Annotated in this window: 92 protein-coding genes, 3 tRNA genes and 2 riboswitches (2 of these 97 only partly in view); of the genes, 58 read left to right on the forward strand and 37 right to left on the reverse strand. The window is 66.1% G+C overall.

Going from position 1 to position 115,343, the window contains the following annotated elements; genetic code table 11:
* Window positions 1–129 carry the start of an AfsR/SARP family transcriptional regulator gene (locus tag JOF57_RS05005; RefSeq protein WP_209914275.1) on the reverse strand. 399 nt of this gene lie to the left of the window's left edge, so 129 of the gene's 528 nt are visible here — the first part of the coding sequence; its start codon is at window positions 127–129; its stop codon lies beyond the left edge, outside the window.
* A 203-nt stretch (window positions 130–332) separates the two neighbouring features.
* Between JOF57_RS05005 and JOF57_RS05010 the strand changes: the two genes are divergently transcribed.
* The gene (locus tag JOF57_RS05010; protein WP_209914278.1) at window positions 333–1,559 is read left to right on the forward strand and encodes a low temperature requirement protein A; all 1,227 of its coding nucleotides are present in this window, start codon (window positions 333–335) and stop codon (window positions 1,557–1,559) included.
* Here JOF57_RS05010 and JOF57_RS05015 read toward each other — a convergent pair.
* A complete protein-coding gene (locus tag JOF57_RS05015) occupies window positions 1,544–2,812 on the reverse strand; it encodes an MFS transporter (protein ID WP_209914281.1) in 1,269 nt (422 codons plus the stop codon). The genes JOF57_RS05010 and JOF57_RS05015 overlap by 16 nt on opposite strands.
* A 318-nt stretch (window positions 2,813–3,130) precedes the next feature.
* Between JOF57_RS05015 and JOF57_RS05020 the strand changes: the two genes are divergently transcribed.
* From JOF57_RS05020 to JOF57_RS05035, 4 genes are all read left to right on the forward strand, one after another.
* The gene (locus JOF57_RS05020) at window positions 3,131–3,745 is read left to right on the forward strand and encodes a MerR family transcriptional regulator (protein ID WP_209914284.1); all 615 of its coding nucleotides are present in this window, start codon (window positions 3,131–3,133) and stop codon (window positions 3,743–3,745) included.
* A 573-nt stretch (window positions 3,746–4,318) separates the two neighbouring features.
* Entirely contained in the window at window positions 4,319–13,564 is a 9,246-nt protein-coding gene (locus JOF57_RS05025; protein WP_209914286.1) for a type I polyketide synthase, read from the forward strand.
* Window positions 13,565–13,599: 35 nt separating this feature from the next.
* On the forward strand, window positions 13,600–13,992 hold the full coding sequence (acpS, locus tag JOF57_RS05030; protein WP_209914289.1) for a holo-ACP synthase AcpS: 393 nt from the start codon (window positions 13,600–13,602) through the stop codon (window positions 13,990–13,992).
* Window positions 13,993–14,038: 46 nt separating this feature from the next.
* Complete coding sequence (locus JOF57_RS05035) at window positions 14,039–15,367, forward strand: dipeptidase (protein ID WP_209914291.1); 1,329 nt, start codon at window positions 14,039–14,041, stop codon at window positions 15,365–15,367.
* Here JOF57_RS05035 and bcp read toward each other — a convergent pair.
* Window positions 15,364–15,837: a thioredoxin-dependent thiol peroxidase gene (bcp, locus tag JOF57_RS05040; RefSeq protein WP_209914294.1), complete on the reverse strand. Its 474-nt coding sequence runs from the start codon at window positions 15,835–15,837 to the stop codon at window positions 15,364–15,366. The genes JOF57_RS05035 and bcp overlap by 4 nt on opposite strands.
* A 105-nt stretch (window positions 15,838–15,942) precedes the next feature.
* Here bcp and JOF57_RS05045 point away from each other — a divergent pair, with 105 nt between their 5' ends.
* Window positions 15,943–16,170, forward strand: coding sequence for a DUF3618 domain-containing protein (locus tag JOF57_RS05045; RefSeq protein WP_209914298.1), 228 nt, complete (start codon window positions 15,943–15,945; stop codon window positions 16,168–16,170).
* A gap of 1,055 nt (window positions 16,171–17,225) precedes the next feature.
* Complete coding sequence (locus JOF57_RS05050) at window positions 17,226–17,405, forward strand: hypothetical protein (RefSeq protein WP_209914300.1); 180 nt, start codon at window positions 17,226–17,228, stop codon at window positions 17,403–17,405.
* Window positions 17,406–17,473: 68 nt separating this feature from the next.
* On the opposite strand, the gene JOF57_RS05055 is transcribed toward JOF57_RS05050, so the two are convergent.
* Window positions 17,474–17,549 (reverse strand) — tRNA-Lys (locus JOF57_RS05055).
* Window positions 17,550–17,692: 143 nt separating this feature from the next.
* Between JOF57_RS05055 and JOF57_RS05060 the strand changes: the two genes are divergently transcribed.
* Window positions 17,693–18,913, forward strand: a complete 1,221-nt coding sequence (locus JOF57_RS05060) for a L,D-transpeptidase (RefSeq protein WP_209914303.1) — start codon at window positions 17,693–17,695, stop codon at window positions 18,911–18,913.
* Between the two features lie 95 nt (window positions 18,914–19,008).
* Window positions 19,009–19,371 carry a nuclear transport factor 2 family protein gene (locus tag JOF57_RS05065; RefSeq protein WP_209914306.1) on the forward strand — a complete coding sequence of 121 codons (363 nt, stop codon included), beginning with the start codon at window positions 19,009–19,011 and terminating at the stop codon, window positions 19,369–19,371.
* Here JOF57_RS05065 and JOF57_RS05070 read toward each other — a convergent pair whose 3' ends face one another.
* Window positions 19,372–19,851 carry an SRPBCC family protein gene (locus JOF57_RS05070; protein ID WP_209914308.1) on the reverse strand — a complete coding sequence of 160 codons (480 nt, stop codon included), beginning with the start codon at window positions 19,849–19,851 and terminating at the stop codon, window positions 19,372–19,374.
* Window positions 19,848–20,534 carry a DUF899 domain-containing protein gene (locus JOF57_RS05075; protein ID WP_209914310.1) on the reverse strand — a complete coding sequence of 229 codons (687 nt, stop codon included), beginning with the start codon at window positions 20,532–20,534 and terminating at the stop codon, window positions 19,848–19,850. Before JOF57_RS05075 ends, JOF57_RS05070 begins: the two co-directional genes overlap by 4 nt.
* A 140-nt stretch (window positions 20,535–20,674) precedes the next feature.
* On the opposite strand from JOF57_RS05075, the gene JOF57_RS05080 reads away from it, so the two are divergent.
* The 3 genes from JOF57_RS05080 to JOF57_RS05090 all read left to right on the forward strand — a co-directional run bounded on the left by JOF57_RS05080 (window position 20,675) and on the right by JOF57_RS05090 (window position 25,119).
* Window positions 20,675–21,448: an SDR family oxidoreductase gene (locus JOF57_RS05080; protein WP_209914313.1), complete on the forward strand. Its 774-nt coding sequence runs from the start codon at window positions 20,675–20,677 to the stop codon at window positions 21,446–21,448.
* Between the two features lie 39 nt (window positions 21,449–21,487).
* Window positions 21,488–21,629, forward strand: a riboswitch (cobalamin riboswitch).
* Window positions 21,630–21,714: 85 nt separating this feature from the next.
* Window positions 21,715–23,370: a PPE family protein gene (locus tag JOF57_RS05085; protein WP_209914315.1), complete on the forward strand. Its 1,656-nt coding sequence runs from the start codon at window positions 21,715–21,717 to the stop codon at window positions 23,368–23,370.
* A gap of 234 nt (window positions 23,371–23,604) precedes the next feature.
* On the forward strand, window positions 23,605–25,119 hold the full coding sequence (locus JOF57_RS05090) for a PPE family protein (protein WP_209914317.1): 1,515 nt from the start codon (window positions 23,605–23,607) through the stop codon (window positions 25,117–25,119).
* Between the two features lie 61 nt (window positions 25,120–25,180).
* On the opposite strand, the gene JOF57_RS05095 is transcribed toward JOF57_RS05090, so the two are convergent.
* Complete coding sequence (locus tag JOF57_RS05095; RefSeq protein WP_209914319.1) at window positions 25,181–25,663, reverse strand: MarR family winged helix-turn-helix transcriptional regulator; 483 nt, start codon at window positions 25,661–25,663, stop codon at window positions 25,181–25,183.
* A gap of 94 nt (window positions 25,664–25,757) precedes the next feature.
* Here JOF57_RS05095 and JOF57_RS05100 point away from each other — a divergent pair, with 94 nt between their 5' ends.
* The gene (locus JOF57_RS05100) at window positions 25,758–26,387 is read left to right on the forward strand and encodes an NADPH-dependent F420 reductase (RefSeq protein WP_209914320.1); all 630 of its coding nucleotides are present in this window, start codon (window positions 25,758–25,760) and stop codon (window positions 26,385–26,387) included.
* 88 nt (window positions 26,388–26,475) lie between these two features.
* Window positions 26,476–27,354, forward strand: a complete 879-nt coding sequence (locus JOF57_RS05105) for a TIGR03619 family F420-dependent LLM class oxidoreductase (RefSeq protein ID WP_209914323.1) — start codon at window positions 26,476–26,478, stop codon at window positions 27,352–27,354.
* Here JOF57_RS05105 and JOF57_RS05110 read toward each other — a convergent pair.
* The 3 genes from JOF57_RS05110 to orn all read right to left on the reverse strand — a co-directional run bounded on the left by JOF57_RS05110 (window position 27,336) and on the right by orn (window position 28,435).
* The gene (locus tag JOF57_RS05110; RefSeq protein WP_209914325.1) at window positions 27,336–27,593 is read right to left on the reverse strand and encodes a DUF7715 family protein; all 258 of its coding nucleotides are present in this window, start codon (window positions 27,591–27,593) and stop codon (window positions 27,336–27,338) included. The genes JOF57_RS05105 and JOF57_RS05110 overlap by 19 nt on opposite strands.
* 81 nt (window positions 27,594–27,674) lie before the next feature.
* A tRNA-His gene (locus JOF57_RS05115) sits at window positions 27,675–27,747 on the reverse strand.
* 40 nt (window positions 27,748–27,787) lie between these two features.
* Window positions 27,788–28,435 (reverse strand): oligoribonuclease, encoded by a 648-nt coding sequence (orn, locus tag JOF57_RS05120; RefSeq protein ID WP_209914328.1) that lies wholly within the window; start codon window positions 28,433–28,435, stop codon window positions 27,788–27,790.
* 117 nt (window positions 28,436–28,552) lie between these two features.
* On the opposite strand from orn, the gene JOF57_RS05125 reads away from it, so the two are divergent.
* Window positions 28,553–30,124 carry a helicase HerA-like domain-containing protein gene (locus JOF57_RS05125; protein ID WP_209914330.1) on the forward strand — a complete coding sequence of 524 codons (1,572 nt, stop codon included), beginning with the start codon at window positions 28,553–28,555 and terminating at the stop codon, window positions 30,122–30,124.
* Window positions 30,125–30,204: 80 nt separating this feature from the next.
* Here the strand turns inward: JOF57_RS05125 and cmrA are convergent, their stop codons facing one another.
* Window positions 30,205–31,011, reverse strand: coding sequence for a mycolate reductase (gene cmrA, locus JOF57_RS05130; protein WP_209914333.1), 807 nt, complete (start codon window positions 31,009–31,011; stop codon window positions 30,205–30,207).
* Between the two features lie 43 nt (window positions 31,012–31,054).
* On the opposite strand from cmrA, the gene JOF57_RS05135 reads away from it, so the two are divergent.
* Complete coding sequence (locus JOF57_RS05135; RefSeq protein WP_209914335.1) at window positions 31,055–32,362, forward strand: MFS transporter; 1,308 nt, start codon at window positions 31,055–31,057, stop codon at window positions 32,360–32,362.
* Window positions 32,363–32,371: 9 nt separating this feature from the next.
* Here the strand turns inward: JOF57_RS05135 and JOF57_RS05140 are convergent, their stop codons facing one another.
* Window positions 32,372–33,109, reverse strand: coding sequence for an MmpS family transport accessory protein (locus tag JOF57_RS05140; RefSeq protein ID WP_209914337.1), 738 nt, complete (start codon window positions 33,107–33,109; stop codon window positions 32,372–32,374).
* Between JOF57_RS05140 and JOF57_RS05145 the strand changes: the two genes are divergently transcribed.
* Window positions 33,108–35,090 carry an alpha/beta hydrolase family protein gene (locus JOF57_RS05145; RefSeq protein ID WP_407666534.1) on the forward strand — a complete coding sequence of 661 codons (1,983 nt, stop codon included), beginning with the start codon at window positions 33,108–33,110 and terminating at the stop codon, window positions 35,088–35,090. The two genes, JOF57_RS05140 and JOF57_RS05145, sit on opposite strands and share 2 nt — an antisense overlap.
* Here JOF57_RS05145 and JOF57_RS05150 read toward each other — a convergent pair.
* Window positions 35,087–35,677: an SACE_7040 family transcriptional regulator gene (locus JOF57_RS05150; protein ID WP_209914339.1), complete on the reverse strand. Its 591-nt coding sequence runs from the start codon at window positions 35,675–35,677 to the stop codon at window positions 35,087–35,089. The genes JOF57_RS05145 and JOF57_RS05150 overlap by 4 nt on opposite strands.
* Before the next feature lie 71 nt (window positions 35,678–35,748).
* On the opposite strand from JOF57_RS05150, the gene JOF57_RS05155 reads away from it, so the two are divergent.
* The 8 genes from JOF57_RS05155 to JOF57_RS05190 all read left to right on the forward strand — a co-directional run bounded on the left by JOF57_RS05155 (window position 35,749) and on the right by JOF57_RS05190 (window position 45,444).
* Window positions 35,749–37,302, forward strand: coding sequence for a carboxyl transferase domain-containing protein (locus tag JOF57_RS05155; protein WP_209914341.1), 1,554 nt, complete (start codon window positions 35,749–35,751; stop codon window positions 37,300–37,302).
* A 2-nt stretch (window positions 37,303–37,304) separates the two neighbouring features.
* Window positions 37,305–39,314 (forward strand): ATP-binding protein, encoded by a 2,010-nt coding sequence (locus JOF57_RS05160; protein ID WP_209914342.1) that lies wholly within the window; start codon window positions 37,305–37,307, stop codon window positions 39,312–39,314.
* Window positions 39,311–40,474 (forward strand): acyl-CoA dehydrogenase family protein, encoded by a 1,164-nt coding sequence (locus JOF57_RS05165; RefSeq protein WP_209914345.1) that lies wholly within the window; start codon window positions 39,311–39,313, stop codon window positions 40,472–40,474. Before JOF57_RS05160 ends, JOF57_RS05165 begins: the two co-directional genes overlap by 4 nt.
* Window positions 40,471–40,971, forward strand: coding sequence for a MaoC family dehydratase (locus tag JOF57_RS05170; RefSeq protein WP_209914348.1), 501 nt, complete (start codon window positions 40,471–40,473; stop codon window positions 40,969–40,971). Before JOF57_RS05165 ends, JOF57_RS05170 begins: the two co-directional genes overlap by 4 nt.
* Window positions 40,971–41,777 carry an HpcH/HpaI aldolase/citrate lyase family protein gene (locus tag JOF57_RS05175; protein WP_209914350.1) on the forward strand — a complete coding sequence of 269 codons (807 nt, stop codon included), beginning with the start codon at window positions 40,971–40,973 and terminating at the stop codon, window positions 41,775–41,777. Before JOF57_RS05170 ends, JOF57_RS05175 begins: the two co-directional genes overlap by 1 nt.
* A 303-nt stretch (window positions 41,778–42,080) precedes the next feature.
* Entirely contained in the window at window positions 42,081–43,169 is a 1,089-nt protein-coding gene (pdhA, locus tag JOF57_RS05180; RefSeq protein ID WP_209914353.1) for a pyruvate dehydrogenase (acetyl-transferring) E1 component subunit alpha, read from the forward strand.
* Window positions 43,170–43,252: 83 nt separating this feature from the next.
* Window positions 43,253–44,260, forward strand: a complete 1,008-nt coding sequence (locus JOF57_RS05185) for an alpha-ketoacid dehydrogenase subunit beta (RefSeq protein WP_234937941.1) — start codon at window positions 43,253–43,255, stop codon at window positions 44,258–44,260.
* Window positions 44,257–45,444, forward strand: a complete 1,188-nt coding sequence (locus tag JOF57_RS05190) for a dihydrolipoamide acetyltransferase family protein (RefSeq protein ID WP_209914359.1) — start codon at window positions 44,257–44,259, stop codon at window positions 45,442–45,444. The genes JOF57_RS05185 and JOF57_RS05190 overlap by 4 nt, the downstream gene beginning before the upstream one ends.
* A 17-nt stretch (window positions 45,445–45,461) precedes the next feature.
* Here JOF57_RS05190 and JOF57_RS05195 read toward each other — a convergent pair whose 3' ends face one another.
* The gene (locus JOF57_RS05195; protein ID WP_209914362.1) at window positions 45,462–46,214 is read right to left on the reverse strand and encodes an enoyl-CoA hydratase; all 753 of its coding nucleotides are present in this window, start codon (window positions 46,212–46,214) and stop codon (window positions 45,462–45,464) included.
* Window positions 46,215–46,437: 223 nt separating this feature from the next.
* Here JOF57_RS05195 and JOF57_RS05200 point away from each other — a divergent pair, with 223 nt between their 5' ends.
* Window positions 46,438–46,839, forward strand: coding sequence for a hypothetical protein (locus JOF57_RS05200; protein WP_209914365.1), 402 nt, complete (start codon window positions 46,438–46,440; stop codon window positions 46,837–46,839).
* Between the two features lie 31 nt (window positions 46,840–46,870).
* On the opposite strand, the gene JOF57_RS05205 is transcribed toward JOF57_RS05200, so the two are convergent.
* From JOF57_RS05205 to JOF57_RS05225, 5 genes are all read right to left on the reverse strand, one after another.
* Entirely contained in the window at window positions 46,871–47,008 is a 138-nt protein-coding gene (locus JOF57_RS05205) for a hypothetical protein (protein WP_209915946.1), read from the reverse strand.
* A complete protein-coding gene (locus JOF57_RS05210; RefSeq protein WP_307869963.1) occupies window positions 46,981–47,250 on the reverse strand; it encodes a hypothetical protein in 270 nt (89 codons plus the stop codon). The genes JOF57_RS05205 and JOF57_RS05210 overlap by 28 nt, the downstream gene beginning before the upstream one ends.
* A 256-nt stretch (window positions 47,251–47,506) precedes the next feature.
* Complete coding sequence (locus JOF57_RS05215; protein WP_407666535.1) at window positions 47,507–48,256, reverse strand: hypothetical protein; 750 nt, start codon at window positions 48,254–48,256, stop codon at window positions 47,507–47,509.
* A gap of 9 nt (window positions 48,257–48,265) precedes the next feature.
* Window positions 48,266–48,952 carry an MspA family porin gene (locus tag JOF57_RS05220; protein ID WP_209914371.1) on the reverse strand — a complete coding sequence of 229 codons (687 nt, stop codon included), beginning with the start codon at window positions 48,950–48,952 and terminating at the stop codon, window positions 48,266–48,268.
* Window positions 48,953–49,043: 91 nt separating this feature from the next.
* Window positions 49,044–49,748 carry an MspA family porin gene (locus JOF57_RS05225; RefSeq protein ID WP_209914373.1) on the reverse strand — a complete coding sequence of 235 codons (705 nt, stop codon included), beginning with the start codon at window positions 49,746–49,748 and terminating at the stop codon, window positions 49,044–49,046.
* Window positions 49,749–50,208: 460 nt separating this feature from the next.
* Here JOF57_RS05225 and JOF57_RS05230 point away from each other — a divergent pair, with 460 nt between their 5' ends.
* The 3 genes from JOF57_RS05230 to metE all read left to right on the forward strand — a co-directional run bounded on the left by JOF57_RS05230 (window position 50,209) and on the right by metE (window position 54,163).
* Entirely contained in the window at window positions 50,209–50,739 is a 531-nt protein-coding gene (locus tag JOF57_RS05230) for an Rv2240c family protein (RefSeq protein ID WP_407666536.1), read from the forward strand.
* 86 nt (window positions 50,740–50,825) lie between these two features.
* Window positions 50,826–51,488 carry a sensor domain-containing protein gene (locus JOF57_RS05235; RefSeq protein ID WP_307869964.1) on the forward strand — a complete coding sequence of 221 codons (663 nt, stop codon included), beginning with the start codon at window positions 50,826–50,828 and terminating at the stop codon, window positions 51,486–51,488.
* 69 nt (window positions 51,489–51,557) lie between these two features.
* Window positions 51,558–51,762: riboswitch (cobalamin riboswitch) on the forward strand.
* 127 nt (window positions 51,763–51,889) lie between these two features.
* On the forward strand, window positions 51,890–54,163 hold the full coding sequence (gene metE / locus JOF57_RS05240; RefSeq protein ID WP_209914380.1) for a 5-methyltetrahydropteroyltriglutamate--homocysteine S-methyltransferase: 2,274 nt from the start codon (window positions 51,890–51,892) through the stop codon (window positions 54,161–54,163).
* A gap of 93 nt (window positions 54,164–54,256) precedes the next feature.
* Here the strand turns inward: metE and JOF57_RS05245 are convergent, their stop codons facing one another.
* Entirely contained in the window at window positions 54,257–55,066 is an 810-nt protein-coding gene (locus JOF57_RS05245) for a class I SAM-dependent methyltransferase (protein WP_209914383.1), read from the reverse strand.
* 156 nt (window positions 55,067–55,222) lie between these two features.
* On the opposite strand from JOF57_RS05245, the gene JOF57_RS05250 reads away from it, so the two are divergent.
* From JOF57_RS05250 to JOF57_RS05280, 7 genes are all read left to right on the forward strand, one after another.
* A complete protein-coding gene (locus JOF57_RS05250; RefSeq protein WP_209914386.1) occupies window positions 55,223–56,692 on the forward strand; it encodes a PPE family protein in 1,470 nt (489 codons plus the stop codon).
* An 80-nt stretch (window positions 56,693–56,772) separates the two neighbouring features.
* Window positions 56,773–57,642, forward strand: a complete 870-nt coding sequence (gene scoE, locus JOF57_RS05255; protein ID WP_209914388.1) for a (3R)-3-[(carboxymethyl)amino]fatty acid oxygenase/decarboxylase — start codon at window positions 56,773–56,775, stop codon at window positions 57,640–57,642.
* Window positions 57,643–57,644: 2 nt separating this feature from the next.
* Window positions 57,645–58,199: an FcoT family thioesterase gene (locus tag JOF57_RS05260; RefSeq protein WP_209914389.1), complete on the forward strand. Its 555-nt coding sequence runs from the start codon at window positions 57,645–57,647 to the stop codon at window positions 58,197–58,199.
* A gap of 18 nt (window positions 58,200–58,217) precedes the next feature.
* Window positions 58,218–59,792, forward strand: a complete 1,575-nt coding sequence (fadD10, locus tag JOF57_RS05265) for a fatty acid--CoA ligase FadD10 (protein ID WP_407666537.1) — start codon at window positions 58,218–58,220, stop codon at window positions 59,790–59,792.
* A 4-nt stretch (window positions 59,793–59,796) separates the two neighbouring features.
* Window positions 59,797–60,030 (forward strand): acyl carrier protein, encoded by a 234-nt coding sequence (locus tag JOF57_RS05270; RefSeq protein WP_234937946.1) that lies wholly within the window; start codon window positions 59,797–59,799, stop codon window positions 60,028–60,030.
* A complete protein-coding gene (locus JOF57_RS05275) occupies window positions 60,017–64,213 on the forward strand; it encodes an AMP-binding protein (protein WP_209914398.1) in 4,197 nt (1,398 codons plus the stop codon). The genes JOF57_RS05270 and JOF57_RS05275 overlap by 14 nt, the downstream gene beginning before the upstream one ends.
* Before the next feature lie 18 nt (window positions 64,214–64,231).
* Window positions 64,232–64,573, forward strand: a complete 342-nt coding sequence (locus JOF57_RS05280; RefSeq protein WP_235682890.1) for a cation transporter — start codon at window positions 64,232–64,234, stop codon at window positions 64,571–64,573.
* Between the two features lie 10 nt (window positions 64,574–64,583).
* Here JOF57_RS05280 and sigC read toward each other — a convergent pair whose 3' ends face one another.
* Complete coding sequence (gene sigC / locus JOF57_RS05285; protein WP_163669298.1) at window positions 64,584–65,150, reverse strand: RNA polymerase sigma factor SigC; 567 nt, start codon at window positions 65,148–65,150, stop codon at window positions 64,584–64,586.
* Between the two features lie 110 nt (window positions 65,151–65,260).
* Between sigC and JOF57_RS05290 the strand changes: the two genes are divergently transcribed.
* A complete protein-coding gene (locus tag JOF57_RS05290; RefSeq protein ID WP_209914400.1) occupies window positions 65,261–67,549 on the forward strand; it encodes a heavy metal translocating P-type ATPase in 2,289 nt (762 codons plus the stop codon).
* Here the strand turns inward: JOF57_RS05290 and JOF57_RS05295 are convergent.
* The 4 genes from JOF57_RS05295 to JOF57_RS05310 all read right to left on the reverse strand — a co-directional run bounded on the left by JOF57_RS05295 (window position 67,519) and on the right by JOF57_RS05310 (window position 72,355).
* On the reverse strand, window positions 67,519–67,998 hold the full coding sequence (locus JOF57_RS05295; RefSeq protein WP_163669301.1) for a hypothetical protein: 480 nt from the start codon (window positions 67,996–67,998) through the stop codon (window positions 67,519–67,521). The genes JOF57_RS05290 and JOF57_RS05295 overlap by 31 nt on opposite strands.
* A gap of 70 nt (window positions 67,999–68,068) precedes the next feature.
* On the reverse strand, window positions 68,069–70,024 hold the full coding sequence (locus JOF57_RS05300) for a cytochrome c oxidase assembly protein (protein WP_407666538.1): 1,956 nt from the start codon (window positions 70,022–70,024) through the stop codon (window positions 68,069–68,071).
* Window positions 70,025–70,126: 102 nt separating this feature from the next.
* A complete protein-coding gene (locus JOF57_RS05305) occupies window positions 70,127–70,852 on the reverse strand; it encodes a zf-HC2 domain-containing protein (protein WP_234937722.1) in 726 nt (241 codons plus the stop codon).
* 57 nt (window positions 70,853–70,909) lie between these two features.
* On the reverse strand, window positions 70,910–72,355 hold the full coding sequence (locus JOF57_RS05310) for a short-chain fatty acyl-CoA regulator family protein (protein WP_209914403.1): 1,446 nt from the start codon (window positions 72,353–72,355) through the stop codon (window positions 70,910–70,912).
* A gap of 85 nt (window positions 72,356–72,440) precedes the next feature.
* Here JOF57_RS05310 and prpD point away from each other — a divergent pair, with 85 nt between their 5' ends.
* From prpD to JOF57_RS05355, 9 genes are all read left to right on the forward strand, one after another.
* The gene (gene prpD / locus JOF57_RS05315; RefSeq protein ID WP_209914406.1) at window positions 72,441–73,946 is read left to right on the forward strand and encodes a 2-methylcitrate dehydratase PrpD; all 1,506 of its coding nucleotides are present in this window, start codon (window positions 72,441–72,443) and stop codon (window positions 73,944–73,946) included.
* Entirely contained in the window at window positions 73,943–74,860 is a 918-nt protein-coding gene (prpB, locus tag JOF57_RS05320) for a methylisocitrate lyase (protein WP_163669311.1), read from the forward strand. The genes prpD and prpB overlap by 4 nt, the downstream gene beginning before the upstream one ends.
* Window positions 74,857–75,993, forward strand: coding sequence for a bifunctional 2-methylcitrate synthase/citrate synthase (locus tag JOF57_RS05325; protein WP_209914409.1), 1,137 nt, complete (start codon window positions 74,857–74,859; stop codon window positions 75,991–75,993). Before prpB ends, JOF57_RS05325 begins: the two co-directional genes overlap by 4 nt.
* Entirely contained in the window at window positions 75,990–79,373 is a 3,384-nt protein-coding gene (locus tag JOF57_RS05330; RefSeq protein ID WP_209914412.1) for a pyruvate carboxylase, read from the forward strand. The genes JOF57_RS05325 and JOF57_RS05330 overlap by 4 nt, the downstream gene beginning before the upstream one ends.
* 60 nt (window positions 79,374–79,433) lie before the next feature.
* The gene (locus tag JOF57_RS05335) at window positions 79,434–80,330 is read left to right on the forward strand and encodes a mycobacterial-type methylenetetrahydrofolate reductase (RefSeq protein WP_209914415.1); all 897 of its coding nucleotides are present in this window, start codon (window positions 79,434–79,436) and stop codon (window positions 80,328–80,330) included.
* A gap of 71 nt (window positions 80,331–80,401) precedes the next feature.
* Window positions 80,402–81,166: a dihydropteroate synthase gene (folP, locus tag JOF57_RS05340; RefSeq protein WP_209914419.1), complete on the forward strand. Its 765-nt coding sequence runs from the start codon at window positions 80,402–80,404 to the stop codon at window positions 81,164–81,166.
* A gap of 584 nt (window positions 81,167–81,750) precedes the next feature.
* Window positions 81,751–82,014 carry an acyl carrier protein gene (locus tag JOF57_RS05345; RefSeq protein ID WP_209914422.1) on the forward strand — a complete coding sequence of 88 codons (264 nt, stop codon included), beginning with the start codon at window positions 81,751–81,753 and terminating at the stop codon, window positions 82,012–82,014.
* On the forward strand, window positions 82,011–83,576 hold the full coding sequence (gene mbtM, locus JOF57_RS05350) for a long-chain-fatty acid--ACP ligase MbtM (protein ID WP_209914425.1): 1,566 nt from the start codon (window positions 82,011–82,013) through the stop codon (window positions 83,574–83,576). The genes JOF57_RS05345 and mbtM overlap by 4 nt, the downstream gene beginning before the upstream one ends.
* A gap of 77 nt (window positions 83,577–83,653) precedes the next feature.
* On the forward strand, window positions 83,654–84,304 hold the full coding sequence (locus JOF57_RS05355; protein ID WP_209914427.1) for a dihydrofolate reductase family protein: 651 nt from the start codon (window positions 83,654–83,656) through the stop codon (window positions 84,302–84,304).
* Between the two features lie 17 nt (window positions 84,305–84,321).
* Here the strand turns inward: JOF57_RS05355 and JOF57_RS05360 are convergent, their stop codons facing one another.
* From JOF57_RS05360 to JOF57_RS05395, 8 genes are all read right to left on the reverse strand, one after another.
* A complete protein-coding gene (locus JOF57_RS05360) occupies window positions 84,322–84,888 on the reverse strand; it encodes a TetR/AcrR family transcriptional regulator (protein ID WP_163669323.1) in 567 nt (188 codons plus the stop codon).
* 22 nt (window positions 84,889–84,910) lie between these two features.
* The gene (locus JOF57_RS05365; protein ID WP_234937725.1) at window positions 84,911–87,802 is read right to left on the reverse strand and encodes an MMPL/RND family transporter; all 2,892 of its coding nucleotides are present in this window, start codon (window positions 87,800–87,802) and stop codon (window positions 84,911–84,913) included.
* Window positions 87,802–88,242, reverse strand: coding sequence for an MmpS family transport accessory protein (locus JOF57_RS05370; protein WP_307869965.1), 441 nt, complete (start codon window positions 88,240–88,242; stop codon window positions 87,802–87,804). Before JOF57_RS05370 ends, JOF57_RS05365 begins: the two co-directional genes overlap by 1 nt.
* Before the next feature lie 331 nt (window positions 88,243–88,573).
* Window positions 88,574–89,533: a D-2-hydroxyacid dehydrogenase family protein gene (locus tag JOF57_RS05375; protein ID WP_209914432.1), complete on the reverse strand. Its 960-nt coding sequence runs from the start codon at window positions 89,531–89,533 to the stop codon at window positions 88,574–88,576.
* 3 nt (window positions 89,534–89,536) lie between these two features.
* Entirely contained in the window at window positions 89,537–90,805 is a 1,269-nt protein-coding gene (locus JOF57_RS05380; RefSeq protein ID WP_209914435.1) for an amidohydrolase family protein, read from the reverse strand.
* A gap of 25 nt (window positions 90,806–90,830) precedes the next feature.
* Window positions 90,831–91,604, reverse strand: coding sequence for a class II aldolase/adducin family protein (locus JOF57_RS05385; protein ID WP_209914438.1), 774 nt, complete (start codon window positions 91,602–91,604; stop codon window positions 90,831–90,833).
* A complete protein-coding gene (locus JOF57_RS05390) occupies window positions 91,591–93,198 on the reverse strand; it encodes a class I adenylate-forming enzyme family protein (RefSeq protein ID WP_209914441.1) in 1,608 nt (535 codons plus the stop codon). The genes JOF57_RS05385 and JOF57_RS05390 overlap by 14 nt, the downstream gene beginning before the upstream one ends.
* Before the next feature lie 59 nt (window positions 93,199–93,257).
* Window positions 93,258–94,040, reverse strand: coding sequence for a FadR/GntR family transcriptional regulator (locus JOF57_RS05395; protein WP_209914444.1), 783 nt, complete (start codon window positions 94,038–94,040; stop codon window positions 93,258–93,260).
* Window positions 94,041–94,122: 82 nt separating this feature from the next.
* Here JOF57_RS05395 and JOF57_RS05400 point away from each other — a divergent pair, with 82 nt between their 5' ends.
* Entirely contained in the window at window positions 94,123–94,956 is an 834-nt protein-coding gene (locus JOF57_RS05400) for an MBL fold metallo-hydrolase (RefSeq protein WP_209914447.1), read from the forward strand.
* A gap of 25 nt (window positions 94,957–94,981) precedes the next feature.
* Here the strand turns inward: JOF57_RS05400 and JOF57_RS05405 are convergent, their stop codons facing one another.
* On the reverse strand, window positions 94,982–95,470 hold the full coding sequence (locus JOF57_RS05405; RefSeq protein WP_209914450.1) for a universal stress protein: 489 nt from the start codon (window positions 95,468–95,470) through the stop codon (window positions 94,982–94,984).
* Between the two features lie 371 nt (window positions 95,471–95,841).
* A tRNA-Arg gene (locus tag JOF57_RS05410) sits at window positions 95,842–95,917 on the reverse strand.
* A 101-nt stretch (window positions 95,918–96,018) separates the two neighbouring features.
* On the opposite strand from JOF57_RS05410, the gene JOF57_RS05415 reads away from it, so the two are divergent.
* The 10 genes from JOF57_RS05415 (at window position 96,019) to JOF57_RS05460 (ending at window position 112,534) form a co-directional block, all read left to right on the forward strand.
* Entirely contained in the window at window positions 96,019–96,474 is a 456-nt protein-coding gene (locus JOF57_RS05415) for a group I intron-associated PD-(D/E)XK endonuclease (RefSeq protein ID WP_209914453.1), read from the forward strand.
* Between the two features lie 107 nt (window positions 96,475–96,581).
* Window positions 96,582–98,051, forward strand: coding sequence for a wax ester/triacylglycerol synthase family O-acyltransferase (locus tag JOF57_RS05420; RefSeq protein ID WP_209914456.1), 1,470 nt, complete (start codon window positions 96,582–96,584; stop codon window positions 98,049–98,051).
* A 50-nt stretch (window positions 98,052–98,101) separates the two neighbouring features.
* Window positions 98,102–99,685: an HAD-IB family hydrolase/lysophospholipid acyltransferase family protein gene (locus JOF57_RS05425; RefSeq protein ID WP_209915841.1), complete on the forward strand. Its 1,584-nt coding sequence runs from the start codon at window positions 98,102–98,104 to the stop codon at window positions 99,683–99,685.
* Window positions 99,682–102,057 carry a glycerol-3-phosphate 1-O-acyltransferase gene (locus tag JOF57_RS05430; protein WP_209914459.1) on the forward strand — a complete coding sequence of 792 codons (2,376 nt, stop codon included), beginning with the start codon at window positions 99,682–99,684 and terminating at the stop codon, window positions 102,055–102,057. The genes JOF57_RS05425 and JOF57_RS05430 overlap by 4 nt, the downstream gene beginning before the upstream one ends.
* 50 nt (window positions 102,058–102,107) lie before the next feature.
* Window positions 102,108–104,138: a bifunctional copper resistance protein CopD/cytochrome c oxidase assembly protein gene (locus JOF57_RS05435; RefSeq protein WP_209914462.1), complete on the forward strand. Its 2,031-nt coding sequence runs from the start codon at window positions 102,108–102,110 to the stop codon at window positions 104,136–104,138.
* A 170-nt stretch (window positions 104,139–104,308) separates the two neighbouring features.
* Window positions 104,309–104,770 (forward strand): single-stranded DNA-binding protein, encoded by a 462-nt coding sequence (locus JOF57_RS05440; RefSeq protein WP_209914463.1) that lies wholly within the window; start codon window positions 104,309–104,311, stop codon window positions 104,768–104,770.
* 86 nt (window positions 104,771–104,856) lie between these two features.
* Window positions 104,857–106,530, forward strand: coding sequence for an energy-dependent translational throttle protein EttA (gene ettA / locus JOF57_RS05445; protein ID WP_209914466.1), 1,674 nt, complete (start codon window positions 104,857–104,859; stop codon window positions 106,528–106,530).
* Window positions 106,531–106,629: 99 nt separating this feature from the next.
* Window positions 106,630–111,474 carry an NAD-glutamate dehydrogenase gene (locus tag JOF57_RS05450; protein WP_234937726.1) on the forward strand — a complete coding sequence of 1,615 codons (4,845 nt, stop codon included), beginning with the start codon at window positions 106,630–106,632 and terminating at the stop codon, window positions 111,472–111,474.
* Window positions 111,471–111,878 carry an acyl-CoA thioesterase gene (locus JOF57_RS05455; protein WP_209914469.1) on the forward strand — a complete coding sequence of 136 codons (408 nt, stop codon included), beginning with the start codon at window positions 111,471–111,473 and terminating at the stop codon, window positions 111,876–111,878. The genes JOF57_RS05450 and JOF57_RS05455 overlap by 4 nt, the downstream gene beginning before the upstream one ends.
* On the forward strand, window positions 111,875–112,534 hold the full coding sequence (locus tag JOF57_RS05460; protein ID WP_209914472.1) for a DUF8010 domain-containing protein: 660 nt from the start codon (window positions 111,875–111,877) through the stop codon (window positions 112,532–112,534). Before JOF57_RS05455 ends, JOF57_RS05460 begins: the two co-directional genes overlap by 4 nt.
* Window positions 112,535–112,739: 205 nt before the next feature.
* Here the strand turns inward: JOF57_RS05460 and JOF57_RS05465 are convergent, their stop codons facing one another.
* Window positions 112,740–114,284 carry a glycoside hydrolase family 13 protein gene (locus tag JOF57_RS05465; protein ID WP_209914475.1) on the reverse strand — a complete coding sequence of 515 codons (1,545 nt, stop codon included), beginning with the start codon at window positions 114,282–114,284 and terminating at the stop codon, window positions 112,740–112,742.
* A 1-nt stretch (window position 114,285) separates the two neighbouring features.
* The gene (locus tag JOF57_RS05470) at window positions 114,286–114,690 is read right to left on the reverse strand and encodes a globin (protein ID WP_234937727.1); all 405 of its coding nucleotides are present in this window, start codon (window positions 114,688–114,690) and stop codon (window positions 114,286–114,288) included.
* Between the two features lie 144 nt (window positions 114,691–114,834).
* Between JOF57_RS05470 and JOF57_RS05475 the strand changes: the two genes are divergently transcribed.
* Window positions 114,835–115,343 carry the 5' portion of an HNH endonuclease gene (locus JOF57_RS05475; protein ID WP_209914478.1) on the forward strand. The gene runs 136 nt beyond the window's last position, so only the first 509 of its 645 coding nucleotides appear in the window; it begins with the start codon at window positions 114,835–114,837; the stop codon falls past the right edge of the window.

A 115,343-nucleotide genomic window follows, 5' to 3' on the forward strand; every position in this document is an offset into this window, starting at 1 on the left:
GTGCAGCTCGCGGCGCTTCACGGCGGCAAGCGCCACCACCCGGCGACACGAGGGCGGCAACAGCAGCGGCTCCAGGTCTCGGTACACGGTGAACTCGCCGAGGAGGTTCAGCCTGAATTGCTTGGACATATACGCATCCTCGAGCGTGGTCGGAGTCCTGACATCAGTAGTGCACTACCTGTGTTTCGGTGAGTTTCTGCCACCACGCCGTGGGCAATCCACTCTCTGGGGTTCCGATGAGATGGAATTGCGGGGAGAACGTGGCGAGAAAGGGGCATATCAGGTTGAACGAGAACGAGCCCAGTCCGGTTCAAGCCCACCGCCTGAACCGGATGTCCGGACGCGACCCGCACGAGCAGCACCGGGTGGCGAGTCCGTTGGAATTGCTGTTCGACCTGACCTTCGTGATCGCCTTCGGGGTGGCGGCGGCTCAGTTCGCGCATCTGATGGCCGAGGGTCATGTGTCGGCCGGTTTGGCGGGCTTCTCCTTCGGAGCGTTCGCGATCTGGTGGGCGTGGATGAACTTCACCTGGTTCGCCTCCGCCTACGACACCGACGACTGGATCTACCGGGTGATGACGATGCTGCAGATGGTCGGTGTCATCATCCTCGCGCTGGGCATCCCCCCGGTCTTCGCCTCCATCGAACGCGGCGGGCACGTCGATAACACCGTGATGGTGGCCGGCTATGTGGTCATGCGAATTGCGTTGGTGGGGCAGTGGTTACGGGCTGCGGTGCAGGATCCGCCCCGACGGTCCGCTTGCCTGACCTACGCGAGCGCGGTCGTCATCGCCCAGATCGGGTGGGTGGTGCAGATCTTCGTGCAGACTTCGCTGACGGTATTCTTCGTCTCCGCCCTGGTGCTGATGGTGGTGGAGGTCGGCGGGCCGATCCTGGCGGAGCGGCGGATGGGGGGTACCCCGTGGCACGCGCATCATGTCGCCGAGCGATACGGATTGCTCGCGATCATCGCATTGGGCGAAGGCGTGGTCGGCACGGTGGCGTCCTTGACGGCCGCGGTGGGGGAGCACGGTTGGTCCGCGGACGCGATCCTGCTGGTGGCCGCCGGAATCGGGCTGACCTTCGGGATGTGGTGGGTGTATTTCCTGATTCCGGCCGGCGAGTTGCTGCACGCCAGACGCCGGCTCTCGTTCTGGTACGGCTACCTGCACCTGGCGGTGTTCGGTGCGATCGTTGCCACCGGCGCGGGGTTACATGTGGCGGCTTATTACATAGACGGCGAATCGAAGCTGGATTCTGTGGGCACGGTGCTGGCAGTGGCGATCCCGGTGGCGATCTACCTGTTCTCGATGTTCGTCATCTACTCGTGTCTGGTGGGCGAGGTCGATCTGTTCCACGCGCTGTTGCTGATGTTGGCGGGGGCGGTGCTGGTGGCCGCCGTGGCACTGGCGGCGGGCGGGACATCGATGGCGGTGTGTCTGTTGGTGGTCACCGCAGCTCCGGTGGTTGTCGTCGTCGGGTTCGAGGCGGTCGGGCACCGGCACGCCGCGGCGATCATCTCCGCACGATTGTCCGGCGGTATTCACCGCCCGGGGTGAGTCTCGAAGCTCTCCAACAGCATTCGCTCCTGCTCGGCCGCTAGCAGGCGGCGTGTCTTGCGGCGGGTGACCAGGATTCCGATCGTGGCCAGGATCCACACCGCGTACTGCACTGACCAGGCCACGCGGAACGACGCGAACGAGTAACTGTCGGTTCCGGACAGGATCAGCCCCATGGCCTGCATCACCAGCAGTGCGGCCAGGAAACCGCCCATGTTCACCATGCCTTGGGCGGTACCGAGCGTGTGGCTCGGATTGAAGGTGCGGGCGAAGTCGAAGCCGACCATCGATCCGGGACCGCCCACCGAGATGACGACGATGAGCACCACCAACAACCACACGGGCGCCGGGCCGGGCAAGGCCAGCACCACGGTCCACACCAATGCGTTACTGGCGATGATCCAGAGCACCAGGTGTGACCTGCGGTGTGGATGACGGCCGGTGAAGATGCCGATCATGATCCCGGCCGCGATGGCGGCGACCACCGAGACGGTCAATAGGGCGCCGGCCGCGGTAGCCGAAAGTCCCTGCGCCACTGTCAGATAGGGCACCCCCCACATCAGTGCGAATGCCGTGACCGAGAACTGAGTGCCCATGTGGGTGAAGAACCCGAGCCTGGTACCGGGCCGCAGCCAGACGGTCTTGATGCGGGACAGGGTGGTGTGCAGCGAGATCGGCTCAGGTGTCAGTGCGGAACCGTGTGGCGTGTTGCGGATCAGGGCCAGGGCCAACACGATCACCACAAATCCGAACGCGGCGACCGACAGATAGGCGGGTGTCCACCCCGAGCCGGTGAGGATCGCGAGGAACGGGATCGCGGAGAGGACCTGACCGAGTTGGCCGCAGATACCGGTCAATTGGGTCACCAGCGGGACGCGGGCCGGTTCGAACCAGTTCGGCACCAGGCGGAGAACCGAGATGAAGGTCAGTGCATCGCCAAGGCCGACGATGGCCCGTGCACCGATGGCCCCGGGTAGCGACTCGCTGAGGGCGAGCACGAGCTGACCGGAGGTCATCAGCGCGGCACCGCAGACGATGAGTACCCGGGAACCGAAGCGGTCCAACAGCAGTCCTGCGGGAACCTGTGCCGCGGCGTAGACGATCACCTGCAGCACCACGAATGTGGACAGCACACCCGGGCTCGCGGCAAATCTGTCGGCCGCCTGCAAGCCCGAGACGCCGAGGGTGGTGCGGTCGAGAACCGCGATGATGTACGCGAGTAGTCCGGTGGCCCAAACGATCCAGGGACGCACGCGGGCACCTTTCGTCAAAAATGGTTTCTGGCGGCAGACGTACATGGTCTCGCACCGTTGGCGTCGAAGCGAGCGAGATTCTTTGTCGCGGTTGTGAAATTGGTCTCGGACGCAGTATTCCGGGATTCATCGAGTTGGCTGTAAATGCACTCTCATGTCGCACTTGAGGGATGTCGTCCGTTATATCCGCAGATAAGCGCGCTATCGATGAGGTCGCCGGTTGGTAGAGAGTTGTAGCTACGAATTCGCTCGCAACATTAACCGGAGAGTAGGGTGTCGGCATGAATCGCTGTTCAATCCGACGCGGAGGACGCCGGCTTGGTTGAGTACCGTCTTGAAGACCTGGCGCGCATTTCCGGCGTCAGCGCTCGCAATATCCGCGCCTATCGTGAGCGCGGGTTACTGGATTCGCCGCGGCGCGTCGGGCGCTCGGCGTACTACGGTGAGCGGCATCTTGATCAGTTGACAGCGATCAGCCAGCTACTGGCCAAGGGTTTCAACTCGGCGCACATCGCCGAGTTCTTCGCCGCCTTGCGTGAGGGCAAGGATCTGTCTGGCGCCTTGGGGATCCAAGACTCGGGCTGGTGCCGGCCGACGACACTGCCATTGAACGTGGACCCAGCCGGCGATGATGTCCGCACACTCGTCGAATTCGGGTTGGTGCACATCGTGGACGGCTCCGTCGAGGTGACCGATCCCGCGTTGGTCGCGCTCGTCGGCGGCGCAGAGGACCATGGGCGTCTCGTGCGCGGCATGGCCCAGCTCTGCCGAGCCACCAGCGCCGCGGTCGATCACCTCGCCGAGTCGGCCGCCGCTGCGGTCCCCGAATGCGAGGGCGGTCTTTCGGACGCCGGCCTGCCCGAGCTGGTCCGGGTGGTGGTCTCCGCCCGGGTGGACCGGGCCCTGCGCGCGGGCGTGGCCGCCACCGAATAGACCGACGGACTGAGGCCGCGCTCCGATCGGCGGGATGGAATAGTTACTGACGAGTAAGATGTTCCAGCAAACTTTTGGTTCGGGCGGTCGGGATTCGCTGGCCAGAATTGGCCCGATTGCTTCCTGGTTCGCCGCTGGTTCACGGTCCCGGATGTGACGGAAAATTTAGATAACGATTCGATAACAGTACTGCCTTGATCTGCGCAGTTATGGCTACTCGACCGTAACCACCTGCCAACAGGACGTTTGTCCCGAATGTCTTCGGGGGTCGCTCGACGCGGCGTTACGTTACCGGCGGTTACCCATGCGTAGAACTCGCCAGTAACCAATCTGAGCGGAAAACGCCCACACGCTCTTATGACACTCTTAGTACGGCAGGAATGTGCGTGACACCGTCCGGAGGGCTCCGGCGGCACCGCGTTCCCCACCTGATTCGACGCTGAATCGCCGTTGGCTTGTCGCCGGGCAGTCACACCGCCCCAGACATGCAGACAAATACCTGAGACCGCACGCGACAGCCACACGCGACACCATTCACCGCAGAACCGCAGCACCACCGAGGAGATAGCGCCAGTGACGATCTATGAACACGACCGGGTGTCCGCCGGTCGCAACGACGACTCAGGATCTGACGGTCGGCAGGCTGACTCCACCCACGCCCTCGTCGATCGGCTGAGCGCCGGTGAGCCCTACGCGGTCGCTTTTGGTGGCCAGGGCAGCGCCTGGCTGGAGACTCTTGAGGAGTTGGTGTCCTCGGCCGGTATCGAGGCCGAACTGGCGACCCTGGCCGGTGAGGCCGAGCTGCTGCTCGAGCCGGTCGCCGCCGAACTCGTCGTGGTCCGGCCCATCGGGTTCGAGCCGCTGCGGTGGGTCCGCGCGCTGGCTGCCGAGGAGCCGGTGCCGTCCGACAAGCAGCTGACCTCCGCCGCGGTGTCGGTCCCGGGCGTCCTGCTCACCCAGATCGCCGCGGTGCGGGCACTGGCCCGCCAGGGCATGGACCTGGCCGCCACCCCGCCGGTGGCCGTTGCCGGGCATTCCCAGGGTGTGCTGGCCGTCGAGGCACTGGCCGCCAAGGGCGCCAAGGACGTGCAGATCCTGGCGCTGGCGCAGCTCATCGGGGCGGCAGGCACCCTGGTGGCCCGTCGTCGCGGGATCACCGTGCTGGGCGACCGGCCGCCGATGGTGTCGGTGACCAATGCCGAGCCCGAGCGCATCTACGAGCTGCTCGAAGAGTTCAGCCAGGACGTGCGCACCGTGCTTCCCCCGGTGCTGTCCATCCGCAACGGCCGGCGCTCCGTTGTGATCACCGGCACACCCGAGCAGCTGTCGCGGTTCGAGCTGTACTGCAACCAGATCGCTGAGAAGGAAGAGGCCGAGCGCAAGAGCAAAGTCCGCGGCGGCGCCGTCTTCGGCCCGGTCTTCGACCCGGTGCAGGTCGAGGTCGGTTTCCACACGCCGCGCCTGGCCGACGGCGTCGAGATCGTCGCCCGCTGGGCCGAGTCTGTCGGCATCGACGTCGACCTGGCCCGACAGATGACCGAGGCCATCCTTGTCAGCCAGGTGGACTGGGTCGACGAGATCACCGACCTGCATGAGGCCGGGGCCCGCTGGATTCTGGACCTCGGTCCCGGCGACATCCTGACCCGGCTGACCGCGCCCGTGGTGCGCGGGCTGGGCATCGGGATCGTGCCTGCCGCGACCCGTGGCGGCCAGCGCAACCTGTTCACCATCGGCGCGGTGCCCGAAGTGGCCCGCCCGTGGTCGAGCTATGCCCCGACCGTGGTGAGCCTGCCCGACGGATCGGTCAAGCTCTCCACCAAATTCACCCGGCTCACCGGACGCTCGCCGATCCTGCTGGCCGGTATGACGCCCACCACAGTGGACGCCAAGATCGTCGCGGCCGCAGCAAACGCCGGCCACTGGGCCGAACTCGCCGGAGGCGGGCAGGTCACCGAGCCGATCTTCAACGATCGCATCGCCGAACTCAGCACCCTGCTGGAGCCGGGCCGGGCCATCCAGTTCAACTCGCTGTTCCTCGATCCCTACCTGTGGAAGCTGCAGGTCGGCGGCAAGCGGCTGGTGCAGCGCGCCCGTCAGTCCGGTGCACCCATCGACGGCCTGGTGGTCACTGCGGGCATCCCTGATCTCGAAGAGGCCGTCGAGTTGATCGGCGAACTCAATGACCTCGGCATCAGCCACGTGGTCTTCAAGCCGGGCACCGTCGAGCAGATCCGCTCGGTGATCCGGATCGCCGCGGAGGTGCCCACCAAGCCCGTCATCGCCCACATCGAGGGCGGTCGCGCCGGTGGCCACCATTCGTGGGAAGACCTCGACGACCTGTTGCTGGCCACCTACTCCGAGCTGCGCAGCCGATCCAACATCACCATCTGCGTCGGCGGCGGCATCGGTACCCCGGAGCGGTCCACCGAGTACCTGTCGGGCCGCTGGTCGGCCGCACACGGTTACCCGCTGATGCCGGTCGACGGCATCCTGGTCGGCACCGCTGCCATGGCCACGCTTGAGGCCACCACGTCGCCCGCGGTCAAGCAGCTGCTGGTGGACACCAAGGGCACCGATACATGGGTGGGTGCGGGCAAGGCCGTCAACGGTATGGCCTCCGGACGCAGCCAGCTCGGCGCCGACATCCACGAGATCGACAACACCGCATCGCGCTGCGGCCGGCTGCTCGACGAGGTTGCCGGTGACGCCGACGCGGTGGCAGCACGCCGCGACGAGATCATCGCCGCGATGGCCAACACAGCCAAGCCGTACTTCGGCGATGTCGCCGAGATGACGTACCTGCAGTGGCTGCGTCGCTACGTCGAGCTGTCCATCGGTGACGGCAACAGCACCGCCGATTCCCGGCGCGGGGACTCGCCGTGGCTCGACATCACCTGGCGCGACCGCTTCGAGCAGATGCTCAAGCGTGCCGAAGCACGTTTGCACGCACAGGATTTCGGACCGATCGAGACGCTGTTCGACGCTGCCGGTGACGGCGAGGCGTTGCTGGAAGACCCCAAGGCCGCGCTGACTGCGCTGGTCTCGGCCTACCCGGATGTCGCCTCCGTGCAGCTGCACCCGGCCGACGTGCCGTTCTTCATCGAGCTGTGCAAGACGCTGGGCAAGCCGGTCAACTTCGTTCCCGTGATCGACAAAGATGTGCGCCGGTGGTGGCGCAGCGATTCGCTGTGGCAGGCCCACGATGCGCGCTACACCGCCGATCAGGTGTGCGTCATCCCCGGCACCGAGGCCGTCGCCGGCATCACCCGGGTCGACGAGCCCGTCGGTGACTTGCTGGACCGCTTCGAACAGGCCGCTGTCGATCAGGTCCTGGCTGCCGGTGCCCAGCCGCAGGCCGTGCAGTCGCGCCGTCAGGGCCGCGACGATGTCACCGGCCCGCTGGCCGTGCTGCTCGACGCCCCCGACGTGTTGTGGGCAGGCCGCACCTCGGTCAACCCCGTGCATCGGATTGCGCCGGCCTCTGAGTGGCAGGTGAACGAAAACCGTTCCGCTACAAACCCGTCCACGGGTGCCAGGCTCGAGGTTGCCGACGATCGGCACGTGGTGCTGTCGGTGCCGCTGTCGGGAACCTGGATCGAGATCCGGTTCACCCTGACCGACGCGATCCGTAGTGGCGGCGCACCGGTCGTCGAGGTCGCCGACGCCGCGACCGCCATGCGTTCGGTGCTCGCCATCGCCGCGGGTGTTGATGGACCCGACGCCCTGCCGCCGGTTGTCGACGGGACCGCCACGGTCACCGTCGCGTGGAACCCCGAGCAGGTTGCCGACCACACCGGCGTCACCGCCACCTTCGGTGCCCCGCTGGCGCCGACGCTCACCGTCGTTCCCGACGCCCTGGTCGGCCGGTGCTGGCCCGCGGTGTTCGCCGCGATCGGTTCCGCGGCCACTGACTCCGGATTCCCGGTCGTCGAGGGTCTGCTGAGCCTGGTGCACCTGGACCACGCCGCGCACCTGTTGGCGGCATTGCCGACCGATCTGGCCGAATTGACCGTCACTGCAACGGCTTCGGCCGCGTACGACACCGAAGTTGGCCGTGTTGTGCCGGTTTCGGTAGTTGTACGCAACGCAGACGGGACCGAGCTGGCCAAGCTCGAGGAGCGGTTCGCGATCCGCGGCCGCACCGGTGAGGCCGAGTTGACCGACCCCGTTCGGGCCGGCGGCGCGATCTCTGACAACGCCACCGACACCCCGCGTCGTCGCCGTCGCGACGTCACGATCGGTGCGCCCGTGGACATGCGGCCGTTCGCCGTCGTGTCCGGTGACCACAACCCGATCCACACCGACCGGGCCGCCGCACTGCTGGCCGGTCTGGAATCGCCGATCGTGCACGGCATGTGGCTGTCGGCCGCGGCGCAGCACGTCGTCACCGCCACCGACGGCAAGCCGATTCCCCCGGCCAACCTGGTCGGCTGGACCGCCCGCTTCCTGGGCATGGTCAAGCCGGGCGACGAGGTCGACTTCCGCGTCGACCGGGTCGGAATCGACGTCGGCGCAGAGGTTGTCGAGGTTCAGGCCCGCATCGGCTCCGAGCTCGTGATGGCCGCGACCGCACGGCTCGCCGCGCCCAAGACCGTCTATGCGTTCCCCGGCCAGGGCATCCAGTCCAAGGGCATGGGCATGGAGGTCCGGGCCCGGTCCAAGGCCGCCCGCAAGGTGTGGGACAAGGCCGACAAGTTCACCCGCGACACGCTGGGCTTCTCGGTGCTCCACGTGGTCCGCGACAACCCGACGTCGCTGATCGCCTCCGGTGTGCACTACGAGCACCCCGAAGGCGTGCTGTACCTGACCCAGTTCACCCAGGTCGCCATGGCGACGACGGCCGCCGCGCAGGTTGCCGAGATGCGTGAGCAGGGTGCGTTCGTCGAGGGTGCGATCGCCTGCGGTCACTCCGTCGGCGAGTACACCGCGCTGGCGTGCGTGTCCGGCGTCATCGAGCTCGAAGGTCTGCTGGAGGCGGTGTTCCACCGCGGCTCCAAGATGCACGACATCGTGCCGCGCGACGAGCGGGGCCGGTCCAACTACCGGTTGGCCGCGATCCGGCCGTCGCAGATCGACCTCGCCGACGAAGATGTCGAGGACTTCGTCGCGCAGATCGCCGCGGATACCGGCGAGTTTCTCCAGATCGTGAACTTCAACCTGCGCGGATCGCAGTACGCGATCGCCGGAACCGTCCGCGGTCTGGATGCGCTGGAGGAAGAGGTCGAGCGTCGTCGCGAGATCAGCGGCGGCAAGCGGTCTTTCATCCTGGTGCCCGGCATCGACGTGCCGTTCCACTCGAGCGTGCTGCGAGTGGGTGTGGACGACTTCCGGCGCAGCCTGGAACGCGTCCTGCCGCGTGACCGCGATCCGGAGTTGGTCGTCGGCCGCTACGTCCCGAACCTGGTGCCCCGGCCGTTCACGTTGGACCGCGATTTCATCCAGGAGATCCGCGATCTGGTGCCGGCCGAGCCGCTCGACGAGATTCTCGCCGACTACGACACCTGGCGTAACGAGAAGCCGAGCGATTTGATGCGCAAGGTCGTCATCGAGCTGCTGGCCTGGCAGTTCGCCAGCCCGGTGCGCTGGATCGAGACCCAGGATCTGCTGTTCATCGAGGAGGCCGCAGGCGGACTCGGGGTGGAGCGGTTCGTCGAGATCGGTGTGAAGAACGCGCCGACGGTCGCCGGCCTGGCCACCAACACGCTCAAGCTGCCCGAATTCGCCCACAGCACCGTCGAGGTGCTCAACGCCGAGCGCGATGCCGCGGTGCTCTTCGCCAGCGACACGGACCCGGAGCCGGAGCCCGAGGCTGAAGAACCGGCCCCCGCAGCGGAAGCCGCCGCTCCGGCCGCCGAGGCAGCACCGGCACCGGCGGCCGCCCCGGCCGCTCCGTCCGGTGGCCCGCGTCCCGACGACATCACGTTCGACGCAGCCGACGCCACCGTCGGCCTGATCGCACTGAGCGCCAAGATGCGGATGGATCAGATCGAGGGGTTGGACTCCATCGAGTCCATCACCGACGGTGCGTCCTCGCGCCGTAACCAGCTGTTGGTCGATCTGGGTTCCGAGCTGAACCTGGGTGCGATCGACGGTGCCGCCGAGGCTGATCTGGCCGCACTCAAGGGACAGGTCAGCAAGCTGGCCCGGACCTACAAGCCGTTCGGTCCGGTGCTCTCGGATGCCATCAACGACCAGCTGCGCACCGTGTTCGGTCCGTCGGGCAAGCGCCCGGCCTACATCGCCGAGCGCGTCGCCAAGACCTGGGAGCTCGGTCCGGGCTGGGCCAAGCACGTCACCCTCGAGGTGGCCCAGGGGACCCGTGAAGGCAGCAGCGTTCGCGGCGGCGACCTGGGTGGTCTGCACCCCGGTGCACTGGCGAGTGCCGCCGACGTCGACAAGGTCATCGATGCCGCGGTAGTTGCCGTCGGTGCCCGCCAGGGTGTGCCGGTGAGCCTGCCTTCGGCCGGCGGTGCCGGCGGTGGCGGTGTGGTGGATTCGGCCGCGCTCAACGAGTTCGCCGAGAAGGTCACCGGTCCCGACGGTGTGCTGGCCTCGGCCGCTCGCACGATCCTGGGTCAGCTCGGTCTGGATGCCCCCGTGGGTGCCCCCGAGGCGTCGACCGACGCCGAGCTGATCGACCTGGTCACCACCGAACTCGGTTCGGACTGGCCGCGATTGGTCGCCCCCGCGTTCGACGGCAAGAAGGCCGTCGTGTTCGACGACCGTTGGGCCAGCGCCCGTGAGGATCTGGTCAAGCTGTGGCTGGCTGACGAGGGCGAGATCGACGCCGACTGGCCGCGCCTGTCCGAGCGCTTCGAGGGCGCCGGGCATGTCGTTGCCACCCAGGCGAATTGGTGGCAGGGCAAGTCGCTGGCGGCAGGTCGCACAATCCATGCCTCGCTGTTCGGTCGCATCGCGGCCGGCGCTGAGAACCCGGGCAAGGGTCGCTACAGCGACGAGGTCGCCGTGGTGACCGGTGCGTCGAAGGGCTCGATCGCCTCGTCGGTCGTCGGGCAGCTGCTCGACGGTGGAGCCACCGTCGTCGCCACCACCTCGCGTCTGGACGACGACCGGTTGGCGTTCTACAAGGAGCTCTACCGCGACAACGCCCGCTTCGGCGCCACCCTGTGGGTGGTCCCGGCCAACATGGCGTCCTACTCCGACATCGACAAGCTGGTCGAGTGGGTCGGTAGCGAGCAGGTCGAAAGCCTTGGGCCGCAATCGATCCACCTCAAGGATGCGCAGACCCCGACACTGCTGTTCCCGTTCGCCGCGCCGCGTGTGGCCGGGGACCTCTCGGAGGCGGGTGCACGCTCCGAGATGGAGATGAAGGTTCTGCTGTGGGCCGTGCAGCGGCTCATCGGTGGGCTGTCGACGATCGGTGCCGAGCGTGACATCGCCTCGCGACTGCACGTGGTGCTGCCAGGCTCGCCGAACCGCGGCATGTTCGGTGGCGATGGTGCCTACGGCGAATCCAAGGCTGCGCTCGACGCGCTGGTGAACCGCTGGAGTGCCGAAGCCTCGTGGGCCGACCGGGTCAGCCTGGCGCACGCGCTGATCGGCTGGACCAAGGGCACCGGGCTGATGGGCCACAACGACGCCATCGTCAGCGCGGTCGAAGAGGCCGGCGTCACCACGTACAGCACCGCGGAGATGGCAGCCATGCTGCTGAACCTGTGCACGGTGGAGTCCAAGGTGGCTGCGGCCGGCACACCGATCAAGGTGGACCTGACCGGCGGTCTGGGAGACATCAAACTCGACATGGCCGAGCTGGCCGCCAAGGCTCGCGAGGACATGTCCAGTGCCGCTGTCGAATCCGAGGATGACGAGGACGAAGGCGCGATTGCCGCCCTGCCGTCCCCGCCGCGCGGATATGACCCGGCCCCGCCGCCGGTGTGGGACGACCTCGACGTCGACCCGGCCGACCTGGTGGTCATCGTCGGCGGTGCCGAGCTCGGGCCGTACGGCTCGTCGCGGACCCGCTTCGAGATGGAGGTCTCCGGCGAACTGTCGGCGGCCGGCGTGTTGGAGCTGGCCTGGACGACCGGACTGGTCAAGTGGGAAGACGATCCCAAGGCCGGCTGGTACGACACCCAAACCGGCGAGCTGGTCCCCGAATCGGAGATCGTGGAGCGCTACCACGACGCCGTGGTGGAACGCTGCGGCATCCGGGAGTTCGTCGGTGATGCCGCAATCGATCCAGATCACTCGGCATCGTTGTTGGTCTCGGTGTTCCTCGACAAGGACTTCTCCTTCGTGGTGTCGTCCGAGGCCGACGCCCGGTCGTTCGTAGAATTCGACCCGGAGCACACGGTGGCCCGGCCCGTCCCGGACTCCGGCGACTGGCAGGTGATCCGCAAGGCGGGCACCGAGATTCGGGTTCCGCGCAAGACCAAGCTGTCGCGCACGGTCGGTGCCCAGATCCCGACCGGGTTCGACCCGACGGTGTGGGGCATCACCCCGGACATGGTCAATTCCATTGACCGGGTGGCGTTGTGGAACATCGTGGCGACCGTCGATGCGTTCCTGTCCTCGGGCTTCACCCCGACCGAGCTGATGCGCTGGGTGCACCCGAGCCTGGTGGCCTCCACCCAGGGCACCGGCATGGGCGGCTTGACCTCGATGCAGACCATGTTCCACGGCAACCTGCTCGGCCAGAACAAGCCGAACGACATTCTGCAAGAGACGCTGCCGAACGTCGTTGCCGCGCATGTGATTCAGGCTTACGTCGGCAGCTACGGTTCGATGGTCCATCCGGTGGGGGCATGCGCCACCGCGGCGGTGTCCTTGGAAGAGGGCGTCGACAAGATTCGGCTGGGTAAGGCCGAACTCGTCGTTACCGGTGGCTACGACGACCTGACCGAGGAAGCGATCATCGGCTTCGGTGACATGGCGGCCACTGCCGACACCAAGATGATGCGCGACAAGGGCATCAGCGATGCCAGATTCTCTCGAGCCAACGATCGGCGTCGTCTGGGCTTCCTGGAAGCCCAGGGTGGTGGCACCATCCTGCTGGCCCGCGGTGACCTGGCCCTCAAGATGGGGCTGCCGGTGCTGGCCGTCGTCGGCTACGCGCAGAGCTTCGCCGACGGCGTACACACCTCGATCCCGGCTCCGGGCCTGGGTGCCCTGGGCGCCGGGCGCGGCGGCAAGGATTCGCAGCTGTCCCGTTCACTGGCCAAACTGGGCGTCGGCGCCGACGACATCGGGGTGATCTCCAAGCACGACACCTCGACGTTGGCCAACGATCCCAACGAGACCGAGCTGCACGAGCGGCTGGCCGACTCGATGGGCCGTTCGCAGGGTGCGCCGCTGTTCATCGTCAGTCAGAAGACGCTGACCGGACACGCCAAGGGCGGCGCGGCGGTGTTCCAGATGATGGGCCTCTGCCAGATCCTGCGCGACGGCGTCATCCCGCCGAACCGCAGCCTGGACTGCGTCGATGACGAGCTGGCCACGTCCGGCCACTTCGTCTGGGTGCGTGAGACCCTCGACCTGCGCGGCAAGTTCCCGCTCAAGGCCGGTCTGATCACCAGCCTTGGGTTCGGGCACGTGTCGGGCCTGGTCGCCCTGGTGCACCCGGAGGCGTTCATCGCGGCGCTGGATCCAGCCGAGCGCGACGACTACCGCAAGCGGTCCGAGCAGCGCACGCTGGCCGGTCAGCGTCGCCTGGCCGGGGCGATCGCCGGTGGGCGCGCGATGTACGAGAAGCCCGCCGACCGTCGCTTCGACCATGATGTGCCGGAGAAGCGTCAGGAGGCGGACATGTTGCTGAACGCGGATGCCCGCCTCGGTGACGACGATCTCTACGTGCGGTGAGTGAATGCACGGAGAAGTGAGCTAGGTTCGCTTCCATGGCGATTGTGGGCATAGGCATCGATCTGGTCTCCATACCTGATTTCGCCGAGCAGGTGGACCGGCCGGGAACGGTTTTCGCCGAGACGTTCACGCCAGGTGAGCGCCGGGACGCCGCGGACAAGAGTTCGTCGGCGGCCCGGCACCTGGCGGCCCGGTGGGCGGCCAAGGAGGCAGTGATCAAGGCCTGGTCGAGTTCACGGTTCTCCAAGCGGCCGGCCCTGCCGGAGGGGATCCACCGCGACATCGAGGTGGTCACCGATATGTGGGGGCGGCCGAAGGTGCGGTTGTCCGGTGACATCGCCAAGCACCTTGAGACGGTGACCATCCACGTCTCGCTCACGCATGAGGCCGATACCGCCGCCGCGGTGGCGATCATCGAGGAGCTCTAACCTTTCTCCGGCTCGCGCGGGTGGGTGAGCCACTACGCTCGTCACCATGAGTGACGTGGTGGCGCGGGTGCAGCAGGTGTTGCCGTCGGTACGGTCCGATCTGGAGGATCTGGTCCGTATCCAATCGGTGTGGGCCGACCCGGCCCGGCGCGACGAAGTGCACCGCAGCGCCGACGCTGTCGCAAAGTTGTTGTCGGACGCAGGTTTTCCTGAGGTTCGCATCGTCAGCGAAGGCGGCGCCCCAGCGGTCATCGCGCACTATCCCGCCCCCGCGGGAGCGCCGACCGTCCTGCTGTACGCCCACCACGACGTTCAACCTGAGGGGGATCCGGACCAGTGGGACTCCGCGCCGTTCGAGCCCACCGAACGGAACGGCCGACTGTACGGTCGCGGTACCGCCGACGACAAGGCCGGGATCGCAACACATCTGGCCGCGATACGGGCCTTCGACGGTAAGCCGCCGGTAGGCGTGACGGTGTTCGTCGAGGGCGAGGAGGAATCCGGTTCGCCGTCACTGGGCGCCCTGCTGGCCGCGCACAAGGACGCGTTGGCGGCCGACGTCATCGTCATCGCCGACTCCGACAACTGGAGCACCGAGATCCCGGCTTTGACCGTGACCCTGCGTGGCCTGGCCGACTGCGTAGTCGAGGTGGCCACCCTGGACCACGGGCTGCATTCGGGCCTGTGGGGCGGGGTCGTGCCGGATGCGTTGAGCGTGTTGGTACGACTGCTGGCCAGCCTGCACGATGACGACGGCAATGTCGCGGTCGCCGGTTTGCACGAAGTGACCGCCGCCGACGTGGACCGCGGGCCGGCATGGGTCCGCCAGGAATCCGGTCTGCTGGACGGGGTGACCGAAATCGGTTCCGGCTCAGTGGTGCAACGTATGTGGGCCAAGCCCGCCGTCACTGTCATCGGCATCGACACCACACCCGTCGACAAGTCGTCGAACACTCTGATCCCGCGTGCCCGCGCCAAGATCAGCATGCGGGTCGCGCCCGGCGGTGACGGGCACGCGCATCTGGAGGCGTTGACCCGTCACCTCGAATCCCATGTGCCCTGGGGTGCACAGGTCACGGTCACCCCCGGAGATGTCGGTCAGCCCTACGCTATCGACGCGTCGGGGGCCGTGTACGACGCGGCCCGTACGGCGTTCCGCACCGCCTGGGGCACCGATCCGGTGGACATGGGCATGGGTGGATCGATCCCGTTCATCGCCGAATTCGCCGAAGCGTTCCCGGCCGCGACGATTCTGGTGACCGGTGTCGAGGACCCCGGCACCCAGGCGCACAGCGTGAACGAAAGCCTGCACCTGGGAGTTCTTGAGAAGGCGGCGAAGGCCGAGGCGCTCCTGCTCGAAGCGCTGGCCCCTTAGACCGAAAGGTCGCGGCGCAGCTTGGCCACGTGACCGGTGGCGCGCACGTTGTACTGCGCGACGGCGATCTTGCCCTTCTCGTCGACCAGGAACGTGGAGCGGATCACGCCCTGAACGGTCTTGCCGTACATGGTTTTTTCGCCGAACGCGCCCCAAGCGGTAAGTACCTCGCGGGAAGGATCGGACAGCAACGGGAAGGTGAGCTCCTCCTTGTCGCGGAACTTGGCCAGCTTCTCCGGCTTGTCGGGGGAGATGCCCACGACGTCGAGGCCGGCGCCCTTGAGCTCGGCGAGGCTGTCACGGAAATCGCACGCCTGCTTGGTGCATCCGGGCGTGGACGCGGCGGGGTAGAAGTACACGATGACCTTGCGGCCCTTGTAGTCGGAGAGCTTGACGACGTTGCCGTCGGCGTCGGGCAGGCTGAAAGCCGGGGCGGTGTCTCCCACCTCGAGGCGCGGAGTTGGCGGCATGCGTGGGTGTCCCTTCGTGTCGACCGGTTCCGTCGTCTCGGTGCCGGCTGATCTAGGGTAGTGCGGCAGGGCAGCACGACATGGAGCGGCTTGGAGGAGCAAACAGTGGCGAACCGAGACCCGGAGAGCATCAAGCGGGACATCGATCAGGCTCGCGATCAGCTGGCGGTGACTGTCGACTCTCTGGCAGTGCGGGCCAACCCGCAGCGTCTGGCCGACGATTTCAAGTCGGCGGTGATCGGCTTCCTGAAGAAGCCTGCGGTGACGGCGTCGTTGGCCGGTGCCGGAGTGCTGGTGGTGGTCGTCGTCGTGCGACTGATCAAGCGGCGCTGAGCAGCAGATGGCAGGGCACGTTGTGTGCCCTGCCCCGCTCAGCGGCTCGCGCTTGATACGCCGCTCAGCGGCTCTAGCTTGATACGCCGCTCAGCGGCGGCGGAACAGAAGCCAGTCCGCCAACGAAAAACTCGGGGGATTGGCGACGCGACCCAGCCGGGTGCAGGTGTGCACCATGACAGGCGGGTTTGCAGCAACAAATGCGGCGGTTGATATGGCTGTGGGGCCGGCGCCGCTTGCGGTAGCCATCAGCTAACACCCCTCATCTTGGCGCAATCGCCACGCGGTATTGGTTCGCAATACATCAGCTAACTGGAGACTAACACGATATCTGGCGTCTGACCAGCGAAAGCGCTGCGGCCAGATACTAGTCAGTAACTTACGTATGCGTCAAGATACTGACCGCGCCATGACTTGTTCTGTTACCACGCAATTGCCAGCACATCATCGAGGCATGTCGGCGCCAACCTTCCGGCTGTCGCTGGAGTCGCCCACCGCAAATTTGAGCGACGACTCCGGTGGCGGATGAACTGCGGCAGCGTGGCGTCGGACGAGATCCGATTGATTCAGCAAGAAGTTTGCTGGGATTTTGGCGCGGTGTGACGCGCCGTCGGTCCCAATTCCTTGATCCACGCTGATTTCGTGGGAAAACCGATTGGCAAACCTGGGACCGTCTGATGATCGCCCGCATGCTGTGCAACTCGGCGCCAGCAGCGTGCGGTAGCTGAAATCTACTGCATAGCAGGGCGGGAACGGCCCTTTCTCGCCGAACCGGTTGCTACCGCATAGGTGTACAGCTAAGGTCAACGTCGGGTTGGGATTGGGAGGCGAACCCGGGTCTGGATCCCGACCGCAACACGGGTCGATCGCATGACAAGGGGGTATTACGTTGCAGCTAATTTATTTTCCGTTTGCCAGGATTGCTGCATGGGCTGTCGCCGGTAGAGCGTATCCCGACGGACTTCTCGTCGGGATTCGCTGACAACACCCGATGGCTCATGTCGAACCTTTCAATGGCGATGTGGGCCGTGGTCCTACCGACTGGAGGTACCCATATGGCGCATGTGAGTGATGAAACCCTTGGCGATCTACGCCGGGAGCTCGACCGGTTCAAGAGCGAGCAATCCCGGGACCGCGGCTATGCGGCCGCGCATCTGGCCGGTGCCGTGGAGATGCTGTTGGAAGAGGCCGAATCCAGCATCGGCGATCGACTGGTCGAGCGGTACCGGGCCTGATACATGCACGGTCCCAGTAACTCTGAACCACTGAAACGCAAAAACCCTGCCGAGGCAGGGTTTTTGGTTGGTGCGCCGTCAGGGTTTCGAACCCCGGACCCGCTGATTAAGAGTCAGCTGCTCTACCAACTGAGCTAACGGCGCGCGAGAGAGACAATAACAGGAGTTTCACTCAACAGTGAAATCCGCTGGTGGCGGGCATGGGCCATGTTCAGGTCGGCCCGATCCCACCAGAACCCTTAGACTATTGCCAAGATTTGCTCGACCGTGGGAGGGGTAGGACGAACATGGGGCAGGCCCAGACGGTGACCCGTCCATATCGGGGTGTGTTCCGGCGGGCGGTGGTTGCCATGGTGCCGGCGATGATGTTGGGCCTGACGGCCTGCGCGGGCGAAGACCCGCAGGGACCGCCGCCGGTGATCACCGACAAGGGCACTCCTTACGGCGATCTGTTGGTGCCCAGGGTGAACGCCTCGGTGACCGATGGTGCCGTCGGGGTGACCGTCGACGCACCGGTCACGGTGAGCGCAGAGAACGGTGTGCTCGGCGGGGTCACCATGACCGATGAAGAGGGCGCCAACGTCGCAGGAAAGTTCAGTGCCGACGGGCTGACGTGGTCGACTACCGACCCGCTCGACTACAACGAGCAGTACACCCTCAACGCGCAGTCACTGGGCCTCGGTGGTGTCGCCAACCGCAGGTTGCGGTTCGAGACGCACTCGCCGGCCAATCTGACGATGCCCTACCTCCTGCCGAACGACGGGGAAGTGGTCGGGGTGGGCCAACCGGTGGCAATCCGCTTCGACGAGAACATCTCCGACCGCCTGGCCGCTCAACGTGCCATCACCGTCAAGACCAATCCGTCGGTCGAGGGTGCGTTCTACTGGCTCAACAGCCGCGAAGTGCGTTGGCGTCCGGCGAAGTACTGGAAGCCGGGCACCTCGGTGGATGTCACGGTCAACACCTACGGCGTCGAGTTGGGTGACGGCCTGTTCGGCCAGGGCAATGTCACCGCCCACTTCACGATCGGTGACGAGGTGATCGCCTCCGCCGACGACACCACCAAAACTCTGACCGTTCGGCGCAACGGCGAGGTCGTCAAAGCCATGCCGATCTCCATGGGCAAGAACAGTTCTCCGACCAACAACGGGGTCTACATCGTCGGCGATCGCTTCGACCACATGGTGATGGATTCGTCGACGTACGGGGTGCCGGTCAACTCGCCCAACGGCTATCGCACCGAAGTCGACTTCGCGACCCAGATGTCCTACAGCGGTATCTACGTGCACGGGGCCCCGTGGTCGGTCGGCAGCCAGGGTTACAGCAACGTCAGCCATGGATGCCTGAATGTCAGTACTTCCAACGCGCGCTGGTTCTACGAGCACACCAAACGGGGCGACATCGTCGAGGTCGTCAACACGGTGGGCTCGGTGTTGCCGGGCACCGAGGGCCTGGGGGACTGGAACATCCCGTGGGACCAGTGGCGCACCGGCAACGCCGGCACCTGATTCTCGCTATCGCCCGATTACCTGCGCGGTAATCGACACGGCGTCTCGAATCGGTGAATCTGACTGAGTCCCAGTTGATTACCGAAAGAGGCGACATGGCCGAGTTCGACGACACCGTTACTGCGTACCTCCGTACCTGGAATGCCACCGACGCCGCCGAACGGCGGGCGCTGCTGGAACGGCATTGGGCGCAGAGCGTCACCTACACCGACCCGCTGGCCCAGGTGAGCGGGCATGACGAAGTTTCCGGCGCCATCGAGGCCGTGCACGCCCAGTTTCCGGGGTTCGTGTTCACCCTCGTCAGCGGACCGGACGCGCGCCACCGGCAGGCGCGTTTCCAGTGGGGGCTCGGACCTCGTGATGTCGAGCCGGTGGTGGTCGGTTTCGACGTGCTCGCCACTGATCCCGAAGGACGGATCCAGACCGTGCTCGGGTTCCTGGACCGGGTGCCTGCCTGACTACGTGACCGAGCGGTCCAGTGCCGCAAGCGATTCGTCGAGAAAGTCGGTGTCAAACGGTGGCATGCCGCCAATCTGGTCCCGGAAGCTCTGCGGGGTGTCGGTCCAGTCGTATGTGAGAGTGACGTCGACCTGGTCCCCGTTGGGGGCCAGGTCGTACCGCCACCACCAACCCCCGGGCGCATGGTTGCCCTGCTCGTCGAGCTGGCCGGGCAGCCACGCGATCGTCCGGACCTGGTCGAACTCGGTCACCAGGTTGTGCATGACGTAGTGTCCGCCGGCCTGGGGCAGGAACATGTTGATCGCGAAGATCTGGCCGGTCCCGGTGATCGGGGTGGGGTCGATCGCGTCGCGCACCCAGTCACCGGGCTCGGTCTGGCAATGCCGGGCCGGGTCGGCCAGGACGGCGAACACCTTTGCCGGCGACGCGGGGATGGTGCGGGTGACGACGTAACGCTCGCGGGTGGCTGAGGCGGTCATTGTGCGGCCTTTCCGTAGAGGTGGGCGATGTCGGGGCTGTCCGGCCAGCCCGAGTATGTCGGCCGCGACGGCCATCCTTCAGGCGAATCCAGCCATTCTTCCTGCCGGCCGTACGGCAGCAGATCGATGAGCGGGAAGAGGTAACTGAGCTGTTCGGTACCGCGGCCGTTGGTGTGCCAGGCGCGGTAGACGGTGCCCCCGTCACGCAGGAAGGTGTTGACTGCGAAACCCTCGCCGGGCCCAGCGTCGACGTCCGCGCCGAACGAACTCTCCGATGACGAGTACCAGTCCATCGTGTTGCCGACTTTTTCGCGATAGGTCAGCACCTCGTCGATCGGTCCGTTGGTGATGACGACGAAGCGGGCGTCGTAGTTGTCCAGGAAATCGAGCCGGGTGAACTGCGACGTGAACCACGTGCAGCCGCCGCACTGCCATTCCGCGGCGTCGGTCCACATGTGGTGGTACGCGATCAACTGTGTGTGGCCGTCGAATACGTCGGCCAGGCGCACCGGGCCGTCCGCGCCGATCAGCGTGTAATCCGGCAGCTCCACCATCGGCAGCCGTCGACGCGCTGCGGCGATCGCGTCGAGTTCCCGGGTGGCGGCCTTCTCTCGACGTCGGACATCCGCGAGCGCGGCACGCCACGTCTGCTGGTCGACTATCGGAGGCTTTTCTGTCGTCATCGGGACTCCTGAAGGCTGTTCAACGAAACTCGGTCTCTCAAGTGGACCCACCGCGCGGCCGGAACTCATCGCAGGCGGTAATGTCCGACGAGCGAAGGGTGACCTAACACCTTGAGATGAACCATGGAGGTTGATCCAGAATGAGCGGTCAGCGAGCCGATGCAGCCGGGCTGCGTCTCCTCGTCGTCGGTGCCTCGTCGGGCATCGGCCACGCTGTTGCGGTCAGTGCCACCGAACGCGGCGCCAAGGTCGCAGTCGCCGCGCGACGTATCGATCTGCTGAATTCCCTGGCAGACGCCATCGGTGGTTTCGCCTTCGAGCTTGACGTCGAGGATTCCGCGGCCATCGGCCGCGTGGTGAATGCGGCGGCGGACGCGCTGGGCGGCCTGGACGCCGTGGTGTTCACCAGCACGGTGATCCCGTTCGCCTACATCGAGGACACCGACGTGGCGACCTGGTTGCATGCGTTCAGTGTCAACACCGTCGGTGCCAACAACGTGCTGCGTGCCGCGGCGCCCCGACTGGCCGAGAATGGCGTGGTCATGGTGGCCTCCAGCTATGACGTCGGTCGCCCGCGCGCCGGGGTGGCGGCGTACAGCGCGAGCAAGGCCGCCCTCGACGAGATCCTGCACTCCTGGCGCATCGAGCATCCCGAGCTGTCGCTGATTCGCGTCGGCGTCGGTCCCACCGATGACACCGAGATCCTGCGCGGCGCCGACCGCGACCTGTTGGACCAGCTGGTCACGACGTGGGTCGCCCAGGGTGCGCTGCCCGCCCGCATGTCGGCCCTGCGCGATGTCGCCAACACCCTGGTGTCGTTGGTGACCAGCGCCTACGAGAACCCGACCGTGGTGCCCGAGATCGTGCAACTGGCCCCGCGGATCAAGAAGGGCGCCGGGCGCCCGTCTGCGTAGTGGTGCGGCAGATCTGAGCGCCCGCTGGGCGTGCCATACTTCGTCGGTTAGGTGATGACGACGTAGGAAGCCGGTGCGAATCCGGCGCGGTCCCGCCACTGTCATCGGGGAGCGACCCTCAACTGCCACGGCTGCAAGCTGGAAGGCGAGGCGAGCTGTGATCCGAGAGCCAGGACACTTGCGTCATCGCATCCTGCTACCCGGGGCGGAGCACCCCGAGAAGGCCGATGAACGCCCGTGTCATTCGAAACACGGGGCGGTCAGCGATGACCGCCCCCATTTATCTTGCCTCCCCACCTGAAGTCTGGTCCGCGCTGTTGTCGGCGGGCCCGGGGCCGGGCTCGTTGCTCGCCGCCGCGGGAGCCTGGACCACCCTGAGCGCCGAATACGCCGAGGTCGCTGCTGAGCTGACCGCAGTGTTGGGCGGCGTGCAGGCCGGGACGTGGGAAGGGCCAAGTGCCACAGCGTATGTCGCGGCGCACGGCCCGTACCTGGCCTGGCTGACGCAGCAGGGCGCCGAAAGTGCGACGCGCGCGGTCCAACACGAAACGGCCGCCGCGGCCTACACCAGCGCGCTGGCCGGGATGCCGACGCTGGCCGAGTTGGCCGCCAACCACGCCACCCACGCGGCGTTGGCGGGTACGAACTTCTTCGGCATCAACACCATTCCGATCGCGCTGAACGAAGCCGACTATGTGCGGATGTGGGTTCAGGCTGCCGGCGTGATGCACGCCTATGACAGTGTCGCGACGTCGGCGCTGGCCGCATCGCCGGAAAGTGTTGCCGCACCAGAGATTCTGAGATCAGCCTCGCTGGCATCGACCTCTGACGCGCCACCCGACCGGCAGAACGACTACCTCGACTGGCTCGATCGGATCGGATACACCGACTTCTACAACAAAGTCCTGGACCCGCTGATCCAGGCGCTCAACAACGATCCCTTCTTTGCGGAGTTGTTCGCGGGGATCGATCCATACCTACCGTGGACCGGCAATCCGTTGAGCTTCTTTCATCCCCTCAACCTCGCGTTCGCTCTCGGCTATCCGATGGATATTTCGCAATACGTTGCCTACCTGTCGCAGACCGCCGCCTATGTTGCCGCCGATATCGGGTTGGCGTTCGCTTCGGGCAATCCGGTGGCCATCGGCTACACGTTGCTGTTCGGGGCGGGGGCGATGTTCGTGGCGATCACCACCGACACCATCGCACTGCTGAAGACGACGCTGGAGACGGTGCTCATCGCGGTTCTGCCTGCGCTGCTGCCGATGCTGGCCGCGGCCGTTGCCGCCGCACCTGTGTTGACGGCAGGGGGCGTGGTGGGTGCGGCTGGGCTGATAGGACTGCATGACCCGGTGGCGGTAGTACCTATCTCTCCGCCGGTGCCCCCGCCTGTCGGCCTCACGCTGCCGTCGACCCCGGCTGCTCCGCCTGCCCCGTCACCTGCTCCGGCTTCTCCGGCAGCGTCAGTGCCCGCGCCTCCGTCCCCGCCCCCGGCCCTCCCGCCGGCGCCGACGTCACCGCCAACGCTGGGGAGCATGGACGCGCTTGGTTACATGGCCGCCGCGTTGCCGGCCGAGGTGCGGCAGGCGACGCGCAACCGAGCCCCCAGGAAGAGATCCGCACCCGAGGACACCGAGATCCCTACGGGGGTGCCCGCACCGGCCGGGGAACCGAAGGCGCGGAAGGCTCGACGCCGCCGAACCGGCGTTCAGCAACTCGGCCGCCGGTACGAATACATGGACCTGGAGCCCGAAGTGGCGCCGTCGGACCGGGGCGCCGGGCAGATCGGGTTCGGCGGGATAGAACCCGGAAAGTCCGCAGCGAACCCGGCCGGATTTGCCTCTCTCGGCGGTGATTCCTTCGGCGGCGGTGTGGTGGAGCCGATGCTGCCGAGCACCTGGAGTGACGATCGTTCTGGCTGAGGGCCCGGACCAGATTGAGCGTCGAGTGTCCCGTGAGCTGGGTTGAGCCATGCCGGTCTGACGCGAATTACTAAGTACTGCAGCACATGTCATGTAGTGCACCCTCGCTACTGTCCCCTGGATCCCGCCTGCGCCGAAGTGGCCGTTGGTTGAGATCGTGCCGGTCATCTGATAATGATAATCATATTCAGTAAGCCGCGGCACGTGTCGCTAGTCACCAACGGGAGGTTTCTCATGGCCGCGGTATGGATGGCCTCGCCGCCAGAGGTGCATTCAGCGTTGTTGACCAGCGGTCCAGGCCCGGGTCCGATGCTGGCCGCTGCCGGCGCGTGGTCATCGTTGAGCGTCGAATATGCCACGGTGGCAACAGAACTCGCCCTCGTTCTGGGTGCGGTACAAGCAGGAGCATGGCAGGGTCCGAGTGCGGAACAGTACGTGACTGCTCATCTTCCGTACCTGGCGTGGTTGCACCAGGCCAGCGCCGACACTTCGGCGATCGCCGTCCGGCATGAAACCGCAGCTGCGGCCTATGCCAGTGCATTGGCGACGATGCCCACGCTGGCTGAGTTGGCCGCCAACCATGCCACCCACGCGGCGTTGGTGGGTACGAACTTCTTCGGCATCAACACCATTCCGATCGCGGTCACCGAGGCCGACTATGTGCGGATGTGGATCCTGGCCGCCACCACGATGACCGTCTATCAAGGGGTGTCCGAGGCGGCGGTGGCATCCAGCCCGTCCACGCCGGCGGCGCCGCGGATCCTGCACAGCGAGGACGGCCACGATCACGACGACGACGACCATGACCATGACCATGACGGCGACCAGGACGGCGACCATGACCATGAAGGCGACCATGATCACGACGACGACCATGGCCACGGGGACTTGAGCCCACTCGACCCGAGATGGTGGCTGGAAGTCGGCCAAGAGCAGATCGAGAACATTGCGCTACTGATCGACAACCTGCTGAATGATCCCGCTGCCCTGCTGACCAATCTGCCGATGGTGTTGGCCGACATGGCTTTCCATGCGGCTCAGCTGCTGCAGGTCGTTGTCCAATTGTCCCCGGCCCTGATTCAGCCGGCGCTGAGCGTGGTGATTGCCAACCTGGGGTGGGCGGTCACCGGCCTCGCTGCAATCCAGCCGCCGGCGTCTGTTGTCGCGGAGGTTCCGGCTGGCACCGACTCTGGATCCTGGCCGGCTGCCGGCAGCGCATCGTCGGTGCCGAGCGGCGCACCGGCTCCGACTGCGCCGTCGGCTCCCGCGGCGCCCTCGACCGGGGCGTCGGCGTCGGCAACGGTCGCCACCGGGCCGGCACCCTCTGCGGCCCCGGGCGGTGGACCAGGATTCTTCCCGCCCTACCTGGTCGGTTCGCCAGGCTTCGGTGTCCCCGCCGCGGCACGGACCAATGCCGTGGCCATCGCCAAGAAGAAAGCGCCCGAGCCCGATATCGCCGCTGTCGGGGCCGGGGAACAGGCCCGCGAGGCGCGGGCCCGCCGGCGTCGAAGAGCCGCGATGCGGGAGAAAGGCCACGGCAACGAATACATGGACCTTGAGGCAGAGTCACCCGGGCGCGACGCGCCGACGGTGTCGGATGGTGGTGCGGGGCCACTGGGGTTTTCGGGCGTGCGGGACAAGCCGGATGCGACGACGACGGGATTGACGACGTTGAACGATGCCGGGTTTGATGCCGGCCCGACGGCGCCGATGTTGCCGTCGAGCTGGGATCCAGACCACGAGGACTAGACCGGGCCGGATCCCTATTGGACGCCCGGGGCGGAGCTGAAAGCCTCACGGCTGGTGAAGGTTACGAGGGCCCGTCTTCGACGGGGGAGTCGTCGTCTTTCGCCAGGTTGCGCAGGACTCGTTCGTTGAGGGCGGCGAGGGTTTCAAGCTCGGCCCGGGTAAACAAGTCGATGAAGTTCCGGCGGACGTCCTCCACGTGCCCGGGCGCCGCCTTCTCGATGGCGGCCCGGCCCGCCGGCAGTAGGCAGACCATGGTGCTGCGGGCGTCCTCGGGGTTGGATTCGCGGCTGATCAGCCCGTCCTTCTGCATGCGCCGCAGCTGGTGGGAGACACGGCTCTTCTCCCAGTCCAGCGTGTGGCACAGGTTACGGGCGGACATGCGGTCCCCGTCGTGGGCCGAGAGCACCGCGAGGACCTCGTAGTCGGCCCCGGACAGGCCTGATTTCTGCAGGCCCCGGTTCAGGTGTGCGACGAGCTGATGATGGGCGTGCATGAAGGCTCGCCAGGCGCGGTCTTCGTGAGGGCTCAGCCATTTTGGTTCCATCAGCCTCTACCTTTCAATTGGTTGACCCATCAACCAACGAAGATTATGGTGGACGTGTCAACCTTTTCGATCGTAAGTCTAGACGGGATACCTCATGAGCAGCAGCATCATCAGCATCATCGGCACCGGGAATATGGCCCGCGCGATCGGCGCGCTGGCAGTAGCGGGCGGCAACACCGTTGAGATCATCGGCCGCGACCAGTCCAAGGCTGCTGACCTGGCCAAGGACCTCGGTGACAGTGCCACGACGGGAGAGTTCGGAGCCGTCCCGACCGGGGATATCGTCATCGTGGCCCTGTTGTACGCCGGGGTCGTTCCGGTCGTCGCCCAGTACGGAGACGCCCTCGCCGGCAAGATCATCGTCGACATCAGTAACCCGTTCAATTCCGCGGCCGACGGTTTGGCCATCCCCGATGGCACCTCGATCGCGCAGCAAGTGGCCAAGGCCGCCCCGGTCGGCGCCAGTGTGGTGAAGGCGTTCAACACGATTTTCGGTGCTGTCTTGGCGCAGGGTCGGACGCTCGACGTCTTCATCGCCGGCGACGACGCGCGCGCCAAGGTCGGCGTGGCGGAATTCATCAAGACACTCGGACTGCGCCCGATGGACGTCGGCGGCCTGAACATGGCGCACTGGCTGGAAGGGACGGGCCTGGTCGTGATGGGCCTCGCCCGCCACGGGGTAGGGCACTTCGACTTCGCCCTCGGCGCCACCCCTGCCGCCTGAGCCGCAACCGCCGCCGGTTCGAGCAGGGAAACGAACAGGGCACCTGCGCCCAAATGATGGTTGATGGATCACCGAAAGGATTCGCGCGATGAAGCTTGGTTTCGCAATTCCCATAGTCGGGCCCGCCGTCAGCAGCGCCGCTGGTCTGAGCGCGTTCTGCCGAGGACTCGAGGAGCTCGGCTACGACACGCTGTGGGTCGGCGATCGCCTGGTCACGCCCGTTGAAATGCAAAGCACCTATCCGGGCAAAGAGCAGCCGTACCCGCCGCAGATGACCCGTTACCTCGATCCGGTGCTGCTGTGGACGGTCGCCGCGACGGCGACCAGTCGAGTGCGGCTGAACGCCAGCACGCTCAGCACGTTCTACTACGAGCCGGTTCACCTGGCCCGGCTGCTGACCACGCTCGACGTGCTCAGCGAGGGCCGTCTCGACGTCGGCGTGGGAATCGGGTGGATGAAGGACGAACATGACATCGCCCGCGGCGCAGACTGGCGCCGGCGCGGGCAGATGCTCGATGACGTGCTGGCGTTCCTGCACGAGTGGTGGACGACCAATCCGGTGTCCTGGGAAAGCGAGTTCTTTTCCCTGCCGCCGGTCCATGCCGACCTGCGCCCGGTCCAGGCCGGCGGTCCGCCCATCTGGATCGGCGGTGCCAGTGAGGCCGCGATGCGCCGGGTCGGGCGCAGCGGCACCGGCTGGCTAGGGGTCGAGGGGCTGCAGGACGAGGTCACCGACCACCTGTGGTCGATTGCCCGCCGTGCGGCGCAGGACGCCGGCCGCGATCCTGACGCGCTGAAGACGGCCATGCGGATCAACCTCGAACCGGGAACGTCCGTTGACTCGGTTGCCGGGAGGCTCGAGCGCCTGGCCGGGTCCGGTGCCGATGAGGCGATCGTGGATGCCTTCGCGATGTTCCCCACCCTTGATCAGCTGCTTGAGTTCGCCGGTCAGATCATCGCTCGATGAAGTAGTCGCAGGTCAACCCGGCGGCAGGCCGTGATCAGGTCGTCTGGTGCAGTGGCGACCTCACGGACGACAGTCAGGGTCGAGTAGCCATGCGATGTGATGCCCTGGTGGACGACGTCGCATCCGCAGGTGACGTCATCGCAGACCAGTGGTGCGACGACTATCTCGCCCTCGGTGGCAGACCAGGGGTCGGTCGTGGCCAGCGGTCGTGAGGGGCGCTTGGCCACAAGCACTTTCATGTTTCCGACGGTAGGGCCCGTTGGATGCCGGCAGAAACCAGAAACGCCGCCTGCTTGCGCAGACGGCGTTCCCGATATCGGGGTGGCTGACGGGACTCGAACCCGCGACAGCCAGGATCACAACCTGGTGCTCTACCAACTGAACTACAGCCACCATCGCCACGCTGCCCTTCGGCATATGTGGCTCGTAGATACTAACTGCTTGAGTGTCCCAGCGCCGAATCGGTTTCGGTCGCGTCGTCCTTCGGCGGGCCGAGCTCGCCCGCGATCGCGGCGATATCGCTGGTAGACGGCCCGGGCTGGGCGACAAACGCGGTTGAGCGGTAGTACTTGAGTTCGCGGATCGACTCGTGGATGTCGGCCAGGGCGCGGTGCGCCAGCCCCTTCTCCGGCTGGCCGAAGTAGATCCGGGGGTACCAGCGGCGGCACAGTTCCTTGATCGAGCTGACGTCGATCATCCGGTAATGCAGGTAATCGTCGAGTTTCAGCATGTCGCGGGCGATGAAGCCGCGATCGGTGGCGATCGAGTTGCCGCACAGGGGAGCGGACTTGGCCGTCTTGACGTATCCGCGGATGTAGTCGAGCACCATCTCTTCGGCGGTGGCCACATCGACGGTCGACGCTCGGACCTCTTCGATCAACCCGGACCGGGTGTGCATCTGCTTGACCACGTCGACCATGGAGGACAGCGCCTCGTCGTCGGTGTGAATGACCACGTCCAGTCCGTCACCGAGGATGTTCAGGTCAGCGTCGGTGACCAGAACCGCGATCTCGATCAGCCGATCGGACTTGAGGTCGAGGCCGGTCATCTCGCAATCGATCCATACCAGTTCGTCTCGCACGAAGGTCCACAGTATGCCCATTCCTTACAAGCAGGCGTCACACCCACCGTGTGTGGCGCCTGACAAGTAGTGTCAGATCCCGATTGGCTCGTATGCGAAAACTGGGAGGACCGCGGCATGACCACCGAATCGACAGGCACCCCCGCGCAGCAGATAGCCGCCGGTTATGCCGTCGAAGGCCAGGCGCTGGAGCTTGGCGCCGTCGTTGTCGACGGAACCGTCGACCCGGGAGCACAGGTCCGCATCCCGCTGGCCACGGTGAACCGGCACGGGTTGATCGCCGGTGCCACCGGTACCGGCAAGACCAAGACGTTGCAAGTGATCGCCGAGCAGCTTTCCGCGGCCGGGGTTCCGGTGGTGATGGCCGACGTGAAGGGCGACCTGTCGGGGTTGTCGAAGCCCGGCGAGGTCAACGGCAAGACCGATCAGCGCGCCAAGGACACCGGCGACAGCTGGACACCGACGGCGTTCCCGGTGGAGTTCCTCTCGCTGGGTACGGAGGGTATCGGGGTCCCGGTGCGGGCGACGATCACCAACTTCGGCCCGATCCTGCTGTCGAAGGTGTTGGGCCTCAACGCCACCCAGGAGTCCACGCTCGGCCTGATCTTTCACTGGGCCGACCAGAAGGGCCTGCCCCTGCTGGACATCAAGGACCTGCGTTCGGTGATCCAGTTCCTCACCAGCGATGAGGGCAAGCCCGAACTCAAGGCGCTGGGCGCGGTGTCGACCACGACGGCGGGCGTCATCCTTCGTGCCCTGGTCAACCTGGAGGCCGAGGGCGCCGATTCGTTCTTCGGTGAACCGGAGCTGGAGCCCAAGGATCTGCTGCGCACCGACGCCCAGGGTCGCGGCATCATCAGCCTGTTGGAGTTGGGTTCGCAGGCCGCGCGGCCGGTGATGTTCTCCACGTTCCTGATGTGGGTGCTGGCCGACCTGTTCACCTCCCTGCCCGAGGTCGGCGACGTCGACAAGCCCAAGCTGGTCTTCATCTTCGATGAGGCGCATCTGCTGTTCACCGACGCGTCCAAGGCGTTCCTGGAACAGGTGGAGCAGACGGTCAAGCTGATCCGTTCCAAAGGCGTCGGCGTGTTCTTCTGCACGCAGTTGCCCACCGATGTGCCCAACCAGGTGCTCTCGCAGCTGGGTGCCCGGGTGCAGCATGCGTTGCGCGCCTTCACTCCTGACGACCAGAAGGCGCTGTCGAAGACCGTGCGCACCTACCCGAAGACCGATGTCTACGACCTGGAGAAAGCGCTGACCTCATTGGGTATCGGTGAGGCTGTGGTGACAGTGCTCTCGGAGAAGGGCGCGCCGACACCGGTGGCCTGGACGAGGATGCGGGCGCCGCGGTCATTGATGGACACCATCGGGACCGACGCCATCACCGCGGCCGCCAAGGCCAGCCCGCTGCAGGCGACGTATGGCCAGACCGTGGACCGGGATTCGGCCTACGAGCGGTTGGCCGCCAAACTCGCTCCGCCGCCGGCGCCCGAGGATCCAGGTGGCTTCGGCGGCATCGAGGCCTCGGGTGAGATCGAGGCGATGCCGGCTCCGGCGCAACCGGCAGAGCCGGGGATGTTTGAGCAGGTGCTCAAGAGCTCGGCGTTCAAGAGCGCGATGCGCTCGGCGGGCACCGTCCTCGGCCGCGAGATCACCCGCAGCATCTTCGGGACGGGCCGCCGCCGCTGATCCGGGCATTGAGATTGCACTGAGGGCTGTGGTTTTTGCCGAACTACAGCCCTCCGTGCAATCTCGACTTCGCAGAACCGCTAGCCGCCGCCGAGCTTCTTGTAGACGGCACCGACGATCGGGGTGACGATCGCGCGTGGCGCGTAGCCGCTGGCCATCGACATGGCCTTGGACGTCACCCCGGGCACCACGCGCATCTTGTTCTTCTCCAGGCCGTCCAGCGACAGCTTGGCCGTGTATTCGGTTGAGATCCACAGGAAGTCGGGGATCAGCCGTTCGACGAGGGACTGCTCGGATTCATCGGGCAGATCGGTGCGCACCGGGCCCGGCGCCAGCACCGTGACGTGTACGCCCGCCCCCTTGAGCTCGCCGCGCAGCGACTCGCTGAACGTGTTGGCGAACGCCTTGGAGGCCGCGTAGGTCGCGTTGTTGGGGATCGGTGAATTGCCTGCCGCCGATCCGGAGGTCAGGATGCCGCCGGATCCGCGTTTGACCATCCCCGGCAACACTGCCAACACGGGATCGTGAACGCCGAGCACGTTCAGCTGCACCTGTGCCTTCTCGCCGGCCGGGTCGAGGTCGTTGACGGCGCCGAAGGTGGCGGTGCCCGCGTTGGCACACAGGATCGAGATCTCGCGAGAGGCCAACTCTTCGCACAGTGCCGCGCGTGCGGCTGGGTCGATGAGGTCCACGGCACGCACCTCGACGGTGACTCCGTAGCGCTCGGTGATGCGCTGGGCGAGCGACGTCAGGACGTCCTCCCGCCGTGCGGTGATGATCAGGTGGTGGCCGCGGGCTGCGAGTTCGGTGGCCAACGCTTCGCCGATGTTCTGCGAGGCGCCGGTGACGACGGCACGGGCATCCGGACTGGGTGCAGGTACTGGCATGCGCCCAATCCTAGAAGGCGCCCGAACCCATAGGGTGGCGGTCATGACTAACCCCGGGCGGGCGAGGGTGCTCGCGTGGGCATTGTGGGACTGCGGTGCGACGGGCCTCAACGCTATCGCCATCACCTTCGTGTTCTCGGTGTACCTGACCGGCAGCGTCGGCGCGGACCTTCCCGGGGACACCACGCCGGCCAGCTGGCTGGGCCGCGCCATGGCGGTCGCCGGTCTCGCGGTGGCACTGCTGGCGCCCGTCACCGGTATCTGGGTCGACGCGCCGCAGCGGCGGCGTCGGGTGCTGGCCGTGATGACCGGTGCGGCAGTGCTGTTGACGTCGGCGATGAGCCTGATCCGTGACGATCACCGCTATCTGATGCCGGGGCTGGTGCTGTTGGCCTGTACAGCGGCCTGCAACGAGCTGGCTACGGTGCCCTACAACGCCATGCTGCGACAGTTGTCCACCCCTGAGACGTCTGGTCGCATCTCCGGGCTCGGATTGGCGCTGGGCTACGGGGGCAGCGTGGTGCTGCTGCTGCTGGCCTACGTCGGGTTCATCGCCGGCGACGGCGATACCCGTGGGCTGCTGGGCATTCCGATACAGGACGGGCAGAACGTGCGGGCGGTGATGCTGCTCACCGCGGTCTGGTTCGTGTTGTTCGCGCTGCCGATATTCGTGATGGTGCCGCGGGTGACCGGTGCCGCCCCGGTGGAAAGGGTCGGATTCTTCGGTGCCTACCGCAAGTTGTGGGCCGAGATCCGTGGTGAATGGCGACGCGACCACAACGTCGTCTACTACCTGGTGGCGAGCGCGGTGTTCCGCGACGGGCTGGCCGGGGTTTTCGCGTTCGGCGCGGTGCTGGGCGTCAACGTCTACGGCATTTCCCAGGCCGACGTGCTGTTGTTCGGCATCAGTGCCTGTGTGGTCGCGGCCGTGGGCGCGGTGGTGGGTGGCGTGCTCGACGACCGGGTGGGTTCCAAACCCGTCATCGTCTGGTCGCTGGTCTGCCTGATCGCGGTGGGATTGTCCCTGCTGGTCCTGTCGGGACCGGTGGCCTTCTGGGTGTGTGGCCTGCTCCTGTGCCTGTTCATCGGGCCGACGCTGTCCGCAGCCCGCAACGTGATGTTGCGGATCACCGCGGACGGCAAGGAGGGCGTGGCGTTCGGGCTCTACACCACAGTCGGGCGTGCGGCGTCGTTCCTGGCGCCGTGGCTGTTCTTCGTGTTCATCGACTTCTTCGGCACCGACCGGGCCGGGATGGGCGGCCTGGTGCTGGTGCTGGTGCTGGGGTTGGCCGGCATGTTGGCCGTGCGGGTGCCCGCACGGCAGCACGGCACCGTCGTCACGACCCCCTGAGCCGTCGGCTCAGGAAGTCCCGACGCAGATCGTGATTCCCGAGCCGCTGCGATGTTGGGTCTGGACACCGTCGACGGTCACGGTGCAGGCCACCTCGGGGCCGAAATTCACGACGCTCACACTGGCGGTTTCGGTCGCCGGTTGAGCCAATTCGACCTGCTTGCTCCACGGCAGCATGACGTTGAACTCGGTCTGGAGCATGTTGCCGGTGTCGAGGTAGGTGATGTTGATGGCCCGGCCCTCACCGGTGACCTCGTAGGTGACCGTCTCCGTGGGCCCGGTGGTCCCCGTGGGAGGCGCGGTGGTCGGTGGCGGGATCGGCCGCGGTGCGCGCGAGGTCGTGGTGCTGGGCCTCGGCGACGTGCTGAAGCCGGGCTGGGGCGTGATCGGTTGCGGCGCGACCACGGTCTCCTGGCTCGACCCGTTGGCGATCACCAATGCGATGACCATGCCCAGGGCCACCAGGACCGCGACCGCGGCCAGAATCCACAGCCACAGCCGGGGTCGGTGGTCACCGGGTTCCGGCGGGGTGGGTGCGCCCGGTGGCTGACCAGTGGCATTGGGGTCGTACCCGGGGGGAGGGTAGGGCGGCAGCTGCTGGGTGGGATTCGGTCCCGACGGTCCAGCCGGCGGCACCGCTTGGGGCACCGCCGGGTACACGCCCTGATACGGCGGTTGGTTCGAGTACGCCGGATCTGGATAGTCCACGGGATAGTCGGACCCGTCGCGGCGTGGTGAATCGGTCATGCCCACCTCATGGCTGCGAGGGTACCTGTGCAGATGCTCAGTCCGCTGCGACCGAGGTCGTGGTGATCGAGCGGCGGTGAGGGATGCTGAAGAGGACGCGGAAGTGACGGGAGGACGCGAGGTGGCCGCAGATCGGCACGTGCGGGTGAACTACGGCGCGTCGTTGTCACCGGATGCGACGGCATTTGCCCACTTGGTCGACGATGGTGGCTATCCGCGCGCGGTGCAGCGCTTCCTGCGTGGATGGCGGGCCAGTTCCTCGCGCGACGTCGAGCTGCCGGTGGCCGGGCCCGTGACGAAAGTCATCCATTCCGCCGACGGCCACTGGCTGGCCTGCCAGATCGCACCCGAAGGCGGGACCCGCAGCCAGATATGGGTGGTGACGACCGACCCCGACGATCGGGACGCGCGCCGGATCGACTACTGGCCGGCAGACGCGGAGGGCACTGCGGAACTGATCGGTTGGGACGGCACCCAGGTCGCGGCGATCCTCACCGGCGAGGACGGCGTCGGCAGCTCGTGTCTGATCGATCCGGCCACCGGGGACACGGTTGTGCTCGACCGGCGCTCGGGCGGACGGCTGGTGGATGCGTGGGCGGGAGCCTCGCTCGTGCGGGTCGGTCCGCGTGGATACCAGGAACTCATCCTGCTGTGGGGACTCACCGAAATTGCGCTGCTGCCATCGGATCCCGGCTCGGTCACCGATTTCGGTGTGATTCTCGACGATCACACCCCGCGCCGGCTCCGCAGCGGTTACGACGGTGAGACCACGCGGTATCAGCCGGCCGGCGCCTACGAGCCCGACAGCGCCGAAGGTTTTGTGCGGGCGCTGATCCGCAGTGACAACGGTGCCGCCCACGCCCGGCTCCTGGAGGTCACGGTCACCGCGGAGGGGGTGACCTATCACGTGGTCGCCGAGCGGGCCGGTTACGAGCTTGATGAATTCGTGGTCAGCGACGACCTGTCCACTGTCGCGTTGTTATGGAACATCGACGGCCGCAGCGAATTGCAGATCCTGGAGTATGCCGACGAGACGCTGTCGGTGCCGATTCCGCTGCCCGGCCCGGTCGCCGGCGAGTTGAGCATCAGTGCGGGCGGCTCCATGGTGGCGGTGACCGTGCAGGGGCCGTCACTGCCGCGCACCGTCGAGCTGGTCGACCCACGCTCACTGGAGTGGGAGCGGATCGACCGGGAGCCCAGCAGCGGGCCCCTGACCTCGATGCCGACGCTGGAACGGATCACCGCGCGCGACGGTTTGGAGCTCACCGGGTGGCTGTACCGGCCGTCGGTCGAGGTGGTGGGCGCGGTGATGTTCCTGCACGGCGGCCCCGAGGGGCAGGCGCGGCCCGAATACAACGAGATATTCCCGGCCCTGCTGGATGCTGGTTTCGCGGTGTTGACGCCAAATGTGCGCGGTTCGGGTGGATTCGGTCGGGCGTTCGTGCACGCCGATGACAAGGAGTTGCGGTTCGCCGCGATCGACGACGTTGCCGATTGTGCGCAGTATCTGGTTGACCGGGGCATTGCACCGGCCGATCGGTTGGCCTGTACCGGATGGTCGTACGGCGGTTATCTGACACAGGCCGCGCTGGCCTTCCATCCGCACTTGTTCGTCGCCGGCATCAGCATCTGCGGGATGAGTGACCTGAACAGCTTCTACCACACCACCGAGCCATGGATCGCGGCAGCGTCCTATCCCGAGTATGGGCATCCGGTGGCGGATCGTGATCTGCTGGAACGGCTTTCGCCGTTACCGAAGGCGGATGCCGTGATCGCCCCGCTGCTACTGGTCCACGGTGGAAACGACACCAATGTGCTGCCCGATGAATCGCGTCAGATGTACGACGCGCTGGTGGAGCTCGGGCGCACCGTCGAACTGCTGATCTTCGACGATGACGGACACGAGATCGTCAAACGGGAGAACCGCGCGGTCCTGGTCGATGCCGCAACCCGTTGGCTGTCGAAGGCGTTCGGCGTCTAGGCCGTGAGTGCCGCCAGGGTCATGCGGCGCAGTACCGCGCGTGAATGCGTCTTGGGGACAGCGGGTCTCACGATGTGCGGGGTGGAGTTCAACAGCCCGAACGCGGCGTGTGCCATGACGCGCGCGTCGTCCTCGGTCAGGTCGGGATTGAGCCGCGTCAGTACCGCAACCCAGATCTCCACGTACTGCCGCTGGGACCGCCGCACCTGACGCTTGGCAGTGTCCGGCAGATGGGCCAGGTCGCGGTCTTGGATGCGGATCAGGTCGGGTTCGCCGAAGACGAAATCGAGGTGGAAGTCCACCAGGCCGTTCAGGGTGTCGGCGGGCGGGGCGCTCCGTGCGGTGACGGCCTGCGCGCCGGCGAGCAGGCGGGTGCTGACCCCGACGAGCAGTTCGACCAGGAGCGCCTCTTTGTTGGGGAAATGCCGATAGATCGCCGGGGCGGAGATTCCGACCGCCGAGCAGATGTCCTCCAGGCGTACCGCGAGGTAACCGCGTTCGGCCACAAGCCGTTCGGCGGCAGCGATCAGCTGGGTGCGGCGGTCGGACTTGGCCTTGCTGCGGCGGGTGACGGCGCTGTCGGACATGGCGCCTCCGGGGGGTAGACAACTCGGTTAATGAACACTAACCTAACACGAGTTAGTTGTCATTAACCGAAATGGGAGCCGCCTTGTCATCGCACCGCGACGATCATCTGGCGCTGGTTGGGCAGTTGCGCGCCAAGCTCGCCACCGCCGCCCTCGGCGGCCCCGAACGGGCCCGTCAACGCCACGTCGATCGGGGTAAATTGCTGCCCCGCGACCGGGTCGACGGCCTGCTGGACCCGGGCAGTCCGTTCCTGGAGATCGCCGCACTGGCAGCCGACGGGATGTATGACGACGAATGTCCCGGCGCCGGGATGATCGCGGGCATCGGCCGGGTCTCCGGCCGTGAATGTCTGATCGTCGCCAACGACGCGACCGTCAAGGGCGGCACCTACTACCCGGTCACGGTCAAGAAGCACCTGCGCGCGCAGGAGATCGCGTTGCAGAACAAGCTGCCGTGCATCTACCTCGTCGACTCCGGCGGGGCCTTCCTGCCGCGCCAGGACGAGGTGTTCCCCGACCGCGAGCACTTCGGCCGGATCTTCTACAACCAGGCCACGATGAGCGCGCAGGGCATCGCCCAGATCGCCGCGGTGCTGGGCTCGTGCACCGCGGGCGGAGCCTACGTGCCGGCGATGAGCGATGAGGCCGTCATCGTGCGCAACCAGGGCACAATCTTCCTGGGCGGCCCGCCACTGGTGAAGGCCGCCACCGGTGAGGTCGTCACCGCCGAGGACCTCGGCGGCGGGGACCTGCATTCCAAGACCTCCGGAGTCACCGACCACCTGGCCCACGATGACCGCGACGCCCTGCGGATCGTGCGCAACATCGTGGCCACCCTCGGGCCGGCCGAGGCCCCGCCGTGGGCCGTGACGCCCACCGTGGACGCCGTCGCCGAGCAGGCCGAGCTCTACGACGTGGTCCCGGTCGATGCCCGGGTTCCCTACGACGTGCACGAGGTGATCACCCGCATCGTCGACGGCGGTGAGTTCAACGAATTCAAGGCCGAGTACGGCACCACCCTGGTCACCGGGTTCGCCCGCATCCACGGTCACCCGGTCGGCATCGTCGCCAACAACGGGGTGCTGTTCGGCGAATCCGCGCTCAAGGGAGCACATTTCATCGAATTGTGCGACAAGCGCAAGACGCCGCTGCTGTTCCTGCAGAACATCGCCGGTTTCATGGTCGGCCGCGACTACGAGGCCTCGGGCATCGCCAAGCACGGCGCCAAGATGGTCACCGCGGTGGCCTGCGCCCGGGTGCCGAAGCTGACGGTGGTGATCGGCGGTTCGTACGGCGCGGGCAACTACTCGATGTGTGGACGCGCCTACTCGCCGCGATTCCTGTGGATGTGGCCCAACGCCCGCATCTCGGTGATGGGTGGCGAGCAGGCGGCCTCGGTGCTGGCCACCGTGCGTGGTGACATGAGCGCCGAGGAGGAAGAAGAGTTCAAGGCGCCGATCCGCGACCAGTACGAGCACCAGGGCAATCCGTACTATTCGACGGCACGACTGTGGGATGACGGGGTCATCGACCCGGCGGATACCAGAACCGTGCTCGGACTTGCTCTTTCGGTTGTCGGCCAGGCTCCGCTGGAGCCGGTCTCCTACGGCGTTTTCCGGATGTGATGATGAGTTCTTCTGATTTCGACACAGTCCTCGTCGCCAATCGCGGCGAGATCGCGGTGCGGGTCATCCGCACCCTGCGGGCCATGGGTATCCGGTCGGTCGCGGTGTTCAGCGATGCCGATGCCGGGGCCCGCCATGTCGCCGAGGCAGATGTGGCGGTCCGTATCGGACCCGCCGCGGCCCGGCAGAGCTACCTCGATATCGACGCCGTGGTGTCTGCCGCGCAGCGCACCGGCGCCCAGGCAGTGCACCCCGGATACGGATTCCTCTCCGAGAACGCCGAATTCGCCGCCGCACTGCAGGCCGCCGGCATCGTCTTCATCGGACCTCCCGCCGCGGCGATCGCCACCATGGGAGACAAGATCGCCGCCAAGGCCGCAGTGTCGGCCTTCGGTGTCCCGGTCGTACCCGGGATCTCGCGTCCGGGCCTGACCGATGAGGATCTGATCGCGGGGGCTCCCGAGGTCGGATTCCCGGTACTGGTCAAGCCGTCGGCCGGTGGTGGCGGCAAGGGTATGCGGGTGGTCGAGCAGGCTGCCGATCTGCCTGCCGCGCTGGCCAGCGCCCGTCGCGAAGCCGCCGCCGCGTTCGGCGACGACACCCTGTTCCTGGAACGGTTCGTGTTGCGGCCCCGCCATATCGAGGTGCAGGTGCTCGCCGACGGCCACGGCAACGTGATCCATCTGGGCGAGCGGGAGTGCAGTCTGCAGCGCAGGCACCAGAAGGTCATCGAGGAGGCGCCCTCGCCGCTGTTGGACGCCGCCGCCCGGGCCCGCATCGGTCAGGCCGCCTGTGACACCGCGCGTAGTGTCGACTACACGGGCGCCGGCACGGTGGAGTTCATCGTGTCCGCCGATGCGCCCGACGAGTTCTTCTTCATGGAGATGAACACCCGACTTCAGGTGGAACATCCGGTCACCGAAATGGTCACCGGCGTCGACCTGGTGGAACAGCAGGTCCGCATCGCGGCCGGGGCGAAGCTCGCGATCGGCCAGGACGACATCGTCATGACCGGGCATGCGGTCGAAGCGCGGGTCTATGCCGAGGACCCGGCCAACGGCTTCCTGCCCACCGGTGGCCCCGTGCTCGGACTGCGGGAGCCCAGCGGGCCGGGAGTGCGGGTGGATTCCGGACTGGCCGCAGGCACCGTCGTCGGCAGCGACTACGACCCGATGCTGTCGAAGGTCATCGCCCACGGCCCCGATCGGGCCGCGGCACTGCACAAACTGGATCGGGCGCTGGCCGACACCGCGGTGCTCGGCCTGACCACCAACACCGAGTTCCTGCGCTTCCTGCTCGCCGATCCCGATGTCGCCGCGGGCCGGTTGGACACCGGTCTGTTGGACCGTCGCGCACCGGATTTCGCTCCCGAGGCCCTCGGCGATGCTCAGCTGATCGCGGCGGCCGCCTATCTGTGGGTTACCGACTGGTCTACTGCCGGCGACGATCTGTGGGCCCGTCCGACGGGCTGGCGGGTGGGGGAGCGTGCCCCGGCGGCGTTCCGGCTGCGAGCGGGCGACCGCACTGACCACGTGTACCTCACCGGCACCCCCGGCCACGCCACCGCGGCGGTGGAGAACGGTGAAACTCACACCATCAGTGCCACTTTCGTCGACGGCCAGTTCACTCTCACCCTCGACGGCATGCGCACCGAGTATCTGGTCGCCACGCAGCTGAGCGGGGGAGTCGGCCAGCTCTGGCTCTCCGGCGCCGGGCACAGCTATGTGGTCGAAGAGGTGCGCGAAGCGCCGGTGCGGCCCGACGACGAGCACAGTGGCGACGCCGAACTTGTCAGCCCCATGCCGGGATCGGTTGTCGCCGTGGGTGTTGCGAGCGGCGCCGAGGTGACCGCCGGAACCGTGGTGGTCACCGTGGAGGCGATGAAGATGGAGCATGCCCTCACCGCACCCACCGACGGTGTGGCCGAACTACTCGTCGCCGTCGGCGACCAGGTCAAGGTGGGCCAGCCGTTGGCCCGGATTACCGCTGCAACACAGGAGAACGAGCAATGACGGACTTTCTGTCCACCGGCACCCTGCCGGACGAATACGCGCAACTGGCCAAGACGGTCCGGGATTTCGCCCAGAACGTGGTCGCCCCCGTCGCCGCCAAGCACGACGAAGAACATTCCTTCCCGTACGAGGTCGTCGCCGGCATGGCCGATATGGGCCTGTTCGGCCTGCCGTTCCCCGAGGAGTACGGCGGCATGGGTGGCGATTACTTCGCCCTGTGCCTGGCGCTGGAGGAACTCGGCAAGGTCGATCAGAGCGTGGCCATCACGCTGGAGGCCGGCGTGTCACTGGGCGCCATGCCGGTGTACCGCTTCGGCAACGATGCCCAGAAGGAAGAATGGCTGCCGCTGCTGGCCAGCGGCAAGGCGCTGGGTGCGTTCGGCCTGACCGAGGCCGGCGGCGGCAGCGACGCCGGGGCCACCAAGACCACCGCAAAGATGGACGACGGCCACTGGATCATTAATGGCTCCAAGCAGTTCATCACCAACTCCGGCACCGACATCACCAAGTTGGTCACCGTGACGGCCGTTACCGGTGAGCGCGAAGGCGGCAAGAAGGAGATCTCCTCAATCCTGGTGCCGGTGCCCATCCAGGGGTTCACCGCAGAGCCCGCCTACAACAAGGTCGGCTGGAACGCTTCGGACACCCACCCGCTGAGCTTCGACGATGTGCGGGTGCCCGCCGAGAACCTGCTCGGTGAACAGGGACGCGGCTACGCCAACTTCCTGCGCATCCTCGATGAGGGCCGCATCGCCATCGCGGCGCTGTCGGTCGGCGTCGCGCAAGGTTGCGTGGACGAATGTGTCAAGTACGCCAAGGAACGTCAGGCCTTCGGTGCGGCCATCGGTACCTACCAGGCCATCGCCTTCAAGATCGCCCGGATGGAGGCGCGTGCCCATGCGGCCCGCGCGGCGTACTACGACGCCGCGGCACTGATGTTGTCGGGCAAGCCGTTCAAGAAAGCGGCATCGGTGGCCAAGCTGGTGTCCAGCGAGGCCGCGATGGACAACGCCCGCGACGCCACCCAGATCTTCGGCGGCTACGGGTTCATGAACGAATACCCGGTGGCACGTCATTACCGGGACAGCAAGATTCTCGAAATCGGCGAAGGGACAACAGAAGTGCAGCTGATGCTGATCGCCCGGGAGGCGGGCCTGTGACTCGAGCCGAAGGGTCGAAGAAAGTCGTAGAGCAGCGCGGGCTGTGGTTCGAGGAGTTCGAGATCGGGGTGCGGTACCTGCACCGCCCCGGGCGCACCATCACCGAGGCCGACAACGTGCTGTTCACCACGCTGACGATGAACACCCAGGCGCTGCACCTGGACGCGGCGTTCTCCGATGCCCTGCCGCCGTTCAATGCCCGGTTGGTCAACTCGATGTTGACCCTGTCGACGCTCGTCGGTCTTTCGGTGGCGCAGCTGACCCAGGGCACCATCGTCGGCAACCTCGGATTCTCCGAGATCGCTTTCCCCAAGCCGCTTTTCCACGGTGACACGCTGTACGCCGAAACCGAGATCACCGAGAAGCGGGCGTCCAAGAGCCGGCCGGGGGAGGGCATCGTGACCCTCGCCCATACCGGTCGCAACCAGCACGGTGACATCGTCGCCACGGCGTCGCGCAAGACCATGGTGCGGATGCGCCCCGCAGAGGAGGCCTAGTGGCACTCGGGAACAACGGGCCGGGTTGGTTGTTCTGTCCGGCCGATCGTCCTGAACGGTTCGAAAAGGCCGCGGCGGCAGCCGATGTGGTGATCCTCGATCTGGAGGACGGGTGCGCGGCCAAGGACCGACCGGCCGCCCGTCAGGCCCTGATCGACACCCGGCTGGACCCGGCCCGCACGGTGGTGCGGGTCAATCCGACCAACACCGCCGACCATGAGCTCGATCTCAAGGCGGTCGCCGCCACCGACTACACAACGGTGATGTTGGCCAAGTCCGAGCACGCCGATCAGGTAACGGCTTTGGCGCCACTGGATGTCGTGGTGCTGATCGAGACGCCGCTGGCCGCGCTGAACGTGGTCGAATTGGTACAGCCCGACAATGCGGTCGCGGTGATGTGGGGCGCCGAGGACCTGTTCGCCGTCACCGGCGGCACCGCCAACCGCCGGCCTGACGGCTCGTACCGTGACGTCGCCCAGCACGTGCGTTCGCAGACCCTGTTGGCGGCCAAGGCCTACGGAAAGCTGGCGCTGGATTCGGTGTACCTCGACATCGTGGATCTCGACGGCCTGCGGGCCGAATCCGATGACGCGGTCGCGGTCGGTTTCGATGCCAAGGTGGCGATCCACCCGACGCAGGTCGCCGTGATCCGCTCGGCCTATGCCCCGTCCGAGGAGCAGATCGCCTGGGCGCGGGCGGTACTCGACCGGGTGGCGGGAGAGCGTGGTGTTTTCCAGCACGACGGCCTCATGGTCGACGCTCCGGTGCTGCGCCGCGCCGAGCGCATCGTCGCCCTGGCTCCCTAGTCGCTACCGCGAGCAGACGCGTAGGTACCCGAAAACTACTGATCTCGGGTACCGCAGCGTCTGCTCGCGCAGGGAAACCGACACGCCTGGAGGTCCGTCACCCACGATGAACACGGCCTTCTCGGTTCGGGCGCATAATGGCGATATGCCCCAGTGCTGCGACGGGCCGAGCGGATCGTCTGACTAGCGCCCACCCAGGCATTAGTTGGAGGCCTCTCACCAGGGGTTTTGCGCGTACCGCCGCCGCCCTGAGCACCTCATGGTCTGGCGGCGCAACATGCCGCCACCCGAGAAGGAGGCGGTATGGCTGGGTTGTATGCGGCACCGAGTGTCGATCTGGAGCCGGTATGTCTGGTGGACGCAGACGGATCACCCACCGGCGAGACCCGCTACAGCCGCGATCTGCCTCACGAGACTTTGGCCTGGCTTTACGAGTCCATGGTCGTCACCCGCGATCTGGACACCGAATTCATCAACCTGCAACGCCAGGGTGAGCTGGCCTTGTACGCCTCGTGTCGTGGCCAGGAGGCGGCGCAGATCGGGGCGACGGCCTGCCTGCGCAAGACCGACTGGCTGTTCCCGCAGTACCGGGAGATCGGCGCGTTTCTGCTGCGCGGGATCACCCCGGTCCAGATGGGCGCGGTATGGCGGGGCAAGTGGCATGGTGGCTTGGAGTTCACCAGCCGCTGCGTGGCCCCGATCGCGATTCCGATCGGCACCCACGGGTTGCATGCGGTCGGGGCGGCGATGGGCGCCCAACGTCTCGGCGAAGATTCGGTGACCGTCGCTTTTCTCGGTGACGGCGCGACCAGCGAGGGCGACGCGCACGAAGCGCTCAACCTGGCGTCGGTATTCACGGCTCCGTGTGTGTTCTTCGTGCAGAACAACCAGTGGGCGATCTCGGTGCCGGTCAGCCGACAACAGGCCGGCCCGTCGATAGCGCACCGGGCCACCGGCTATGGCATGCCGGGCATCCGCGTCGACGGCAACGACGTGCTGGCCTGCTATGCGGTGATGGCCGAGGCGGCCGAACGGGCCCGGCTCGGCGCCGGTCCCACGCTCATCGAGGCCGTCACCTACCGGATCGGCCCCCACACCACCTCCGACGATCCCACCCGCTATCGGTCGGCCGGTGAGCTCGATGACTGGCTGGCCCGGGATCCGATCGCGCGCTACCGCACCTACCTCCAGACCATCGGTGTGCTCGACGACCGTCTGGACCAACGGGTGGCGGCGCGGTCACACCGGCTGCGCACCGAGTTGCGCGACGCCATCGTCGGGGCCGCCGATGCCGATCCGGCCGAGGTGTTCGACACCGTGTACGCCGAGATCACCCCGGATCTGGCACGCCAACGCGATCAGTTGTTGGCCGAACTGGCGAAGGAGGCGTGAGACCCATGACTCAGATCATCGATCGTCCTGCCGCTCAGGGTGATTCGCCGGAGCCGTGGGAGCCTGCCCTGACTCCGCTCGGGATGCCCCCGTCGCCGGAATCCATGCCGATGGCCACCGAACTGACGATGGTCGCCGCCATCAACCAGGCGCTGCGCGACGCAATGGCCGCCGATGAGCATGTGCTGGTGTTCGGCGAGGACGTGGCCACCCTCGGCGGAGTCTTTCGCGTCACCGAGGGACTGGCCGAAACCTTCGGTGCAGACCGGTGCTTCGACACTCCGCTGGCAGAGTCGGCAATCATCGGTATCTCCATCGGCCTGGCCATTCGCGGATTCATCCCGGTTCCGGAGATGCAGTTCGACGGATTCAGCTATCCGGCCTTCGACCAGATCGCCAGCCACCTGGCGAAGTACCATATGCGCACCCGCGGCGACGTGAACATGCCGGTGACGGTGCGGATTCCGTCGTTCGGCGGTATCGGTGCGGTTGAGCATCACTCGGAGTCCACCGAGTCGTACTGGCTGCACACGGCCGGTCTCAAGGTGGTTGTGCCGTCGACCCCGTCGGACGCTTACTGGCTGCTGCGGTATGCGATCAGCAGCCCCGATCCGGTGATCTTCCTGGAGCCCAAGCGGCGCTACTGGGCCCGGGAACTTGTCGACACGAACGTGCCGGCACCCCCGATCGGCCGGGCCGCGGTGCGGCGCACCGGCACCGATGTCACGGTCATCACGTATGGCGGGCTGGTGGGTACCGCGCTCAATGCCGCGGACCTGGCCGCCGATCGGGGCTGGAGCCTCGAGGTCGTCGATCTGCGCTCGCTCAACCCGCTCGACTTCGACACCGTCGCGGCCTCGGTGCGCCGCACCGGGCGCGCCGTCGTGATGCACGAGGGGCCGCGGACCCTGGGCTTCGGGGCCGAAATCGCCGCCCGGATCTCCGAGGAGTGCTTCTACGAGCTGGAGGCACCCGTATTGCGCGCCACCGGTTTTGACACGCCGTACCCGCCGGCCCGACTGGAGAAGGCGTGGCTGCCCGGCGTCGACCGGTTGCTCGACTGCGTCGAGCGTGCGCTGGAACAGCCGTGAACCGGGAGTTCCTGGTCCCTGATCTCGGCGAGGGCCTGCAGGACGCCACCATCACCAGTTGGAGTGTCGCGGTGGGCGACACGGTCGAGCTCAATCAGACGCTGTGCACCGTCGAGACCAACAAGGCCGAGGTCGAGATCCCCAGCCCGTTCGCCGGGCAGGTGCTCGAACTCGGCGGTGCCGCAGGGGATACCTTGACCGTCGGGGCGCTGCTGGTCCGGATCGACGCCACTGACCCGGTAGGCGTCCCAGCCGTTACCGCAAAAAACGGTGTGACACCACGTAAATCGGTACTTGTCGGATACGGTGCCGACGACACGATGGATGCCAGTAGACGGACGCCGACGCCCGGCAGTCCGCGGGCACGTGCCAAACCGCCGGTGCGGAAGCTGGCGGCCGACCTGCACGTGGACCTCGATGTGCTTGCCCCTGGATCCGGGCCCGAGGGAATCGTCACCCGCGACGACGTGCTTGCCGCCGCGGGCAGTTCGGAGATTCTCGATGTCGGCGGTGTTCAGGCGGCCATGGCGCGCCGGATGTCGCTGTCACACAAGGAAATCCCCGATGCGCACGCCCGTGTGGACATCGACTGCACCGCATTGTTGGCGCTGCGCGACCGAATGGGGGCCGCCGACGCGGAGTTGCCGGTCACGCCGTTCGTGCTGACGCTGCGGCTACTGGTCCTGGTGTTGGGAAGGCATCCGCTGCTGAACGCCACCTGGCTGGACACCGCGGAAGGCGCTCAGATTCACCGCCATCCGGCCGTACATCTCGGCTTCGGGGTGGCCGCACCGCGCGGCCTGTTGGTTCCCGTGGTCCGTGACGCGCAAGCGATGACGACGCGGCAGTTGGCCAAGGCGGTGGCGGGCCTGGCGGAGCAGGCCAGAGCAGGCACGCTCAGCCCGGCCGAACTGAGCGGATCGACGTTCACCGTGTCGAACTTCGGCGCTCTCGGACTGGACGACGGTGTGCCGGTGATCAACTATCCGGAGGCGGCGATTCTGGGCATGGGCTCGATCAAGCCGCGCCCGGTCGTGGTGGACGGGGCGGTGGTGGCCCGCCCGACCATGTCGTTGACCTGTGTCTTCGACCACCGTGTCGTCGACGGCGCACAGGCCGCCGCGTTCCTCGGTGACCTGCGCGCACGGCTCGAGGCGCCCGAGCTGGCCGTGCTCGACCTGTAGGGGAGAGTTGTAGCCCGCTACTTGCGCTTGGCGGCAGCCAAACGCGCTGTGAATTCGGGGGATTCGATGGAGCGGGCCTGCGGACCGAGTTCGATGTCGACGGCGGCCCCATGTTGGTCGCTGTCGACCGTCCCCGGATTGGCGGTGGCCCGCATCGACGCCTTGGTGGCGATCACCACGTCACGAGGCGCGCCGGCCGGCCCGGCAGCGAGCATGCGAGCGGCCCCCACCGGATCCTCGTCGATCGACAGGGCCAGGCCATGGCGCACCGCGGATTCGGCGTCGAAGCGCATGCCGAACAACAACGCTGCCCGGGCCACCTGCGGGCCGACAGCGCGCTGCAGCATCCAGGTGGCACCGCCGCCGGGATGGATGCCCAGCTTCTGGAACCGTGGATCGAACAGTGCGCCCGGGCCGGCGACCCGCACATCGGCGGCCAGCGCCAGGTTCAGGCCCGCACCGACGGCGGCGCCGTTGACCGCGGCGATCGTCGGAAGCGTGCAGTTCGCCACCGCCAGGAACCCGTCATAGATCTTGCGCAGTCCGTCCTCGGTGGCTTCGCCGAGAGCGGTCAGATCCGCGCCGGCGCAGAACGCCTTACCCGCGCCGGTGACGATCACGGCGTGCACGTCGGGGTTGGCCTCGGCGGCCTCGACTGCAGCGCGCAGGGCCGCCGACATCTCGAACGTCACCGCATTGCGGCGATCGGGATCGTTGACGGTGATGAGTGCGACGTGATCGTCGACGCTGACCAAAACGGAATCCGACATCAGGTCACCCTAGCCTCCGTGACGTCCGACCGCGGGTGACGGCAATGTTCATCTAAACGTCAGCAGCTGTGCTCAGCGCTGCTGCCTCGGCGAGCGGACAATCATTCGGTGACGGCCGACATCACCGGTATTCCCGGCGTCCGGGGAACCGCCTCGGCGCAGCCGAGGTGGCGTCGCCTGGTCCTGTTGGCAGCCGCGTCTTTGCTCCTGATCTCGGCGCCGCATGCCGGAAGTTGATCAGGAGTGCCGGGTCAGTTCAGCAGCAGGCCCGCTGAGTGCTCCCTGGTATGAGAGCACCGCGGCGATCGTGGTTGCCGGAATCGGTGGCGTGGTGGCTATCGGTGCCCTGGTATTGGCGGTTCTCGCGACGTCGCACCACTCGGTGCTACCCGTTCAACCGGACCGGCTCACCCCAGTGACGCCGACGAAGCCGGTGACGTCGCGGTCGAAGGCAACCACCACCAGCATGATGCCGCGGACACCGGTGAGCGCCAGCGAAGGCACCGGAATGCCAAGTGCGCCAACGCTACCGCCGGAAGTCACGGTGGAGACCACTGCGCCGCCGACCACGACGATGTCGAATCCCTATGCCACCACGTCGGCGCCCAACGGGGCCGCGTTCTGATGCGAGCTGACTGAATCGCGCGTAGACGGGGTCAGCCGAACCCGATTCCGATACCGCCCCAGCCGTCGTCGTCGGGCTCGTTGGGGCACGAAACGTCCACGTAGACGGTCGTGTTCGACGGATCGGTGCCGGGGTCGCGATTCAGGAGTTCGAGGACTCGTCCGGGCACTGCACATCCACGTAGACCGTTACGTCCGACTTGGGTAGGGCAGGCGACCCGCGGTTGGGGTTGTGGATCGAGTTGACTCGGCACAGCGCCAGCGACAGCGTGCTCTTGCCGCCGACCCAGTTGATTGCCACGTTGTAGCCCTCGGCATTCAGGGCTGAGATGGTCTCGTCGGCGCGCTGGCCACCCGACGGGTCTGCGGCGGCCAACGGCGCGCCCCCGAGCGCAAGGGCCGTGACGATCACGGCCGATCCTGCGATTGTCGAATTTCGTATACGTGTCGGCATGTCGATCCTCCTCGCGGCCGGATCTCATGCTGCTGCTCTCACTGGTAGCGCCGACCGTTACCAGTCAGTGTATTCCAGATGGACAGCAAGTTAACAGATGGTTGCCAAATTCATAGAGAGTTGAGCTGCCGGGGAGTCTGGCCGGCGGGGGGTGAGGGGCGGGCCGAATAGAAATCGGGCAGCATCCGGGATCTCCGGATGCTGCCCGAATGTCTCACGGAACAGGTGGTGCGGGAACGGGATCTGCCGGCGGGAGCGGTGCCCCCGGGGCCGGCGGCGGAGCTGCCGGGTCCGGGAGGTTCTCACCGAGACCCGGAGGAACATTCGTCCCGGGCGGCGGCGCGGTGCCGGGAAGCGGTTCACCGAGCTGCTCTTTGGGTACCTGACCCAGCATCGCGCCGCGCAGGTTCCCGTCGCGGTACAGCGTGTGCATCTGCCGCATCCAGTTGAGCCCGGAGATATCTGCGTTCTCCTGACCGGGCTCGACGCCGACGACGGTGCCCTGACCAGGCGCGGACGGTTTCTCGTTCTGTGGGAAGAAGTTCCCGTTGTTGAACGCCCGGAGATTGGGTGCCTCGGTCGGCGGCGGCCCACCCGGCGCCGACGGAGCCACGTATTGGCCCAGCAGCGCACCAGGACTCATGTCGATCCCGGCCGGGACACCCAATCGGCCGGGTGCCGTCTCGGTGCCGGTCTGTCCCAGCACCGACAGCCCGTTCGGCCCGAGAGGTGCGCCCATCAGCGGCACCGGGGGCCCGGCCGGCGGTGGTGGCTCGGGTGCCGGCGCGGCGACCGCGGGTGGGCCTGGAACCTCCGGCGGTGCCGGGTCGGCTGCGGCGGTCGCCGAGCAGGCAACCGCCGCGCCGACCACGAACAACCCGGCTGCGGCGAGGGTGGCCACTGCGTTCTTGACCGCGTATGTGGCGCCCAGATTCTCGCTGATGCCTTCGTGTTTCGTGTTCACGGCAGCCCGTCAGACCGACTTGGTGATGCCGTAGTAGGCGACCACGTCGTCGGTGTCGGTGGTGGAGCTGGTCAGGGTGGCATAGGAGCGCAGGAAGGACTGACCGACGCAGCCGTCGACCTTGATGTGGACGTCTTTCAACGTGACGCGCACCGGCGCTGCCTTGAACGACTTCTTGTTGACCGAGACGTTGGTGACGGTGCCCGGCTTGGGGTGGACTTCCAGGGTGCCCGACATTGGCATGCTCACGCCGGTCGGGATGATGCCGGCCAGCGTTGACCCCGAGGTGCTCAGGCCGATCGACCCGATCAGGCGGACCTGTCCCAGTTCGATGCCGCAGCCGATCTGGTAGCCGGTGTCGAGGGTGCCGCCGGTCAGCGAGGTGGACCCGCCTCCGGCGACGGTGCCGGTGAACGTGCCTGCCACGAGGTATTCGCGGGAGGATGCGGCGGTGGTCAGCGGCGCGATGGGCAGCTGGCTTTCATTGGTGGCGGCCACGGTGAGCTTCCATCCGTCGGGGGTGGTGACGACACCGGGCTCGGCGGAGGCGACCAGTCCGTTGTCCGGTGGTGGGCCGGCGTCAACGGCCGGATCGGCTGGGGGCGGGGGTGGTGGCGGGTCGGCCGACGCGAGGGGCGCCAGCGCTACCGGGGCCAGCATGCATACAGCGGCCAAGGTGGCGAAACGATTCAACATGCGGGAACTTGTGCCTCTCATGGGTTTTGAATCTGAGGGGTCGGTGTGGTGATCAGAGCGGGTCATGGTCGGTGTCGTTTGCGGGCCGGGGTCAGACGGTTTTGGTGACGCCGAGGTAGGTGACGACGTCGTCGGTGTTGTCGGTGGAGCTGGTCAGGGTCGCGTAGGTGCGGATGAACGATTGACCCGCGCATTGGTCGAATTTGATGCGGACGCCCGTGACGGTTACGCGGGTACCGGTGCCTTTGAACGACTTCTTGTCGATGGGGACGATGCTGACGGTGCCCGGCTTGAGATACACCTTGCCCTGCAGGCTGATACCGGTACCGAGGCTGCCGTCACCGGCGGAGCCGGTGAACGGAATTTTGATGCCCGGTGTGAAGCTGATGCCGGGGTTGATCTCGGTTTCGTCGTTGATGATGCCGCAGCCGATCTGAGTACCGGCTTCGAGTGTGCCGCCGGTCAGCTTGGTCTTGCCTGCACCTGAGACCTTTCCGGTGAAGGTGCCACCGACGAGGTATTCGCGTGAGGACACCGCGGTGGTCAGCGGGGCGACCGGCAGTAGGGTCTCGTTGGCGCCGGCTACGGTGACGTGCCAGCCGTCGGGGGTGTCCAGGACGCCGGGGGCTGAGGACGGCATTGCGCCGGTGTCCGGTGGGGGCGGGGCGGGTGCGGCTGCGGCTGCGGCAGGAGCGGCGGGGTCCGGCGGGGGCGGGGGATCTGCCGACGCGAGGGGCGCAATCGCCACAGGGGCCAACAGGCAGACTGCAGCCAGCGGGGCAAAACGACTCAACATGTGTGAACTTGCGCCTCTCGTGGTTCTGGGCCCTGTTTGGTCTTGCGACGCGCCGTGGTCGCGAGAAGCCAAAGGGCCCAACGAATCTGTCGCGACGAATCATGAACCGATCGGGTTTCGAATCGGTGAACAACATCCCAACAATTGCCACCGCGTTTCTGGCGACCTGGCATCGTCGAACCTGTGAACCTCCTGTCAAAGCGATTGCACTGCACTGCATTACATACACAACGTGGCTGAGGCGCGCGGCCCCGCACAATGGACGACCGTTAGGGGGGATGACGTGGCCTGGTGTTCACCTTTTGGACATCTGGACGGCCGACCGTGATGCGTCGACGTCAACTATGACGCTTGACGTCGAACTGCTATCCGACTGACGGAGGAATCGTTGAGGTCGTCCCAGATGTATGAGCGAGGAATTGCATCGCTCCTCATTGCCTTCAGTGTTGGGTTCGCCGCCATGCCAACGGCACTCGCCGAACCCGGCGATGAGGCCGGCGTTGCGGGACCTGCGGCGCCCGGAGTGCCGGAACTGCCGCCCGTGGTGCCTGGGGTGCCTGGGGTGCCGGCCGCCGCTCCGGTGGCCGTGCCCGTCGCCGGTACGGATGACCCTGGCGTGCCGGCGGTTACGGCGTGCTCGAAGTTTGCCGATGCCCTCGATTCGGCATCGACGTTCTATGGCGATTTTGCGGATTCGATCGAAGGCGTGGAGCGTCCCGACTACGGGGATCCGACCGTCAGCACCACGAACACCAGCGGGCGGACCGCGCTGCGCGAAGCCGCCGCATCGGCGATGAATGCCGCTGGTACGCCGGGACTTCCACCCGACATTGCCAACCCGATGCGGTCCTGGTCGTTCGGCGCCACCAAGTTGCTGCTGAAGATGGGGCTGCGGACCGGGGGTCAGTCGCTCAACGACACGGCCACCCAGCTCAACAACGACGCCAACAACGCGCAGATGGCCTGTGCCACCGCGGGCACTCACGCCTGACCGTCCGGCGCTGGCCAGGTTCGAAACTCACCCACCCGAAGCGCGGTGAACCGTGCCTTCAGTAAAGGACTATCGTGATCCGGCTTGTGACCTCCTTGGTTGCGCTCGTGCTATTGGCAACCAGTTGTACGAGCAACGGCGACAAGGCCCAGGGTCCGCCGAAGGACGTGCCCAAATCGGCACTAGAAGGACTGCTGCTGAGCACCGACGAGGCCAACACCCTGATGGGGACCGAGGAGATGACGGCTCATCCGCCGGTCACCGAGATGAGTGATCACCGCAATCTGCTGCCCAACCTGAACTGCCTCGGTGCCTGGCAGGTCGACGAGTCCGCCATCTACGGGGAGCACTGGACCGCCATGCGCCAGGTGCTGCTGAGGGCGCCGGACAATGACAACTGGGACAACCTGCTGGTGCAGTCGGTGGTCATCTATCCATCCACTCAGGACGCCAACGACTTCCTCGATCAGTCGGCGGAGCGTTGGTCCAAGTGCACCAACCACCACGTGAACATCACCCTCAACGGTGAACCGCTGCCGAAGTGGACGAGTGGCGACCTGACCAGGACTGACTCCGAGCTCATCCTGCCGTTCACCCGGGTCAAGGGGGATCAGACCCGCGACTGCCAGCGTGCCCTGGCCGTCGCCGCGAACCTCGTCATGGACATCCAGGCGTGTAAGCCGGCGGGATCCTCGGTGACCCAGGCCGCTGATGTGGTGGAGAAGATCAAGGCCGCGATGCCACGGTGAGCGGTGCTGATCACCGGGTAGTCTGAGCCACGCAGCTGGTCTGTCGGCGCCGGGGTATGCGCGGTGCCGACATCGAACGTCGCATGCTGATCGAGATGCGACGTGAGAGGGAACCCGGTGAGAATCCGGGACTGTCCCGCAGCGGTATGCAGGAACGACCGCCGTCATCAGCACTGGCACGCAGGTAACTGCGGCTGGGAAGCGACGGCCAGTAGGTGCACGGTTTCCGTGCGTGCCTGTGAGTCCGAAGACCTGCCAGCTGTACCGGGCGCGCCGCGCCCGGTGGTTCATCGCCTCGCGGAATGGGCAGTGGCCGAAGGCAGGTCACTCGTGGCGGGTGGCTGCGTTCGGTTTGACGTCTCCTGGCGGTGGCCATCCCTCGCACGTTGAAGGACGTCGACATGAGCACAACCGCAACACCCTTCACCGCCACCATCCTCGGGTCGCCGCGGATCGGCCCCCACCGAGAACTCAAGCGCGCCGTCGAGAAGTACTGGGCCGGACGCATCGACCGCGCCGAACTCGAGTCCGTCGCCGCCACGTTGCGCCGCGACACCTGGGCATCGTTGGTCGCCGCCGGACTGGACTCGGTCCCGGTCAACACGTTCTCCTACTACGACCAGGTGCTCGACACTGCAGTTCTGGTCGGAGCCCTGCCGACCCGGGTCCACGGCATCGCCGACGATCTCGACCGATATTTCGCTGCCGCCCGCGGGAACGACGACATCGCTCCGCTGGAGATGACCAAGTGGTTCGACACCAACTACCACTACCTCGTGCCGGAATTTCGTCCCGACACGTCATTTTCGCTCAACCCGGCCAAGGTGCTGGGAGAACTGGAAGAGGCTCGCAGTCAAGGGATCCCGGCCCGGCCGGTGATTGTGGGACCGGTGACTTTCCTGGCGTTGTCGAAGGCAGTGGACGGTGCCGGCACGCCCATCGACCGGCTGGACGAACTCGTCGCTGTCTATGCCGAGCTGCTTGGACTGCTGGCTGACCACGGAGTCGAGTGGGTCCAGTTCGATGAGCCCGTGTTGGTGACCGACATCCTGGACAACGCTGCCGAACTCGCCGAGCGGACGTACTCCCGACTCGGTGCGCTGAACAAGCGGCCTTCGGTGTTTGTCGCGACGTACTTCGGCGAGCTGACCGACGCCCTGCCGGCGCTGGCGCGTGCTCCGATCGAGGCCATCGGTGTCGACCTGGTGGCCGGCTCTGCGGCGGTGCTGGCCGCGGTTCCCGAGCTGAAGGACAAGCTCGTCGTGGCCGGGGTGGTCGACGGCCGCAACATCTGGCGCACGGACCTGGAGAATGCGCTCGGCACCCTGGCCACACTGCAGGGGTCGGCGGGCGCCGTGGCCGTGTCTACGTCGTGCTCGACGCTGCATGTGCCGTACACCCTCGACGCAGAGTCGGATATCGATGGGGCGCTGCGCAGTTGGCTGGCCTTCGGTGTGGAAAAAGTTGACGAGGTGGTGGCCCTGGCGCGCGGTCTCGGACAGGGGCGGGACGCGATCTCGGCTGAGATCGCGGCATCCGACGCGGCCATCGCGTCGCGCAAGTCCGATCCACGGCTCAACAACGGCCAGGTGCGGGCACGGATCTCGGCGATCGTGGCCTCGGGCTCCACCCGTGGACCGGCCGACCAGCGCCGTACCGCACAGCAGGACCGGCTGAAGCTGCCGTCCCTGCCCACCACTACGATCGGGTCCTACCCACAAACCTCCGCCATTCGTATCGCCCGTGCGGACCTTCGGGCCGGGCATATCGATGCGGCCGAGTACGTGCGACGGATGAAGGCCGAGATCGCCGACGTCATCAAGCTGCAAGAAGAATTGGGCTTGGACGTCCTGGTACACGGTGAGCCGGAGCGCAACGACATGGTGCAGTACTTCGCCGAACAACTCGACGGATTCTTCGCCACCCAGAACGGCTGGGTGCAGTCGTACGGCAGCCGGTGCGTCCGCCCGCCGATCCTCTACGGGGACGTGGTCCGACCCGAGCAGATGACGGTCGATTGGATCACCTATGCCCAGTCGCTGACCGGCAAACCGGTCAAGGGGATGCTCACCGGCCCCGTCACCATCTTGGCCTGGTCCTTCGTCCGGGACGACCAGCCATTGGCCGACACCGCGTATCAGGTTGCCCTGGCCATCCGGGACGAAACTGTGGACCTGCAGTCGGCGGGCATCGCGATCATCCAGGTCGATGAACCCGCATTGCGCGAACTGCTGCCGCTGCGCACCAAAGACAAGGCGGCGTACCTACGCTGGGCCGTCGATGCGTTCCGGTTGTCCACCTCCGGTGTTGCGGACTCGACCCAGATCCACACGCACCTGTGCTACTCGGAGTTCGGTGAGGTGATCGGGGCGATCGCCGACCTGGACGCCGACGTGACCTCCATCGAGGCGGCCCGCTCCCACATGGAGGTGCTCGGTGATCTCAACGCGGCCGGCTTCTCCAACAGTGTCGGGCCAGGTGTCTATGACATCCACTCACCACGGGTTCCCGGCGTGGAGGAGATTGCCATATCGCTACGTGAAGCGCTCAGAGCGGTTCCCGCCGAACGGCTCTGGGTCAATCCCGACTGTGGCTTGAAGACCCGCACCACCGATGAGGTGACCGAGGCACTCAGGCACATGGTCAGCGCTGCCGCGGAAGTGCGCGCCGGATAGCGCCGTTCAGGTCGCCGGGCGTGGGTCTCATGCACGCGATGGGGTCGAACCCCGTGCATCAGACCCACGCTCGGCGGCCTACTGTCCAGTGCATCAGCCGAACTCGATGACGTTGGTCGGTGCGCGGAACCGCTCGAGTGAGCGGGATCGGTAGGCGAGTGCCGCGGCACGCGACAAGATCTTGCCCCGACCGGCCGGCATCTCAAGCTCATGTACCGCGATAACTCCTGGTATGGAACGCAACTCGTCGTACCGATCGGCGGTGAACGAGAACGGCATCGGCGGTGCGGTGTACTGCTTGCTGAGCTTGATGCCGCATCGCTGCGAGTACCAGCTCAGAAATCGCGGGACGCTGTCGAAGATCAGCTGTCCCCCGGGGAACCTGGCGGCACAGGCCGCGATGAGATCGAAGACCGAGCTTTCGTCGAGGTATTGGAACAATCCCTCGACGGTGATGAGTACTCCGTTGGTGGTGTCTACCTGATCCATCCAGGAGTGGTCGAGTGCGGACTGTGCCAGATGGCGCAGCCGGTCAGACGCCGGTAGTAGTTCCTGGCGTAGCTGTACGACCGGCTCCAGATCCACGGAGAGCCAGCTGATTTCACCGTTGTCGAGACGCCAGAAGCTGGTTTGCAGTCCCTCGGCGAGGGCCACCACCGTGGCGCGGGGGTGTGCCCGGAGGTACCGGTGAGCGGCGGTGTCGAATGCGACGGCCCGCAGGGCGGTGGCCTGGTGGGTCCGGCCGAAATGGTCGTAGTCATAGTCGAGGCTGTTGCGCAGGGTGATCGCCATCGGGTCCTCGATGATGCCGTCGGGCCGGGCCGCCTCGGTCGCTCTCTGGTGCAGTGTCAGTAGCGCGGTTTCTGAGATCGCGGTCAGGTGACGAGCGTCGATGACTGGCATGCGCCGACCGTACCTGCCGGTGGATTTGCGGCATACCCGTGCTGCGGTGTCGAGAGTCGTTGCCCCGGTTCACCGGTCACTACGAACATCCCGGGAACTTTCTGTGGGCCGTGACCGACTAGCTCGAGGACAAGGCTCATGTGAGGAGGTGATGGCGTGACCGCACCGCTGTGGTTTGCGGTGCCTCCAGAGGTGCATTCGGCTCTGCTGACCGCGGGGCCCGGTCCCGGATCCCTGCTTGCGGCGGCGGCTGAGTGGGACGCGCTGAGCATTCAATACAGTGCGGCAGCAGCCGAACTCACACAGATTCTGGCCGGGGTGCAGGCCTGCAGCTGGGAAGGACCGAGCGCCACGCAGTATGTGGCTGCCCACGGCCCCTACCTGGCGTGGCTGGAGCAGTCCTCCGCCGACAGTGCGCTCACCGCCGCGCAGCACGGGACCGTAGCGGCTGCGTACAGCACCGCTCTGGCGACCATGCCTACCCTGGCCGAACTCGCTGCCAACCACATCACTCACGGCGTGCTCACGGTCACCAACTTCTTCGGCCTGAACACCATACCGATCGCCATCAACGAAGCCGATTATGTGCGGATGTGGCTGCAGGCGGCCGAATCGATGGCCACCTACGAAGCGGTGGCGGCCGGCGCGTACTCGGCGGTTCCATCGACTCGGCCGGCGCCGTCGATCCTTGTGCCGGGAGGTGAAGCACGGAGCGATCAGCAGAACACGTCGGGCTCAATGTCGGGGGACCAGCCGCTGAACAACGTCTGGAAACTGATCTCGGATCTCATCTCGGGAGCCGGCAATCCCGAGCAGCTCCTTGAGACGTTTCAACAGTTCTTCGGGCAGTTGGGATTCAACCCGGCCGAGGCCGCCGTCCTCGCCATCATCGCCCTGGTGCTCTACGACATGCTCTGGTATCCCTACTACGCGTCGTACTCGCTACTGCTCCTGCCGTTCTTCGCGCCGGCGCTGAGTGCCCTCAGCGCGCTGGGTGCACTGACGCTGCTGCAGAACAAGGTTCCGGATCCGGGGCTGATGCCAGGGCCCGTCGATGTCGACGCCGGGCACAGGGCCGGCCGGTCGGCCGATGTCGGCGTGCCGTTGCCCCTGTCCGCGACCTCGACGGCGGTTCCGCAGACCGGTGCGGGGTCTGGTGTGCCCACCCCGAGCAGTCCGGGTACCGCGGGGGGTGCCGCAGGCCCATCCATGGTCGGCTACGCCGTGCCGGGATTGGATCCGCCGGCAGTGGCGGCAGGACCGAGGATCGGTGCGAAATCACCTGATGGCATGACGGACGTTCTCACCACCGTCGCGGCGGCCAGGGCGGCCGTCGGCGCCCGTCACCGTCGAAAACAGGCCGGTCGCAAGCGAGACCGTGCGCGGAGCTACCGCTACGAATTTCTGGACGCCACCGAGGCGGCGGACGTTCCCGACCCTGTCCGACCTTCGTCACCGTCATCCAGCGACCAGGGGGCAACAACCCTCGGCTTCTCCGGAGTCGTACCGGTCCCCACGAGCGCGTCGGCCGCAGGGATGGTCCAGCATGCGCGCGGCAGTGACGGAGAATCCGTCCCCATGCTTCCCGCCACCTGGATCGGTCATCCAGATGTCACCCGCGAATAGCGGGAACTTTCAACCGGTTTGATTCGACCAATCCGATAGTTGCACCGCCGGCGCTGCGCAGTGCCGAACGAGGAGAAAAGTTGACGCTGAATGTGAAAGGGGAGGGGCTCGGGGCGCAAGTCACGGGAATCGACCCCAAGAATCTCGACGACATCACCAGGGGCGAGATCCGGGAGATCGTCTATCAGAACAAGCTGGTGGTTCTGAAAGATGTTCATCCGACTCCCGAGGAATTCCTTCAACTGGGTCGCATCGTCGGCGATGTGGTCACGTACTACGAGCCGATCTATCACCACAAGGACCACCCAGAGATCTTTGTCTCCTCGACAGAGCAGGGGCACGGCGTCCCGAGGACCGGTGCGTTCTGGCACATCGACTACATGTTCATGCCCGAGCCGTTCGCATTCTCGATGGTGGTGCCACTGGCGGTGCCTGGGAGTGACCGTGGGACCTACTTCATCGACCTCAACAAGGTGTGGGAGTCCCTGCCCGACACTGTGCGCGACCCGGTGCGTGGCACATTCGCCACCCATGACCCTCGGCGTCACATCAAGATTCGCCCGCATGATGTGTACAAGCCGATCGGCGAGGTGTGGGACGAGATCTCCAGGGCCACGCCGCCGATCAAATGGCCAACCGTGATCAGGCACCCGAAAACCGGGCAGGAGATCCTCTACATCTGCGCATCGGGTACCACGAAGATCGAGGACCAGGACGGCCATGTGTTGGATCCCGTTGTGCTGCAGGACCTCATGGCTGCCACCGGGCAACTCGATCCGGATTTCACCTCACCGTTCATCCACGCTCAGCACTACGAAGTGGGCGATGTCGTGTTGTGGGACAACCGGGTTCTGATGCACCGGGCGAAACACGGCACGACGCCAGGCACTTTGACAACTCATCGGCTGACCATGCTGGACGGCCTCAAGACACCGGGATATGGGGTATGAGCATGAGCACCGCCGAAACACTCTCTGTCGTCACGAGCGGGTACGACACCACCGGCATGGCGCCGATTCCCGAAGATCTGCTGGTCAAGGTGCTGGAGCCCTACTCCTACAAAGGGTGCCGCTATCTTCTCGACGCCGAGTACGAGGCCACCGAGACCTCCGTGTCGGCGATCGGGAACTTCAGCATCAAAGAGCCTGCATACATTCGGGACACCGGCCACTTCAACGCTGCCGAGTGGGTCCTGTGTTTCAACCAACTCGCCTACAGCGCATTCGCACCGGCAATCCTCAATGAGGTGATACCTGAATTCCGGGGCTGGTCGATCGAGGACTACTTCAACTACCAACTTCCCAGCATGTTGATCAGAACGACAGCATCCCGGTTCAGGCGCCCGATCAAGTCCGAGAAGTTCTCGGCACGGTTGCTGTGCAAGGACTTCGAGGTCGTCGATCGAACGATTCGCTATCTCAAGATTCCGTGCACGGTCGAATTCTGGGATGAGAACGGCGGCGCCGCATCCGGCGAAGTCGAACTGGCAGCACTCAACATCCCCTGACACCGGCACGAGAGCAGCATGGCTATGACACCCCCACCGACCACGGTGTTGGAACGCATCGTTGAGCGGGCAGAACAACAGCCCGAGGCGATCGCCCTCCGTCGCTGCGACGGAAGCAGTGCTCTTCGCTACCGGGACCTCCTGGTCGAAGTGGACAGGTTGGCAGCCGATCTCGTCTCCCGATCGGTCACTCCGGGAAGTCGGGTGTTCGTCATCTCCGACAACGGCCCCGAGACCTACCTGGCGGTGCTGGCCTGCGCAAGGGTCGGGGCCATTGCCGTCATGGTGGACGGTGCCCTGCCCGCGGCGACCATTGACCGGTTCGGTGAGATCACCGCTCCCGGTGCGATTCTGATCGCGCCCGGCTGCCGGCTGCAATCCGCGGATCTCGGCTCTCTCCGATCGATCCCTGCCGTCAACGTCACCATCACCGGCGGCGCGGCTGACCGCACCGGCGACCCGGTCTCAGCGTCATTGCCCGGCAGTCCAGGTGGTGGAGCAGACCACCCGATGGCCATGATTTTCACCAGCGGAACCACCGGCACGCCGAAAGCAGTGCTGCTGCCCAACCGAACCTTCTACTCCATTGCCGACATTCTGCAGCGCGAGCAGTTGGCATGGGTTGACTGGATCGTCGGCGAAACCACGTACTCGCCACTGCCCGCGACGCACATCGGTGGGCTGTGGTGGATCCTCAACTGTCTGATGCAGGGCGGGCTGTGCATCACCGGCGGCGAGAACACCTCGTCGATCGCCGAGATCCTCACCGTCAATGAGGTCGCGACCACATGTCTGGTTCCCACGCTACTGACCCGGTTGGTGTCCGAGCTGCGGTCCACGGGAAAGCCGGTCCCGCCGTCGCTACGCATGGTGGGGTACGGCGGATCCCGGGCGGTCGCCTCCGACGTGCACTTTGTGGAGAAGGCGGGCGTTCGTACCGCGCAGGTCTATGGCCTGAGCGAGACCGGCTGCACCGCACTGTGTCTCCCGACCGATGACGGGTCGATCGCCAGGATCGAAGCGGGTGCAGTCGGGCGGCCCTATCCCGGCGTGCAAGTTCACCTGGACGGAGACGGCAGCGGACCGCCCAGACACCCAGGTTCTGACTCGGCTTCGTCGGGCACACTGTGGATCAAGTCCCCGGCGAACATGTTGGGATATTGGGACAATCCCGACCGGACTGCTGAGGTTCTTGTTGAGGGGTGGGTGAACACCGGGGATCTTCTCGACCTTCACGACGACGGCTTTTTCTACATCAGGGGACGGTCGTCGGAGATGATCATCTCCGGTGGCGTGAACATCGCGCCCGATGAGGTTGATCGCATCGCCGAAGGGGTGGCCGGCGTCGAGGCGGCAGCCTGCTACGAATTCCCCGACGAGGAGTTCGGGGCACTGGTGGGCCTGGCCGTGGTCGCGTCGACGGACCTGGACGAATCTGGGGCCAGAAAACTCAAACACGCTATTGCGGCCCGCTTCCGGCAGGAGTGCGAACCGATGGCCAGACCGTCGATGATCAGGCTCGTGCACGAGATTCCTCGAACCCAGTCCGGCAAGATCATGCGTGCCTCATTGGCCGTGGCCGCCGGTGGATGAGCGGCTGAGGGGCCGGGTCCTCGCTGCACTCTCGGAAGTGCTGTATGTCGATGAATCAGATCTCGTCGACGGCGATGCGACCGATCTGCGAGATCTCGGGCTGGACTCGGTTCGATTCGTGCTGCTGATGAAGCAACTCGGTATCGACCGGGAATCGGATGTCCCGCGGCGCCTGGCGGACAACCTGTCGATCGCCGGCTGGGTCCAGGAGTTGGAGAAGTTGGATGCTCCCGTCTGAAGATCCACCTGCGCAACGTATTCCGCTGAGCCGATCACAGCAGAACATCTACAACGGTGTGTTGCGGGACCATGATCCCCACCTGTATCTGATCGGGAGGCGCTACCGCTTCGAACCGACACCACCGGCGGAATTCCTGACCGCTCTGCGCAAGGCCATCCTGGCCAACCCCGTTCAGTTGTGTGTTCTGGCGGCGTCCGCGGATGCCGGCGGATACCCGGACCTCGTGCCCCGACTGGACGTCGATGACCTCGTGCACGTATACCGCGATGACGACAGCACGGTGCTGGCGAGCGAGTGGGGATCCGGCATTCTCGCGAAGCCGCTGGCGCGCTACAGCGTCCAACTCGACGGTGATGGCCTGGTGCGTCGTCTCGACGCCGATGCGCACCATCTTCTGCTCGACGGGGGTGCCATCGGGATCATCGAAGCCCACCTGGGGCGCTTCCTCGCGGGCGGCAGCCAGACTGATATCGCTGGTGTCCGTGAAGGTTTGACCGGTGTCGCCACCGCACACCGCCGCGAGGCGATTCGGATCGACGAATCGCGTGAGCGGCTCACCACCGCTGTGCAACGCGAGCTTGCCGAGGGCAGTCATGGACATCCTGGTGCCGAACAACCGGTCATGGCCGCCAAGGGGATTCTTGCCGAATCCGCGGTGATCTCCGGCGAGGCCTACCGCGAGATTCTCAACGTGGCTGACCGGGAGAACGTGCCGCTCAATGTGCTCGTCGCGGCGGCGGCGACGGCAGTGGACGCGAGCATTCGTCACACCACCGACAGCCTCCTGGTGCACGCGGTGGACAACCGCTTCGGGGACCCTGACCTCGATGCCGCGACGTGCCTGGTCAACTCGGTGGCGCAACCCGTTCGGTTCCCGGCATTTGCGTCGGTGGCCGACGTGGTGCGCACGTTGGATCGGGGCTACGTCAAGGCCGTGCGGCGCCGCTGGCTGCGCGAAGAGCACTACCGCCGAATGTATCTGGCGATCAATCGGACCACCTCGGTGGAAACGTTGACCCTCAATTTTCTGCGTGAGCCCTGCGCACCCGAGCTGTCGACCTTCTTGGCCGCCGCACCGGTGACGATGCATATCGGACCCGTCGAGGGCATGACCGTGGCATCGGTCCTCGACGAGCGGCGACACACACTCACCCTCAACGTGTGGAACCGATCCGATCAGCTACGCCAGACAGTCGGTGTGGCGGAACGGATCTCGACCGCGCTGAGGTCCATGGCGACGATGTGGGATCTGCCCCTGGCGATGACCGTCGATGAGTGGTGCGGGATTGCCGATGACGGGACGGTTGCACCGGCAGATGACCGAGGCGATCCGCTGCCACCTGCGTGGTTCCTGGATCGCCCGGCGATCATCGGCGAATGGCGTCAGCGTCGTCTCGACATCGACTGCTGGATCTCCTGGTTGCTCCAGATCCACGCCGAGCCAGGTGACGTACTGGTTTTCACCGACGACGGCACCGAAACGACCATCGACCTCCTGCTCGCATGTCACCTGGCCGGGTGCGGCTACAGCGTCTGCGACAGCAAGGATCAGCTGGGAGTGCGGGCCGAACGAATCAGCGAGTACGGCCACGGCATCTCAGCGCACATCGTGGATGTCGCCTCGGCCCCCGTCCCGCAACGTCTCGACGAGGAACGCCGCCGTCAGGTGACGGCCCGCATCGACGAGGCGGCCACGGACCCGCACCTGGCCACCAGGACCGCCTACGTCATGCCCACGTCCGGCTCGACCGGGGAACCCAAACTCGTTCAGGTCAATCATGGTTCGCTGGCGGCGTTCTGCTCCGGAGCGGCCCGGGCGTACGGCTGGGGGCCGGACGACACCGTCCTCCAATGTGCCCCGCTCACCTCCGATATCAGCGTCGAAGAAATCTTCGGTGCCGCTCTCGGTGGAGCGGCCATCGTCCGTTCGGCTGCCCTGAAAGCCGGTGATCTGCAGGCACTCATCAGCGATCTGGCCGCCGCGGGGGCGACCATCGTCGATCTGCCCACCTCGGTGTGGCAGCTGTGGTGTGACGACGTCGACGCGATGTCGCTTGTCGGCAACTCGGGGCTGCGTCAGATCGTGATCGGCGGAGAACCAATCCGCTCCACTGCCGTCGACAAGTGGATCAATACCGCCGGCGCCGAGAACATCTCACTGGTGTCGAGCTACGGTCCGACAGAAGCCACGGTCGTGGTGACCTACCTGCCGATCATCGATCGCGGCCAGGTGCTGGAACCCCACGCGCGCCCGCGACTGGGGCGACCACTCACGGCGAATGCGGTGGTGATTGCGTTCGGTGAAGTCGTGGTGGTGGGGCAGATGGTGGCCGACGGCTATCTCGGTGTGGACAGCGCCAGTTTCGGCGTGGTCACCACTCCCGACGGCCGGCGCCTGCGCGCGTTTGCGACCGCCGACCGGGTAACGATCGACGGCGACGGATACCCGATCTTCGCGGGCCGTAAGGACGCGCTCGTCAAGATCTCGGGCAAGCGGGTCGACACCGCCGAGATCACCCGACGCATCGCGGCCGACCCGACGGTGGTCGATGTCGCCGTTGAACGTCACAACGGTGGGCTGGGGGTCTGGTTCGCGGCCCAGCGGACACGTGACGAGGACCAAGACCTCGCTGTGGCAGCACGTATCAGGAGCGTCCTGGTGGATTCTCGGGTGCCGTCGTTCTCCGTGTACAGCGTCGCAACTATTCCGCGGAAGCCCGGCGGGAAGATCGACACGGCACGGCTGCCGACACCTGCCGCTTCCGGACCAGGAGCCCGCGTCGACGGAACCGGAGAGTTGGCGGCGGGTCTCGCCGCCCTGTGGAGCACCCGCCTCGACAGGCCGATCACGCCGCACGCGTCGCTCTTGTGCGAGGGCATCGGGTCGCTGGACCTCGTGCGGATCCTGCCCGATACGCGCAGGCATCTCGGTCGACAGGTTTCGATTCTCGACCTGATCAGTGCCGATACCGCGGCGAACCTGGTGGACGACATGTCGATCACAGACAGCTGGATGGACGCCGACACCGCGGTCGAGATCGAACGCGACTTCACCAGACTGTCGACGTGGCGCGCCCCTGCGGTGTCGAACCCACGGCGAACCTCAGCCGGTGGCACAGAGCCCGTCGTGGTGGTGGGTGCGTCTGGAATTCTCGGCACCGGATTCGCCGAAGCGATTCTGGAGCGGACACGATCAGGCGCACCCCGTCCCGACATCGTGCTGGCCATGAGGACAGCCCCGCCGAACAATCGGGTCTGGACCGAGCTTCGCGATACCCCGGGCGTGCGGATCGAACGTCTCGTCCCCGGTTTCGGTCCGGGCGACGTGGAGGCCCTGATCCGCGAGACCGGCACCGGGACCCTCGTCAACTGCATCGGGAACACCAACGTCGTCGTTCCGTACCGCGAACTCCGCTCGGCCAACGTGGAATTGGTGGCGAGCATGGCCGAGTCGTGCGTGTCTTCGGGTGCCCGACTGGTGCATCTGTCGACGTACGTCGTCAATGCGGACGTCGACGCGCCACAGGTGGTCGACCCGCGTCACGCTCCGTACCCGTACGCAGCCGCCAAGGCACTCGCGGAACTGGCAGTGGCCGGGGCCGGCCGAGACCTCGACTTCACCATCGTGCGTTTGCCCCGGATCCTGGGGACACCTGAACAGGTGCGCGGGTCCACCGACATCCTGGTGTCCGTTGCCGATGCCTGCCATGCCCTACAGGCCTATCCGGCCGTCGAGTTGATCGAGCAGGTGACGACCGGCCGCGCTGCGGCGGAGAGCATTCTTCGCAGGTTGCCGGAGTTCGGTGGACCGGAGGAGCTCGGATCGGGGATCGACGTGCTGCGCGGGCAGGCGCTCGCGTACCGGGAATTGCTGGGCACGGTTGCCTCCGCAGCGGTCGACAGTCACGAATGGAAGCGCCGGCTGGACGAAAGTGATTGGGCGAAAGCCAATCCGCGGCGCTGGTCGGTGATCGACGCGTGGATCGGCCTGGGCTCACAGCTCGGTGGACGCTCGTACGCGGATTACCTGGCCGCGTACCCGGCCGTCCCGCTCGGGATCCGATCTATCGGCGAGCTCGTGGCGACACCGCCGCCGGTGCGGGCCCTGCTCGCCCACGGATGTTCGGGAACTCAACACCCGTGCCCAACGACCTATCAACCAGACTCCGTTAGACAGTGAGGGATGACAGTGACAGACGTGACCGCACACCGTACCGAGACATCAGGTACCCGGCAGATCCGACTCGACGTGACCGGAATGTCCTGCGGTGCATGCTCGCGCCGGGTCGAGAACACACTCAACAAGATCGACGGAGTACACGCTTCGGTGGCCATCTCGACGAAGATCGCGACCATCGATGCCCGCCCCGACATCAGTGTCGCCGACCTCTGCGATGCCGTTGAACAGGCCGGCTACCACGCCGAAGAGCGCACCGCCGTCGACGACAACGCGGAATCGGTAGCCGACGGCGCGCCGCAGAAACGCTCCTTGGTGGCGAGGGCCATCCGCTGGGTGACCGTCGGGCACATGGGCGGCTGAGTCGACTGACCTAGCCGGTCAGATCGTCCCGTTCGGCCGCCGCGATCAGGTCCTCGCGGGCCCGTGCCACGCGTGAACGAATCGTGCCGACGGGGCAGCCACACACCTCCGCGGCTTCCGCATAGGACAGGCCGAGGACCTGCGTCAGTAGGAGAGCATGCCGACGGTCGGGGTCCAGTCCGTCCAACAGGAGGCGGATCTCGACCATCTTCTCGAACCCGCCGACCGGGCGGTAACTCTCGAGGACCTGTTCGACATCTACCCCGTGGTGGGTGCGCGGTCGGCTCTGCTTGTGCCGAATCTGGTCGACGACCACGCGCCGAGCGATCGACAGCAGCCAGGTTCGGGCCGATGACCGGCCACTGAACCGGGGCAGTGCGGTGATGGCGCGAAGGAACGTCTCTTGCGTCAGGTCGTCGGCCGACCCGGAGTCGCCGAGGTACGCGACGGTTCGCCAGACATCGGTCTGGGTGGCCCGGATGAACTGCTCGAGCGCCGCAGAATCTCCGCGGCCGGCGGCGAAGGCCAGCCGCGTAACCTGGTCCTGGTCGCGTTCGGTAGTCACAACCGTCGACATTATTCGATGAGGGCCGGGAACTCGGCATCGGGCCGGACCGACTAGATATCTGGTGACGTATGTCGCTGACGTAGGCCACCGATGTGGTGAGTGAGCAATTGGGAGTGGTGGTGACAACAGCAACTGTCCCCGACAACGAGGTGGCCCAGCGCATTGCGCTGGACGTCACAGGAATGTCGTGTGGGGCCTGCGCTGCACGCGTGGAAAACAAACTCAACAAGGTCGACGGCGTGCGCGCGTCAGTGAACTTCGCCACTCGCGTCGCCACTGTCGAGGCCACCGCGGACATCGGCGTCGAGCAACTGTGTGCGGTCATCGAACGGGCCGGCTATCAGGCCGCCCCGCGGGTCGAGCGCTCCACGATGGACGTCGACCCCGATGCTGACCACGCCCGCAGCCTGCTCCGACGCCTCGCCGTGGCCGCTGTGTTGTTCATCCCCCTCGCCGATCTGTCGGTGATGTTTGCTGTGGTGCCTGACACCCGGTTCACCGGGTGGCAGTGGGTGCTCACCGCGTTGGCTGCACCGATCGTGACGTGGGCCGCTTGGCCGTTCCACCGCAGCGCGCTGCGCAATGCCCGGCACGGAACCTCCACCATGGAGACGTTGATCTCCATCGGTGTCACCGCGGCCACCGTGTGGTCGATGTACACGATCTTCTTCGACCACCAGACCTACCACGCTGCGGGTGTGTGGCAGGCGTTACTCGGCAGCGACGCGATCTACCTCGAGGTTGCGGCGGGCGTAACAGTTTTCGTACTCGCGGGCCGTTACTTCGAGGCCCGGGCCCGTTCGCGGGCCGGGGGAGCGCTGCGGGCGCTTGCGGCGCTCGGCGCCAAGTCGGTGACGGTGTTGCTTGCCGACGGCGGAGAGCTCGTGCTGCCCGCCGACGAACTCAAAGAGGGCCAGCGTTTCGTCGTGCGTCCCGGTGAAGCCATCGCCGCCGACGGCCTTGTGGTGTCCGGGGCGGCGGCCGTCGATGTCAGCGCGATGACCGGGGAGTCGAAACCGGTACAGACTCAGGAAGGTTCGAGCGTCGTGGGTGGCACCGTGGTGCTCGACGGCCGGCTGATCGTCGAGGCTGCCGCGGTTGGACCCGACACCCGGTTCGCCGGGATGGTCCGTCTGGTGGAGCAGGCGCAGGCGCAGAAGGCCGATGCGCAGAGACTGGCCGACCGTATCGCCGCGGTGTTCGTGCCGTGTGTGCTCGTGATCGCGGCGGTCACCGCCATGGGTTGGCTGCTGGTCGATGGCGACGTCAACCGAGCGGTATCGGCCGCCCTGGCCGTCCTGGTGATCGCCTGCCCTTGCGCGCTGGGGCTCGCGACCCCGACCGCGATGATGGTCGCATCGGGCCGCGGCGCTCAGCTGGGGATCTTCCTCAAAGGGCACCGCGCCTTGGAGGCGATTCGCGCCGTCGACACGGTTGTGTTCGACAAGACCGGCACCCTGACCACCGGGCAGCCCCAGGTCATCACGGTTGTCGCGGCGCAGGGATGGAGCGAGGACGAGGTCCTCGCACTTGCGGCAGCGGTTGAGTCGGCGTCCGAGCATCCGGTGGCCCATGCGATCGTCACCGCGTGCGCGGAACGTGACGTCGCCGCGGTGGAGGACTTCCACGCGTTCGCCGGCCACGGTGTGGCCGGTTCCGTGGACGGCGTGGCCATCGTCGTCGGGCGTCCGGCCTGGGTCACCCGGGACCGGGTGGTGCCTGCCAACCTCGCGGCCGCCCGCCGGGTGGGCGAGTCGCAAGGCCAGACAGTCGTATTCGTCGCCTCCGGCGACACTGTCTGCGGTGCCGTCTGCGTCGCCGACGCCGTCAAGGACTCGGCCGCCGGTGCCATCGCCCAACTCCACGCCGAGGGCATGAAAACCATGCTGCTGACGGGCGACAATGCCGCGACCGCCGCTGCGATCGGCGCAGCGGTGGGTATCGACGATGTGGTCGCCGAGGTGTTGCCCGAGGACAAGGTCGGCGTGATCGAGAAGTTGCGCGACCAGGGCCGGGTGGTGGCGATGGTCGGCGACGGGATCAACGACGGCCCCGCGTTGGCCTGTGCTGACCTGGGCCTGGCCATCGGGCGGGGAACCGACGTGGCCATCGGCGCGGCCGACATCATTCTCGTGCGCGACAACCTCGATTCGGTGCCGCAGGCGTTGGGCCTGGCCCGGGCCACGATGCGGACCATCAGGGTCAACATGATCTGGGCCTTCGGGTACAACATCGCGGCCATCCCGATCGCCGCCGCGGGGCTGCTGAACCCGTTGATCGCCGGTGCGGCGATGGCGGTGTCGTCTTTCCTGGTGGTCTCGAACAGCCTGCGGTTACGCAATTTCGGTACGGTGCAACCGAATACGTTCAAGGATGCTCAGTTGCCGGCGGCGCGCATATCCGGCTGAGATGAGGCCAACGGGGCCAGGCACACACCCAGCCAGCCGACGGTCAGTGCCGCAACGGTGAGTGTGCCCAGTGCCGCCGGAATCCAGGAAGCGGTATGTGCGGTGTGATGCCACCAGAACGCCCCGGCGCCGACCACGGTGGCGAGTGCTGACGCACACGTCGCCATACAGCACCATCGAAATCGGCGACGCAGCAGAGCGAATACCGATGCCGATGCCGCGAAAGCGAAGAGCGAAAAGGCCACCAGCGATATCCACTGGCCGTTGCCGCTACCACTGGCAGGTGCCGCGCCGGTCGCTCGCAGCGTCAGGGCCAGCACCGCCAAGGCGGCGGCAAGCGCGGCCAGGGCGCGGGAGCGCGTGCCGCTGATCCAGACCTCTTCGAATACCCGGCGCTCGATCGCCCGCAGTTCGGTCTCGACCGTGGCGGTGTTCTGTCTCGAAGTCATCGAGATACCTCGCTCATCAATGTATTTGACCGCCTGACCTCAATTTGAGCGTAATCTCGCCGGACGCGCCTCACCGGCGGTTGCGGGTGAGCTCGCTGAGCATCGCGTTGTAGGCGTCGAGTTCGTCGTCGTAGCCGCGATCACTGTGGCGGTCCTCCCGCGCTCCGGTTCGGCGGTCCTGGCGCGCCCATTGGGCCACCAGGGCAACCACCACGATGATCACCGGCAGCTCGCTCGAACCCCACGCGATGGCGCCGCCCAGGTGTTGGTCATCCGAAATGCTCTGCAACCAGGGCAGATTGACGGACCGGTAGAAGGTCTCGCCCAGGGGTGACGTCATCGTCATGGTGGCGATGCCGAAGAAGGCATGGAACGGCATGACGGCGAACAGGAGCCCGAGCCGCCCCAGGAAGGGGAGTCGCCGCGGGCCGGGGTCGATGCCGATGATGCCCCAGTAATACAGGTAGCCGGTCAGCAGGAAATGCACGCTCATGAACTCGTGGCCCCAGTGATACCGGATCAGGGTGTCGAACAAGGGGGTGAAGTAGACGAGGTACAAGGACCCGACGAACAGGAGGAACGCCGTCACCGGGTGCGACAGGAATCGCGTCACCGGGGCGTGCACGAACCACACCAGCCATTCGCGGGGCCCGGGCGCCTCACCTTTCGGTGCGGCGGGCAGTACCCGCAACGCGAGAGTGACCGGTGCGCCCAGTACCAGGAGCACCGGGACGAACATGTTCAGCGCCATGTGCTCACCCATGTGGACGCTGAACATCGCCGATCCGTAGGCACGCACTCCGGAACTCGTGGTGATCAACAGCGCTGCGCAACCCAGGGACCAGGCGATCGTGCGACCCACCGGCCAGTGGTCGCCGCGTCGCCGCAGCAGAATTGCGGCGAGGAGATAGCCGAGTGCGAGCACGATGGCTGCCGTCCCGATCAGCGGGTCGAACCGCCACACCGTCATCAGGTTGACCACATTCGGGGGTGCATCGAGCTGATAGCCCAAAAAGATGTCCCACGTTGAGAACTCGTGGACGGTGAATCGTGGCGGCACACTGCTCGCGGCGAGCGCCACCGCGGCGGTGACGACGATCATCGCGGCCGCAGACACGGTGTCCACAAGCCGTGACGGGGTGCGGCGGGTCAGCAGAAGTGCGCCGTCGCCGACCCACACCAGCGCCAGCAGCGCCCCGGCGACCACCACGGCCCGCCCGTAGGCCGAACCCAGGATCGGCAACCCGCCCAACATCAGCGTGGCCAGAACGGCGCCGTAGACGAGGGTGACCGCTCCGCAGGCCAACTGCAGCACCTGGACCCGGCGTCGAACCACGACGCCCGGCAATCCAGTGGAGACGATCTTCGTTCCGGCCCATACCGCGACCGTCACGGAGAAGACGAGCACCGCGCTCGTGGCGATGTCATGGTCCGGGCCCTGCCCGGCATTGCCCGTCACCGGTACTGCCACCACTCCGATCAATGCCGGCAGCAGGGCCAGACAATGTCCGATCCAGCGGAGAGTGAAACGCACGCCGACGGCCAGCACCAGTGCGCACATCGCCGCCACGCACCACCCGCGGGCGACCTCTGAGGCCGCGATGGCGCTGCCGAGGCCGGGACCGGAGATGAGCTGGCCGACGGAAATTCCCGCGTCGGCGGACGCCGAGACGACGATCATCGCGGTGGCGCAGCAGGCCCAGATCGCGGCGACACGTTCGACGAGTAGATGCGCCGGAAACGATGCCGCGTCGATTCGCCCGTCGTCGCGCGGTGTCGCAGTCATCACAATCCAGACCAGTGCTCCGGCGCACACCGCACCGGCCAGGGTGGCGGCCCAGTGCCCGAGCAACCTAGCTGCGCTGGTGACTGTTCCCGGGTCAGCGATCCCCGCTGCCGCCAGCCGCTGCGCGCCCAACTGCAATGCACACAGGAACAGCACCGCAGTGCACCCTGCGACGGTGGCAATCAACATCAGGCGTGCCCGCCGCACACTGGCGGCAACGGGCATACGCATACGCGCCATAGTCGGACCGGCCTTCCGCCGCGGAAATAAACCAACGTCGCGGCACCGCGATTCTACGACAACGCGTCGTAGTGGTGTCGGGCCGGGAACCTCGGCACCGGATCAGGCGGCGGGGTCATCTGCGGCGCGGAGATGCCGCCGGGTCGGCGCGACCGGGCCCGATTCGTCATCCTCGCCGTGCGCCTTGGGCGACGGGTCATGTGGGCGCTCGGTGCGCGCCGCCCACAATGCAACGACCGCGGCCAACGCCACCGGAACGTGGCTCAGGACCCGGACCGGGGTGACCTGCCCCGCCAGTGCATCCGACACCACGTAATAGGAGAGGAATCCGCAGTAGGTCACCAGCACACAGGCGAGACCGGGTGCGATTCGCCGGCGGACCGCCATCGCAATCGTCGCGATTCCCAGCGCCGCCGACCAGGCCGTGGACTCATTCAGCAGGTGAGCCCCGCTGGCCGAGCCGTGGTGCGCGGCAACCATCCCGAAACTGATGCCTGCGGCCTGCGCGATCGCCAAACCCACCTGGGCTACCCCGATGACAAGGATTGCGATGGTCAGCAGGTGGGGGCTCAGCCGTTGCCGCAGCCCGCTCACGGCACCTGTCCCGCCGTGCGGGCGTCCGCTCACGGTGCCGATCAGCCCGGTGTTGGCCAGGTCGCGTAACTGCCGGGCCTGAACTTCGGCCCGGTCATACCAGGTGGCGCACTCCTGACAGTCACGCACATGCTCGTCGACGCGGGCAGAGGGGACCGGCTCACGCTCCCCGTCAAGGCGCGCCGAAAGCGCCTCTCGTGCCACCACGCAGTCCACCGGCTCATTGTCCCGCATTCACCTCGGGGATTGCACACCTGCTCGGCTCGGCGGCCCGAACATCGACAACGCTGGTCACACCGTCGGCGAGTAGGGGAGATTGCTGCTGGTCTGCGGGTCGACATGGACCGGTCTGCCCACATAGGGGAAAGCCCGTTGCGGGCACGCCGGCCGGTCACAGATCCGGCAGCCCGCCCCGATGGGGACGGTAGCCTCAGGGTCGCTGAGGTCGATACCCGCCGAGTAGACGAGATTGTCCGCGTGGGCGAGGTCGCATCCCAACCCGATGGCGAAATTCTTGGGCGTCCCCAGGTACCTGCTCGGTGCCGATCCCGAGGTCCTCGCGATCCAGAAATAGCTCCGGCCGTCCGGCATCTGAGCGACCTGGGTCGAGAACTCCCCGGGACGGGAGAACGCCTGGTGCACCACCCATAGCGGACAGTTCCCGCCCACCCTTGAGAAGTGAAAGGCTGTGGCGGACTGACGCTTCGAGATGTTTCCCGCGCTGTCGGTGCGGACGAAGATGAACGGTACGCCGCGCGCATCGGGCCGCTGCAGTGTCGACAGCCGATGGCAGATCGTTTCGAATCCCATCTCGAAACGTCGGGCCAGCTGGTCGATGTCGTAGCGTAGGTCCTCGGCGGCGGCCAGGAACATCCGGTAGGGGAGCAGTAACGCGCCGGCGAAGTAGTTGGCCAGCCCGATTCGGGCGACATCCCTTGCCTCTGTGCTCAATTGGTCATCCGTGGCGACGATGGAATTGATCAGCCCGGAATGCAGCAACAGTGCGATCTGGGTAGCGAGCTGGAATGCGCGCTGGCCGGGCAACAGCCACCGCGCCACATGGAGCGTGCCGACCTCGGGCTGGTATCGCCGCTTCACGCTGGAACCCAGCACATCGCCGTCATCCACGATCACCGAGATGCCGAACTCGTCTGACAGCAAGTCGGCCAATTGTCGGTCGAGACCTCCGATCTGGAGGTGATGGCGGGTGAACAGATCCTCGGCGGCCCGGTCGAGTGCGTCGATGTAGTTGCGGCGGTCATAGAAGAAATCGCGCACTTCTTCGAAAGGCATCGGCTGTTGCGTACCGGTCTGCGCGTCCAGGTTGGCCCGCCCGTGAACCGCCTCCAGCTCGGCGGTGGCATCGTGCAACCGGCGGTGCATGGTCACCATGGTTTGGCCCACCTCGGGCATGCGGGCGACGAGCTCCTCGATCTGCGCGGCGGTGGCGGGGCTGTCGACCAGAATCTCGCGCAGGTCCGACACCAGCCGGGCGTCGGCATCGGGGGTGAAGTACTGCGTCGGCAGGTCGAAGCGATCGGCCAGAGCCAGCAGCACCGGGACCGTGATCGGTCGCTGGTCGTTCTCGAGTTGGTTGACGTAGCTGGTCGACAGGCCCAACGCGCGCGCCAGCGCGACCTGCGTGAGGCCTTTCTCATCGCGTAGCCGTCGCAGACGGGCGCCGGCGAATGTTTTCGTCACCGTCGGCGACACTACGCCGATCGGCTTCCACAACATTTGCAAAAATGTCTGGACACAGGACACAAAAATACGCATTTACAGGTACTTCCGCTGGTAAATCGACCTGCGTACCGTGCGGAACATGCTTGAACATGACGTCAAAACACGGCGCAGCGCCGAGGCCTTCCCGCGTAGTGAACACCTGGCTTGGAAGATCGCCGAGATCGCCGTCGACCCGGTGGGCGTACTGCCCGAGACCGAGGCGATGGTGATCAACCGCATCATCGACAACGCCGCCGTCTCGGCCGCGTCGGTGATTCGCCGGCCGGTGACGGTCGCCCGCGCGCAGGCACTGGCGCACAAGACACCGCGGGGCGCAGGAGTGTTCGGCGTCGACGGCACGGTTTCGCCCGAGTGGGCGGCCTGGGCCAACGGCGTCGCAGTTCGGGAGCTGGATTTTCACGACACCTTCCTGGCCGCCGAATACTCGCATCCGGGCGACAACATCCCTGCGCTCGTCGCGGTGGCACAACAGCTCGGCGTGGGGGGTTCCGACCTGATCCGCGGCATCGCCACGGCCTACGAGGTACAGGTCGACCTGGTCAAGGGAATCTGCCTGCACGAGCACAAGATCGACCACGTCGCCCATCTGGGACCGTCGGTGGCTGCCGGGTTGGGCACCATGTTGCGGCTGGATCCCGAGACCATTTACGCCGCGATCGGTCAGGCGCTGCACCTGACCACCGCCACCCGGCAATCGCGCAAGGGCCTGATCTCCAGCTGGAAAGCCTTCGCACCGGCCTGGGCAGGCAAGGTCGCGATCGAAGCCGTCGACCGCGCGATGCGCGGCGAGGGTTCACCGGCGCCGATCTGGGAGGGCGAGGACGGTGTCATCGCGTGGCTGCTCTCGGGACCGGAGCACACCTACCGCGTGCCGCTACCGGCTCCGGGTGAACCCAAGCGGGCCATCCTCGACACCTACACCAAGGAGCATTCGGCGGAGTACCAGAGCCAGGCCCCGATCGACCTGGCTCGCCGGATGCGTGGGCGGATCGGCGACCTGGACCAGATCGCCACCATCGTGCTGCACACCAGCCACCACACCCACGTCGTGATCGGCACCGGATCCAATGATCCGCAGAAGTTCGATCCCGACGCGTCCCGCGAAACGCTGGACCACTCGGTGATGTACATCTTCGCCGTCGCACTGCAGGACGGCACCTGGCATCACGAACGGTCCTATGCTCCCGAGCGCGCCCACCGGCCCGACACCATCGAACTGTGGCGCAAGATCAGCACCGTCGAGGACCCGGAGTGGACCCGGCGCTACCACTCCGATGATCCGGCGGAGAAAGCGTTCGGTGCCAAGGCAGTCATCACGCTCAAGAGCGGCGAGACGATCGTCGACGAGCTGGCCATCGCTGACGCGCACCCGCTTGGTGCCCGGCCCTTCGAACGTGCGCAGTACGTCGCCAAGTTCGCCGAATTGGCCGAAGGTGTCGTGGAAGCCGAAGAGCAGCAACGGTTCCTGAGTGCGGTCGAGAACATTTCGGTGACCAAATCCGGCGGCCTCGGTGCACTCAATGTGCGCGTCGACCCGCGGGTGCTGGACAAGGCGCCCACGGTGTCCTCCGGGATTTTCCGATGAGCGGGTTGCTCGGCTCAGCCACCCCGGCATCCGAGAAGCGACGAAAGTTCCGCCGCGGGTTGGAGTCCGGTCGGCTCCTGCGCTTTCCCGGTGCGTTCTCTCCGCTGGTGGCCAAGCTCGTTGCCGAGATCGGCTTCGACGGCGTGTACGTCTCGGGCGCGGTCCTGTCAGCCGACCTGGGCTTGCCGGATATCGGGTTGACGACCCTGACCGAGGTGGTGGGCCGCGGCGGCCAGATCGCCTCGGCCACCGACCTTCCGACGTTCATCGACGCCGACACCGGATTCGGCGAGCCGATGAGCGCCGCACGCACCGTGACGCTGCTCGAAGATGCCGGCTTGGCCGGATTGCACCTCGAGGACCAGGTGAATCCGAAGCGGTGCGGCCATCTCGACGGTAAGGCCGTGGTGGAGACCTCCGAGATGGTCAAGCGTCTGCGGGCTGCCGTTGCTGCGCGCAGAGATCCCAACTTCATCATCTGCGCCCGCACCGACGCCGCGGGTATCGAGGGGATTCCCGCGGCCATCGACCGGGCCAAGGCCTACGCCGACGCCGGCGCAGACCTGATCTTTACCGAGGCGCTGCACACCCCAGCCGATTTCGAGCAGTTCCGCGAGGCGGTCGGCGTGCCGCTGCTGGCCAACATGACCGAGTTCGGCAAGTCCGAACTTCTGACCGCGGGGCAGTTGTCCGAAATCGGCTACAACGCGGTGATCTACCCGGTGACGACCCTGCGCCTGGCGATGCACGCGGTCGAGGTCGGTCTACGCGAAATTTCATCGGCTGGAACGCAATCCGGCCTTGTGGATCAGATGCAGCACCGCAGCCGGCTCTACGAACTGCTGCGCTACACCGATTACAACCAGTTCGACTCCGATATCTACAACTTCTCGCTGCAAGGGGCGACGCAGTGACCATTACTGCCAACGGCACCGCCGACACACCGAAGATCTACAAAGGTCTGGCCGGGGTGGTGGTCGACACCACTGCCATCTCCAAGGTCGTGCCGGAAACCAACACCCTGACCTACCGGGGGTACCCGGTGCAGGACCTGGCCGCCCACTGCGGCTTCGAGCAGGTGGCCTACCTGTTGTGGCACGGCGAACTGCCGACCGATCAGGAACTGGCATTGTTCACCCAGCGGGAGCGGGCCTCGCGCCGCATCGACCGCTCGATGCAGTCCCTGCTGGCCAAGCTGCCGGACAACTGCCATCCGATGGATGTGGTGCGTACCGCGATCAGCTACCTGGGCGCCGAGGATCCGGAAGAGGACGACAGCAGCCCCTCGGCCAACTTCGACAAGTCGTTGCGGATGTTCGCGGTGCTGCCCACCATCGTCGCAGCCGATATGCGCCGGCGTCGCGGGCTGGAACCGATTGCCCCGCACAGCCACATGGGGTATTCGGAGAACTTTCTCAACATGTGTTTCGGTGCGGTGCCGGACCCGGTGATCGTCAACGCTTTCGAGCGGTCGATGGTCCTCTACGCCGAGCACAGCTTCAACGCGTCCACCTTCGCCGCCCGCGTGGTCACCTCGACCCAGTCCGATATCTACAGTGCGGTCACGGCCGCGATCGGCGCCTTGAAGGGCTCGCTGCACGGCGGCGCCAACGAGGCCGTGATGCACGACATGCTCGAGATCGGCTCGGCCGACCGTGCTGCGGAATGGCTGCACGGCAAGCTGTCCCGCAAGGACAAGGTGATGGGATTCGGCCATCGGGTCTACAAGAACGGTGACTCCCGGGTACCCACGATGAAAGCTGCCCTGCAGGAAGTCGCGGAGGCGCGGGACGGACAGCGCTGGATGGACATCTATAACGTGCTGGAGAGTGCGATGTTCGCGGCCACCAAGATCAAGCCGAACCTCGACTTCCCGACCGGTCCGGCCTACTACCTGATGGGCTTCGACATCCCCAGCTTCACACCGCTTTTCGTGATGAGCCGGATCACCGGCTGGACTGCGCACATCATGGAGCAGGCCGCGTCGAACGCACTGATCCGTCCGCTCAGTGACTACAGCGGACTGCCGCAGCGCGCGCTCTCGTGATCTCCAAGGTTCTGGTCGCCAATCGTGGCGAGATCGCGATCCGTGCGTTCCGCGCTGCTTATGAGATGGGCATTGCGACGGTGGCGGTGTATCCGTATGAGGATCGCAATTCGTTGCACCGCCTGAAAGCGGACGAGTCGTATCAGATCGGTGAGATCGGTCATCCGGTGCGGGCGTATCTGTCGGTAGACGAGATTATTCGGGTGGCTCGGCATTCGGGTGCTGATGCGGTGTATCCGGGTTATGGGTTTCTGTCGGAGAATCCGGAGCTGGCCGCCGCGTGTGCGGAGGCCGGGATCACCTTTGTGGGGCCTTCGGCCCAGGTGCTGGAGTTGACCGGCAACAAGGCGCGGGCGATCGATGCGGCTCGGGCCGCGGGCCTGCCGGTACTGGCGTCTTCAGAGCCATCTGCCTCGGTAGCTGAGTTGGTCACCGCGGCGCGGGATATGGCGTTCCCAGTGTTCGTCAAGGCCGTGGCCGGTGGCGGCGGCCGCGGCATGCGCCGGGTCGCTCATCCGGATGCGCTGCCCGAGGCCATCGAAGCCGCCTCCCGCGAGGCCGAATCAGCATTCGGCGACCCGACCGTGTTCCTGGAGCAGGCGGTCATCAATCCGCGGCATATCGAGGTGCAGATCCTGGCCGACACCGACGGCAACGTGATCCATCTCTACGAGCGGGATTGCAGCGTCCAGCGGCGGCACCAGAAGGTGATCGAGCTGGCACCGGCCCCGAATTTGGATCCGGTTCTGCGGGACCGGATTTGTGCCGATGCAGTGGCGTTCGCGCGTGAGATCGGGTATTCGTGCGCCGGAACGGTGGAGTTCCTGCTCGACGAGCGTGGGCGTCACGTGTTCATCGAAATGAACCCGCGCATCCAGGTGGAGCACACGGTGACCGAGGAGATCACCGATGTCGACCTGGTGTCGAGCCAGTTGCGTATCGCCGGTGGCCAGACACTGGCGGAACTGGGTCTCCGTCAGGAGGAGATCACACCTCGCGGCGCGGCCCTGCAGTGCCGGATCACCACCGAGGACCCGGCCAATGGTTTCCGTCCCGATACGGGTCGGATCACCGGCTATCGCTCGCCCGGCGGTTCGGGCGTACGTCTGGACGGCGGAACCCATGTCGGCGCCGAGGTTTCGGCGCATTTCGATTCGATGCTGGTGAAGCTGACCTGCCGCGGCCGCGACTTCGGTCTGGCGGTGCGCCGGGCCCGTCGCGCCGTGGCCGAATTCCGCATCCGCGGTGTCTCGACGAACATTCCCTTCCTGCAGGCCGTCCTGGATGACGATGATTTCGCCGCCGGACGGGTCACCACCTCGTTCATCGATGAACGCCCGGAGCTGTTGACGGCGCACACCCCAGCAGACCGCGGCACTCGCATCCTGAACTACTTGGCTGACGTGACGGTGAACAAGCCCCACGGACAGCGACCCTGCGCGGTGTATCCGCACGACAAGCTCCCGCGTCTAAACCTCACTGTCGCACCGGTGCCAGGCTCACGACAAAAACTGATCGAACTGGGCCCCGAGGACTTTTCGTCCTGGCTGCGGGATTCACCCTCAGTGGCCGTGACCGACACGACGTTTCGTGATGCGCATCAGTCGTTGCTGGCCACCCGGGTGCGCTCGAGCGGGCTGCTGGCAGTCGCCCCGTATGTGGCACGGATGATGCCGCAGTTGTTGTCCATCGAGTGTTGGGGTGGGGCGACATACGATGTGGCGCTGCGGTTCTTGAAGGAGGATCCGTGGGAGCGGTTGGCCGCCCTGCGGGAAGCCGTGCCCAATATCTGTCTGCAGATGCTGCTGCGGGGGCGCAACACGGTGGGGTATACGCCGTATCCGGAATTGGTGACGTCGGCGTTCGTCGACGAGGCGACCCGAACCGGCATCGATATCTTCCGGATCTTCGATGCGCTCAACAACGTCGAATCGATGCGTCCGGCGATCGATGCGGTGCGCGAGACCGGTACGGCGATCGCCGAGGTGGCGATGTCCTACACCGGGGATCTCAGTGACCCGAGCGAGAACCTGTACACGCTGGATTACTACCTGAAGCTGGCCGAACAGATCGTCGACGCCGGTGCGCATGTGCTGGCGATCAAGGACATGGCGGGGTTGTTGCGTCCGCATTCTGCGCATCTGTTGGTGAGTGCCCTGCGGTCGCGCTTCGACCTGCCGGTGCATGTGCACACCCATGACACTCCGGGTGGGCAGTTGGCGACGTATCTGGCGGCCTGGCAGGCCGGAGCCAGTGCGGTGGACGGCGCGGCCGCGCCGTTGGCGGGCACGACGAGTCAGCCGGCGTTGTCCTCGATCGTGGCCGCGGCCGCGCACACGTCGTTCGACACCGGGTTGTCGCTGGGTGCGGTCTGCGACCTGGAGCCCTACTGGGAGGCGCTGCGCAAGGTGTACGCGCCGTTCGAGTCCGGGTTGCCGGCACCCACGGGTCGTGTCTACACGCACGAGATTCCCGGTGGGCAATTGAGCAATCTGCGGCAGCAGGCCATCGCGCTCGGGGTGGGGGACCGGTTCGAAGCTATCGAGGCCAACTATGCCGCGGCCGATCGGGTGCTGGGCCGGCTGGTGAAGGTGACCCCGTCGAGCAAGGTGGTTGGGGACCTGGCGCTGGCATTGGTCGGCGCCGACGTGACTGCCGATGAGTTCGCCGCAGATCCGGCGCGCTATGACATCCCGGACAGCGTGATCGGGTTCCTGCGGGGCGAACTCGGAGATCCTCCGGGTGGATGGCCGGAACCGTTGCGCACCAGGGCGTTAGAAGGCCGAGGTCCGGCCAGGCCGATCGAGGTGCTCTCTGCTGAGGATGAGGAGTTGTTGGCCGCGCCGGGACCCAAGCGTCAGGCGGCGTTGAACCGGTTGCTGTTCCCGGCGCCGACCAAGGAGTTCGAGGCGCACCGCGAAACCTACGGTGACACCTCGCGGCTGAGCGCGAACCAGTTCTTCTACGGCCTGCGCCGGGGTGAGGAGCACCGGGTCGAGTTGGAAAAGGGTGTCCAGCTGCTGATCGGTTTGGAAGCGATCTCGGATGCCGATGAGCGTGGGATGCGCACGGTGATGTGCATCCTCAACGGTCAGTTGCGTCCGATCACCGTGCGCGACCGCAGTATCGCCAGTGAGGTCCCGGCCGCGGAGAAGGCTGATCGCAACAACCTGGATCATGTCGCGGCACCGTTCGCCGGTGTGGTCACCGTCGGTGTGGCGGCCGGGGACACCGTGGCAGCCGGCGCGACGATCGCCACCATCGAGGCGATGAAGATGGAGGCGGCGATCACCGCACCCAAGACCGGCACCGTGGAGCGCATCGCAGTCGCTAGAACCGCGCAGGTCGAAGGCGGCGATCTGATCCTCGTCATCACTTAACACGATGACCGCTTTAGCCCACTGCGGCTGGAAGATTCGCCGTCGCCTATGGAGGTACCTGTGTCCCTGAACACCGTCGCGCTCGAGTTGGTGCCGCCCAACCTGGATCGCGGAGCAGACCACGCATTGGAGGAAGCGCAGAAGGTGGCGCGACTCGCCGCGGGCAGCGTTGTGGGAAAACACCTCGGCCACGTCATGATCCCGGCGATGATCGCCGAAGACGACGACCGACCCATCGAGATGAAATCGAAGATGGACGTCCTCGACTACTGGTCGATCATTGCGCCCCAGCTTCCCGGGGTGCGTGGGCTGTGCACCCAGGTCACCTCCTTTTCCGACGAGACGTCATTGCGCAGCCGGCTGACCGACCTCCGCGGAGCGGGATTTGACGGCGTGACCTTCGTGGGTGTGCCACGCACGATGAGCGACGGCGAAGGCTCCGGCATCGCACCGACCGACGCCTTGTCGAAATTCGACGGCCTCGTCGAGAACCGCGGGGTGATCCTGATCCCCACCCGTGACGCAGAGCAGGGCCGTTTCTCGTTCAAATGCGACAAAGGCGCCACCTTCGCGATGACCCAGTTGCTCTATTCAGATGCGGTGGTCGGTTTCCTGCGTCGGTTCGCGCAGGAAAGTGACCACAGGCCCGAGGTCCTGCTGTCATTCGGCTTTGTGCCGAAGCTGGAAACGAACGTGGGGCTCATCGACTGGCTGATCCAAGACCCGGGAAATAAAACCGTCGCGCAGGAGCAGGCTTTCGTGAAATCCCTGGCCGCGGGTGAACCCGCCGACAAGCGGCGACGGCTCGTTGACCTCTACAAGCGGGTCATTGATGGAGTGGCCGACTTCGGGTACCCCCTTAGCCTGCACTTCGAGGCGCCATACGGTGTTTCCCGGCCCGCTTTCGAGACCTTCGCCGAGATGCTGGACTACTGGTCACCCGCACCGGCGCCCTGAGTGGACCACAGATGAACTACCACCGTCGCGGCGCAGCATCGGCGCGTCTCCGGCCCACTCAAATGCGGGTCATGGGGGTGTTGAACGCGACACCGGATTCTTTTTGGGCTGACAGCAGATTTGATGTCAGCGCACTGGCGGTTGCGGCTGGACGACGCATGTTCGACGCCGGGGCGTGGGCGGTCGACATCGGTGGAGAATCCACCCGGCCCGGCGCTGTGCCGGTATCCGTCGACCAGGAACTCGCTCGAGTGCTACCCGTCGTCGGTGGGCTCGCGCACCTGGGCACGGTCTCCGTGGATACGCGCAACCGTGAAGTGGCCGAGGAGGCTGTCCGAGCCGGCGCCGGCATCATCAACGATGTCTCGGGCAAACTCTACGATCTGGCAGGGCGGCTGGGTGTCGGATATGTCAGCGTGCACTCCCAGACGGTGCCCGTCCTCGCCGGAGTATTCCCGGAGTACGAGGACGTGGTCGGTGAGGTGGCGTGCTACGTCACCAGCGTCGCGCAGGCGGCCGCCACCGGCGGTGCCGGGCCGGTCTGGATCGACCCGGGCATCGGATTCGGAAAATCCCCCCAGGACAACCTGGAGTTGCTGCGCCGACTACCGGAGTTCTGCGATCAGGGTTTCCCGGTGTTGCTCGGAGTGAGCCGAAAATCATTCATCGGCAGTATCACTGGACGCGCAGTCGATGACCGGTTGGCTGGGTCTCTGGCCGTGGTTGCGCCGGCGTGGTCGGCGGGCGTCGACGTCATCCGGGTGCACGATGTCGCCGAGACGCTGGACACCATTGCGATGGTTCAGGCGATCTGGGGACCACCGCCGGGACCATGAGGTCGGACCCCAGGTATCAACAGGTGAGCCGCGGAGTGTGGGATAGCTCACGTCTGGTGTTGCTGTGGCGGTGCAGAATTGGCTGAGACGAGCCGCCGCCGGAGAAAGTCGACCACAACCACCCCGCCTGCTCCGCAGTAGCGTTCGCGGACGTGACTCGATTGCGTCGCAGCTGCCGTCTTCCGCACATCGAAGCGCGGCCGTCCTGGTCTGAAGCCCGCGGTGCCCGACGGCTGCGCGAGAAAGGCTGTTGTACTGGGCGTTTGGAACCGCTCCGAATATCAACGGTTGTTGTGAGTCGGATTTGGCCTCAGCCTGCGTACCGAAAGGGAAGCCCCATCATCGGGAGAGTTTTGGTTAGTCTCACCCTCGCTGATCTGAGGAGGCTGCGGATCCGGGCGTGGCGCACACATATGGGTGGTGCACCCCGGCCTGCGCCGGACAAAGGGGGATGGGCATGTGCCGTGCGATGAAGTGTTGCAGGACAAGGTGACTGGCTGAAAGTCGGTTCCAATGCAATCAACCGATCCCGTACTGGAAACGAAAGGTGAGGCTGGGTCTCATCGACCCGCCGATATACAGATATGACCGCTACCGATTCACCCGCAACGCCCGCCGTGTCCGAGGGGCTGGTCTCGATTCTTCGTGACGATCTCGAACTGCCATGTCAATCACTCAGTACCAGTACCCGTCTCGTCGAGGACCTCGGGATGGATTCGGTCTCGTTCGCCGTCGGCCTGGTGACGATCGAAGAGAAATTCGGTGTACAGCTCAGCGAGGAAGACCTCATCACCTGCCGCACTGTGGGTGATCTGCAGTCGGTGATCGACCTCAGGAGCGGGGCATGAACCCGCTCGCCGGCGCCTTGCGGGCGGCGATGGTCGGCTCACCGCACGACCTGGTGGTTCTGGACCGCGACACCGACACCTGGCAGCGTCGCCCATGGCCCGAGGTGCACGGCATCGCCGAGCAAGTCGCGGCCTACCTGCTGAGCCGGGACCAGCCCGGCGCGGTTGGACTGGTCGGCGAGCCGACGGTGGAACTGATTGCCGCCATTCAGGGTTCGTGGCTGGCGGGCGCCGGGGTATCGATCCTGCCGCGGCCCCAGCGGGGCGCCGATCCGTCGGAGTGGGCGCGAGCCACGCTATCCCGGTTCAGCAGAATCGGTGTGACCACGGTGTTCAGCTACGGCGTCACCCTGGAGCTGCTGCGGGATGCGGGCATGTCGTTGACGGTGAGCGATATCGCTGATGCTGCGCGCACCTCGACCTCGGGCCAGCAGCGGTATCCCGACAGTGCCGACGTGGCCATCCTGCAGGGCACAGCTGGATCCACCGGTTCTCCGCGCACTGCGGTGCTACGTCCGGAAGCCGTGCTGAACAACATTCTGGCCGTCACCCAGCGATTGTCGCTGGGCCGCAACGATGTCGGGTGCTCGTGGTTGCCGATCTACCACGACATGGGCCTGGCCATGGTGCTGACATCGACGATGTCCGGCGGGTCGTTGTGGCTGGCGCCGACGGGCGCGTTCTCGGCTGCCCCGCTGCGGTGGGCCGATTGGCTGTCCGAATCCGGCGCAACCCTCACTGCCGGACCGAATTTCGGCTACTCGGTGCTCGGTCGATTCGCGAACCGCGTATCCGATGTCGACCTCGGTGCGGTGCGGATCGCGATCAACGGGGGCGAGCCCGTCGATTGTGCCGGTGTCGATCGCTTTGCCATCGGCATGAGCAGGTTCGGGTTCGACGCCGCAGCGATGACACCGTCCTACGGGATGGCCGAATCGACCTGCGCGGTCACCATTCCCGCTCCGGGCGAAGGCCTGCGCATCGACATTCCGGACGCTGCGGACGAGGACCGGCGCTATGCGCTGCTGGGTCGTCCGGTACCGGGCATGGAGATCCGCATCGTCCCGTCTTCGCACGACGAGTCCGCTGCCGTCGGCGAAGTCGAGATTCGGGGCTCGTCGATGATGACGTCCTACCTGGGGGATGCACCCGTCGACGCGGGTACGGGCGGTGAGTGGTTCCCGACGGGTGACATCGGCTATCTGGTCGACGGTGCGCTGGTGATCTGTGGGCGCTCCAAGGAGATCATCACGATCGCCGGACGCAATATCTTCCCCACGGAGATCGAGCAGGTAGTCGGTGAGGTGGACGGCGTGCGTGAGGGAGCGGTCGTCGCTGTCGGTACGGAATCCGGTGCCGCGCAATCACGGCTCCTGGTGGCAGCGGAGTTCATCGGCACCGAGCAGGACGCCACTCGCAGTGCCGTAATCCGGCGAATCGTGTCGGTGTGCGGCGTGACGCCCGCCGACGTCGTGCTGATGTCGCCGGGGTCGTTGCCACGCACGTCGTCAGGAAAACTCCGGCGACTGGAGGTCCGTCGTCAACTGGAGGCGGCGCGGTAGCGCACGCCGGGCGCGATGAGTTCTACCCTCATCCCGAGTCCTATCAGCATCCATTGTTGACGAAACGGGAGAAACGCGTGACCCAGCTGCTCAAAGTCCAGAACTTCAACGTCTCCAGCGACGGTTTCGGGGCCGGCGAGAACCAGAGTTTTGAGCGTCCGTTCGGTCATGCCGACCCGGGCGAGATTTTCGCCTGGGTGGGCGCAACGGCCAGCTGGCCCAACCGCACCGAGCCGGGTGGTAGTCGTGGACTCGACGACTACCTCACCCGCGACTTCCACCACAACATCGGTGCCGAGATCATGGGCCGCAACAAGTTCAGCCCGTACCGCGGCCCGTGGCAGGATCACGCCGACTGGCAGGGCTGGTGGGGTGAGGAACCGCCGTTCCACACCCCGGTGTTTGTCATGACCCATCATGAGCGGCCGTCGTTCACCCTGTCCGACACGACGTTCCATTTCGTCGACGCCGATCCGGCAACTGTGCTCGAACAGGCCCGGGCCGCTGCGCAGGGCAAGGATGTGCGGTTGGGCGGGGGAGCGAGCACCATCCGGGAGTTCTTGGACGCCGGTCTGGTCGACACCCTGCATGTGGCGGTGGCCCCGACAGAGCTGGGCAGCGGTTCCCGCCTCTGGGAGTCACCGGACGAGCTGAACGACCGGTACCACCATGAGGTGGTCCCGAGCCCTGGCGGCGCGGTCACCCATCACCTGTTCTGGCGACGCTGAGCCAGGCGGGTCGTGCGTCAGTCCCGGCAACGCACCCCGCGCTCGAACGTGCGGATGACGGCAGGGGCGGCCGCGTGCTGCGGCATGAGGCCGTCCTTGGAGTCCTGGCAGGCCCACATCACCAGACCATAGAGCGCGTGTTCGAGCCATTGTGTGCTCGATTCTGGATCGAACACGCCTTCGGCCTGGCCGCGTTCGATCAGGCTGGTCAGATAGCTGTTGTCAGGCACCGCCTCCGGTGGCAGCCCACGAAGAACGGTGGGGTCGTCGAAAAGAAACAGCAGCCGGTTACCGACCGAGATCATCGCGTTGATGACGCGCCGCATCGCCTCGATCGCGCAGCCGTCCTCTGGCGCGGCAGCGGCTACGGCGCCGGCCACGACCTGTACCGAGTCGATAATCGTCGCGTTGATCAGGGATTCCCGGTCAGGGAAGTAGCGGTGCACGGTGGTGCGCCCGACGCCGGCCGCCTTGGCGATGTCGGGCAAGGTGGCGGTCCGGTCGTCGGCCAGGACAGCGGCGGCGGCCTCGATGATGGCCCCGCGGGTGCGCGCCTGAGTGCCCGAGAGCTCGCCTGTGGTCATCCGTCGATGGTATCGACGGATGTCACGAGGGTCTTGCTACCGGTATCGGCGCTGTCCGGTCCGACAGGTTGCGTGCCGGACGTTGCCGGATCGGCAGCGGCCACCAGAACCACCGGCCCAGGATCGCGGCGATCGTGGGAGTCATCAGCGAACGCACGACGAGGGTGTCGAACAGCAGACCCAGGCCGATGGTCGTGCCGCCCTGGCCGATCGCGATCAGGTCACTCGTGGCCATGGAGGCCATCGTGAACGCGAAGACGAGGCCGGCTGCGGTGACCACGCCGCCGGTGGCGCCCATGGCCCGGATGATGCCGGTGTTGATGCCCGCGCTGACCTCTTCCTTCATCCGCGAGACCACCAGCAGGTTGTAGTCCGATCCGACCGCCAGCAGAATGATGACCGAGAACGCAAGCGTCATCCAGTGCAGATCGATTCCCAGCAGGTACTGCCACACCAGGACCGACAGGCCGAACGATGCTGCCAGGGAGAGGATCACGGTGCCGACGATGACGAAAGACGCGATCAGGGCACGGGTGATCAACAGCATCACGATGAAGATCAATGTGATCGCGCCGCAGGCCGAGATCAGCAGATCCCACTGGGCGCCGACCTGGATGTCCTTGTACGTGGCCGCGGTGCCGCCGAGGTAGATCTTGGCGTCGGCGAGCGGCGTCGTCTTGATCGCCTCGCGGGCCGTCTTCAGGAGCGGGTCGACGTGCGAAATACCTTCGGAGGTAGCAGGATCCACGTCGTGGGTGATGATGAACTGAGCGGCCTGACCGTCCGGCGAGACCATCAGGTCCAGCCCGCGTTTGAAGTCGGGGTTGTCGAAGGCCTCCGGCGGCAGGTAGAACGAGTCGTCGTTACGGGCGTCGTCGAACGCCTGGCCCATCACCGATGCCGTGTCGGTCATCTTGGCGATCTGGTCGACCAGCCCGTTGAACGTGCTGAACATCGTCTTCATCGTGCCCTGCATGGACTTCGAGATGGCGATCAACGGTGGCAGCTGCGCCACCAACTGCGGCATCAGCTGATCCATCTCGTTCATGTTCTTCACCGATTCCGCGAGGGTCTCGGTCATGGTGTCGATGCCGTCGAGCCCGTCGAACAGCGAGCGCATGGACTGGCACATCGGGATGTCGTAGCAGTGCGGCTCCCAATACAGATAGTTCCGTATCGGCCGCATGAAATCATCGAAATCAGCCATGTGATCCCGCATTTCGTTGGTGCTGGCCTGCATGTCGTTCATGCTTGAGGTGAGCTCGTGGGTGATGCCGGTCATCCGGTTCATCAGCCCCAGCATGTTCTCCATGATCGTGATCATCCGGCCGAGATCGTCGGTGAGCGTATTCATGTCGCCCATTCGCTCCCGCAGGAACTGCAGGTTCTCGGTCATCGACACCGATTGCATACTCACCTGGAAGGGCACCGAGCTGTGCGCGATGGGGCGGCCCAGCGGGCGGGTGATGCTCTGTACGCGGGCGATGCCGGGCACCCGGATCAGTTCCCTGGCGATCTTGTCCAGCACGATCATGTCGGCCGGGTTGCGCAGATCCCGTCCCGCATCCACGAGCAGCAGATCGGGATTCATCCGAGCGGACGTGAAATGTCGTTCGGCGGCTGCATATCCGACGTTGGACGGCAGATCCTTGGGGATGTAGAGCCGCTCGTTGTACGAGGTCTGGTAGCCGGGCAGGGCCAGCAGGCCGATGAGCGCGAACGCGATGGCCGCGGCGAGAATCGGAACCGGCCAGCGCACCACCGAGGTGCCGAGCCGACGCCAACCGCGCGAACGGATCTCGCGCTTGGCATCGAGTAGGCCGAACCGACTGCCGACCACCAGCATCGCCGGCGCAAGTGTGAGTGAGGCGAGCACCACGACGGACATGCCGATGGCACTCGGCACACCCATCGAACTGAAGTAGTTCAATCGGGTGAAATGCAGGCAGAGCATGGCGCCGGCAACTGTGAGACCGGAGCCGAGGATGACGTGCCCGACGCCATGAAATGCGGTGTAGTAGGCGTCTTCTCGTTCCTGACCCTTCTGCCGCGCCTCCTGATATCGGCCGACCAGGAAGATGGCATAGTCGGTTCCGGCCGCGATGGCCAACGAGGTCAACAGGCTCACTGAGAACGTCGACAAGCCGAGCAGGCCGGCGTTGCCGATAGCGGCCACCACACCCCGCGCCGCCGACATCTCCAGCAGCACCACGATGAGCATCAGCAACATCGTCGCGAGCGACCGGTAGACGACGATCAGCATCACCGCGATCACGGCGATCGTGACGAAGGTGATCGTGATCATGCTCTTGTCGCCGGCTTCGTTCATGTCCGTGGTGAGCGGACCTTGGCCGGTGACATAGGCTTTCACGCCCGCAGGCGGGTGCGAGTCGTCGATGATCTTGCGGACTGCGGCAACCGATTCGTTGGCCAGCGTCTCGCCCTGGTTGCCCGCGAGGTTGACCTGAACATAGGCGGCCTTGCCGTCGGTGCTCTGGGAGCCCGCTGCGGTGATCAGGTCGCCCCAGTAGTTCTGCACGTGCTGGACGTGTTTGGTGTCGGCCTGCAGCGTGCGGACCAACTCGTCGTAATAGTGATGGGCTTCGGTGCCCAGGGGCTCGTCGCCCTCCAGCACCACCATCGCGATCGTGTCCGAGTCGAATTGATCGAAACGCTCGCCGATCTTCTTCATCGCCACCAGTGCCGGCGCGTCCTGCGGTGACAGTGAGACGGCGTGCTCGTGGCCGACGACCTCGAGTTGCGGGACGAGGGCGTTCAGGACGATGACGAGCACCACCCACGCCAGGATGATCGGGATCGAGGCGACGCGGATGACGCGGGCGATGCCATTGCGGTCGGAGCCCTTGTGGTCGGGGCCCTTGAGTTCGGTGCCGTTGTGCGCGTGGTTGCCCATCAGGCGGCCTTGTCCAAGCAGAAGGCCTGTGCATCATGCTGGTTCACGGTCTGTTGGTCGCGGACTTCGCCGTTGACGACGATCCGGCAGGTGATCACTTCGCTATCTCCTTGGGCAACCACGTTGGCGAACACCGTCGGCAGGGTGGTGACCACCTCGTGCCGCCACGGCAGCGAGCTGAAACTCTCGGTGTGGGGTTGGGCATCGGCATCCAGGTAGCTGACATGGCCGCTGGCGCCGCTGGGGCCGTCGATCTCGTAGACGACGTGCTTTGGGTTGAACTCCACGATGTCGTCACCGGCGGACTGTCCCGGGTCGGTGTTGATGTGCGTGCCGAAGATCCCGTGCATCCGGTTCATCGCGAGACCGCTGACGGTCAGCGCCGCCACGAGCACCAGGGGAATCCAGAAACGTTTCGCAAGCCGATATACCGCAGCCACGGCAAATCCACCTCTCCGGTTCGGCGCACGCCGACGGAACCCCATCCGACCGCGTTTGATCGGCAGAACGTAACAGGCCCTTAGTGGATCCTCCACGTTCCATTAAGGAATTTTGATATACCTCACATTTGCTTCCCAAACGGAATTTTTAGCCCCCCTCGAAGCAGTCGGCAGCACGCGCTGCCTCCGAGATCTGGTCACAGATAACGAGATTGGGCTTCGCGGCCGGCTGCCCCGGATGCTGGTCGACGGGGTGCCCGGTTTGCCGCCACAACCGAGAATGCGCCCGCCTCCCGATTTCGCCATCTGCCGGTGGCGGCTTGAGACGACGCTACGCGGTGAGCAGACGCAGCGGGGACCCTGAGCAGTAGGCGGCGATGTCCTCGACGATATCGCGGTAGAAGATCGTCATGACACCCTCGGTGACATAGCCGAGGTGCGGGGTCAGCAGCGTGTTGGGCAGGGCGGCCAACGGGTGTCCCGGGGGCAAAGGCTCTTGCAGGTAGACATCGAGGGCCGCACCGCGAATCCGGTTGTCGCGCAGCGCCTCGATCAGCGCGGTCTCGTCGATGAGGCCACCGCGCGAGGTGTTGACCAGGCTCGCCGACGGCTTCATCGCGTCGAGTTCGGCGTGGCCGATCAGGCCGCGGGTCGCCTCGGCGAGAACCATGTGCAGCGACACCACGTCGGCATCAGCGAACAGGGCATCCCGATCCACCCGTGTGACACCGGCTTTGGCGGCCCGCTCGTCAGTGAGATTGGGGCTCCACGCGATGACGTTCATGCCGAACGCCGTGCCGATCGCGGCCACCCGGCTCCCGATCCGGCCCACCCCGACCAGGCCCAGGGTCGCCCCGTGCAGGTCGCCGCCGACGGTGCTCTGCCACAGCCCGGTGCGGATGCGCTGATCCTCGATGACCAGGTGGCGCTGCAGTCCGAGTATCAGCGCCCAGGTGTGTTCGACGGTGGGGGTGATGGCGCCGCCGGTGCCCGACACGGTGATTCCGAGCCTATGTGCCGCGGCGACGTCGATGGCGGCATTGAAGGGTCCGGTCGTCACGAGCAGTTTCAGGGCAGGCAGTTGGGCGAGCAACGTCGCATCGACAGGCGTACGTTCGCGCATCGCGACCACGACCTCGTGCCCCGCCAGCCTCTCGACCAGTGCAGGACCGGGTGCGATGTGGTCGCGCAATGAGGTGACCTGGGCGGATCGGGGAATCGGTGACCAGTCGACGGTGTCGGCGATTCCCTGGTAATCGTCGAGGACGGCAATCCGCAGCGGCGAGGTCATCGCTCAGAAGGCATTCGGATCGTTCTGCACAGCCAGCGGCACCGGATGTTGATAGAGCTGGGATGCGTTCTCCCAGGTGATCTTCCGGATCACCTCTGCGGGCAGGCCCTGGATCTGTTCGTGAATGGTGCGCTGGGTATGCGGCCAGGTCGAGTCACAGTGCGGGTAATCGGCCTCGAGCAGGATGTTGCCGGTGCCGATCCGTTCGTGCTGGATGAACGAGGACTGATCCTCGACAGCGCAGAACCAGAAGTTCCTGGCGAACACTTCAGCGGGGGAGAGGGTTTCGCCCAGGGCCTTCCAGGTTCCGTACATCTCGTGGTAGCTGAGCATGTGATCGAGCCGATCGAGTAGCCCTGCCACCCAACCGATTCCACCCTCGGACAGGCAGATCTTGAGGTCCGGGTACCGGCTGGGCAGGCCCGAGTACAGCCAGTCGACCGCGGCGGTGATGGCGTAGGCGAAGAACAGCACACCCTGCACGTCCGGCGGAGCATCATCGGTGGTGGACGGCGCCGAACCCGAGGAGCCGATATGCAGGTTGACCACCGTGCCCGTCTCGGCGCACGCCGCCATCATCGGCTCCCAGTACCCGGAGTGGATGGTCGGCAGCCCGAGCATGGCCGGGTTCTCGCTGAACGTCACGGCATGGAACCCGCGTTCGGCGTTCTCATAGATCATCTGGGCGCCGACCTCCGGGTCGAGTAGCCACGGCAGCTGGCAGGGGATGATCCGGTCGGGATAGGACCCGGCCCACGCTTCCAGGTGCCAGTCGTTCCAGGCCCGTACCGCGGCCATCGCCAGGTCCCGGTCGTTGGTCACCTTCTGCAGTCGCTGGCCGGCGAACCCGGGCAGGAACGACGGGAAGTTGAGTGACGCGTACACGCCGTTGAGATCCATATCCTTGACGCGTTCATGAATGTCCCAGGCCCCGCGGCGCATCTCGTCGAACCGCGCCGGCTCGAAACCGTATTCGGACACGGGGCGGCCGACCACGGCGTTGAAACCCACGTTGGGCAGTGACTGCCCGTCATACATCCACGTCTGGCCGCCGTTCTCGGTGTCGACGACCTTCGGGGCGCGGTCGGCGAACTTACGAGGTACGCGGTCGGTGAAGGTGTCCGGCGGCTCCACGATGTGATCGTCGACCGAGATTACGGTGTAGAGGCGTTCGGCCCGCTGCGGATCGGGCAGAAACGTCACCGTGCGTTCGGCCCCCTGCTGTGCGGTGGTGAAGTCGAGATTGCCGGCGAGTTCGTCGATGGACTTCATGGGCTGAATCTCCTAGTGGCAGGTCTTAGTTCAAGACTTCAGGGTCGGCTTTGATGGTCATGCGGGCCGCTCCGGCCCAGTACACATCGGCCGCGCGCTCGATGAGTGAGGCCTTCATGCCGTACATGTCGGAGCGGTTCATCTCGGTCGGCTGCTGCCCGGTGAGCATCACCTGATAGGCCAGCTTGCAGACCCGATCGATCGAGGCGGCCCGGTACACGGCCTCGGCCACGGTGCCTCCCGTGGCGATGACCCCGTGGTTGGCCAGAATGGTGAGGTTGGCGTCGCCGATCCGCTCGGCGAGCTCACGGGCCCGCGGTGCCGAATCGACCTCCCCGTCATAGGTTTCGACGAAGCGCATGTCATCGAGGAACAGCGACCCGGTCTGGTGCACCAGGTCGGGCAACTTTCCCAATGCCGCGATGAGGCTCACGTAGTAGGGATGGTTGTGGATGACGACGCGGGCGTCGTCACGCATGCGATGCAGTTCGGTGTGGATGTGGATGGCCGGGGTGACGTCCCACCGGCCCCGCATGACGTGCGCATTCTCGTCGACCACGCAGATGTCGGATGCGGTGAGCTCCTGCCACCACAGCCCCCATGGGTTGACCAGCATCTCGGTGCGGCCCTCGGGCTGCCAGGTGATGTGGCCGGCCATGTTCTCGGCGAAGCCGATGGACGCCAGGTGCCGGAACGCCACGGCCAGCGCCTGTTCCTCGGTCAGGTCGACGCCGATCGGTGGGGTAACCGACGGCGACCACACTTTCAGCCCGCCCTGGCGCACCTCACCGACGCTCATAGCTGTCTCCCAATCGAATCCGGATATCCTCGCGGAGTTGGCCTTTGGCGATCTTCCCGCCTGACGATCTGGGCAGCTCATCGAGCACGATGATCTTCTCGGGAAGCAGCTCTTTCGACATTCCCTGGGCCAGGAGGTGTTCGACGAGCCCCGGCAGGTCGATGGCTTCATCGTTTTCGGGCGCTACCGGTGCTACCTGCTCTATGTAGACGCAGACCTTCTCCCCGAAGACCGGATCGGGCATGGCCACCGCGGCTGCAACGGCGACGGCGGGGTGTGTTGTCACCGCATCCTCGACCTCGCCCGCACTGATGTTCTTGCCGCCGCGCACGATGAAGTCCGAGGTGCGGCCGGTGACCGACAGGTAGCCCTCGGCGTCGACCTCGCAGACGTCGCCCATCCGCATCCAACCGTCGGGCGTGTACAGCTTGTCGTGGTCTACGCCGCCGAGGTAACCCAAGCTGGTGGCCGGTCCGCGGCAGGCCGGTTGGCCACGACCCGTCGAGGTCACGTCGTCATCGCCGTCGAACAGGCGGACCGTCATCTCCGGTACCAGGCGTCCGGCGGTACGCAACCTGCGCTCCCGCGAATCGTGCAGTGTCGTTCCGCTGAGTAGGCCCGTTTCGTTGGAGCCGTAGAACTGCAGGATGGTGGCGCCAGTGAGCTCCTCGAAATCGGCGGCCCGCTGATACGGCAGCGCCTCACCTCCGGTGAACACCACGCGCAGCGAGCTCAGGTCGTGCTCACGCGACGCCCGGTCGGCCATGATCATCATCAATTGAGTACTGACACAGCACAACACGCTGACCCGGTGACGGGCGATCGCCTCACACGCGGCCGCCGCGTCGAACTTTTCCAGCAGGACCGTGGTGACGCCGAGGTAGATCGGGGTGGTGTGGGCGGTCCAGATGCCGAACCCGAACGGAGCGGGGATGACCGGCAGGAAGACGTCCTCGGATGTCAGGGCACCGTTGGCTACCGCCTGCTGATGGAAGTAGTGCCATCGGTTCTGAGTGTGCACAACGCATTTGGGAAGGCCCGTGGTGCCCGAGGTGGAGTTGATCAGGAAGACGTCGTCGGCTCCGACGCCCGCGGCCGGTGGTCGCGGCGGGGTGTCGGTGTCGAGGGACAAACCGTCCAACACCAGTGCGCTGATCTCAGGAGTCAGTCCCGACGCCACCGATCGAGCCTCCACCTGGCGCGCCGCATCACTGATCAGTAGGCGCGGTGCGGTGGTCCGCAGGATCTGGGTGGCCTCGCGGGTCCCGGCGCGGGCGCCGATCCCGACTACGACGGCGCCGCACCGCTCGATCGCCACGAACAACACGTGGATGGCCGCGGTGTCGCCGTGCCATACCGCGATGCGGTCGCCGGGGGCGATGCCCAGGCCGGCCAGCTGGGCGGCGAGTAGCGATGCGGCGCAGTCGAACTCACTCCAGGTGAATGTGGTGGCGGGGTAGTCGATATAGGCCGGCTTGTCGGGATGGGTGAGGGCGTGTTCGCGCACGGTCTGCGAGAGGGTGCGGTCGGACCACCATCCGGCCGCGCGGTAGTGGGCTGCGTCTGCAGCGGGGGCGACGTCGCCAGCCTTCATCACCAAATCATATGAAAATAAGAATCTGTGTCAACGGTCACAGCGTTGTCGCTGGGAGCTCACGGTCGCCGCGGGCCGGACTGGGTCCAGGTGCGCACCATCGTCGGGTCGACGACGCCCTCGACACCGGGGTACTGCTGGGCGTTGACCAGATGCGCCGCGGCGAGATCGCGGGCCCGCTGGGCATCGCCCATATCGATCGCGTCGATCACCTGCCGGTGATCTTCCAGAACCGCTCGGCGTTCCTCGACAGGCACCGTCGAGTGATCGGTAACCTGGGCCGACCAGTTTTGCTCATGGGCGGACCACAATGCCTCCAATGCGCCCGCCAGGATGATCATGGTCTCGTTTCCGCAGTGGCGCACCAGCGCTTCGTGGTACCGCCGACTCGCCGAGGTCGCCTGAAGTAGATCCGATACCGATCGGACCGATTCTTCGTGTAATTCCCGGAGAATGGGTACGACGGTGCGTTTCCGGTCGGGGCGCTGGGCGCAGAGTGCGGCGCATGCCGGTTCGACTTGCAGCAGTGCCGTACCCACGTCGGCGAGTCCGACCTGGCCGGCGCCGAGCACCAACCCCATCGTGTAGGCAAGGTTTGCTGAGTCAGGCCGGTGGACCACCGCACCGCCGAGCTTTCCGCGTCGTACCGTCAACAGTCCCTCGGCCTCGAGGATGCGCATCGCCTCGCGAAGGGACGGCTTGCTGATCGGGTATTCGACGAGAAGTTCGTCCTCCTTGGGGAGGATGCTGCCGTCCGGCAGTTCTCCGGTGAGGATTCGGCGCCGCAACTGGTCGGCGACCTGCTCGGCAAGTCGCTGGAATCGGACGTTTGGCTGCGCCACGCATCGAGTGTGCCAGATGACCGGCCGTCCGGGAGGCCGCGCGGACCCTTGTATCCAAATGATTTGTCTCATACGGTGAGCCATGCAGAAGTGGACCATCGGCGCGTTGACGATCCACACCGTCCTGGAGACGGTGGTGCCGACCCGGCCGGACCGGATATTTCGCGGTCTGCCGTCGGATGTACCGAGCTGGCTGCAGCCGCACTACATCGACGACTCCGGCAATCTCCTGGTGGCGATCCAGTCCTTCTTCATCGAATCCGGTGACGAGCTCGTCGTGGTCGACTGTTGCTTCGGGGAGGGCCACGATCTGCCGTATCAGATTCCCATGGACCCCGACCAGTATCGGCAGTCGCTGGCCACGGCCGGATTCACCCCCGACGATGTCACCACCGTCGTCTGCACCCACCTTCACCTCGACCATGCCGGGCGCAACACGACCTTGCATGACGGGGCCTGGCTGCCCACCTATCCCAATGCGACATACCTGCTCACCGCCGACGAGTACTCGTCCTGGCGGCAGTCTTCGGCACTGAACCGCGCCGCCGATGAGACCGTCGAACCGCTTGTCTCACATGATGTCCTGCGGTTGGTCGAGGTGGACCACGCGATCACCGACGAGATCGGGCTGCTATCGACTCCTGGTCACACGCCGGGGCACGTCGCGCTGCGGATCGAATCCGGCGGCGAGGTGGCCGTGATCAGTGGCGACGTCATCCATCATCCGATCCAGATCACGCATCCGGACGTGCAGGCGCTTCCCGACGAGGATGTGACCGGGGCCGCCGCGACCCGTAACGCCCTGCTGCAACGCGTCGTCGATGAGCAGGCCATCTTGTTCGGTACCCACTTCGCCGCACCGACGGCGGGCAAGGTCATCGCCGATGACGACCGGCTGATGTGGGTGCCGCTGTAGTCGGTATCGGGAAGGCGGCGCGCCCCTAGTTCGCAGTGTGGACGATGAGGATGTCGATATTCACTCGACGGGCGATGGTGGCAGGCACCGAGCCCAACAGGCGCCCGGCGACCGAGTCCAACCCGATGTCACCCACGACGATCAGATCTGCCTTGCTGTCGGTGGCCAGTTTCACCAGTGCATCGACCGGTGCACCCTCGACCGCCCGCTCCACGACATCCGTGGCGCCGGCGCCTCTGGCTCGGTCGCGCGCCGCCTGGAGGATCTCGTAGACCGGGGCGGCGCCGTGCATCCTGTAGCCCTCGCTCTTGAGGCTGTCCTCCGCACGGGTATCGACCACATGATCGGGCGAGGGCGGTCGCGACCAGCCGCCCTTCTCGGCCACGGGCTGGTGTGCGCTCGCGACGATCAGCTTCGCGTTCTCCTGCGCGGCGATCATGGCGGCGCGATCGACCGCTCGTAGCGACGAGTCTGAGCCGTCGGTCCCGACAACGATCGTCTGGTACGTGCTCATGTCAGCTCCGAACTGTCGGTTACCAGGACAAACAGGACCTTAATGCACGTCAATCTTCCGCTGGTGGAGATTGGGCCTTGCGCCGCGTCAAGGATCAACCGACACAGGTGTCAACCATCAGCCGACCTCATGCAGATGGAGGGCGGTTCTCGGGTATATGCGCCGAGTAAACGGCAACGTCGAAGGCCCCCTCACCGATGGCTATGGCCGAACGGGCCGCGTTGGTACACCTGAAGTTCTTGCTGCGCTTGACACTTTCGCCGAACGGGCACGCCGGCGAGGCTAACGCCGAAACGACCGACATGGAGTTGTCGGATGTGCGGGGTACGGTGCGTTCAAGAATGAGAAGCACACGTCAAACGTACGAGACATGGCACCCCCGACAGGATTCGAACCTGCAACCGACCGGGTAGAAACCGGATGCGCTATCCGTTGCGCCACGGGGGCAAAGTCGGACCACCACAATTTACACCGCGTGGGTGTCGTTACCGAAACAGATATGCACCACGTGGGCTGCGCGAACTGCAACCGATGAAACGAGCGAGTCAGTGGGTCGACATCACACCAAAGATAAGGGCGACCTCGGCGTCGCCAAAGCGCATGCCGACCTGGTTGGCAAGGGTTTTTACGTGCTGTTCCCCGCGACCGAGCATGCGCCGTTCGACCTTGTGGCGTACGCAGCGGGCACCTTCCACCGCATTCAGGTGAAGTACCGGTCGGCACGAGCGGGAGCGGTCAAACTCAACCTCCGGTCCACCTGGGCCGATCGTCATGGCACGCACAGCACGCCCATCGACAAGGACGCGATCGACGTCATCTGCATCTACTGCCCGGACACCGACGAGTGCTACTACATCCGGCCCACTGATCACGGCGTCTCCGTCAACCTCCGGATCACGCCGACCGAGAACGGTCAGCAGAAACGGATTTTGGCGGCCGCCTCGTTTCGCGACCTACCGGACAAACACCTCCCGCCGATGGACGAAACCCGTACCTCGGCGTGAAGTGGCGGTGACGCGCGGCGGACGCCCGGCAAAGCCCTCCCGCGGGGCCGGAGGCGGACTAGCGTGGACGCTGCACTGGTGGCCGGGGAGGGGAGAGGGACCACGTTATGAGCGACGTGCCGGAGTTCGACGCGGCCGGACTGCCCCAAGAGCTGAGCGCAGTCGATCAGCTGCTGCATCGGGGAGAAGCAAACCCGCGCACCCGGTCTGGGATCCTCGGCGTCGAGATTCTCGACACCACACCGGATTGGGACCGTTTCCAGGCCCGTCTGGACTACGCGTCGCGCAAGGTTCTGCGGCTGCGCCAGAAGGTGGTCATGCCGACTCTGCCCACGGCTGCTCCCCGTTGGGTCGTCGATCCTGATTTCAACCTCGATTACCACGTGCGGCGGGTTCGGGCACCGGCGCCGGGCACGGTGCGCGACGTCTTCGACCTGGCCGAGGTGGCCCTGCAGTCGCCGATGGACATCACCCGGCCGCTGTGGAACGCCACCTTGGTCGAAGGACTGGCCGACGGGCGTGCGGCGACCATCCTGCACCTGAGCCACGCGGTGTCCGACGGTGTCGGCATGGTCGAGATGTTCGCCAACATCTATGACCTCGAACGCGATCCCGGACCGACCGCCGTGGCGCCGCTACCGATCCCGCAGGACCTGTCGCCCAACGACCTTATGCGTGAGGGCATCAGCCGGCTCCCCGGATCGATTGCGGGCGGTGTGCTCGGCGTGCTCGGGCAAGCGGCCCGCACGGTGACCAAGGTGGTGCGCGATCCGGTATCGGCGGTCAACGGTGTGGTCGGTTACGCGATGTCCGGTGCCCGGGTGATGGGGCCGGCCGCCCACCCGTCGCCGTTGCTGCGCCGCCGAAGCCTGTCGTCGCGCTCGGAGGCGATCGACATTCCGTTCGCCGACCTGCACCGGGCGGCCAAGGCCGCAGGCGGTTCGATCAACGACGCCTATCTGGCCGGGCTGTGCGGCGCACTGCGGCTCTACCACGACGCCAAAGGCATCTCGATCGAGACGTTGCCGATGGCGGTGCCGGTCAACCTGCGGTCCGACGACGACCCGGCCGGCGGCAATCGCTTCGCCGGCGTCAACCTCGCCGCACCCGTCGGAATCGTCGACCCGGGAACCCGGATCAAGGCTGTCCGGTCGCAGATGACGAGCAAACGCGAAGAGCGTGCCATCGACGTGGTCGGCTCGATCGCTCCAGTATTGAGCCTGCTGCCCGACGCCGTGCTCGAGTCCGTGGCCGGTTCGGTGGTGAACTCCGACGTGCAGGCCAGCAATGTCCCGGTCTGGCCGGGCGACACCTTCATCGCCGGGGCAAAGATCTTGCGTCACTACGGAATAGGTCCGCTGCCCGGGGTCGCGATGATGGTGGTGCTGATCTCGAGGGGCGGATACATCACCGTCACCGCCCGCTACGACCGGGCCGCCATCACCGACGAGAAGCTGTTCGCCCAGTGCCTGCTGGCGGGCTTCGACGAGGTACTGGCACTAGGTGGCGACGCCCGGGCAACACCGGCATCATTCAATGGGGACGCCTCGGCGACGAACGGGAGTGCTGCACAATGACTTCGAAGACCTCGGAAGATCCGTCGTCGAAGCCCCGCGGTACCAGGCAGATGCGGCTGCCCGGCACCCTGGCCGAGATCGAGGGCAGCCCGCAGGGTCCGGAGATCGGCGCGTTCTTCGACCTCGACGGCACCCTGGTGGCCGGATTCACCGGGGTGATCATGACCAGAGATCGGTTGCGTCGCGGTCAGATGGGCGTCGGCGAGTTCATCGGAATGGTGCAGGCCGGGCTCAACCATCAGCTGGGGCGTTCGGAGTTCGAGGACCTGATCGGCAAGGGCGCCCGGATGCTGCGGGGCAACTCGCTCAGCGATCTCGACGAGCTGGGCGAGCGGTTGTTCGTCCAGCACGTCCAAGGCCGCATGTACCCGGAGATGCGTGCGATGGTCCATGCTCACATGGCCCGAGGCCACACCGTGGTGCTGAGCTCCTCGGCGCTGACGGTGCAAGTGGAGCCGGTGGCACGCTTTCTCGGCATCGACAACGTGCTGTGCAACAAGTTCGAGACCGACGAGGACGGCCTGATCACCGGCGAAGTGATGAGACCGGTGATCTGGGGCCCGGGCAAAGCCCGTGCGGTGCAGAACTTCTCGGCGGCCAACGGGGTGGACCTGACCAAGAGCTACTTTTACGCCGACGGCGACGAGGACGTTGCCCTGATGTACCTGGTGGGCAATCCGCGGCCGACGAATCCGGCCGGCAAGTTGGCCGCCGTTGCGGCCAAGCGCGGCTGGCCGATACTGAAGTTCAGCAGCCGCAGCGGCAGCAGTCCTGTCTCACAACTGCGCACACTGGCCAGCCTGGCGACCATCCCGACGGTCGCGGCCGGCGCGATCGGACTCGGGTTGTTGACCCGCAACAAGCGCACCGGGGTCAACTTCTTCACCTCGAACTGGAGCAAACTGCTCATGCTCACCACGGGCATCGAGCTCAACGTCCTGGGGGAGGAGAACCTGACCGCGCAACGCCCCGCGGTGTTCATCTTCAATCATCGCAACCAGGCCGACCCGATGATTGCCGGCCGGCTGGTCGGGGTGGACTTCACCGGCGTCGGGAAAAAAGAACTGGAACGCAACCCACTGATGGGGCCACTCGGGAAGGTCATGGATGCGGCATTCATCGACCGCGACGACCCGGAGAAAGCCGTCGAAAGCCTGCATCGCGTGGAAGAGCTTGCCCGCAAAGGCTTGTCGATCCTGATCGCCCCCGAGGGCACCCGTCTGGACACCACCGAGGTCGGGCAGTTCAAGAAGGGTCCCTTCCGCATCGCAATGGCCGCAGGAATTCCGATCGTGCCGATCGTGATCCGGAACGCCGAGGTGATCGCGGCCCGCGATTCCAGCACGTTCAACCCGGGCACGGTGGACGTCGCGGTGTATCCGCCGATACCGGTGGACGACTGGACCGTCGACAACCTCACCGACCGCATCGCCGAGGTCCGCCAGATTTACCTCGACACCCTCAGATCCTGGCCGCAGGACGAGTTGCCCACGTTCGACATCTATGCCCGCACGTCCGCCGAGAAGGCCGCGCCGCGCCAGACCGCCAAGAAGGCGGCTGCCAAGACCGTGCCGGCCAAGAAAGCACCGGCGAAAAAGGCTGCCCCCAGATCGACCCCGAAGGGCCGACCGTGACCAGGGGAGTCGACGATTTCGCCAGCTTCAGCACCGCCGACGACGCGCTGGTGCTCGCATCGGTGTCCTCGCCGGCCGAACTGGAACTGCTCAACGACTGGCTCAAGACGCAGCGGCACGAACATCCCGACTCCACGGTCGAGGTACTGCAGTTGCCGGCCACCGACGAACCGGCGCCAGGGGTAGTGGCCCGACTGGTCGAAGAACTGGAGGCCGACGAGGACCGCATGGTGGTTCCGGTCCGCGTGTTCTGGGTGCCCGCCGGCCTACCCACCCGGTTGAAAGTGGTCGGGTTGATCTCGGGCCGCGACACCTACCGCCCGCCGGAGATCCTGCAGCGACGTATTCTGCGCAAGAACCCGACGCGCGCGCGGGTCGTGGCCGGTGAACCGGCCAAAGTGTCGGAACTGCGCCAGCAGTGGAGTGAGACAACGGTCGCGGAGAACTCCAGGGAATTCGCCCGATTCGTACTCCGCCGGGCGGCACTGGCGATCGAGCGGGTGGAGCTTCGCCTGCTGGGCCCCGAGTACAAGTCGCCGCGACTGGTCAAGCCCGAGATGCTGGACTCGGCACGATTCCGGCACGGCCTGGAACAGATTCCCGGGGCGACGGTGGCGAAGGCCGGCGAGATGCTCGACGAGCTCTCCACGGGATGGAGTCGCTTCTCGGTGGATCTGATCCCGACCATGGGCCGGGCCATCTTCAGCCGTGGATTCGATCCGCGTATCGACTACGACCGCTCCGAGATCGAGTCGATGCGTCATGCGCTGGAACAACATCCGGCGGTGCTGCTGTTCTCGCACCGGTCATATCTCGACGGGGTCATCGTCCCGGTGGCCATGCAGGAGAACCGACTTCCTCCGGTATACACGTTCGCCGGGATCAACTTGTCGTTCGGCCTGATGGGTCCGTTGTTCCGGCATTCCGGCGTCATCTTCCTGCGCCGCAAACTCGATGACCCGCTGTACAAGTACGTGCTGCGGCAGTACGTCGGCTACATCGTGGAGAAGCGGTTCAACCTGAACTGGTCCATCGAGGGCACCCGCTCCCGGACCGGAAAGATGTTGCCGCCCAAGCTCGGACTGCTCGCCTACGTCGCCAACGCCTACCTCGACGGCCGCAGCGAAGACATCCTGTTGCAGCCGGTGTCGATCAGTTTCGACCAGCTGCACGAGACGGCCGAGTACGCCGCCTATGCGCGAGGTGGCGAGAAGACACCCGAGGGTCTGAGCTGGCTGTACAACTTCATCAAGGCACAGGGCGAACGCAACTACGGCAAGATCTATGTCCGCTTCCCCGAAGCGGTTTCGATGCGTGAGCACCTCGGTGAGCCGGGCGGCGACATGGTCCACGACGAGGCCGCCAAACGCCTGGCGATGCAGAAGATGGCGTTCGAGGTGGCCTGGCGGATCCTGCGGGTCACCCCGGTCAACGCCACCAACCTGGTGTCGGCGCTGTTGCTGGGCGCGCGTGGCGTCGCGCTGACCGTCGATCAGCTGCACCACACGCTGCAGGACTCGCTGGACTACCTGGAACGCAAGAACACGCCGGTGACCAACAGCGCGCTGCGGCTGCGGACCGCCGAGGGAGTGCGCTCAGCCGTCGACGCCCTCTCCGGCGGGCACCCGGTGACGCTGGTGGACAGCGGACGTGAACCGGTGTGGCGGATCGCTCCCGAGGACGAACTGGAAGCGGCGTTCTACCGCAATTCGCTGGTCCATGCCTTCCAGGAGACCTCGATCGTCGAACTGGCCCTGGCGTATGCCGCCCGCGTCACCGGCGACCCACTGCAGGCATTCTGGGACCAGGCGATGCGGCTGCGCGATCTGCTCAAGTTCGATTTCTATTTCGCCGATTCGGCGGCCTTCCGCGACAACGTCGCCGAAGAGCTGTCGTGGTACGAGCGCACGCCGGAAGGAAAAGCGGCCGGAGGCTGGGAAGCGAAGGCTTCCGGCGGAGGCGACCACATCTATCAGATGCTGCGTCTCAAACGGCCGATGTTGGCGGGCGCGATGCTGCGGCCGTTCTTCGAGGCCTACGGGATCGTCGCCGACGTGTTGCGCGACGCGCCTGCCGAGATCAAGGAGCATGATCTGACCAAACGGGCGCTCGGCGTCGGGCGTCAGTATGTCGCCCAGGGGCGGGTGGGCAGCAACGAGTCGGTCTCGGCGCTGCTGTTCGCCACCGCGCGGCAGGTGGCGGCCGATCAGAACCTGCTGGACAGCGGGCCGAATCTGCAGGAACGTCGCAATGCCTTCCGCGACGAACTGCGCGGGATCATCGCGGATATGGACAAGGTCGACGAGATCGCGCGTGAGCAGTACTCCCTCAGGGAGCGGCAGCGCCGCGCCGAGCGACGCGCATCCGGCTAGGCGACGAGGGTGACGAGGGTGTGGTGTCTCCCACGCCATACCCTTGGACCATGACTTCTGCCGGCCAGGTGACCGCATCCAGCGTGCGTAACAGCGCGGTCTGGCCCGTCCTGGTCGGTGTGGCCGTGTTGGCCGGGGCAGTGGCCGCGGGCATCGGCGCGCTGTCACTGGCGGACGCGCTGACCGCGACCGGCCTACCCAACCCCGGGCCGGTCACCACCTACGGCCTGCCGTTCGTCCGGGCCGCCGGCGAGATCGCCGCCGTCGTCGCGGTGGGAGCCTTCCTGTTCGCGGCGTTCCTGGTGGCACCGCAGACCAACGGTGTGCTGGATGTGGCCGGTTACCGGGCCCTTCGGCTCGGGACGGTGGCTTCGGGCGTGTGGACGGTATGCGCCGCTCTGCTGGTTCCGTTGACGATCTCCGACGTGTCCGGACAGCCGGTGCTCGATCACCTCGACCCGATCGACGTGTGGTCGGCAGCGAGCCTCGTCGACGTCTCCGTCGCCTGGCGCTGGACGGCGATCCTGGCCGCCGGCGTCACCATCGCGAGCCTGCCGGTGCTGCGATGGGGGTGGACGCCGGTGTTGCTGGCCGGATCCCTGCTCACGCTGATGCCGCTGGTCCTGACCGGACATTCGTCGTCGGGCGGCGCCCACGATCTGGCCACCAACAGCCTGTTCATCCACCTGGTGGCGGCCGCGCTGTGGGCCGGGGGACTGCTGGCGTTGTTGGCCCACGCCATCCGTGTCGGGCGCGGGGCCGACGGCGCCGACACCGCCCTGGCCGCGCGACGATTCTCGGCACTGGCGCTGTGGTGCTTCATTGCCATGGCCATCAGCGGGGCACTCAACGCACTGGTCCGGATCCAGCTGCCCGATCTGGTCCGCACCGACTACGGCTGGCTGCTGGTGGGCAAGATCGTCGCGCTGAGTCTGCTCGGCGTGCTGGGTTGGCGACAGCGCCGGGTCAGCCTGACCGCCCTGGCCACTGACCCCGGCGCGCGCACACCACTCATCCGGTTGGCGCTGACCGAGGCTGCGCTGTTCGGCGTCACGTTCGGTATCGCCGTCGGGCTGGGCCGTACCCCACCGCCACCGGAGCCGAGGATTCCCAGCGCGACCGAGGTCGCGATCGGTTACGACTTCGCCGGGCCGCCGACGATCGCCCGGGTGTTGTTCGACTGGCGGTTCGACCTGCTGTTCGGGACCGCGGCGATCATCGCTGCCGCGGTGTACCTGGGCGCGGTGTACCGACTGCGCCGACGCGGCGACGCCTGGCCGGTGGGCCGCACGTTCGCCTGGCTGCTGGGCTGCGCGACCCTGCTGTTCACCACGTCCTCGGGGCTCGGACGCTACATGCCGGCGATGTTCAGCATGCACATGATCGCCCACATGATGCTGTCCATGCTGGTGCCCGTTCTCCTGGCGCTGGGCGGTCCGGTGACCCTGGCGTTGCGGGCACTTCCCGCCGTGGGCAAAGGATCGCCACCCGGCCCCCGGGAATGGCTCCTCGCGGCCCTGCATTCCCGGGTGTCGCAGTTTCTGACCCAGCCCATCGTCGCGACCGTGCTGTTCGTGGCCGGGTTCTACGGCCTGTACTTCGGCGGCATCTTCGACGCCGCGGTCAGCAACCACGCCGCACACATCCTGATGAACGTGCACTTCCTTTTGTCGGGCTACCTCTTCTACTGGGTGGTGATCGGTGTGGACCCGACGCCGAGGCCCGTTCCGCACCTGGTCAAGATCGGGATGGTCTTCGCGTCACTGCCGCTGCACGCATTCTTCGGCGTGGTGATGATGGGCATGCAGACCGTGCTCGGCGAAAGCTTCTACCGGTCACTGCAATTGCCGTGGCATACCGATCTGCTCGGAGACCAACATCTCGGTGGTGGCATCGCCTGGGCGGCCGGGGAAGTCCCGCTGGTCATCGTGATGTTGGCGTTGCTGATCCAGTGGCGGCGCAGCGATCAACGCACCGCCAAGCGGCTCGACCGCGCCGCTGACCGCGATGACGACGCCGATCTGGCGGCCTACAACGCCATGCTCGCCGAGATGGCGCGGCGCGACACCCCGCCGCGTTAGTCACCGGTCGTAAATCGGGGTTATCCCCAGCCTGCGTTTCATCCACAGCCGACGGGTGCGTCGGGTCCGCTGCGCGTCTGCTGTCGGGGTGCCGACGGTCAATGGCTGCGTAAGGCGGTCGACGCTTCGGCACCAGCCGCCGGAATCGATGAAGCGAAAGGAACCAGAAAATGTTCGAAACCCCGTTCACGATCGTGGGCAACATCATCACCAACCCGGTTCGGCTGAGGTTCGGCGATCAGGAGCTCTACAAGTTCCGGGTGGCCAGCAACTCGCGCCGGCGCAATTCCGACGGCTCGTGGGAGCACGGCAACTCGCTGTACGTCACCGTCAACTGCTGGGGAAATCTGGCCACGGGCGTCAGCGCCTCGCTCACGCGCGGCGACGCCGTGGTGGTGGTCGGCCACGTCTACACCAGTGAGTACGACGACAAGGACGGCGTGCGCCGGTCGTCGTCGGAGGTGCGGGCCACCGCGGTCGGGCCCGATCTGTCGCGCTGCACGGCCAAGCTCGCCCCCTTGCCGAAGCCGACCGCCGGCCCGGCACCCGAGCCTGAGCCCGGCCCGATGACCGACGACCCGGCCGAGGTGGAAACCGAGCCGGACGAGGGTGAGCTGCCACTGTCGGCCTAGCCGGATTCGGTCACGCCTAGGATGGGGCCCGAGCATTTCCGTCGATCTGAATCGACCCCCCAAGCTGCAGAAGGGCACATCACGGCATGGCCGAATTCATCTACACGATGCGCAAGGTCCGCAAGGCGCACGGCGACAAGGTCATCCTTGACGACGTCTTCCTGAACTTCCTTCCGGGAGCCAAGATCGGCGTCGTCGGTCCCAACGGGGCCGGTAAGTCGAGTGTTCTGAAGATCATGGCCGGCATCGACCAGCCCAACAACGGCGACGCCTTCCTCCAACCCGGCGCGACGGTCGGCATCCTGATGCAGGAGCCGGTGCTCGACGAGACCAAGACCGTCCGGGAGAACGTCGAGGCGGGCGTCGCCGTCAAGGCCAAGCTCAACCGGTACAACGAGGTCGCCGAGCTGATGGCCACCGACTACACCGATGAGCTCATGGAGGAGATGGGCCAGCTCCAGGAGGAGTTGGACGCCGCCGACGCCTGGGATATCGACTCCCAGCTGGAGCAGGCCATGGATGCGCTGCGCTGCCCGCCGCCCGACGACCCGGTCACCCACTTGTCCGGTGGTGAAAAGCGCCGTGTCGCGCTGTGCAAGCTGCTGCTGTCCAAGCCGGACCTGCTGCTGCTCGACGAGCCCACCAACCACCTCGACGCCGAGAGCGTGTTGTGGCTCGAACAGCACCTCGCCGACTACAAGGGCGCGATCCTCGCGGTCACCCACGATCGCTACTTCCTCGACAACGTCGCCGAGTGGATCCTCGAGCTCGACCGCGGCCGCGCCTACCCGTATGAGGGCAACTACTCCACCTACCTGGAGAAGAAGGCCGAGCGCCTGGAGGTGCAGGGCAAGAAGGACCAGAAGCTGCAGAAGCGGCTGAAGGAAGAGCTGGCCTGGGTGCGTTCGGGTGCCAAGGCCCGGCAGGCCAAGAACAAGGCCCGTCTGGACCGCTACGAGGAGATGGCCGCCGAGGCCGACAAGACCCGCAAGCTCGACTTCGAGGAGATCCAGATCCCGGCGCCGCCGAGGCTGGGCAACCTTGTGGTCGAGGTCAGCAACCTCGACAAGGGCTTCGAGGGCCGCACGCTCATCAAGGACCTGTCCTTCACATTGCCTCGCAACGGCATCGTCGGCGTCATCGGTCCCAACGGTGTCGGCAAGACCACGCTGTTCAAGACCATCGTCGGGCTCGAGCAGCCCGACAGTGGTGAGGTCAAGGTCGGCGAGACGGTCAAGCTGAGTTACGTCGACCAGAGCCGCGCCGGCATCGACCCGAAGAAGAACGTCTGGCAGGTCGTCTCCGACGGTCTGGACTACATCGAGGTCGGCCACAACGAGATCCCGTCGCGGGCCTACGTGTCGGCGTTCGGTTTCAAGGGACCGGATCAGCAGAAGCCGGCGGGCGTGCTGTCCGGCGGTGAACGGAACCGGCTCAACCTCGCGCTGACCCTCAAAGAGGGCGGCAACCTGATCCTGCTCGACGAGCCGACCAACGACCTTGACGTCGAGACGCTGTCCTCGCTGGAGAACGCGCTGGACCAGTTCCCCGGTTGCGCCGTGGTGATTTCCCACGATCGCTGGTTCCTGGACCGCACCTGCACGCACATCCTGGCGTGGGAGGGCGACGACGACAACGAGGCCAAGTGGTACTGGTTCGAGGGCAACTTCGGTGCCTATGAGGAGAACAAGATCCAACGTCTCGGTGCCGAGGCCGCGCGTCCGCACCGGGTGACCCACCGGAGACTGACCCGCGACTGACTCGTGACAGGTCAAAGGGCGCTGCGGGCTCGGTGACGCTACTAATGTCGCACCTACGCACCGATGCCGGTGTGTGGGCGTGAGTCAGGAGTGATCCGTATGACGGCCAAACCGGGAGCTCTCCCAGGGCAGGGAACCAACGACCGGGACCCCCGGCAGCCGTCGGCGGACGCGATCCACCGACTCGCGTTGGCATTCCTGTCCACCTATCGGGCTCCGCAGGCCGACGCACCCGGAATGACCGCCTCCGGTCCGCAGGCTGCCGGTGTTGCCGAGCGTCTGGTCTCCGACGACACGGTGGCCGCCCAGTATGCGCTGGGCGGCCAGCGGGCACCGGGGGAGACCAAGGTCTGCGTGTATCCGGGCGACAGTGATTCCGGCCCTGCGCTGCAGATTGTCACCGAGCAGGCAGCGATGCTGGTCGATTCGGTGACGGTGCTGCTGCACCGCCACGGGATCGCCTACCCGGCCATCATGAATCCGGTCTTGCGGGTGCGCCGCGATGCCGAAGGGGTGCTCCAGGACTTCCAGCCCGCAGCAGAGGCCACCGGCGTCGACGGCGTGGACGAATGCTGGATCCTGGTCCCGGTCAACGGGGCGGCCGACGGCCCGGCACTGACCGAGGTGGTCGGGCTGGTGCCCGGTGTACTGGCCGAGGCCCGACAGATCGGGCTGGATTCCGCAGCCATGGGTGCGGCACTGCACGCGCTGGCCAATGACGTGGCCACCGATGTCGACGGCCGGTTCCCCAATGCCGACCGCCGGGATGTCGCCGCACTGCTGCGCTGGTTGTCCGACGGACACTTCGTGCTGCTCGGGTACCAGCAGTGCGCGATCAGCGACGGGCAGGCATCGGTCGATTCAGCCAGTCGGCTCGGTGTGCTCAAGCTGCACGAGGATGTGCTCCCGCCGCTGACCGCCGCCGATGATCTGATGGTGCTGGCGCAGGCCACGATGCCGAGCTATGTACGCTACGGCGCCAATCCGTACATCGTCGTCGTCCGCGAGACCGGCGTTCGGGTCGTTGAGCATCGTTTTGTCGGCCTGTTCACGGTGGCTGCGATGAACGCCAATGTGCTGGATATCCCGTTGATCTCGCGACGCGTCGAGGAGGCGCTGGCCATGGCGCGGCGCGACCCCAGTCACCCAGGTCAGCTGCTGCGTGACATCGTCCAAACCATCCCGCGTCCCGAACTGTTCGCGTTGAGTTCCAAGCAGCTGCTGGACATGGCGCTGACCGTCGTGGACCTCGGGTCGCGCCGCCGTACTCTGCTGTTCTTGCGCGCGGATCAGCTGGCGCACTTCGTGTCCTGCCTGGTGTACCTGCCCCGCGACCGCTACACCACCGCGGTGCGGCTGGAAATGCAGGACATCCTGGTGCGCGAGCTCGGCGGGGAGAGCATCGACTACTCGGCACGGGTCAGCGAATCTCCTTGGGCAGTAGTCCATTTCATGGTTCGCTTACCCGACGGAGCGATCTCGCACACCGTGGACACCTCCAGCGAGAACGAGAACCGGATCCAGAACCTGCTGACCGAGGCCACCCGCAACTGGGGTGATCGGATGACCAGCGCTGCGGCGCACGCGTCCCTCAGTCCCGCCGCCGTCGAGCACTATGCCTCGGCGTTCCCGGAAGATTACAAGCAAGCCGTCGCGCCGGCGGATGCCATTGCCGATATCGCGATCATCGAAGCCCTGGAAGATGATTCGGTGAAACTGGTGTTCGCCGAGGGGGAGGACGACGGGCTTGGCCAGCTCACGTGGTACCTCGGCGGACAATCTGCCTCACTGAGCGAGCTGCTGCCGATGCTGCAGTCCATGGGTGTGGTGGTGCTCGAAGAGCGTCCGTACACCGTGCGCCGCGCCGACGGCCTGCCGGTCTGGATCTACCAGTTCAAGGTGGCTCGGCAGCGTGGCATTCCCGATGAACCCGACGCGGCTTCGCGTGCGGCCACCGCCCAGCGGTTCGCCGATGCGGTGACCGCGATCTGGCACGGCTGGGTCGAGGTGGACCGGTTCAATGAGCTGGTGCTGCGCGCCGACTTGACCTGGCAGCAGGTGGTGATTCTGCGCGCCTACGCGAAGTACCTGCGCCAGGCCGGTTTTCCGTACAGTCAGTCACACATCGAGTCGGTGGTCAACGAGAATCCACACACCACGCAGTCGCTGGTGCAGCTGTTCGAGGCGCTGTTCGACCCGTCCGAGGACACCGCGGGGACCCGCGACGCCCAGGGGGCGGCTACTGCGGTGGCCGAAGACATCGACGCGTTGGTGAGCCTGGACACGGACCGGGTGCTGAGGGCCTTCGCCACCTTGATCCAGGCCACCTTGCGCACCAACTATTTTGTGCAGCAGCCGGATTCGGCGCGTCAACGCGGTGTGGTGGCGATGAAGCTGAACCCGGGCCTGATCAACGAACTGCCCCTGCCGCGGCCCAGGTTCGAGATCTTCGTGTACTCGCCCCGGGTGGAGGGCGTGCACCTGCGGTTCGGGTTCGTGGCGCGCGGCGGGTTGCGCTGGTCGGACCGTCGCGAAGACTTCCGCACCGAGATCCTCGGGCTGGTCAAGGCCCAGGCCGTGAAGAACGCCGTCATCGTGCCGGTCGGCGCCAAGGGCGGGTTCGTGGTCAAGCGGCCGCCCGAACTGACCGGTGACGCCACGGTCGACCGGGAAGCGACGCGCGCCGAAGGCGTTGCGTGCTACCAACTGTTCATCTCCGGACTGCTCGACGTGACCGACAACGTCGACAAGGGAACCGGTGCCGTCATCACACCACCGGAGGTGGTGCGCCGCGACGGAGAGGACGCCTATCTGGTGGTCGCGGCCGACAAGGGCACGGCCACGTTCTCCGACATCGCCAACGAGGTCGCCAAGTCCTACGGGTTCTGGCTCGGCGACGCGTTCGCCTCGGGCGGTTCCATCGGATATGACCACAAGGCCATGGGCATCACCGCCAGGGGCGCCTGGGAATCGGTGAAGCGGCACTTCCGGGAGATGGGGGTGGACACCCAGAGCCAGGACTTCACCGTCGTCGGGGTCGGCGACATGAGCGGCGACGTGTTCGGCAACGGCATGCTGCTGTCGAAGCACATCCGGCTGATCGCCGCCTTCGACCACCGGCACATCTTCGTCGATCCCAACCCCGATGCCGCCCGATCCTGGGTGGAACGCCAACGACTGTTCGAGCTGCCGCGGTCCAGCTGGGAGGACTACGACGCCACCCTGATCAGTGAGGGCGGCGGTGTCTTCAGCCGCCAACAGAAGTCCATCCAGGTCAGCCCCCAGGTCCGCGCCGCACTCGGCCTCGACGACGACATCGAGGAAGTCACGCCGCCTGTCCTGATGAAGGCCATCCTCAAGGCTCCGGTGGACCTGCTGTGGAACGGCGGCATCGGTACCTACGTGAAGGCCGAGACCGAGGGCGACGTCGGCGATCGCGCCAACGACCAGATCCGGGTGTGCGGTAACGAGGTGCGGGCCAAGGTCATCGGGGAGGGCGGCAACCTCGGCGTGACGTCGCTGGGGCGCATCGAATTCGACCTGGCCGGCGGTCGGATCAACACCGACGCGCTGGACAACTCCGCCGGTGTCGACTGCTCGGACCACGAGGTCAACATCAAGATCCTGATCGACTCGCTGGTCACCGCGGGCCAGATCGAACCCGGGCAGCGCACCGAACTGCTGCTGTCGATGACCGACGAGGTCGGGGCCCTGGTCTTGACCGACAACAAGCACCAGAACGATCTCATGGGCACCAGCCGGGCCAACGCCGCGAGCATGCTCTCGGTGCACGCCCGGATGATCAAGGAATTCGTGGCCAACCGAGGGCTCAACCGCGAGCTGGAGGCGCTGCCCTCGGAGGAGGAGATCCGGCGTAGAGTCGACGCCGGAATCGGTTTGACCTCACCCGAATTGGCCACCCTGATGGCCCACGTCAAACTCAATCTCAAGGACGACGTGCTGGCCAGTGAGCTGCCCGATCAGGAGGTGTTCGCCTCCCGGCTGCCGCAATACTTCCCGGCGAAGCTGCGCGAACAGTTCACCCCTGAGATCCGGTCGCATCAGCTGCGCCGGGAGATCACCACCACCATGCTGGTCAACGATCTCGTCGACACCAGCGGGATCAGCTACGCCTACCGCATCACCGAAGACGTCGGGGTCGGCCCGGTCGACGCGGTGCGCAGCTACGTCGCCACCGACGCCATCTTCGGAATCGGTGAAGAGTGGCGCCGGATCCAGGCCGCAGGCGCCGCCGGGGTGCCGGTGTTCGTCACCGACCGGATGACACTGGATCTGCGCCGGTTGGTCGACCGGGCCGGGCGCTGGCTGCTCAACTACCGTCCGCAGCCGTTGGCCGTCGGCGCCGAGATCAACCGGTTCGCCGCCCAGGTGTCCGCCCTGCGCCCGCAGATGCCGCAATGGCTGCGCGGTGACGACAAGGCGATCGTCGCGAAGGAGGCCGGCGAGTTCGCCGCGCAGGGCGTCCCCGAAGACCTGGCCTACGCGGTGGCGACCGGGCTGTACCGGTACAGCCTGCTCGATGTAATCGACATCTCCGACATCGTTGACCGTGATGCCGCCGAGGTGGCCGACACCTACTTCGCGTTGATGGACCACCTCGGCTCCGACGGGCTGCTCACCGCCGTCTCCCGACTCAGTAGAGACGATCGGTGGCATTCCCTGGCGCGGTTGGCGATTCGCGACGACATCTACGGTTCACTGCGGTCGTTGTGCTTCGACGTGCTCGCGGTCGGTGAGCCCGACGAGACCGGTGAGGAGAAGATCGCCGAGTGGGAGCTGACCAACAGCTCCCGAGTGACCCGCGCCCGCCGCACGCTGAGCGAGATATACGAAGATGGTGAGCAGGACCTGGCGACGCTGTCTGTGGCGGCGCGGCAGATCCGCAGCATGACACGAACGAGTGGAACGGGAACGACTGCGTGAGCTTTACAACTCCGGTGCACGTGCGCTGGTCGGATATCGACATGTACCAGCACATCAATCACGCCACGATGGTGACGCTTCTCGAAGAGGCCCGGATACCGTTTCTGCGTGAGCCCTTCGGCGCCACCATCGAAACCATCGGCCTGCTGATCGCCGACGTCAGCATCGCCTACAAGGGGCAGCTGCGGCTCGTGGACTCGCCGCTACAGGTGACCATGTGGTCCAAGCGGGTGCGCGCCGTCGACTTCACCATCGGCTACGAGGTGCGCTCGCAGCACGCGGCTCCTGACTCCAAGCCCTCGGTGATCGGTGAGACCCAACTGGCCGCTGTACACATCGGTGAGCAGCGTCTGGAACGTATGACCGCCCAGCAGCGCAGCTATCTGGAGAGCCACCTGCGATGACCGCCCCCGAGCGCGGTCTGTGGATCGACGATCCGCGCGACCGGGAGGATCTCGCGACGTTCCTCGACCGTGCCCTGCGGTTGGACGATGCCGCGGTGGTGCGACTCCGCGAACGCGGCGGCGGAGCTGGTGTCGTGGCCTGGGTGGCGACCGGGTTGGAGGTGTTGGCCAGCCGGGTGGTGACAGCTCGGGTACGCCCATCGGATCTGTCCGCCGGAGCTGACGCCCTGGTGACCGGCTTGTCCACTGCGGGAGACGGATACGTCGATCCCGGCTTCCCGATGGACTCGGCCTGGCGCGGTGGCCTGCCACCCGAGGACGGATTCATCCACCTCGACGACGTTCCCGCGCGGGTGATGCTCGACCTGGCTCAGCAGGGCAGTGCCCTGGCCCGCGAGCACGGGAGTGCCCACGGGCCGCCGACCGCGCTCCTGGATCAAGAGGTCATCGCCGTCAGCGCGGGCGACGTGTCTGTCGCGGTGCCCATGCGATGTGTTTTCGCCTTGACCGCCATGGGTTTTCTGCCGCAGACCGGCAACGAGGTCAGTGAAGAGGAGATCGTCCGGGTCCGCGCGCACCCGTCGTGGTTGCGCATCGACGCGCGGTTCGGGTCGGTGTACCGCCGCCGCGACGGCGCCGCGCTGATCCTGGGTTGATTTTCCCGCCTCGTCGCGGCGCTTTGTCACGCCAGAGTGGCCGTCGAGCTCGAGTGTCACGCTAGAGTGGCCGGCCGGGCCGGGCCATCTCCGCTTTGTCACGCCAGAGTGGCCGTAGAAGGTGAGCGCCACTCTGGCGTGACACTCGGCGGGCGCGGGCGCGGGCGTGACATTCGGCGGGCGCGGGCGAGGGAACTGGACCGGCTCAGACAACCCAGGCAGCGGCGTCCGGCGGGAGCAACCCGGCGCCGAACGCCGCGCTGCTCAGCAGAACCTCCCCGGGCGGCAACGGCACCGGCTCGGTACCCGTGTTGAGGACACACACCAGGCCACCGTCACGCCGCAATGTCAGAAGGTCACCGGAAGTGGCCAACTCGATGCTACCGGCGAATTCCGTACGGCTGGAGCGTAATTGGATTGCCTGACGATAGAATTCCAAGGTCGATGCCTGGTCGCCGAGCTGGCGCTGCACCGTCAGCGGCGCCCACTCGGCCGGCATCGGCAGCCAGGTCTCGGCACTGGAAGAGAAACCGAATGGCGGCGCATCACCCGACCACGGCATCGGCACCCGGCAACCGTCACGTCCGCGTTCGGTGTGACCCGAGCGCTTCCACACCGGATCCTGGAGTACGTCGTCGGGCAGTTCGACGTTGGGCAGCCCGAGTTCCGCACCGTTGTATACGAATACCGCCCCCGGCAGCGCCAGCATCACCAGGGCCATGGCGCGTGCCCGCGCCAACCCCCGGGATCCGCCGCCGTAGCGGGTGACCTCGCGTTCCACGTCGTGGTTGGACAGCGTCCAGGTCGGAGTCGCCCCGGCGAGATCGGCAGCGGCCATCGCATTGTCGATCGCGTCGTGGACATCGCCGGCGTCGAAATCGGCTTGCACCAGACGGAAATTGAAGCCGAGGTGCAACTCGTCCGGCCGCAGGTATTTGGCGAAGCGTTCATTGCCGTGCACCCACACCTCGCCGACGGCCACCGCGTCGGGATAGTCGTCGAATACGGTGCGGATGAAGCGGTGGATGTCGTGCACGCTGTCGTTGTCGAACCGCGGGTCATCGTCGCTGTTCCGCAGCAGCGCGGTGTCGGTGACCGCCATGTCGGGGAGTTCGGCCGGCTTGGCCATGCCGTGCGCCACATCGATGCGGAAGCCGTCGACCCCGCGATCGAGCCAGAACCGCAGCGTGCGCTCCAGATCCTCGAACACCTCGGGGTGGTTCCAGTTCAGGTCGGGCTGGGCGGGGTCGAACAGGTGCAGATACCACTGGCCCGGTCGGCCGTCGGGCTCGGTGATGCGGGTCCAGGCCGGCCCACCGAACACCGACACCCAGTTGTTCGGCGGTCTGTCACCGTGCGGGCCACGGCCGTCGCGGAAGATGTACCGGTCGCGTCGCCGCGGATCGGCCAAAGCCTCGACGAACCACGGGTGCGCCGAACTGGTGTGGTTGGGTACCAGGTCCATGGTGACCCGGATACCGCGGGCGTGCGCGGCATCGAGCAGCTGGTCCAAGGCCTCGATGCCGCCGAACAGCGGGTCGACGTCGCGCGGGTCGGCGACGTCGTAACCGTGGTCGGCCATCGGCGACACCATCACCGGGTTGAGCCACAGGGCGTCGACGCCGAGCGCTGCCAGGTAGTCCAGCCCGGCGCTCACCCCGTCGAGGTCACCGACCCCGTCGCCGTTGCTGTCCCGGAATGAGCGGGGATAGACCTGGTAGAAAACCGCGTCCGCCCACCACCGGCGCATCTCAGAACGCCGAGTTCACCATCGAGTCTGCGGCCATGTCGAGGTAGTCCAGCAGCGCGCGCCGGTGTGGCTCGTCCAGCGTCGCCGAGTCGATGGAGGCCACCGCGGTGTGCATGCAACGCAGCCAGGCGTCGCGTTCGAGGTACCCGATCCGGAACGGTGCGTGCCGCATTCGCAACCGGGGGTGGCCGCGCTGGTCGGAGTATGTCCTGGGCCCGCCCCAGTACTGCTCAAGGAACATCCGCAGCCGCTCCTCGGCGCCGTCGATATCGTCCTCGGGGTACAGCGGCAGCAGGATCTCGTCCTCGCGCACGAGTTGGTAGAACCGCGACACGATCGCTGCGAACGTCTCGTGGCCACCGACTTCGTCGTAGAAAGATCGCTGCACCTGCGTCACGTCACTCATTGTGGTCCATTGTGGCCGCAGCGGACGTCCGGGCCGGTCATGGCGGTCTGGTCGCCTCATGTTCATTGGACTGACCTGCGAACACCCGAAGAATTTCCGTGCGTATTGCGGGGATCCGTGGTGGACTGTCTCCTCGGAGGCTCCATGGCGCACAGCAGAAAAAGCCATATACGACGGACCGGCCACGTTCCCGGCCCATCGGGACCCCATGTGCCCAATCGCCCGCTCCACAGCGTCGACGTACTTCCCACCACCGCGCCCGACGCGTCCCTGTGGGGACGCCGCCGCGTCCTGCTGCTCAACTCCACCTATGAACCGCTGACCGCGCTTCCGCTGCGGCGCGCGGTGATCATGGTGATGTGCGGCAAAGCCGACGTTCTGCACGACGACCCGTCGGGACCCGCCATCCACTCGGCCACCCGCACCATCGTGGTGCCCTCGGTGATCCGGCTGCGCACGTTCGTGCGGGTGCCGTACCGGGCCCGCGTCCCGATGACCCGCGCCGCGTTGATGCACCGCGACCGTTTCCGTTGCGCGTACTGCGGTGGGCGAGCCGACACTGTCGACCACGTGGTCCCGCGCAGCCGCGGTGGTGAGCATTCGTGGGAGAACTGTGTGGCGGCGTGCGGGCCGTGCAACCACCGCAAGGCGGA

Origin of the sequence: Mycolicibacterium lutetiense (assembly GCF_017876775.1) — a bacterium.
Lineage (GTDB): Bacteria > Actinomycetota > Actinomycetes > Mycobacteriales > Mycobacteriaceae > Mycobacterium > Mycobacterium lutetiense.

Excerpts from the sequence above, each read along its gene's own strand:
- JOF57_RS05225 (WP_209914373.1), bottom strand. The coding sequence starts at position 49,748 with ATGTTGAGTCGTTTTGCCCCGCTGGCTGCAGTCTGCCTGTTGGCCCCT.
- JOF57_RS05185 (WP_234937941.1), top strand. The coding sequence starts at position 43,253 with ATGCCCCCGTCGCCGGAATCCATGCCGATGGCCACCGAACTGACGATG.
- prpB (WP_163669311.1), top strand. The coding sequence starts at position 73,943 with ATGAGCGGGTTGCTCGGCTCAGCCACCCCGGCATCCGAGAAGCGACGA.
- JOF57_RS05260 (WP_209914389.1), top strand. The coding sequence starts at position 57,645 with ATGAGCACCGCCGAAACACTCTCTGTCGTCACGAGCGGGTACGACACC.
- JOF57_RS05345 (WP_209914422.1), top strand. The coding sequence starts at position 81,751 with ATGACCGCTACCGATTCACCCGCAACGCCCGCCGTGTCCGAGGGGCTG.
- sigC (WP_163669298.1), bottom strand. The coding sequence starts at position 65,150 with ATGTCGACGGTTGTGACTACCGAACGCGACCAGGACCAGGTTACGCGG.
- JOF57_RS05380 (WP_209914435.1), bottom strand. The coding sequence starts at position 90,805 with ATGAAGTCCATCGACGAACTCGCCGGCAATCTCGACTTCACCACCGCA.
- JOF57_RS05220 (WP_209914371.1), bottom strand. The coding sequence starts at position 48,952 with ATGTTGAATCGTTTCGCCACCTTGGCCGCTGTATGCATGCTGGCCCCG.
- JOF57_RS05165 (WP_209914345.1), top strand. The coding sequence starts at position 39,311 with ATGACGGACTTTCTGTCCACCGGCACCCTGCCGGACGAATACGCGCAA.
- bcp (WP_209914294.1), bottom strand. The coding sequence starts at position 15,837 with ATGCCGCCAACTCCGCGCCTCGAGGTGGGAGACACCGCCCCGGCTTTC.
- JOF57_RS05390 (WP_209914441.1), bottom strand. The coding sequence starts at position 93,198 with ATGAAGGCTGGCGACGTCGCCCCCGCTGCAGACGCAGCCCACTACCGC.
- JOF57_RS05105 (WP_209914323.1), top strand. The coding sequence starts at position 26,476 with ATGAAGCTTGGTTTCGCAATTCCCATAGTCGGGCCCGCCGTCAGCAGC.
- pdhA (WP_209914353.1), top strand. The coding sequence starts at position 42,081 with ATGGCTGGGTTGTATGCGGCACCGAGTGTCGATCTGGAGCCGGTATGT.
- prpD (WP_209914406.1), top strand. The coding sequence starts at position 72,441 with ATGCTTGAACATGACGTCAAAACACGGCGCAGCGCCGAGGCCTTCCCG.
- acpS (WP_209914289.1), top strand. The coding sequence starts at position 13,600 with ATGGCGATTGTGGGCATAGGCATCGATCTGGTCTCCATACCTGATTTC.
- JOF57_RS05085 (WP_209914315.1), top strand. The coding sequence starts at position 21,715 with ATGACCGCCCCCATTTATCTTGCCTCCCCACCTGAAGTCTGGTCCGCG.
- JOF57_RS05150 (WP_209914339.1), bottom strand. The coding sequence starts at position 35,677 with ATGTCCGACAGCGCCGTCACCCGCCGCAGCAAGGCCAAGTCCGACCGC.
- JOF57_RS05365 (WP_234937725.1), bottom strand. The coding sequence starts at position 87,802 with ATGGGCAACCACGCGCACAACGGCACCGAACTCAAGGGCCCCGACCAC.
- JOF57_RS05200 (WP_209914365.1), top strand. The coding sequence starts at position 46,438 with ATGCCGGAAGTTGATCAGGAGTGCCGGGTCAGTTCAGCAGCAGGCCCG.
- JOF57_RS05275 (WP_209914398.1), top strand. The coding sequence starts at position 60,017 with ATGCTCCCGTCTGAAGATCCACCTGCGCAACGTATTCCGCTGAGCCGA.
- JOF57_RS05095 (WP_209914319.1), bottom strand. The coding sequence starts at position 25,663 with ATGGAACCAAAATGGCTGAGCCCTCACGAAGACCGCGCCTGGCGAGCC.
- JOF57_RS05145 (WP_407666534.1), top strand. The coding sequence starts at position 33,108 with ATGCCCACCTCATGGCTGCGAGGGTACCTGTGCAGATGCTCAGTCCGC.
- JOF57_RS05375 (WP_209914432.1), bottom strand. The coding sequence starts at position 89,533 with ATGACCTCGCCGCTGCGGATTGCCGTCCTCGACGATTACCAGGGAATC.
- JOF57_RS05305 (WP_234937722.1), bottom strand. The coding sequence starts at position 70,852 with ATGCGGGACAATGAGCCGGTGGACTGCGTGGTGGCACGAGAGGCGCTT.
- JOF57_RS05470 (WP_234937727.1), bottom strand. The coding sequence starts at position 114,690 with ATGAGTGACGTGACGCAGGTGCAGCGATCTTTCTACGACGAAGTCGGT.
- folP (WP_209914419.1), top strand. The coding sequence starts at position 80,402 with ATGGGGGTGTTGAACGCGACACCGGATTCTTTTTGGGCTGACAGCAGA.
- JOF57_RS05425 (WP_209915841.1), top strand. The coding sequence starts at position 98,102 with ATGCGGCTGCCCGGCACCCTGGCCGAGATCGAGGGCAGCCCGCAGGGT.
- JOF57_RS05140 (WP_209914337.1), bottom strand. The coding sequence starts at position 33,109 with ATGACCGATTCACCACGCCGCGACGGGTCCGACTATCCCGTGGACTAT.
- ettA (WP_209914466.1), top strand. The coding sequence starts at position 104,857 with ATGGCCGAATTCATCTACACGATGCGCAAGGTCCGCAAGGCGCACGGC.
- JOF57_RS05435 (WP_209914462.1), top strand. The coding sequence starts at position 102,108 with ATGACTTCTGCCGGCCAGGTGACCGCATCCAGCGTGCGTAACAGCGCG.
- JOF57_RS05110 (WP_209914325.1), bottom strand. The coding sequence starts at position 27,593 with ATGAAAGTGCTTGTGGCCAAGCGCCCCTCACGACCGCTGGCCACGACC.
- JOF57_RS05125 (WP_209914330.1), top strand. The coding sequence starts at position 28,553 with ATGACCACCGAATCGACAGGCACCCCCGCGCAGCAGATAGCCGCCGGT.
- cmrA (WP_209914333.1), bottom strand. The coding sequence starts at position 31,011 with ATGCCAGTACCTGCACCCAGTCCGGATGCCCGTGCCGTCGTCACCGGC.
- JOF57_RS05160 (WP_209914342.1), top strand. The coding sequence starts at position 37,305 with ATGAGTTCTTCTGATTTCGACACAGTCCTCGTCGCCAATCGCGGCGAG.
- JOF57_RS05460 (WP_209914472.1), top strand. The coding sequence starts at position 111,875 with ATGACCGCCCCCGAGCGCGGTCTGTGGATCGACGATCCGCGCGACCGG.
- mbtM (WP_209914425.1), top strand. The coding sequence starts at position 82,011 with ATGAACCCGCTCGCCGGCGCCTTGCGGGCGGCGATGGTCGGCTCACCG.
- JOF57_RS05400 (WP_209914447.1), top strand. The coding sequence starts at position 94,123 with ATGCAGAAGTGGACCATCGGCGCGTTGACGATCCACACCGTCCTGGAG.
- fadD10 (WP_407666537.1), top strand. The coding sequence starts at position 58,218 with ATGGCTATGACACCCCCACCGACCACGGTGTTGGAACGCATCGTTGAG.
- JOF57_RS05440 (WP_209914463.1), top strand. The coding sequence starts at position 104,309 with ATGTTCGAAACCCCGTTCACGATCGTGGGCAACATCATCACCAACCCG.
- JOF57_RS05360 (WP_163669323.1), bottom strand. The coding sequence starts at position 84,888 with ATGACCACAGGCGAGCTCTCGGGCACTCAGGCGCGCACCCGCGGGGCC.
- JOF57_RS05385 (WP_209914438.1), bottom strand. The coding sequence starts at position 91,604 with ATGAGCGTCGGTGAGGTGCGCCAGGGCGGGCTGAAAGTGTGGTCGCCG.
- JOF57_RS05090 (WP_209914317.1), top strand. The coding sequence starts at position 23,605 with ATGGCCGCGGTATGGATGGCCTCGCCGCCAGAGGTGCATTCAGCGTTG.
- JOF57_RS05050 (WP_209914300.1), top strand. The coding sequence starts at position 17,226 with ATGGCGCATGTGAGTGATGAAACCCTTGGCGATCTACGCCGGGAGCTC.
- JOF57_RS05075 (WP_209914310.1), bottom strand. The coding sequence starts at position 20,534 with ATGACGACAGAAAAGCCTCCGATAGTCGACCAGCAGACGTGGCGTGCC.
- JOF57_RS05420 (WP_209914456.1), top strand. The coding sequence starts at position 96,582 with ATGAGCGACGTGCCGGAGTTCGACGCGGCCGGACTGCCCCAAGAGCTG.
- JOF57_RS05135 (WP_209914335.1), top strand. The coding sequence starts at position 31,055 with ATGACTAACCCCGGGCGGGCGAGGGTGCTCGCGTGGGCATTGTGGGAC.
- JOF57_RS05195 (WP_209914362.1), bottom strand. The coding sequence starts at position 46,214 with ATGTCGGATTCCGTTTTGGTCAGCGTCGACGATCACGTCGCACTCATC.
- JOF57_RS05310 (WP_209914403.1), bottom strand. The coding sequence starts at position 72,355 with ATGTTGTGGAAGCCGATCGGCGTAGTGTCGCCGACGGTGACGAAAACA.
- JOF57_RS05230 (WP_407666536.1), top strand. The coding sequence starts at position 50,209 with ATGCCAACGGCACTCGCCGAACCCGGCGATGAGGCCGGCGTTGCGGGA.
- JOF57_RS05450 (WP_234937726.1), top strand. The coding sequence starts at position 106,630 with ATGACGGCCAAACCGGGAGCTCTCCCAGGGCAGGGAACCAACGACCGG.
- JOF57_RS05155 (WP_209914341.1), top strand. The coding sequence starts at position 35,749 with ATGGGAGCCGCCTTGTCATCGCACCGCGACGATCATCTGGCGCTGGTT.
- JOF57_RS05100 (WP_209914320.1), top strand. The coding sequence starts at position 25,758 with ATGAGCAGCAGCATCATCAGCATCATCGGCACCGGGAATATGGCCCGC.
- JOF57_RS05405 (WP_209914450.1), bottom strand. The coding sequence starts at position 95,470 with ATGAGCACGTACCAGACGATCGTTGTCGGGACCGACGGCTCAGACTCG.
- JOF57_RS05010 (WP_209914278.1), top strand. The coding sequence starts at position 333 with ATGTCCGGACGCGACCCGCACGAGCAGCACCGGGTGGCGAGTCCGTTG.
- JOF57_RS05035 (WP_209914291.1), top strand. The coding sequence starts at position 14,039 with ATGAGTGACGTGGTGGCGCGGGTGCAGCAGGTGTTGCCGTCGGTACGG.
- JOF57_RS05245 (WP_209914383.1), bottom strand. The coding sequence starts at position 55,066 with ATGCCAGTCATCGACGCTCGTCACCTGACCGCGATCTCAGAAACCGCG.
- metE (WP_209914380.1), top strand. The coding sequence starts at position 51,890 with ATGAGCACAACCGCAACACCCTTCACCGCCACCATCCTCGGGTCGCCG.
- JOF57_RS05465 (WP_209914475.1), bottom strand. The coding sequence starts at position 114,284 with ATGCGCCGGTGGTGGGCGGACGCGGTTTTCTACCAGGTCTATCCCCGC.
- JOF57_RS05295 (WP_163669301.1), bottom strand. The coding sequence starts at position 67,998 with ATGACTTCGAGACAGAACACCGCCACGGTCGAGACCGAACTGCGGGCG.
- JOF57_RS05065 (WP_209914306.1), top strand. The coding sequence starts at position 19,009 with ATGGCCGAGTTCGACGACACCGTTACTGCGTACCTCCGTACCTGGAAT.
- JOF57_RS05070 (WP_209914308.1), bottom strand. The coding sequence starts at position 19,851 with ATGACCGCCTCAGCCACCCGCGAGCGTTACGTCGTCACCCGCACCATC.
- JOF57_RS05080 (WP_209914313.1), top strand. The coding sequence starts at position 20,675 with ATGAGCGGTCAGCGAGCCGATGCAGCCGGGCTGCGTCTCCTCGTCGTC.
- JOF57_RS05060 (WP_209914303.1), top strand. The coding sequence starts at position 17,693 with ATGGGGCAGGCCCAGACGGTGACCCGTCCATATCGGGGTGTGTTCCGG.
- JOF57_RS05300 (WP_407666538.1), bottom strand. The coding sequence starts at position 70,024 with ATGGCGCGTATGCGTATGCCCGTTGCCGCCAGTGTGCGGCGGGCACGC.